Below are 111,261 nucleotides of genomic sequence, written 5' to 3'. Positions count from 1 at the left end.
GCGGGGCCCGCCGCCCGACCGCGCCGGCGAGGACGAGCTCGGCGGCGCCGTCCTCCTCCTGGGCGCGGGTGTTCCTGACCACGGCCTGGATCGACATGATCGCGACCGCGACCACCACCGACAGGGTGAGCTCGTTGGCGACCATCGCGCCGAGGGGGTAGCCGGCGTCCACGCCGTAGCCGGGGCCGCTCAGCATCACGCCGGCCGGGGTGTCGATGACCGCGGCCCGCGCCAGCCGGTCGGCGCGAGTCGGGTAGACCGTGCCGAGCGCGACGGCCGCGTAGACGGTGACCAGCCCGGCCGAGAGCACCCAGACGGCCAGCCGGCGGCGGTCCCGGCGCAGGCCGGCGCGGACGAGCACGCCGGTGCCCGCCCACGGCTGCGCCCCGGCCGCCCGGGCGGCGCTCACCGCCCTCGCCCGGCACCGGCGGCGGCGAGCTCGTCGCCGTCGGTCCCGGTGTCGTAGTGGCGGAGGAACAGCTCCTCCAGGGACGGCGGCGCGGCGACCAGGCTGCGCACGCCCAGGGAGGCCAGCGCGCGCACCACGCCGTCGAGGTCGGCGTCGTCGACGAGGAAGGTGACCCGGTCGCCGTCGACCGACAGGCCGTGGACGCCGGGCAGTCCGGCGAGCGGCCGGGGGTCGGCGTCGGTGACCGCGGTGACCGTGCTGCGGGTGAGGTGCCGCAGCTCGGCCAGGGAGCCGGAGTCGACGGTGCGCCCGGCACGGATGATCGTGACGGTGTCGCAGAGCTTCTCCACCTCGGCGAGGATGTGGCTGGACAGCAGCACCGACCGTCCCGCTGCCCGGGCCTCGCCGATGCACTCGGTGAACACCGCCTCCATCAGCGGGTCCAGCCCCGAGGTCGGCTCGTCGAGGACCAGCAGCTCGACGTCGGCGGCGAGCGCGGCGACCAGGGCCACCTTCTGCCGGTTGCCCTTGGAGTAGGTCCGCACCCGGCGGGTGGGGTCGAGCTCGAATCGCTCCAGCAGCTCGGCGCGGCGGCGCGGGTCCAGCCCGCCGCGGAGCCGGCCGAGCAGGTCGACCACCTCGCCGCCGGTCAGGTTGGGCCAGAGCGCGACCTCCCCCGGGACGTAGGCCAGCCGGCGGTGCAGGGCCACCGCGTCGCCCCACGGGTCGCCCCCCAGCAGCCGGACGCGCCCGCCGTCGGGCCGCAGCAGGCCGAGCAGGACGCGGATGGTCGTGGACTTCCCCGCGCCGTTCGGACCGAGGAAGCCCACGACCGCGCCGGAGGGCACGGTGAGGTCCAGGCCGTCGAGCGCACGGACGCGCCCGAAGGTCTTGGTCAGGCCGCTGACCTCCACGGCGGCACTGCCGGTCATGGCCCCTCCTCGGGGGATCGTGGGGTGCCCGCCGACCGCTGCGCGCGGTCGGCCAGGTAGTCGTCGAGCAGCCCGCGGTCGGCGAGCAGCCCCTCGGTGTAGAGCTCCAGCGCCGGCAGGGTGAACTGCTCGGCGTAGGACCGCAGGGACGCCCCGAGGTCCTCCTCCGCCGGCCGGGAGCGCAGGTGGACCAGCAGCGCGCCCAGGCCGACGTGGACCAGGAAGCGGGCCCGGGCCGCCGGGTCCCGGCTCGGCCGCACGGTGCCGGCCGCCACCCCCTCCTCCAGGAACCCCTCCGTGTCCCGGACGAGGGCGGCCAGGAACGCCGCGGCCAGGTCGCCGCCCGAGTGCAGGGCGTGGACCAGGTAGCCGGCGACCGGCGCGTACTCCTCGATGGCGGCCAGCGCGGCGAGGAACTCCCCCGGCTGCGGCTGGAGGACCGCCTCGGTCTTGGCCCGCCGGATCTCGGCGAGGACGTGCTCGTCGCAGGCCGCCCGCAGCGCGTCCTTGGAGCCGAAGTGGTGGATCACCAGGCCGGGACTGACCCCTGCCTCCGCCGCCACCGCGCGCACCGGGACGCCGAAGCCCTCGCGCCCGAACAGGCGCACCGCCGCATCCCGGATCCGGGCGCGGGCGGTCAGGTCGGTGTCCCGCTCGACTGAACGCACGTACAGCATGCTGAACGCCCGTTCAGCCTCAGTCAACGGCGCGGCCCACGGCAGACTGGGGCCATGACGCACGGGCACCGGCGCTGATGGCCCTCCTCCGCGCCGCCGACCCGGCCGGGTACGCCACGGCGCCGCTCACCTATCCCGAGGTCGGCGCGACGCGGGACGCCGACCTGCCGGTCGGGTACGACCACGTGGAGCGCTCGGTGGTCGTCGGCTCGGGCCCCGACGTCTTCGAGCGGGCCGTCGCCGCGGTGTTCGACTGGCGGGCGCAGCGCGGCGTGGGCCTGCGGGTGCGGGCCACCGGACCGGCGTCCGAGCCCGGCACGGTCGTCGTCCTGACCGCCGGCCTGCCGCGACTGGGCTACGACATCCCCTGCCGGGTGGTCTGGGCGCAGACCACCGGGGACGAGCGGGGCTTCGCCTACGGGACGCTGCCCGGTCACCCGGAGAGCGGCGAGGAGGCGTTCGTCGTCCGCCGGGCGCCCGGCGGGGAGGTGGTGTTCGCCCTGCGGGTGTTCGCCCGGCTGGCCTCTCCGCTCGCGCGCCTGGGCGGCCCGGTCAGCACGGTCGTGCAGCGGCTGGCCACGGCCCGGTACCTGTCGGCGATCCGCGCGGCCGCCCGGGGCTAGACGTCGCGGCGCTCGAGCAGCACCGCGCCGATCGCCCAGGCGCCCACCGCCCACGCCCCGCAGACCACCAGCCCGACCGGCCAGCTCGTCGGGACGGCGAGGAACGGGTCCTCCCCCACCCGCAGCGCCGGGAGCGCCTGCGAGGTCCGCGAGGCGACCGCACCGCCGGCCAGCGCGAGGATCGGCGGGAGCATGAACACCAGTGCGACGCCGAGCCCGACCCCGCCGGCGGTCGAGCGCAGCACCGCACCCAGGCCCACCGCCAGCACCGTCACCAGCGCCGCCGAGGCGACCTGCAGCCCGAGCGCGCGCAGCACCGCGGGGTCGGTGAGGGGCACCCCGCCGGGGACGGCGGTGAGCGTCCGGGCGGCCAGCCAGCAGGTGACCGCGAGCACGGCGCTGAGCAGGACCGCCCACGCCGTGACGACGACGGTCTTGGCGGCCAGCAGCCGGGTGCGCCGCGGCACCGCGGTGAGCGAGACCAGCGCCGACCCGGTCGCGAACTCCGCCGAGACCGCCAGCACGCCGAGCACGACGAGCACCAGCTGGCCGAACCCGAAGCCGGTGAGCGCCACGCCCACCGCGAGGTCGGCGCGCACCGACGACGCCGTGCTCGCCGCCGCGAGCCAGCCGAAGGCCGCCACGACGAGCAGGTAGACCACCGTGCACCACCACGTGGAGCGGACCGAGCGCAGCTTCGTCCACTCGCTGCGCAGCACCGCCCGCACCGGCACACCCCGCCTCGTCCCGGTGGGGCTCACGCCACACCCGCCCGGTACTCGACGTCCTCGCCGGTCAGCGCGAGGTAGGCCGCCTCGAGCGAGGCCACCACCCGGGTCAGCTCGTGCACCCGCACCCGCGCGTCGAACGCCACGTCGCCGACCTCGGTCAGGCCCAGCCCCTCGACCCGGAGCGCCCCGTCCAGCTCCAGGGACACGTGCGCGCCGGCCTCCCGCAGCGCCACCGACAGCAGCGGCGCCTCCGGACTGCGCACCCGGACGGCGGCGTGCGCGCCGAGCAGGTCGGCCATCGACACGTCGGCCAGCAGCCGACCGCGGCCGAGGACGACGAGGTGGTCGGCGGTGTCCTCCATCTCGCTCATCAGGTGGCTGGAGACCAGCACCGTGCGGCCCTCGGCGGCCAGGCCGCGCAGCAGCCCGCGCACCCAGCGGATCCCCTCCGGGTCCAGGCCGTTGACCGGCTCGTCGAGCAGCAGCACCTCCGGGTCGCCGAGCAGCGCCGCGGCGATGCCCAGCCGCTGCCCCATGCCGAGGGAGAAGCCGCGCACCCGCTCGTGCGCCACGCTGCCCAGGCCGACCAGTTCGACCACCTCGTCGACCCGGCGCATCGGCAGGGCGTTGCTCTGCGCCAGGACGGCGAGGTGCGCGTACGCCGTCCGCCCGGGGTGGCGGGCCCGCGGGTCGACCAGCGCGCCGACCCGGCGCATCGGGTGGTCCAGCTGCCGGTAGGGCACGCCGAGGACGGTCGCCGTCCCGGCGGTGGGGCGGGTCAGCCCCAGCACGCAGCGCATCGTCGTCGTCTTGCCCGAGCCGTTGGGGCCGAGGAACCCGGTCACCCGGCCGGGCTGGATGCGGACGGTGAGGTCGTCGACGGCCACCCGGTCGCGGTAGTTCTTGGTGAGGCCGTCGAGCTCGATCACGGACGACAGCATGGCGATCCGGAGCCCTCCGGCGCGGGAGGCTCGGCGGACGGCGTCGTCAGCCGGCGTGGGCGGCCCGCTCCCGCTCGATGAGCTCCTTGCTGCGCACCAGCCGCAGGAAGGTGACCACCAGCAGCCCGCCGGCGACGTTGAGCAGCGTCGTGTACCAGAACCAGGCCAGCCAGTCGCCGTAGCCGTACGGCGCGCCCGCGTGCAGCGCACCGAACAGGATCAGCGAGTCGAGGATCGAGTGGAACAGGACGAGCCCCGCCAGCAGGAACGCCCCGGCGACCGCGGCGGCGAGCTTGCCCGCCTCGGACGCCGCGCCGTGCTGCATCCGGGTCATGAGGGTGATGAAGGCCCCGGCCAACACGGCCAAGCAGACCGCCCGCAGGTCCAGCGGGGCCTCCACGAAGGTCCGGCCCGACTCGATCGCCGCCGTCCCCAGGCTCGGCAGGGCGTGCACGACCAGCCACATCACCAGCCAGCCGCCGACGAGGTTGGCGACCAGCGTGCCCGCCCACAGCTTGCCCAGCTGGGCCAGGCCGGCCCGCCCCGCGGCCACCGCGGTGACCGGGACCAGGAAGCCCTCCGTGAACAGCTCGCTCTTGGCCAGCATCAGCGCGACGAAACCGATGCTGAACGCCAGGCCGGCCAGCAGGTGGCTGCCGGTCTCGGTGTAGACGGCGAGCAGCGCGACCACCCCGGTGGCGACCTCCAGCCCGCCGGCCAGCCCCGTCGTGAGCACCTCCCGCCAGGAGCGGTGCAGCCGCTGGGCGCCCTCGTCGACGATCCGGTCGAAGGCCAGGGCGACCTGGTCCTCGGCGGGGGCGTCGGTCTCCCCCAGCTGCTCCCGCACCGACTGCGCCACGGCGGCCTCCTCCTCCGGCGGCCCGCCGACCGCCCGGCTGCTCGGGTGCCGGCAGGACCGCGCCCTGGCTACCCCGCCGACCTGCGGCTCCACACGTCCGGGACGGGCGCGCCGGGGGTGGTGCGGGGAGGATCGGGGCCGTGACGTCGCGACGGGTGGCCAGCCTGCACGTGTGGGGCGTACCGGGCCGGGCGGTGCCCGCGGCCCTGGTGCGGATGGCCGCCGACCGCCGCCCGCTGCGCCGCACCCCCGGCCTGCGCTTCGCCAAGCTGCTGGGCACCGGGTCCGGGCGCACGTTCACCCTCCGCGACGCCGACCCCCGCCGCTGGGCGCTGCTGGCGGTGTGGGACGACGCCCGCGCGGCCGACGCGTTCGCGGCCGGCCCCCTCGTCGCGCGTTGGCAGCGGATCGCCGACGAGCAGTGGACCGCCCGGCTGCGCCCGCTCGCCTCCCGCGGCCGGTGGTCGAGGGAGGAGCCGTTCGGCCGGCCGTGGCCGCAGCGCTGGGACGGCCCGGTCGCCGCGGTCACCCGAGCCCGGCTCACCCCGCGCAAGGCGGTGGCGTTCTGGCGCGCCGTCCCGCCGGTCTCCGCCGACCTGCACGCCAGCCCCGGGCTGCGCCTGGCCCTCGGCATCGGTGAGGCGCCCCTCGGCCTGCAGGGCACGTTCAGCGTCTGGGACTCCTCCTCCGCCCTGAACGCCTTCGCCCACGAGCGCGCGCCACACGTCGACGTCGTCCGGCGGACCGCCCAGGAGGGCTGGTACGCCGAGGAGCTGTTCGCCCGCCTGGGCGTGCTCGCCGCCGAGGGGACGATCGGCGGCCGCGACCCGCTGGCCTGAGCCGGCGTCCGGCGGTCAGCCGTCCGGCTGCTGCAGGGTGTAGAAGCGGACCTCGATGCCGTCCGGGTCGTGCAGGCCCGGCAGCAGCGAGAGCCCGTGCCCCTCGACGATCTCGCCGTGCGGCTCGCCGAGGTCGTCGAGCCGTCGTCCCCAGGCGACGAGGTCCTCCCGCGCCGGGACGCCGAGGGCCAGGGGGTCGAACCCGGCCAGGGCTGCGGCCCGCTCGGGCTCGTGGCGGACGGCGATCGCCAGCGTGCGGCCGGCGTCCCGCAGCGCCACCCCCATCAGGACGCCGTCCTCGACGAACTCCAGGTCGACGGCCAGCCCGAGGACCTCGCAGTACCAGTCCCGGCTGCGGGCGACGTCGCTGACCGGGAGCTTGACGTGGTGGAACCCCTGCAGCGCCGGCACGGCCACCTCCCCGAGGTCTCCCCCCAGCAGGGTCCGGCGGGAGCGGGGCGCCGACGAGCCCGGCCGGCCCGCTACAGCCGGCAGGTCAGGTGGATCTCCTCGCGGTCGTCGCCGGGCGCGACGCGGATGGCACCGGGCATGCGGCCGAACTCGGTGTAGCCCAGGCCCTTGTAGAACTGCTCGAGCCCGGTGCCGCCGCGCGCGGTCAGGTGCAGGAACTCCAGGCCGCGCTGCCGTGCGATGTCGTGGACGCCGGTCATCAGCACCCGGCCGAGACCCTGGCCCTGCCGGCTGGGGTGCACCTGCACCCGCAGCACCGTGGCCCAGTGCTGCCGCAGCGGGCTGACCGACAGCGACAGGACGGCGAACCCCGCGACCTCGCCGTCCACCCGGAGCAGGGCGACGATCTCGCGCCCCTCGTTCACCCGGGCGACGAGGGCGTCGAGGAACGGCGCGACCTCCTCCTCCGTGACCGGCGGGACGAACCCGACCGCGCCGCCGGCGTTGGTCACCTCGGTCCAGCAGCGCAGCATCCGGTCGCGGAGCTCCGCGTCGACGCACTCGACCGGGGCGACCTCGCTGCGCATGGGCCCATTGTCCCGCCGGGCCCCGGCCGTCCCGGACACGGGGAGGTCGGCGGCCGGCGGGGCGGTAGCCTGACCGCGCGGCGTACCCCACGCCAGACCCTCTGACCGGTTGCCCACGCCTCCGGCCGTGCGAGGGCGCAGGGGATCGAAGTCCTCGGGGAGCTCGACCTGCGGCAGACGAGCCTCTTCGCAGCGGCCGGGCCGGGTGACGCGTGGGGTCGGCCGGACCCACGCCGCCGAGGAGCTCCCGATGACCCGCCAGAAGCACCTGAAGGCCGCCGTCCGCGCCCGCATGGCCCGGACCGGTGAGCGCTACACCACCGCCCACCGCAACCTCACCGGCGCCGCGGCGGCGGCCACCGCACCCCCGACCGAGGTGGGCGGCGGGCGGCTGCACGACAGCGCGGTGCTCACCCGGGTGCTGGCGGCCGCCGGCGTCGTCGCCGACACCGACGGCCGCCCGCTCGACGAGCCGGTCGTCGCCGGTCTCGCGGGCGGCATCGGGTTCATGTACTTCTCGTTCACCTACGCCGGCGCGCTGCCCACGATGACGATCGTGCCGCGGACCCACCCGCGCCCGTTCGTCGTCGGCGCGCTGGAGCGGGCCGGGGTCGGCCACCGGGTCGTCGAGACCACCAGCGCGGCCAAGGCGGCCCGCGAGCTCGACGCCGCGCTGGCCGCGGGGCGGACGCCGATCTGCACCGTGGACCGCGCCGCCCTCCCCGCCCAGGCGTGGGCCGACGACCTCGCCGGCGGCGCGCCCCACGACGTCACCGTGCTCGGCCGCCGCGACGGCACGGTGCTGCTCGACGACGACCGCCTGGTCCCCGACGCGCTCCCCGAGGAGGTGTTCACCGCCGCACGGTCGGGTCACCGGCAGAGCCGCCACCGCATGGTCGTCGTGGAGCCGACCGGTGCGCCGGTCGCCCTCGCGCCGGCGGTCCGCGCGGCGCTGGAGGTGACCGTCCACGACCTCACCGAGGACGTCATGCCGAACAACTTCGCCGGCAACTTCGGCCTGCGCGGCCTGGCGAAGTGGGCCGACGCCGTGGCCGACCGGCGCCGCAGGACCGGGTGGGCGCGGCTGTTCGACAGCGGACCGGCGTTCGGGACGGCGATGCGCCGGCTGCACGACTGCCTGACCACCGACCACTCCTCGCCCGGCGCCGTCCGGCCGCTCTACGCCGACTTCCTCCACGCGGCCACCGGGGTCCTCGACGTCCCCGCGGCCGCGGAGTGCGCCGGCCTCTACCGCCGCGCCGGAGAGCTGTGGAGCCGCATCGCCGAGGAGGCCGTGAGCGGCGGGATGGCGCCCTACCGGGAGCTGGTCGAGCGCCGCTGGGAGCTGCTGTTCGAGCGCGGCAGCGCAGCGGCGGCCGACCTGCAGGAGCTCGCGCGCCGGGCGAGGGCGCTGACCGACGCCCTCGACGTGTCCGAGGCCGACCGGCTGGCCCAGCTGGACCGGATCGCCGCCCTGGCCGCGGAGGTGCTCGCCGTCGAGCGCGAGGCCTGCGCGGTCCTGACCGAGGTCGCCCGCGGCTGAGCCGGCCCGCGGCCGCCCGGGGCACCCCCGCCCCGGGCGGCCCTCAGCCGCTGGGGCCGAACCGCTCGACGCGGATGTCGGCGGCCGGCACGCCGCTGTCGACCAGCAGCTGGCTGGCCGCCTCGGCGAAGGACGGCGACCCGCACACGTAGGCCGTCCGCCCCGGCTCCCACAGGTCGGCCACGTCGGCGGCGGTGATCCGGCCGGCCGCGCGCCCGCCGTACGGCTCCCGGGTGGTGACCACCCGGGCCCCCGCCGCCAGCAGCTCCTGGGCGTACGGGAGCTCGGCCAGGGTGCGGGTGGAGACGGCGGTCCGCAGCCGGTCGGTCGTGCCGAGGGTGTGCCCCGTGCGCAGCATCGACACCAGCGGGACCACGCCGGTGCCGCCGCCGACCAGCAGCGCCGGCATCGCGCCGTCCCACACGAACCAGCCGCCGATCGGGCCGCGCACCTCGAGCTGGTCGCCGGGCTGCACCACGTCGGCGAGGTACGTGGAGACCTCACCCTCGTAGAGACGCTCGACGAAGAGCTCGACCTGCGGGTCGCCGGGCGCCGACGCCACGGAGTACGACCGCTGGGCGCGGTACCCGTCCGGGGCGGTGAGCCGGACGACGTAGTGCTGCCCGGCCATGTGCTCGACCCGGTCGGCGACGTCGAGCCGCAGCCGGACGGCGTCCTCGAGGGGGTGCGCCACGTCGGTCACGGTCGCCGTCCGCCAGCCGCCGCTGGGCGCCTGCGGACGGTGCGGGAGCTCAGTCACCCTGGTAGCGCTGCTCGCGCCAGGGGTCGCCGCGATCGTGGTAGCCGTTCTGCTCCCAGAAGCCGGGCTGGTCGCGCTGCAGCAGGGTCAGCCGGGTGACCCACTTGGCGCTCTTCCAGAAGTACAGGTGCGGCACGAGCAGCCGTACCGGGCCGCCGTGCTCGATCGGCAGCGGACCGCCGTCGTACTCCCACACCACCCACGCCTTGCCGCCGGTGACGTCCTCCAGCGGCAGGTTGGTGGTGTACCCGGTCTTCGACGTCGCGATGACGAAGTGCGCCTCCGCGGTCGGGCGGGCCGCCTCCAGCAGGGTGTCGACGCTGACCCCGGCGAACCAGGTGTCGAACTTCGACCACGTCGTCACGCAGTGGATGGCGCCCCGGTACTCCGACCGGGGCAGCCGGTGGACCTCGTCCCAGGTCCAGGTCGTCGGGTTCTCGACCCGCCCGTCGACGGTGATGCTCCACGTCGCGGGGTCGATCCGCGGGGTCGGCTCGGCGGTGAGCACCGGCCAGTCCCGGCCGGCGTCGTACTGCCCGGGTGGGAGGCGGGGATCGCGGTTCTGACGGCGGCCGAGGAAGCCGCGGGTGGGTCCGACCATGTGGTTGTCCTCCCCCTCTGGGGTGCCCGGGAACCACCGGTCGGGCGGCTCCGAGCGGCGCGGCCGAGCGCACCTTAGCGGTTCTGCGCGGTTAGGGCACCCTTACGAGAGCTGAGTCACCTCGCGTTAACTTGGCCGTCCGAACGGCAACGACCTAGCGTTGGCACACGTGGCAACGGTGACGCAACCGGGTCAGCGCCGGACCCCGAAGGCGGCGAAGACCAGTTCGGTCTTCAAGAAGATCGTGATGGCGATCAGCGGCATCATCTTGGTGCTGTACCTGATCGCTCACATGATCGGCAATCTCAAGGCCTTCACGGGCCGCGAGGGCTTCAACCACTACTCCGAGTGGATCCGCACGATCGGCGAGCCGGCGGTCCCGGCGCAGACGACGCTGTGGATCATCCGGGTGGTCCTGCTGGTCGCGGTGGGCGCGCACATCTGGGCGGCGGTCTCGCTGTGGCGCCAGGCCAAGCGCGCTCGTCCCAACGGGTACGTCACCAAGAAGCCGGTGGCCCAGAGCTACGCCTCGCGCACCATGCGCTGGGGCGGCGTGATCGTCCTGGCCTTCATCATCTACCACATCCTGGACCTGACGCTCGGCGTCGCGAACCCGGACGGTCCGGGCACGACCCCCTACGACCGCCTGGTCGCCGGCTTCTCCAACCCGATCGTGGTCATCGCGTACGCGATCGCGCTGATCCTGCTGGGTATGCACCTGCGGCACGGGATCTGGAGCGCCACGCAGACCCTCGGCCAGAGCAACCGGCGCCGTGAGAAGACCGTGAACCTCTTCGCGCTCGCGTTCTCCGTGGTCCTGATCGGCGGCTTCCTGATCGTGCCGCTCTCCGTCCTCTTCAACATCATCGACTGAGGAGCTCCACCGCGATGCCACTCGACCTCTTCACCGTCGGTGACCCGATCGCCGACACGAAGGCACCCATGGACGTGCCGATCGGCGAGCGCTGGAGCACCCGCCGCTTCCGCGGCCGGCTGGTCAACCCCGCCAACCGCCGCAAGATGACCGTCATCGTCGTCGGCACCGGTCTGGCCGGCGGCTCGGCCGCCGCCACGCTCGGCGAGGCCGGCTACAAGGTCAAGTCCTTCTGGTACCAGGACAGCCCGCGCCGCGCGCACAGCGTCGCCGCGCAGGGCGGCATCAACGCCGCCAAGAACTACCGCAACGACGGCGACAGCGTGCACCGGCTGTTCTACGACACCGTCAAGGGCGGCGACTTCCGCTCGCGCGAGAACAACGTGCACCGGCTGGCCGAGGTCAGCGTCAACATCATCGACCAGTGCGTCGCCCAGGGTGTCCCGTTCGCCCGCGAGTACGGCGGCCTGCTCGACAACCGCTCCTTCGGTGGCACCCAGGTCTCGCGGACCTTCTACGCCCGCGGCCAGACGGGCCAGCAGCTGCTGTACGGCGCCTACCAGGCGCTGGAGCGGCAGATCGCGGCCGGCAACGTCGAGCAGCACGCCCGCACCGAGATGCTCGACCTGATCGTCGTCGACGGCCGGGCCCGCGGCATCGTGGCCCGCGACCTGGTCACCGGCGAGATCAGCACGCACTTCGCCGACGCCGTCGTCCTGGCCTCCGGTGGGTACGGCAACGTCTTCTACCTGTCGACCAACGCCAAGGGCTCCAACGCCACGGCGATCTGGCGGGCGCACAAGCGGGGCGCGTACTTCGCCAACCCCTGCTACACGCAGATCCACCCGACCTGCATCCCGGTCAAGGGCGACTACCAGTCCAAGCTCACGCTGATGAGCGAGTCGCTGCGCAACGACGGCCGCGTGTGGGTGCCCAAGGAGCGCGGCGACACCCGCGACCCGCGGGACATCCCCGAGAGCGAGCGCGACTACTACCTCGAGCGGATCTACCCCTCGTTCGGCAACCTGGTCCCCCGCGACATCGCCTCGCGGCAGGCCAAGAACGTCTGCGACGAGGGCCGCGGCGTCGGCCCCGGGGGGCTGGGTGTCTACCTCGACTTCGCCGAGGCCATCCAGCGGATGGGCCGCCCGGCCGTCGAGGCCAAGTACGGGAACCTGTTCGACATGTACGCCCAGATCACGGGCGAGAACCCGTACGAGACGCCGATGCGGATCTACCCGGCGGTCCACTACACGATGGGTGGCCTGTGGGTCGACTACGACCTGCAGTCGACGATCCCCGGCATGTTCGTGATCGGTGAGGCGAACTTCTCCGACCACGGCGCCAACCGGCTCGGCGCCAGCGCCCTCATGCAGGGCCTGGCCGACGGCTACTTCGTGCTGCCGGCGACCATCACCGAGTACCTGGCCGACGCGCCGTTCGAGCAGATCGACGACAGCCACCCGGCCGCCGTCGAGGCGCTGCAGGGCGTCCAGGCCCAGGTGCAGAAGCTGCTGAGCATCAACGGCACCCGCAGCCCCGCCTCGTTCCACCGCGAGCTGGGCAAGCTCATGTGGGACCTGTGCGGCATGGAGCGCTCCGAGGAGAGCCTGCGCAAGGCGCTGGACCGGATCCCGGAGATCCGCCAGGAGTTCTGGACCAACCTGAAGGTGACCGGCACCGAGGGCTCCTTCAACCAGACCCTCGAGCACGCCGGCCGGGTCGCCGACTTCATCGAGCTCGCCGAGCTCATGTGCGTCGACGCGCTGCACCGCAACGAGAGCTGCGGCGGCCACTTCCGCGCCGAGAGCCAGACCCCCGAGGGCGAGGCCCTGCGCGACGACGAGAACTTCGCCTACGTCGCCGCGTGGGAGTGGACGCCGGAAGGCGCTCCGCCGGTCCTGCACCGCGAAGCCCTCGAGTACGAGTACGTCCACCTCGCCCAGCGGAGCTACAAGTGACAGTCACTGACCAGGGCGCCATCCGCACCGCCGGAGCCACGGGCACGCCGAGCGAGAAGCGCGGCATGACGCTGACCCTGCGCATCTGGCGGCAGAACGGCCCGAGCGACAAGGGGAAGGTGGTGACCTACAAGGTCGCCGACATCTCCCCCGACATGTCGTTCCTCGAGATGCTCGACGTGCTCAACGAGCAGCTCATCCAGAACGGCGACGACCCGGTGGCCTTCGACCACGACTGCCGCGAGGGCATCTGCGGCATGTGCGGCGTCATGATCAACGGGATGGCGCACGGTCCGCAGCAGACCACCACGTGCCAGCTGCACATGCGGTCGTTCAAGGACGGCGACACGATCACCGTCGAGCCGTGGCGCGCGACGCCGTTCCCGGTGATCAAGGACCTCGCCGTCGACCGGCGGGCGTTCGACCGGATCATCCAGGCCGGCGGCTACATCAGCGTCCCGACCGGGACCGCCCCCGAGGCGCACTCGGTGCCGGTGCCGAAGAAGGACGCCGACGCCGCGTTCGACGCCGCGACCTGCATCGGCTGCGGCGCCTGCGTCGCGGCCTGCCCGAACGCGTCGTCGATGCTGTTCACCGCCGCCAAGGTCACCCACCTCGGACTGCTGCCGCAGGGCCAGCCCGAGCGCAACGAGCGCGTGGTGAACATGGTCGCCCAGCAGGACCGCGAGGGCTTCGGCGGCTGCACCAACATCGGGGAGTGCTCCGCGTCCTGCCCGAAGGGCATCTCGATGGAGACCATCTCCCGGCTCAACCACGACCTGCTCGGCGCCCTGCGCGCCGGCGCCCGGCCGAAGAGCTGAAGGCGGACCCCGGCCTCCTCCGGCCGGGGCCATTGCGGGCGGGGATCCTTCGGGGTCCCCGCCCGCTGTCGTCTGCACCCATCGCTGGGTTCGATGTGCGAACCTAGACCGGTGACGATCGAGGAGACCGAGACCCCCTCCCCCGCCGCCTGGGGCGAGCCGCGCTCGCGCACGGTGAGCTGGCACGACCCGCGGGTCGTGGCGGCCGGCGCCCTGGAGCGCAGCGGCCTGCAGACGCTGGAGGCCATCCGCGACGGCGTCCTGCCCCCGCCGCCGATCGCCCGGCTGTTCGCCATGGACGTCGTGGCGGTCACCGAGGGGCGGGTGGAGTTCCGCTGCGCGGTCGACGAGTCGGCCTACAACCCGATCGGCGTCGTCCACGGGGGCCTCGTGTGCACGCTGCTCGACACCGTGGCCGGCTGCGCGGTGCACTCCACCCTGCCCCGGGGCACCGGCTACACGTCGATCGAGATCAAGGTCAACTACCTGCGGTCGGTGCACGCGGCCAGCGGGCCGCTCACCGCCGTCGGCACGGTGGTCAAGCCGGGCCGGCGGGTGGCGTTCGCCGAGGGCGAGGTGCACGACGCCGAGGGGCGGACGGTCGCCACGGCGTCCAGCTCGCTGCTGGTCTTCCCGCTCGCGGGCTAGCCGACCAGGTCCGCGGGCCGCCACTGGTCGAGCCACTGCTCGAGGCGGTCCGCGGGCAGCGGCCGGCTGAGGTGGAAGCCCTGCACGACGTCGCAGCCGAGGGCGGCCAGGGCGTCGACGGTGGCCTGGTCCTCGGCGCCCTCGGCCACGAGGGACAGGCCCAGCGCGTGGGCCAGCTGCAGGGTCGAGGTGACGATCGCCGCCGACCGCGGGCTGCCGGTCAGCGCGGCGACGAAGCTGCGGTCCAGCTTGAGCTCGGTCACCGGGAGCACGGCGAGGTAGGCGAGGCTGGAGTAGCCGGTGCCGTAGTCGTCGATGGAGACGCCGACGCCGGCCTCGCGCAGCCGGGTGAGCACGCCGACGGCCCGCTCCCGGTCCTGTACGAGCAGGCTCTCGGTCACCTCGAGCACCAGCGCGTCCGCCGGGACGCCGTGGCGGTCGAGCAGCCGGGCGACCGCGTCCGGGAAGCGCTCGCAGACCAGGTCCGAGGGGCTGACGTTGACCGACACGGTGAGCTCGCGGCCGGCGTCGGCCCAGGCGCGGCGCTGGGCGAGGGCCAGGTCGACGACCGTCGTCGTCAGCTCCGACATCAGTCCGGCGGACTCGGCCAGGTCGATGAAGGCGTCCGGGTGCAGCAGCCCGCGCGTCGGGTGCTGCCAGCGCACCAGTGCCTCCACGCCGTCGACCCGGCCGGTCGCCAGGGTCAGCTTGGGCTGGTGGTGCAGCACCAGCTCGCCGCCGCTGATAGCCCGGCGCAGCTGTTCGACGGCCTCCAGCCGGTGCCGGCCCTCGCCGTGCCGCTCCTCGTCGTAGACGGCGGCGCCGCTGCGCGTGCTCTTGGCGCAGTACATGGCCAGGTCGGCCATCTGCAGCAGCTCCTCGGCCGACCGGGAGTGCAGGGGGCCGACGGCGATGCCCACGCTGGCGTCGACGGGCAGCGCCATCCCGCCCAGCCGGATCGGCTGCTGCAGGGCCCCGCACAGCCGGGCCGCGAGGGCGAGGGCGCCGGTGTCGTCCAGGTCGTCGGCGAGCACGACGAACTCGTCGCCGCCGAGCCGGGCGAGCAGGTCGCCGCCACGCAGCTGCGCGGACATCCGCCGCCCCACCTCGCGCAGCAACCCGTCGCCGACGGCGTGGCCGAGGGAGTCGTTGATCTCCTTGAACCGGTCGAGGTCGACGACGAGCACCGCAGTGGTCCCGCCGGCGGCCAGGTGGGCCTCGACGCCGGCCATCGCCTCGAACACGTGCCGACGGTTGGGCAGCCCGGTGAGGTCGTCGGTGCGGGCCTGGCGGCGGCTGTCGGCCAGCGCCCGCACGTCGCGGAAGGTCAGGGCGGTCCGGGCGAGGGCGGCCAGGACCGCGCCGAGCGCCAGCACCCCGGCCAGCCGGTCGTTGGCCTGCGAGTAGCCGGCGAAGAGCAGCCCGAGCGCGACCAGCGAGCAGACGCCCGGGACGGCGAGCGCGCCCAGCCCCTCCAGCCGGCTGGTGGCACCCCGGCGCGGCGAGTGGCAGGCGGCCAGCCCGAAGCAGCCGAAGGCCAGCCCCCAGCCGACGTCCAGCGCGGAGCCGGGCGTGAACGAGTCGTGGACGATCTCGTAGGCGTACACGGTGTCGGTGACGACGAACAGCGCCATGCCACCGGTCAGCCACCACCACACGCCGCCGGCGCCGCGCCCGACGACCGCCAGCGCGCCGGCGAGGAGCACGAGCAGCAGCAGGTCGGCGACCGGGTAGGCCGCCGCGATGACGGCGGCCGCGGGGGGACCCTCGGCCATCCGCAGGAGCCCGCCCAGCGCGAGCGCCGCCCCCAGCGCCGCGGCGGTGAGCCCGCTGACCACGCCGTCCAGCCACATGCTCGACGTCAGCCGGCGCACCCGGGCCCGCAACAGGAGGAACAGCCCGACGTAGGCGAACGGGTACAGGCCCATCCAGCCGACGTCGGCCCAGGAGGGCCGCGACACGACCGGCAGGTCCGCGTAGTGCACCTGGTGCAGCAGGGCGCCGGTCAGGTAGGAGGCCACCGCCGCGGCGAAGCAGAGCCAGGCACCCCGGTCCCGGGACGAGACGGTCGCCCGCGCCGCCAGCAGCGCGGCCAGCCCGGCGAGGAACACCAGCTTCCCGTTCCCGGCCAGGACGGCGAGCCGGCCGGTGGCCCCGAGAGCCGAGGTGACCAGCGACGCTGCGTAGGTCGCCCCGAGCACGGCCGCGGCCACGCGCACCACGCGCAGCGACCGGTCGGTGCGCTGGCGGCTGCGCGCGCGTCGTTGCGCGTCCGGGGCGTGCTCCACCACGTCCATGGCATCGGCCGGGGGGCCGCCGCACTCCACCCCAGACGCGAGCCGGACGCCCCGGTTTCCTCCGCCGGGGGGACATCGTCCCCACGACGGGGCGTCAGACGGCCGTCGCACACGGGGATCAGCCGCGGGGTGGGTCGGCCTCCACCACGTGCTCGACCGGCAGGCGGGCGGCCCGCTCCAGCCGCCCGGGCAGGTCCCGGCGCAGCCACCGCGACAGTCCGAGCGGCAGCGTCGAGACGATGACCGCGTCGGCCGGGAAGCGGGCCAGTGCCGCGGTCGCGGCCACCAGCGGATCCGCGTCGCCGACCTCGCCGGCGGCCTCCGCCCCGAGGTCCCGGAGCTGCGCCAGTGCCCGGTCCAGCCGTTGCTGCGCGAGCGCGAGGGCGCGCTGCGAAGCCCCCAGCAGCCGTCCTCGGGGTCCTTGCCCGGCGCCGGGCGCTGGTCGCTCAGCGGCGTGGCCGGCACCACGACGAGGAACTCGTGCTCGGCGTCGGCGATCCGCCGCCGGACGGCGTCCAGGAGCCCCTCGCCGCACAGGGTCTGTTCGGCCAGGACGAGGCACCGCCGCCGCTCCTCCGCCACCCGCCGCTCCCTCTCGCGCACCTGAAGGTGCCCTCACCGTTGCCCGGCCGGGTCACGGACAGGCGGACGACCGGCATCCGGCGGGCGCCTGGCGGGCGAACGACGAGACGGCGACCGAGCCCACTGGACACGGTGGCGCGGCCGGGCAGGCTGGGGCCAGCCGCCGGAGGGAGCCGCCGTGACGCACCGGGACGACCCCGACGGGTGGGCCGGGCCGACGCCGGAGGTGCGGGTCGGCGACCGGTCGTTCCGGCTGCCGCTGCGCTACTCCGACAGCGCCTGTCTCGCGTCGGTGCACACCGCCTCCTACGCGGCGGTCGCCGCCGCCCTGCCCGCCGGCCCCCTGCGGCCTCTCCGCTGGGCCGACGGACGAGCCCTGCTGTCGGTGACCGCCTTCCGCTACCGCGCGGTGACCACCGCCGACGACCCGCCCGGCCTCCTGGCCCCCTACGGCGAGCTCTCGGTCGCGGCCGTGGTGACCCGGGGCCCGGCGCCGCGGGTGCTGCCGCTGCTGCGCCGCCGGCTGCCGCTGTTCGTGCTGCACCTGCCGGTGACCACCGCCGAGGCCCGGGACGCCGGGGCCACGCTGTGGGGTTTCCCCAAGTTCGTCGCCGACATGGACTTCACCGAGCACCGGACGACCCGCGGGGTGGCCGTGGCCGAGGGCGGGGCCGCGCTGCTCTCCCTGACCGTCCGGGCTGCCGGGCCGGTCCTCCCCGACCGCCGGCCCGCGGTCGTGTACAGCGAGCGCGACGGGCAGCTGGTGGAGACACGGGTGCCGATGGCCGGCCGGCTGCGGCTCGGGATCGGGCCGGCCTCCGGCGAGCTGCAGCTGGGCGAGCACCCGGTGGCCGGGCAGCTGCGCCGGCTAAACGTCTCACCGGCCCCGCTGGCGGTCTTCGACTACCTGGAGCACCGCAGCCTGCTGCCGGCGGGGCGGGCCGTCGGGCCGGTCGCGACGTACCGGGGGCACCGTGGCGAGGAGCGGATCCGCGGCCGGCTCACCGTCGGCTATCCCGGCACCCCGCCGCTGGACCTGTACGCGCCGCCGGTGCCCGCACCGGCCTGACCCCCGACGAGGGCGCCGGGCAGGACAGGTAGGACGACGGCGCCGGACCCGGTGCCGGGCCGGTCACCTCCCGGCGGCCTCCACGTCCGCGCGATCCAGCGCCCCGGCCTCGACCAGCACGTCCACGGCCGGCTGGAGACCGGCCAGGGCGCGGGCGAGGTCCTCGGGCCGGGCGATGGTCCACGCCTGGGTGTCGACGTAGCAGCGGACCGCCTCGTCGAAGGCTGCCGCCCCGGCCGCGTCCCGGGCCGCCAGCAGCGCGGCAGCACCCTTCGAGTAGACCCGGCGCTCGTAGTCGTCCTGGTCGGCGAACTCGGCCATCGTGCCGGCGACGTCCCCGCCGCGGTCCAGGTCGTCCTCGTCGTGGCCCCCGTCGTCGACGACGGTCTCGGCGTAGGTCGCGAACGCCTCGTCCAGCCACGGGTCGCGGAACTGGGAGTTGCCGACCATGCCGTAGAACCACATGTGGGCGACCTCGTGCACGACCAGGCCGAAGTTCGCACTGCCCAGCAGGATCGACGACGAGTACTCCTCGCCGCCGCCGTCCCGGCCGTCGGAGACCAGCGGCACGGTGAGGGTCGGGTACGGGAAGGGCCCGAAGCGGGCCTCGAGCAGCGTGATGGCCGCGGCGGTGTCCTCGGCGAGCTCCTCGGCGGAGGTGTCCGCACCGGGCAGCACCGCCGCGGTCACCGTGGTGTCCCCCGCCTGCGCCTGCGCGCTCTCGAACTCCCCCGCCGCCACGCTGACGTCACGGGCGACCGGTTCGTGCGACTCCCACACCCGGCGCCCGCCGGCCTCCGGCCGCGGCTGCTCCTGGGCGCCGCTCATGACCACGGTGAGCTCCTCGGGCGCCGAGACGCGGATCGTCGTGTCGGCGACCGTGGCCGCCGTCGTCTCGCCGCTGATCTCGCTGAACGGGTCGCGCGCCCAGCCGTGCCCGGGCTCCCAGGTGAGCAGCGGGAAGCCGCCGGCCCACCAGGTGACGTCGTCGTCCACGCCGAGCCGGTCGAAGCCGGCCGGGGTCCGGCCCGTGGTGAGCCGGAGCGTGAAGTCCAGCTCGACCGTCACCGTCCGCCCGGCCTCGACCGGCGCCCGCAGGTCGACCCGGTAGAGGCCCCCGGGGGTGCCGGGCGCGGCCTCGGCGTCGACGTGCCGGCCGCCGGCCACCTCCTCGCCCCGCACCGCGTCGACCCGCAGCTCGTGGCCGGCCGACTGGGGGGCGTTGGGGATCAGCCGGAACCACAGCTCCTCGACCTGCCGGTCGGGGGTGAAGGCGACCGTCTCCGTCCCGGTCACCGTGCGGCGGTCGTCGTCGAGCCGGAAGTCCAGCCCGACGACCGGCCGGTCGGGGTCGGGGGCCGCCCGCTCCGCCGTTCCGCAGTCGGCGACCGGACCGGCCTCCTCGGCCTGCTCGGCGGGGGACGCCGTGCAGGCGGCGAGGAGGAGGACGGCGCCGCAGCCCGCGGCCCACCGGCGTCGCGACGTCCGGCGGTCTATCCCGTCGAGCATGGTCTCCGCCCACCCGCGAGGTGCGGCCGGGCCCGCGCTCGACGGGTCTGCTCGCGACCGTCCCCGCTGCGGGGCAATCTAGGGAGTTCCCGTGCCGACCGGCACCCCGATCGGCACGGGAACTGCAATCGTCAAGGAGTCAGCTCTCCGGCTGCCAGAAGAACTCCTCGATCGAGGGCACCTCGCCGTCCAGGATCCGGTACTCGGCGGCCTTCTCCGGCGCCGCACGGAACTCCTCCTCGGTGAGGTCGGACTTGAACAGCGGCATCGTCAGCCGCGCCACCAGCGAGGGGTCGATCTCGGTGTACTCGGGGATCTGCGCGCGCCACTCGTCGGGGTGCTCGCGGGCGTAGTCCAGCGACTCGAGGATGCCGGCCTGGATGCCCTCGAACAGCTCCGGGTCGGCCTCGATCTGGTCGGTCGTGGAGAAGTAGACGCCGGAGAGTCCGATGCCGTCGGGCACCAGGTCGAGCCAGTCGTCGGCGATGACCCGGGCGCCGGCGTCCTGGGCGAGGGTGCAGAACGGCTCGCCGCAGACGAAGGACTGGATCTGGCCGCTGCCCAGCGCGGTGACCGCGTCGGGCAGTGACATCTCGACGAAGTTGACGTTGTCGGGGTTGCCGCCCGCGACCTCGATCGAGTTGCGGGCGAGGGTCTCGACCTGGCTGTTGAGGATGTTGAGGGCGACCGTCCTCCCCTCGAGGTCGCCGGCGTCCTGGACGGCCGGGTCGCTGGCCATGAGGGCGTTGATGTGCTGCCCCTGCTGGCCGTTGCTCCACGACGTGGGCGCGATCGCGGTGACCGGCAGGCCCTGCTCGCGGGCCTGCAGGATCGAGACGATGCCGCTGAACCCGAAGGCGTACTCGCCGGTCACGACGGCGGGCACCAGCGCGGCGCCGCCCTGGCCGAGGTTGAACTCCAGGCGGATGCCGCGGTCGGCGAAGAAGCCCTGGTCCTGGCCGAGGTGCAGGATCGCCACGTCGCTCACCGGGATGATGCCGACCTGGACGGTCTGCACCTCGCCGTCGGCCTGCCCGCCGCCGCCGTCGACTGCCGGGTCGTCCCCGCCGCACGCGCTGAGCAGCAACGCCAGCGCGGCCGTGAGGGAGGCGGCACGGGTCCTCGTCGATGTGCGCAACGGTCCTCCTGCGGTGCGGGAACGTGTGCGGCATCCGAACGCGAGTGCGCTTCCCGGACGCCGGAGCACTCCGGAAGCTAGGTGATCGCCATCACACGGTCAACCGCCCGCGCCGGTGGGCGTCAGCGGCTCTGCAGCGCGTCCAGCGCCACGGCCAGGGACGCCGCCACGCGGAAGTCCAGCCGCGGGTCGGGCACCGTCACCAGGTAGCGGTCCCGGATGCGCTTCTGCCGCTCGCTGACCAGCACCGTCGCCCCGGTCATGGCGTCGACGAAGTCGAAGTGGAAGACGAACGGGATCCACACCTCGCCGACGTACGGGATCAGCTCCCAGATCCGGCGCAGGATCGCGATGAGCGGGCGACGCTCCCGGCCGACGGCAGTGATCCCCGGCGCGGTGAGCTCCCACGTGGAGCGCAGCAGGCTGGCCCCGAACCGCTTGCGGAACGTGCCGAGGGGGGTGCCGTGCTCGTCGAACACGTCGTGCTCGGCGCGGACGTCGAGCCGCTGGCGCGCCTTGAACGAGAAGACCCGGCGGCTCCTGCTCGCGTCGGCGTAGAAGACGACCTCCTCCCTGAGCTTCATGCGCTTCTGCTCGGCGAAGGCCAGCGTGCGGGTCTCGGTGCCGTCCGGGTCGGCCGCGATGACCTCGTAGCGGTTGACCACCAGCGTCACCTGCTGCTTGACGACGAACGCCGGCACCGCCATCGGCGCCGGCAACGGGGATCCTGGGGCAGCGGTCACGACGGGCACTCCTGGGGTCGGCCGGGCGGAGGGACGCCCATCCTGGCCCACCGCCGGACGGCGAGGGTGACGCGCGGGCGGGCGGAATGCGCGGCGGGCCGGCCGACTTGTCGACGTCGTACGTGGCCGACGAGGGCCGTGTCGACGCCGTCCGAGACGAAGGACCCCCGTGACCGCCACCCAGGACCCCACCCGCGAGACCCCGGCCACCCTCGCCCCCGCCACCCCGCCGATGGGCCGCGGGCTGCTGGCGCTGGTCCTCGGCGCCTTCGTCGCGGTGGGCCCGCTGACCATCGACATGTACCTGCCGGCCCTGCCGACGATCACCGCCGACCTGCGAACGACGTCGGCGACGATCCAGCTGACGCTGACCGGCACCCTCGTCGGGCTGGCGCTCGGCCAGCTGGTGCTGGGGCCGCTGTCGGACGCCCTGGGACGCAAGCGGCCGCTGCTGGCCGGGACGGCGCTGTACGTGGTGGCCTCGCTGCTGGTGCTGGTCGCGCCGAACATCGCCGTCCTCGGGGTGCTGCGCGTGCTGCAGGGCGTGGGCAGCGCCGCCGGCGCGGTGATCGCGATGGCCGTCGTCCGCGACCTCTACACCGGGCGCCCGGCGGCGACCATGCTGTCGCGGCTCTTCCTGGTCCTGGGCGCAGCACCCGTGCTGGCCCCGACGATCGGCGGCGAGGTGCTGCGGTTCACCTCCTGGCGGGGGATCTTCGTGCTGCTCGCCGTCTACGGCCTGCTGCTGCTCGCGGTGGGGGCGCTGGCGCTGCGCGAGACGCTGCCGGTGGAGCGCCGGTCCAGCGCGGGCCTCGCCGGGACGCTGCGCACCTACCGCGGGCTGCTGCGCGACCGCACCTACGTGGGGCTGGTCCTCGTCGCGGGCCTGACCATGGCCGGCCTGTTCAGCTACGTCTCCGGCTCGTCGTTCGTCTACCAGCGGCAGTTCGGGCTCGACGAGCAGCAGTTCGGGCTGCTGTTCGGGGCCGGCGCGTTCTGGCTGATCGCCGCCACCCAGCTCAACCCCCTCGTGCTGCGCCGCTGGAGCTCCGCCCAGGTGCTCGTCGCGGGGATCCTGACCGGCGCGGTCGCCGGCGCGGTGCTGCTCGTGCTCGCGCTCACCGACACCGGCGGGCTGACCGGGGTCGTGGTGCCGCTGTGGGCGGTCCTGTTCGCCGGCGGCCTGGCGCTGCCGAACGCACCCGCCCTCGCGCTCACCCGGCACGGGGAGTCGGCCGGCGCGGCGGCGGCGCTGCTGGGCGCCGTCCAGTTCGGTGTCGGTGCCTCGGTGGCCCCGCTGGTCGGCGTGCTCGGCAACGACGCCGCCGCGATGGGCACCGTCGTGGTCGGGGCCCTCCTCGTGGCGATCGCCGTCCTGGTGACCGTCGTCCGGCCGTGGCGGCTGGCCGAGCCCGAGGGCGCCCCCGTCGGCTGACCGAGGGGTCAGGCCTGCTGCTGGGCCTCGAAGGCGTCCTCGAACAGCCCGGTGAAGGCGGCCTCGTCCAGCGGCGCGGAGTTCGTGCCGGTCTGCTGGAGGAACAGCACCCGCGGCCCGTCGGTGGCCACGGCCATCAGCGAGGGCACGGTGATGCTGGTGCCGTCCGCCCCCTGCACGGCGGTGGTGAACGCGATCCCGTCGCTGGCGTCCCCGAGCGCGGGGACCTCGAAGTCGCTGAACGTGACGGTGGCCGTCGAGCCGTCGGGCGCCGCCACGGTCACCTCCGGGCACTTCTCGAGCACCTCGCCGAACTGCGCCGCCTCGCCGTCGACCTGCTCGCTCTCGGCCAGCACCTGGGCGGTCACCGCGGCGGAGGAGGTGGCGGTCTGCGCCACCATGACCCCGAAGTCCTCCGGGGTGAGCTGGGTGGACCCGACGCTCTGCCCGCACTCCGGCGGGGTGGTCGACCCGCCGGGCGGCAGCCCGCCGGTCCCCGAGGAGGCCAGCTGGCGGACGTCGACGGTGAGGACCTGGGCGTCCGGCCCGAACGCCTCGGGCGGTAGCAGGCCGGCGGCCAGCTCGTCCTCGGTGCTCAGCTCGGCCTCCTCGGCCACCGGGCTGGTGGCGGCCGGGCCGGCGCTCGAGGAGGGGGCTGCGGCCTCGCCGCCGCCGCGCTCGGCGCAGGCGGAGACGGCCGTCAGCACCCCCAGTCCGGCGAGCACGACCGGCAGGTTGCGGCGGCGGGAGCGCATCGAGGCGACCATGTTCCGAGACTGGCGGGTGCCTCCGGCCGTCGCGCTCCGTGACGTGGGCGTTCGCCCGATCGGGTGACGCCGCCTCGCCGGGGTCCCCGGGCGGTGGTGTCCTGGCCCGGCTCCCAGGACCCGCAAGCGACGTGACCGGCTACGTGCTGCGCCGCTCGGCGCTCTCGCTCGGACTGCTGACGGCGCTGCTCGCCGCGGCCGGTGCCCTGCTGGTGGCGTGGGGCGCCCGGTGTGGCTGCCGTTCCTGCTGGCGGTCGTCGTGGTGACCGCGCAGGTCGCAGGACGCATACCTGCTGCTCGCGCAGGCCGCGGCGGTGCTCGGGGTCACGCTGTTCCTGCGGACGTCGCTGCAGCGTCCGCTGCGCGCGGCCGTGCCGGTGCCGAAGGTGGCCGGGCTGCTCCCCCGCCTCGACGCCGGACCGGTGAGCGGGCTGCCCGTCGAGGTGCGGGGACGCGTCATCGGGCGCGGCATCCCGGGCTACGTCTTCCCCCCCGACCTCGTCGTCCAGGACGCCTCCGGCTTCGTCCCGGTGCTCTGCCAGCAGCCGTGGCCCTTCGCCCGCAGCCTGTTCGGCCTGCTGCGGGCACCGGACCTGCTCGACCAGGACGTCACCGTCAGCGGCTGGTACCGCCGCAACTCCGCGCCGGTCCTCGAGCTGCGGCGCCTCGTGCCCACGGAGGGGCGCCCGGTCCGCGGGTTCGGCTGGGTGGCCGCGTACGTGCTCTCCGTCGTCCTCGCGGTGGTGGGCGGCGCCTGGCGGGTGCTCGCCCTCGCCGCCTGAGACCCGCTCAGGTACGCCGGCTGACGACCCCGCCCCCCTCGCCGCCGCTGACCTGCCGGTGCTCGCTGGTGCTGTCGTCGAGCGGCACCTCGCGGGCGACGTTCCGCGAGATCGCCGGGGTCTCCGTCCGCGCCCCCGGGCCGCGCGCCGGCAGCTGCTGGAGCGACGCCGGGTCGGCCTTGCCCCACTCGGTCTCGACGTCGACGAGCAGGGCCTCCAGGTAGGCCCGCAGCTGCACCCGGCAGGCCTGCGCGAAGGCCTTCAGGTAGGCGACCTGGTCCTCGAGGTCCTGGGTGGTCGCCCGCTCCCCGGCCTCGGCCGGGACCGGCTGCCCGCTGCCACCGACCATCCGCGCCGCGGCCTCCTGCGCCGCCTGGATGATCTGCCCGGCGTTCTCCCGGGCCCGCCGCAGCGCCTCCTCGTACTGCGCGCGGGCGTCGGCGGTCATCTGCCGGCTGAAGTCCTCGGCCTCGGCGACGTAGCTGTCGGCGGTCTGCTGCGCGGTGGCGAGGATCCGCACGGCCTGCTCGCTCGGCGGCGCCACCTCCTGGACGTCGGCCGCCTGCTCGCGCAGGGCGTTGAGCTCGTCGCGCAGCTCCGCCTTCTCGGCGTGCAGGGCGGCCAGCTCCTCGGCCACCCGGTCGAGGAACCGGTCGACCTCGACGTCGTTGTACCCGGGACGCAGCATGGTGCCGCGGGCGAAGTCCACGGCGCGGACGTCGCCCGGGCTCAGCCGTCGCTCCCTCGGCCCCGGTGCGGACTGCTCGGTGGTCATTCGGTCACCTCTCCGTCGAGACTGGGGCCCAGTCGGCTCGGGGCGAACACCTCGCTGCGGATGCGCTCGGGCCGGACGCCGTCCTTGACCAGCCGCGTGATCGTGTCCTCGACCATCGGCGCCGGCCCGGCGACGTAGACGTCCCGGCTCGTCCAGGGGCCGTGCCGGGCGACGACCTCACCGACGTCGCCCTGCTCCAGGTCGGACAGGTCGTCGCCGGAGACGGCGAAGGTCACGGTCAACCACGGGTGCTCGGCGGCGAGCCGCTCGAGGTCCGCCCGGTCGTAGATGCGGTCCTCGGTGCGGGAGCCGACGAACAGGTCGACCCGCCGGGGCGGCCCGTAGCGCGCGACGTGGTCGACCAGCGCCTTCAGCGGCGCGAGCCCGGTGCCGCCGGCGACCAGCAGCAGGTCGCGGTCGGACTCGGCGTCGTAGTGGATGTGCCCGATCGGCGGCCCGAGGTGCAGCACGTCCCCCGGCCCGACGCGGCGCACCAGCGCGGTGCTCACCGGGCCGCCGTCGTAGGCCCGCACGTGGATCTCCAGCAGGCCGTCGGGACGCGGGGCGTTGGCCGGCGAGTAGTAGCGCCACAGCTTGGGGCGGACGTCGCTCTCCACGGAGATCGACTGGCCGGCCTCGAACGGGAACTCGGGCTGCGGCCGCAGCCACATCACCGCGGTGTCGATGGTGCGGCGCTCGTGGGTGACGACCTCGGCGTCCCACCACGGCGGTGAGTCCGCGGCCTCCTCGGCGGCGTCGATCATCACCTTCGCGACCAGCTGGTAGGCCGCCGTCCAGTCCTGCTCGAGGGCGGGGTTCCAGCCGGGGTCGAAGTGCTTGAGGGTGGCCAGCAGGCTGGCGCCCACCGCCGGGTAGTGGGCGGCGACCGTGCCGAACTTGCGGTGGTCGCGGCCCAGCGCCTGCAGGATCGGCACCAGCCGGTCGAGGTCGTCGACGTAGGCCACGACGTCGCCCAGCGCGCTGAAGAGCCGGTCGCGCTGGTGGGCCATCGAGACGGGGAACAGCTTGCGGGTCTCGGGATGGCTCAGGAACAGGTGGGAGTAGAAGTACAGCGGGGCCTCGTCACCGGCCGCGGCGGCCTTGGCGAAGCAGGCCCGCATCGCGGGGATGTCCATGCGCGGTCCTCGTGCGGCTGCTGCGACCCGGGGGTCTCAGCGGGCCTTGCGGGTCCGGGCCCCTGCGGGCCGTGCGTGGATGGACATCAGCACCTCCGTTCCCCCCGTGCCGGTCCGGGTACCGCGGGAGGTGCCGCCTGCGCGGGGCGCGACGGCGGCCCTCCCCCGGTGCACGGTCCAGCCCCGCTCGCCGCTCTACGAGCGGTCACTGGACTGTGGCTGTTGGCAACCGTAGCGAGCGGCAGGCCGGCCCGCGATCTGCGGGGTCGCTCAGCTGTGCGGCGTCCTCGCCCGGGAGCCGTCGATCGCGGCGTGCAGCCGGCGGACGAGCTGCTCGATCGGGCTCAACGCCTCGTCCGGGCGGGACGGGCCCGCGGGCACGAGCACCCACAGCAGCAGGTAGAGGACGACGCCCGCACCACCGGCGAGGGTGAGGCCGACGAAGCCGACCCGCCACAGGACCGGGTCGACGCCGGAGTAGTCGGCGAGGCCGCCGCAGACACCGCCGGCCATCCGGTCGGTGCTGCTGCGGCGCAGCCGCGGGCGGGTGGGGTGCGGGGTCGGGGCGGCGGGGACGGGCGGTGTCGATGTCATGGCACGAGCCTGTCGGCGCCGGCCGTCCTGATCCATCGGGGAAGGCCCGGATCCGACCCCGGTTCCGGCACTCGGGGACGCCCCCGGTCAGAGGCTGAGGAAGTGGCCCAGTGCGCCGGTCACCACGCCGATGACCAGCAGGACGACGGCGGCCCCGCGGTCGAACGAGCTGCCCAGCAGGTCGCCGACGAGGCCGGGGAGCTCCGCGCGCTGCCGCGGGTCGGCCTCCTGCCAGCGGCGCAGGACGCTGCTGCTGCGCCGTCCCTCCCGGGCGAGGAGGGCGAGGGCGGTCAGCTGGGCGAGGGCCGCCACGGCGTAGCAGACGACCGTCAGCGCGACCTGCGCGGTCTCGTTCATGGCCGGAGCGTGCCCGATCGCGGGCGCTCCCGGTCGGCGTCACGGCGGGCCGACCTGAGCCCGCCGGCGGCGCCACCCGCCACCGGGCCCGCCACTCGGGTGCCTCCCAGGGGTCCATGGAGCAGGCCGTCTCGCGGACCACCCGGTCGCCGCGGAACTCGAGGATGTCGACGCCGTTCTCCCACGGCCACCGTCGACCTCGTCCTCCCCGGCCGCGGTCGAGTCGATCAGTGCTGCAGCGCCGCCCGCGCGCCTGCCTCGTCCATGCGGGGACCCTGCCACCGCAGGACGGCGCCGCACGTGTCCCGCGATCCGGTACCGCGAACGGACCGCGACGACGCGCCCGGGAGACCACGACGCGCCCGATCGGTGTTGACGCTCGTCCCCGGAGGCGGGTTGGGTTCTGGGTGTCGGGTGCCGACCAGGGGCACCCCGAGCCCGGGGGAGCATTGCATGCCGGTGTGGGCGGTGCAGGTCGCGATCGGCGACGACGAGCGGGTGGAGGCGGAGGTGCTGGTCACCGAGGGCGGCGCGCTGGTCGCCCTGGAGGAGGACGGCCTCCTGGTGCGCGCGTGGGCCCCCGGCGAGTGGCGGACCGCGCGACACGTGGACCCCGATCCGCTGGACGCGGTCCGTGACCGGGACGGCGTCCTGGTGGGGCTGCCCCGCGCCTGACCTCGACAGCCTCCGGGCGCACGGCGGTGCGTGCCGGCGCAGGCCCCGAACCCCGCGCCGGCACACGGCACCGCCGCAGGCCCGCTGCGCCCTCCGCTCCCGGCCCCGTCTCCTCCCGCGCGAGCCGCTCCCGTCTCCTCCCCGCGCGAGCCGCTCGGTGTCCGCCCGCCGACGACGGTGCGGTCGCTCGCCCTCCGAACACTCCTCGGCGAAACCGCGTTGACCCGCGGCCGACACTGCGGTCGTGCGGATGACGTTCCGGCGGATGGCCGACCGCCGTCCCGTGGAGACGCTGGTCGAGCGGGACGACGGGGTCGTGTTCGCGATGCGCGGCGCGGGCGGCGGCGCCGACCTGCCCCACGACCTGGTGCACGCGGTGGTCGAGGCCGCGCTGCAGGTGCGGGACGGGATCTGGGGCTGCGTGGCCGACGGCGTCGTCTGGCGGAGCATGCGGCACGTCTCCGGGCGCCGGCCCCCGCACGCCGCCGAGCGATCCGAGCGGCTCAAGCGCGAGCGGGCGGCGCGGATCCAGCACGCGGAGGGGCTGGCCGACCTGGTCGGCCGGCTCGCCTCCGGCGGGGAGGTGGTCCCCGGCGAGCCGGCCGCCGCGGCGTTCCCACGGGAACGGCTGGACGCCGCCGCCGGGGCACTGCGGGAGGCGTCGCACCGGTGGGCCCGCCTCGCACCGGGCGAGACGTGGGTGGTCGACTGGCCGCACCGTCCGGGTCTCCCGCGCTGAGTTCTGTCGGACCCCGCGCTCCGGCCGGCCGGGGGGACGCGCCCACGCCCGGTCCTCCCCGCCGGCCGCAGGGGTCAGCGGTTGCCACCCCCGATCATCGGGTCGTCCCCGGTCGGGCGCGTCCCCTCCTCGACGCCCTCCGTGGACGGCGGAGCGGTGTAGCCCTCCGGGTTCGACTCCTCGATCAGCACGTCGTCCCTGATCACCCCCGCGGGTGGCTGCCGGACGACGGTGACCTCCTGCTCCTGCTGCTCGGCCTGCTGACCGCTCGTGGAGGTGGCCGCTGCCACACCCGCCACCGCGGCACCGGCCACGGCCGCTGCACCGGCCGCGACGGCCTTGCCCGACACCCCGGCCTTGCCGCTGTCGCCGTGGGAGGCGAAGGCGGTGTCGGCCGTGGGGGTCCCGACGTCGATGTGCTCGTTGATCGCGCCCCGCCAGGCGCCGCTCTCGTAGCCCTCGCTCTCGACGAGCGCCTTGAACCGCTCGAGGTCCGACCGGACCTGCCGTTCGACGATGCCGAGCTTGTCGCCGACCTGCTCCACCAGGCCCTCGGGCTCGTAGTCCAGGGACAGGTACACGATCGTCGATCCCGCGCCTGCCGGCTGGAACCGGACGGCCCCGGCGTTGGTCGCGCCGCTGGTGGCCGCCCAGGCGATCTTCTGGTCGGGCACCTGCTCGAGGATGGACGCCTCCCACTCACGCCTGACGCCCGCGATCTCGGCGACCCAGTGCAGACGACGGTCGTCGAGCTGGCGCACCTCCTTGACCCCACCCATGAAGTGGGGGAAGTCCTCGAACTGGGTCCACTGGTTGTAGGCCGTGCTGACGGGCACGTCGACCTGGATCGACTTCTCCACCTGAGTGCTCATGCCTGGTCCTCCCTCGTCGCAGGACACCGCTCGGACAACGAGCCACGGCGTTACCCGCGCTCGGGACGGGTGAAGCCCGCGACCGCGGTGCACCGGTCCTGTCGGACCCTCCGCCTACCGTCCGCCCCGGAGGCTGAGGAGGGCGGAGTGGCGGGCGAACTCGTGTGGGCGGTGACCGACGGGGCGGTGGGCACGCACGCGGTCGAGCTGCCCGGGAGCCCCGCCGAGGCGCGGCGGCTGGAGCGGCACTACGGCGGCGGGTTCTGGTGTGCGCGGGAGGCCGGCGGGTGCGGCTCGCGCCTCGTCGTCTCGGTGGCCGACGGCCGGCCGTCCTTCCGCCACGTCGGGGAGGCGCCGTGCGCCTTCACCCACCGGGAGTCCGGCGCCGGTCGCGCCTACGAGCACCTGCGGTACCAGCACGGCCTGACCGCGTGGCTGGCCGGACAGGGCCACCGCCCACGGGTCACGCGCGTCCCCGGCCCCGACGGCGTCGCGGACCTGCACGTCGTCGTGCAGGAGCTGAGCCACGCGGTCGAGGTGCAGCTCACGCCGCTGTCGGACACCGCCTGGCGGGCGCGCGACGACCGCTCCCGCGCCGCGGTGCGGCACGTCACCTGGCTCTTCGGGCCCGCCGCCGAGACCGCCTGCGCCACCGAGGCCGCCGTCCGCGGGGTGTCCCTCGCGGTCCGGCGCCAGGGCGCGGGGCTGTCGGTCGGCGTCCGGGACGTCGACGACCGGATCCGCTGGGTGCGGCTGGGCGCCTGCCGGCTGACCGCGGACGGCCTCGCCGCGCCGGGCACGGACGAGGCCCGGGAACTGCACGCGCTGCGCGCCGCCGAACGCCAGGAGACGGCCCGGCAGGTGGCGCGACGGGCGTCGAGCGGGTCGCGGGCCCTCCCCGCCCACGGGGGCAGGCGGCCGGCCGCGCCCGCGCCGTGGGACTCGCTGCTGACCCCGCTCCCCTTCCCGGGATAGCCCACGAGTGGGACGGGGGCCGTGGTCGCGGCGGGGCTTCCGTGGCCCGCCGGCGCCTGAGCGGCCGGGCTGGTCCCGGTGTCCGGCCGACAGCGCGAATCGACGCGCCAGGTATCGGGTAGCTGCGGGCAACGGACGTCGACGCGGCGACCCGGTCGCCCAGCGGCTCAGACCAGGGAGCAACGATGACACTGCCCGATCGGGACGCGACGATGGACTGGATCGGCCGGACGGTGGTCGACCCGAGCGGCGCCGAGATCGGGGTGTGCGCCGCCCTGTTGGCTGACGAGGCCACCGGGTTGCCGGAGTGGATGTACGCCGAACGCGACGAGGTCACCGTGGTGGTCCCGCTTCTCGACGCGACCGAGAGCGGTGGCCGGGTGCAGGTCACGGTCGCCCGGGCCGACGTCGACGGCGCCCCACGGTTCGGTCCCACGCGTCAGCTGTCCCAGGCCTAGGAGGCAGCGCTCTACCGCCACTACGGGATCGAGTACTCGACCGCCATCTCGGACAGTGTCCTGCCCGCGGAGGCAGAGCCGACCGGGGTCGAGCCGACCGAGGCGGAGTCGGTGGCGGCCGAACCGACGGAGGCCGTACCGGACGCGGTCGTCGGTCCGTCCGCCCGGCGCGGCGCCCCGCGGCGCGGTCGTTGGGTGGCGGCTGCCGTGGTCGTGCTCGCGGGCGTGGCGGCAGCCGTCGTCGCGGTGGTCCGCCTGCGCCGGGCGCCGACCCTCGGGTCGCAGTGGCTGTTCCGACGCGCGGCTCCCCCGCCGAGGTCGGCCACGCGCCGCCCTCTCGCCGGCACGCGCGCCGCCCGCGCTCGAGCCGTGCAGGTCGCAGCGGCGGCCGGGCCGGTGATGGGAGCCTCGAGCCGCCTGGCACAGCGTGCAGCGTCCGCAGGTGCCCGGTCGGTCCACCGAGTGGCCGTGGATGCCACAGGGTGGGGCCGCGCGGCGTCGACGGCGGCGAGGACCTGCACCGACGTGGCCACGGCGCGGGTGGCACCGCAGCTGGCCACGGCCGGACAGGCGGTCTGGCGTGCCGCCCGTGCCGGAACGGACTCGGCCCTGCAGGTCACCGATGCAGCGACCCGGGCGGTCGTGGCAGCCGTCCCGCGGGTGGCCGCGGGCGCCGTCCGGGCCGGGGGGACGGGTCTGCGTGCCGTGCTCACGGTGGGCGCGGCAGCCGAGGCGGTGCCCGAGGTGGTGACCGAGGCGGGTGAACGACTGGAGAAGGGCTGGCGAAGAGGCATGGGCAGGTTGTCGTTGGGGCTCGGCTTCGGTCTCGGCTACGTGCTGGGCGCACGCGCCGGACAGGCCCGGTACGAGCAGATCAGGCGGGCCGCAGCCGGAGTGGTGGAGCGACCGGAGGTCCAGCAGGTCCTCGAGAAGGCCAGGACCGCCGCTCCGGCCCCACTGCAGGGCAGCATCGACAAACTGTCCGGTCGTGCGTCCGGCCGCCGGGAGCCCGATGCCGACACGGTCGCCATAGACGCGGTCATCGTCGAGGAGGTCGACGTCGTCGTGACGCCACCCCCACCGGCGTCCGGCCCGGGCGCCCCCCGCGGAACGGACGCTCCCCTGCCGGACCCGCTGATCCCACCCGCCAAGTCGGGCGACGACCCCACCGGACAGCCGTGACCACGGTGTAGCCGTACCGGCCGTCGCGGGTCCCGACCGCCATCCACGCCGTGCGGTCGAGGGGTGTGCTCGCCGGCGCCGCGCGTCGGATCGGCGAGGACGTCTCAGTCGCCCCCGTGGCCGTGCCGGCGTGGACCGCCGACGGACAGGAGACCCACACATGACTGGCGGTTTCAGCTTCCCGAAGCCGGAGTTCGACATCGAGTCGACGGTCGAGCGTGCCATGGCGGTGATCAACCGGACTCTCGAACCGTCCCTCGAGGAAGCCCAGAAGGTCGTCGACAAGGCGCGTGCGAGCAAGCCGCTCGTCGCGCCGAGGGACCTCGTCAACCAGGTGACGCGCGGGAACCGGATCAGGGCGGCGCGGGCGGTCTCCTACTCCCTGCCCTCGATCCTCCCGGGTTACGGCACGGCGATCTCGGCTGCCGCGCTCCCCGTCGCCTTGAGGGAGGTCCTGAAGGAGGCGGTGAGTGCGGCGATCAAGGTCGGGCTGCTCCACGACAGGGACCTGGCCGACCCCGAACTGACCCGCATCGCCGTCCTCCTGGTCCTCACGGAGGGGGCGGTCAAGCTCGACAAGACCGGCAGGATCCGTCCCGACGCCATCCTGGGACCCCACGCGTCGCTGTTGGGGGAGGCCGCTTCGTACGACGCTCTGGCAGCCCTGACGGCGGAGCAGCGGCAGGAGGTCGCCGCCTCGCAGTCGGAGATCCTCCGGGCATGGGCGTTGGCGGTCGGACCGCCGCTCCTGGCCGGGCTGTTGCCCTTCGGCCTGGGTCCCATGGCCGCCGCGAACTACGTGCAACACGTCCTGAAGGGCACGATCACAGCCGCCGCGAGGGTCTTCGGGCCCGCTGCACCGGTGCCGGTTGCCGTCGACGACGTCCCCGAACGCGAGGTCCGGCAGGACGGTCCCGGAGCCTGAGCCGGCACGTCAGCCGTTCCTGGCGGGGTCCGGCGAGAGGATCACTGGTCCGACGTGGCCTGCGAGACCGGTCCACCGCACAGCGCGGTGACGTCAGGCGACGGTGGTCCCCCCGACGTGCGGCCACCTCGTGCCGGACGCGGAGGAGCGCACCCGGGGAGCTGTCGATGAGGCGTGGTGCGCCCTCACCGTGCCACCGGAGCAGGCAGCTGGGAAACAGGCCACGATCAGACGTTGAAGCGGAACGTTCTGAGCATGCCTGGGTGTCGTTGAGCAAGTTGGAAACTCACGGTTGACCAGCACATTCGCGCGCGGTCGGACGGTGCTGGTCGACGGCGGTGCCGAATGGAAGTCTTGTTGACTGGTTGTTGACTGACGTCCACGCGGTCGGGCGTGTCAGGAGGCGTCGAGGTGTGCTCGCACGCAGCCGCCATGATGGCCGTGCCGTCGACTCAGGAGCACACAAGCTTGACGGGGCACGGGTCTAATGCCGCGAGGCATCGGGCGCGTCGTAACACGACACCGCCCCTGTGCCGGGGAGGGGGGACGCCCCTCCCCGGCACCTGCCCGAGTCCCGGAACGGCATAGCGCGTCGCAGTGCGTACGGGCATACAGGTCATGATCTATGGGGACGTCGGCCATCGCTCCTTGCAGACCAGGGCCGCCATATCGACATGGCCCTGCCGCCCGAGCCTGTCAAGAAGATCGTTCGCGGCATTGATCCCGACTTCATCTCCGCTGTCGAGGGCAGCCGCGATGATGGTCGGGGCGGAACGAATGAGGTCGAACCGCCGGTAAGGCTCATCTCGCTCGCCAATGAGCGTTGCCAGAACTAAGAGCGCTTCCCCTGGACGAGAAGCCGACGCAAGTTCCAATGAATCTCCGATGAAGTTCGGGCGAAACTCCGAGGAAGTAGCCGCAAATCCGAGTCGCGGCAGCCACCAGGATGGCTCAAACTTCTCACTCTTGACCCAAGAGCTGAACTCGGAGAGCTCGACGATGTCAGCCGCAGCCTCGCGCACAGACTCCGCCCGCCAGTCCCATAAGGACGTGAGGCGCTCAACGAACTCGTCGGGGACGTCCTCGTACCGGCCGAGTAGCCAACCGAGATGGCCGAGCACCTTAGCCACGGTGGGTGCAGGCGTCAGTTTGAAGTACTCCGTCAGCAGTTCTTCGTCGAGCTCGATCTCGGCGCGTCCATAAAGCATCAGCAAGTGGTCACCGAGCGACTCGAGCGGCTCCCGGTGGCTTCTCCAGCCTGCGACCGTGTCGTGGCCGGACGTGGTCGCGCGCCTGAGCCAGTCCGGCAGCCAGGGACGCAGCACGTCATAGACAAAACGGTTCAGTCGATACGTGGCCAGCGTCGTTGTGATCACGACGTCCGCGAAGGCCGGCGAAGCATCGGAGATGAGCCGCGGCATGCGCTCGTCGAGCCAAGATTTTTCGATCCATGCCAGGTGGCCAAGCATCTCGCCGAATACGGCAGCGGAGGCAAGGCTCGGGTCCCGGTCTGCGCCGAGTCGTTCGTCCAAAACGGTCAAGGCTTCTCGAAGTAGCTGCGTGTGCTCCGGCGTCTCTCCCTCCCCGGCCTCAACTCGGGCCAACCGAGCGACCGCGCGTACCGCGGCGGGACGAACAGTGTTCAGCGAAAGCGTGAGCGGGTCCATGTTGTCGCCACCAAAACGCGCTTCGTATTCGGGCGTCGGCTCTGCATGACGGGATAGAGCGGAGAGGCTTCGCAGGGCCTCACCTCTGAGTTGGGAAGGAAGCGCGGCTGGCCCGCTTGCCTGAAGGCCGGCATCGATGAGGCTTACGACTTCCTTTTGAGCCCAGCGCCAGAAGGTCTCCAGATGGCGATGGTCCTCCTGGTGTTCTTCGCCGGAGTCGGGATGGGCCGCGACCAGCCCGCAGAGCGATAGGACCGGCTCCCACGAAACTGGACGCCCCTCGTTTACGGTATCCTCTATGCCGCCGAGGAACGCGCGAACGTAATCAGGGGCCGACTCGCTGAAGCTCAGGGCAGACGCGGATAGAGTGTCTGCCTGTTACCTGACGGCCGTCCGTAGCTCTGTTGCCAGCCCGTTGTACGTCTCTTCTGGGCCTTCGAACTGTCTCGGCGGCGGGCTCCAATTTCGGAGGAAATCCAGAAGTTGCTCGACCGACCAGTTGGCAAGTTCGTCGGCGGACACTGGGCTATCCTCGCCCACCCACGACGAGTGGTAGGCGGGGAAGTCTGCGTGCCTGTATTCCCCGTGTGCAGACTCGAGGTCTGCGAGAAGGGCGACGCCTTGCTGAGGCAGGTGCTCGCGCCCGACGGCGCTTGAGATGCCCAATCTCCAGGTGTCATTGTAGCGAGCGACCTTAGCCTCGAGCGACTCGTCCGCTTCTGGAGCGAATTGAGCGCGTCTTTGGATCTCCTCATCAGGCAAGTCCGGCCCCGTGCTGATCCAGGAAACCCATTCCTCCGCCCTCTGGGGGGAGAAACGCGGCAGCGCCGCTCGCGCCAAGACCGCGTACTCGTGCCGGTACACGCCTTCGTGCAAGTAGTCGCCCCAGAACAGCCAATCGTCGGCGAGGCCGAGCGCTCCTGGGCAGTCGATGCGCGCGGCGGCTGTCTCCATCGCGATTCGCCGAAAGAGTGGCTGAGGACTAGCGGCGAGACCCCTCCTGGGACGCGCCGGAGGAGGAGAGCGGAATGTCCGGGTCGCCGAGATCGTCGGCTTGGTCTGACCACGCCTTCTCTAGCCTCTGGGCGGCGGTTCCGGTGTTGCTGTAAGGGGGCAGCTCGTCCACATCGCCCAGCACGTCGGGCAGGGCGTTCGCGATCTCACGCACGCAGTGAGAGGCCACGACCAGGTTTGCTTTGTCGCGGGGCCGGCGGCTCAAGGCGTCGACGGCCGTGCGGTAGACGGCTCCGACCGTGTCGTTCACTGCAATCAGGGCGTTCAGCAAGTCGCGTCGCCGCTGATCCCAGAGCCCTGCGGCGTCAGCCGTGCGGGCAGCGGAGATGGCTCCGCTGACCTCCTGTCCCGTCATGGTCTCCTCTTGGCCACGGGGAGCGTTGAGAGAGGTCAGGCTCCCGAGCGTCCTCTGTACGCCGATGCCAACTCGCTCACTGTCCATGGGCACCGAGCAGGGCAGTCGATGCGTATGGGATCGACACGGACGTAGCCGTCGTGGCCAAACGACTCTGTCCCTGACCAGGTGATGGCCGCATCGCCGCCGCACTTCACGCACGTGTCGCTAGTAGTCCAACGAGCCACGACTTGGCCTCCTCCGTGTAGCAGCCACCGTCCCTTGGCTACGGAAGGTAGGGCGACGGTCGGACACTTCGCTTGATCCAGCGGCAAGGATGGCTTGCCGCTCTTCGTTCCGGTCTAGAAAGCCGTTCGCCACTTCCACTCGAGCGCCCCGGGCTTGAGAGGACTGCCTGGCCAGCGGGTGGGGCTGGGGGAACTCGAGTCCCTGGCCCCGACACTGCCACGGAGGCCGGTGGATGTTCGGAGGGGTCCACCAAGATCCGTCCATGCAGGTCAGGTCGCTGTGTGGTCAGCGACGGACGCTCGCGAACAACCCTGAACGCCGCACTCTGGCCACCGTCGTGGCACCACGCGCAGGCTTCTTGAACGACGCGTCACCTGACCGACGTACCGCGACGGCGGCTCCGTGACAGGAGATCGGGCGAAGGCTGGACCTCCTGGCCCCGGTCACGTTCGAGGGTTGCCCATCGTCCACCGTCATGCCGTCTGCGCTGGTCACAGGGCTGCAGCGTCCGCCGTCGTTCGACTGGGTACCGGCTCGTCCGGACCGCACTGCTGTACCGGTCGCGGGTCCGGACGAGCGGGATCCTCGGGACCCTGCCCGCCGTCCCCGTCGCGGCGCATCCGGCCGGTTGGGGTGCGACTGCCAGGCGCCGTCGATCCGGAGCGCTCCTGACGGCTGCACGACCGTCCGCCGGTCTCGTCACGAGCCAGGATCGTCGACAGGGGACCCGGCGACCGCTACGTTGCCGCGCGTTGGCATCGACTGTGCCAGGTGGGGGTGTCGTGTCCATCCGCCGAGGAGGTGCCGCGACGAGGAGTGGGACGGCCCTGTCCCCGACGGAACCGCGACCGGGACCGGAGCGCCCGTCCGCCACCGGAGCCGGTCACCGGGCCGGCGGCGCCTGATGAGCACTGAGTTCTGGCTGCATGGGTTCCCCGTCCCGCGCCGGGCCACCACTCTGGCGGTGCAGGCGGAGGCCTGGGGTTTCGACGGTCTACTGCTCGCCGACAGCGAGAACCTCGTGGGCGATCCGTACGTGGAGCTGGCCCTCGCCGCTCAGTCGACGCGGCGCTTGCGGCTCGGTCCCGCTGTCACCAACCCGGTGACCCGCCATCCGGCCGTCACCGCGTCGGCCCTCGCGACGCTGCAGATCGAGTCCGACGGGCGGGCCGTGGTCGTCCTCGGCCGGGGTGACTCGGCAGTCCGGCAGCTGGGCCTGCACCCGGCCACCACGGGGCAACTGGAACGGGGGCTCGACCAGCTGCAGGGCTTCCTCGGCGGGCGCACCGTGGCCACCGGCGGTATCGCCGCCCGCATGGGGTGGGTCGAGCCCTTCCACGTGGATGAGGTCCCGGTGTCGGTGGCCGCGACGGGTCCAACGACCATCGCGATCGGAGCCCGCCGCTGTGGGCGGGTCGACTTCACCGTGGGGGCCGATCCGCGACGGGTGGCGTGGGCAATCGCCGAAGCTCGGCACGCCGTCGAGGACCAGGAAGCTCCGCTGTCGCTGGGGGCCTTCGTCAACGTCGCCGTCCACCCGGACGCCGCGGTGGCGCGGGACCTAGTCCGCGGCAGCGCGGCGATCTTCGCGCACTTCGTCAGCGAGGGTCCGCACGACGTCGTCCCGGACGATGACCGTGCGGTGGTGGAGCGGGTGCGCGCGGCCTATGACGAGGAGGCACACGGGCTCACCACGGCAGACCAGGCGACACTGCTCCCCGACGCCTTCCTCGACCGCTTCGCCGTCGTGGGCTCCCCCGAGCACTGCACCACCCGGCTCCGTGAGCTGATCGACCTGGGACTCGACCGGATCATCGTGGTCCCCGGCTCCCGGGACGCCGACCCGGACGTCCTGGCCGTCTCCAACGAGCTCTTCGCCGCCGAGGTGCTGCCAAGGCTCCGGACCGGGACGCCGGCCGATGCGGGACGGCCCTGAGACCCATCCGCAAACGGAGGCCAACGCACATCGGCACCGGCCAGCGCAGGTCGGTGGCATGGGTCGCAGCCCGGATGTGGATCTCCCCCGGCGACCGGTGCGAGATCACCAGCCGGGTGCCCACGCCGGGTGGACCGGCCCTGCTCGGGCACGTCGACGAGGCCGCCCGGGCATGGCCACGTGCCCGTGACCGGCCGCCGGATCAGGGCGCCGGGAGGGGCACCTCGGTGACCTCGATCCAGCTGTCACCGCCGAAGTGCACGGTGTTGCGGCAGGGGTAGGGCGGCACGGGCATGTCGAACTGCGCGTAGCCCTCGCGGGGGTCCATGCGGAGCAGGTCGATCCGGCTGGCGAGCTCGAGTCGCAGGGTGTCCCCGCGGCGCAGCAGCGTCGGCCCGGGCGTGAGGCTGAAGCGCAGGGCGACCGGCTCGTCTGGGACGAGGGGTTCGCGGCGGCCGGCGTCGATGGCGATCTCCAGTGGCGTGCTGCGTTCCTCCTCTTCGGTGCGGGACACGGGACGGATCGCGCCGAGGGAGAGCTGGTGACGTTCTCCCGCAGCGTCGAGCCGGGACAGTCGGGCCACGACGTAGGAGTCGATCTCGTTGCAGCTGTAGGTGAGTCGGGCGGTGACCGGACCGGCGAGCCGGGTGTCCTCCTCGACCGGCAGGTCGAAGGCGAGGACCTGGTCGGCCACCTCGTCCAGGCCGCCGAGCTGCGGCAGCCCCAGGGGGACGGCGACCCAGGACCCGGCGCCCTCGGCCGTCGCCTCCCGGCTCAGCCGATGGGTGACGGCATCTCCCTCCGGGGGCCCGAGGTGCAGACGCCGGACCTCCCCGTCGGCGGGCGGGAAGGTAGTGGCGGCGTCGAAGCGCTCGGCGCCCTCGACCCAGTAGCGCACATGCGGCTGCTCGGCGGAGCCGTTGTCGGTGCCACGCAGGACGTGGTCGAAGAAGGCGAGCGCCTCACCCTGCCAGGAGTAGACCGGCAGGTCGTAGGCCGGCGGGGCGAGGACGAGCCACCGGGAGTCGGCAGGTGTCCCCGCGTTGGCGACCAGGTCGTAGCAGCCGTACTGGTGCAGGTTGAAGTAGCCGAGGTTCTGCACGACCGTGAAGGGCACCTCGACGTCGCCGAGCGTGGCCGTGGGGCCCTCGGGGATCGTCGCCTGCGCGCGCGTCTTCTCGTCGAACATCCAGGCCGCGTAGATGCGGCGCATGAACTCCACGGGTGTGGCGGTCTCGAAGGACGTGAACATCCCCGACACGCGGCGGTGCACCAGCTGCTCGAGCAGCGGGTGCAGCGGCCCGTTGGTGACCTGGCTGAGGAGCGCGCGACGGTCCGGCGACAGGCGCTGGTCGTAGTTCTCCTGGGTGTAATTCGCGCCCATCCAGACGGCGACGAAGAACCAGGCGGGCACGCCGGCGAAGTGGACCAGGTGGCGCCACAGGTCGGTCGAGACCTCGTTGCAGAACAGCGCCCTGAGCGCCGAAGGCTTGCGCGCGGCGACGCTGAGCTGGGACACGGCGTAGTAGGAGGTGCCGAAGAGCACCACCTCCCCGTTGCACCACGGCTGCTCGGCCGCCCAGGCGATGACCGCCTCGTGGTCGTCGACGTCCTGCGGATCAAAGAACATCACCTGCTCGCCGGTGGAGCGGCCCATCCCCCGGCGCTCGACGATGACGGGGCAGTAGCCGCGGTCGGTGAACACCGGCGGTGAGCCGATCTCGTTCGAGCCGGCCGGGATGCCCGCCGTGGCCTTCTCAGTGGCGTACCCCCCGAAGGAGACGACGGCCGGATAGCGGCCCGGTGTGCTCGGGGTGTAGACGTCGGCATGCAGCTCGGCACCGCCGGCGACCGGGACGCGCTGGTCGGCCAGCACCCGGTTCCCCAGTCCCTCCATCGCGACGGCGTGTGGTTCCCATCCGGCGTACTGCCGGCCGGCGGTCGAGCCCCTGAGGGGGATGTGCGGTGCTCATGCCGGTGCCTCTCGTGGGTCAGTTTTCCGGTGGGTGGGGTGGGTTCAGGTGCAGTCCCGTTCGGTGCGCAGGCTGGTGAGCAGCTGGGTGAGGACCTGCTCAGCACGGTCGCGGACCGCCTCTGCGCCGGTGGCCAGGGCGAGGACGGCGATGCCGGTGGAGGTCGCCTGCAGCAGGGCGAGTGAGGCCTCGGTCGGCTCGGCGCCGAAGGAGGTGATCAGCGCGGCACCGAGTGGAGCGATCCCGGCGCCCAGCGCCGAAAAGGCACGGCGTACTCCCGGGTCGGCGTCGGCGCTCTGTGTGAGCGCCGTCAGGATCCGCGTCTGACGGGGGTCGACGAGCACGTCTACGAGGCCGGTGACCTTCGCCGCCGGGTCCTCGGCCGACACCGCCTTACGCAGGGCCTCGATCCGTCGGCGCACCGCCTCGTCGGCGACGGCGAGCAGAAGGTCGGCTCGCGTGGGGAAGTAGTACGTGAGATGGCTCTGTCGCAGCCCGGCACGCCGGGCGACCCGCGGCTGAGTGAAGCCGCTGAGCCCCTTCTCCTGGATGACGTCGAGCGCTGCCGCCACGATCGCCTCCCGCCTGGCTGCCACGTAGGCCTCCTGGTTGGTTGGTTAACCAATGTGGTGGAACGCTTCTCTCTTGGCAAGAGCCGTAGCCGCAGCGCGGCACCTGCGCTCCACCGGGCACGGATGACCTGGAGAACGTTCAGCCACCGCGGCACCACGACGGGCACCGGGAGTCGTCTCTGCCGCCGTCCCGCCCGCCGTCAGCGATGGCGCGCGGCCTGCTTCCTCGGGTGCTGGCTGCCGACGGCGCGCGGTCATCACGGGAACCGCCTTCGACACAGCCGATCTCCAGACATCACGTCCCCATGGCCGCGAACGAGCATGTCCGTTCGGACGTCCGCCGATGGACAAGTGGACCTTTCGATCGCTGCCCTAGCCGCCCTGCGGCGACCCAGCCTCAAGCCCAGCTACGCACCGCCGGCACTGTAGAAGACCGAGCGTCAGGTGGCACACACCTCTTGCATCTCAGGAGTCGGGCAATTCGTGGTGGCGAGTAAGTGGAGGCTTATCAGCACCCCCAGCGACATGGGCAGCAAGGGAACGGCGGACTACCGAAGGCGGCGTAAGGAGGCCGAGCGCCGACGTCGAGTGAAGGCTGACCGGACGGCGTTCGGGCCCCCGCTTTCAACGGTCGTCGATCACGAAAGGCGGTCACCGGAACGACGAGCCGCGGCCACCGACTGCGCTTGGTGCGGCGGACCGATCACCCGACGCAGCCGTAGCCCGATCCCGAAGTGGTGTTCAGCCACGTGCCGGCACCGCGCGTGGAAACAGACCAGGGCCGCAGCGTCGGGCCGGTCCGCCGTCGAGGTGGTCGAGCGGCGCGTCAAGGTCCCCGTCCCCGTCACACCGGCACGCCACGACTGGCCATGCCTGCTCGAGGAGCTCGCTCGCCAGATCGAGGACGGCCGCGTCTACAACCGCGACCTACTTGACCTGTCCGACGCGCTCAGCACCGTCCTCGAGGCATATCGCCGCCACCCCTATGTGCGTAGTGGATCGGTCGAGCACCAGCGCAGGAGCAGGCGCGACAACGAGCTCGTCGCGGCCTGATCGGCTGAGCTACGACCGCGCTCCTGGGACTGCAGGACAACTGGAGAAGCGCCCGCACGCTGACTGATGCGTGAGGTGGTCGAGCGGCGCTGACAGCAGTTGCGGCCACTCCGCCAGCCACCAGCCGACATCCAGCCCCTGGAGAGCCGCGTGACTCACATCAATGCCTCGACCAGCACAACCGACCTCATGACCCTCGCCGAGACCGCCGCCTATCTACGGACACCCGTCGCCACACTCCGGTACTGGAGACATCTCGGCGAAGGACCGGCCGGCTTCCGCCTCGGACGCCGAGTCGTGTACCGGCGCGAGGACGTAGATCGGTGGATCGGTGAACGCCAACGGTCTGACGCGTCCTGAGGCGTCTGGCCCCCTGTCTACGTTGGCCAGGCATTCTGCACGTCACAGCTCGATTGACCTGGAGGTCACCGTGGCGAGCATTCAAGACCGGTGGCGCCGCAAGGACCCGATCACGGGCCGGCTGGTGCCAACAGCCCAGGACGGGCAAGGCTTGCGCTACCGACCTCAGTTCCGCGATCCGTCGGGACGTCAGGTGGCGAAGTCCTTTGCCCTGAAGCGGGACCCCCAGCGCTGGCTCGACGACCAGACGGCGCACATCGCGCGGGGTACCTACGTCGACCCGGGCGCAGGACGCATCACCTTTCGCGAGTTCTACGTCGACTGGTCCAGCCGGTAGGTGTGGGCGCCCGGGACGGTTCTGGCGATGAAGCTGGCCGCCGGTTCGGTGCCGTTCGCGGACGTTCCGCTGCGGTCACTGCGCCGATCGCACATCGAGGGCTGGATCAAAGGCATGATCAACCGCGGACTGGCCCCCGGCACTGTCCACACCCGGACCAACAACGTGCGCGCTGTCCTGCGCGGCGCCGTCGCGGACCGGCTCATCTCCAGCGACCCGAGCGTCGGGGTCGCACTCCCCCGGCGCCGGCGCGCGCAAGCGGCGATGACGCTGCCTACTGCAGCGCAGGTCGGAGCCGTCCTGACGGCGGCCGACGAACGCTTCCGACCGTTCGTCGCGCTGTGTGCGTTCGCCGGCCTCCGGCTCGGCGAGGCCGCCGGCCTTCGGGTCGAGGACATCGACTTCCTCCGTCGCACTCTCACCGTCACCCGGCAGGTCCAGCGGGCCGGACGAGGTCAGGTGGAGATTCGAGCCCCCAAGTAGGGCAGCGAGCGGGTCGTCTTCCTGGCGCCGGGGCTCGTCGACATGCTTGCCGCGCACATCGCTGCTCACCGACTGCTGAACGGCTGGATCTTCACCGGAGAAGGCGACCAGCCACCGCACCAGAACACCGTCGGCCACCGCTGGCGCACCGCCACGGCGGCTGCCGGGGTCCCCGGTCTGCGGATGCACGACCTCCGGCACTTCTACGCCTCGGGCCTGATCGCCTCCGGATGCGACGTCGTCACCGTGCAGCGCGCCCTCGGGCACGCCTCGGCCACCACGACGCTCTCGACCTACTCACACCTGTGGCCGACCGCCGAGGACCGCACGCGGGCGGCCGCGCAGGCCTTGCTCGCGAAGTCCTGTTGACTGAGTGTTGACTGGAGACATACTGCAGACCGTTGACCTGCGGAAATAGGCCGATTTACACGTTGAAGCGGAACTCCACGACGTCGCCGTCCTGCATGACGTAGTCCTTGCCCTCCATGCGGACCCAGCCCCGGGACCGCGCCTCCTGCAGAGAGCCGGCCTCGACCAGCTGGTCGAAGGACACGATCTCGGCCTTGATGAAGCCGCGCTGGAAGTCGGTGTGGATGACGCCGGCGGCCTGGGGGGCGGTCGCGCCGACCGGGATGGTCCAGGCGCGGGCCTCCTTGGGGCCGGCGGTCAGGTAGGTCTGCAGGCCGAGGGTGGCGAAGCCGACCCGGGCCAGCTGGTGCAGGCCGGGCTCCTCCTGGCCGATGCCGGCGAGCAGCTCGGCGGCCTCGTCCTCGGGCAGCTCGGCGAGCTCGGCCTCGATCTTGGCGTCCATGAGGATCGCCTCGGCCGGCGCGACCATGGCCCTCAGCGAGGAGATCAGCTCCTCGTTGGCCAGCTCCTCCTCGTCCACGTTGAACACGTAGAGGAACGGCTTGGTCGTCAGCAGGGTCAGCTCGCGCAGCGGCTCGGGGTCGACGCCGGCGGCGAAGAGGGTCCTCCCCTCGTCGAGCACGGCCTGCGCGGCGCGGGCGGCGTCGAGCAGCGCGGCGCGCTCCTTGTCCTTCTTCGCCTCCTTCTCCAGCCGCGGGATCGCCTTCTCCAGCGTCTGCATGTCGGCGAGGACGAGCTCGGTGTTGATCGTCTCGATGTCGTCGGCCGGGCTGACCTTGCCCTCCACGTGGACGACGTCCGGGTCGCTGAACACCCGGATCACCTGGCAGATCGCGTCGCTCTCGCGGATGTTCGCCAGGAACTTGTTGCCCAGCCCCTGCCCCTCGCTGGCGCCGCGCACGATGCCGGCGATGTCCACGAACGACACCGTCGCCGGGATGACCTTCTGCGAGGAGAAGACCTCCGCGAGCTTGTCCAGGCGGGGGTCCGGGACGCCGACCACACCGACGTTGGGCTCGATGGTGGCGAACGGGTAGTTCGCGGCCAGGACGTCGTTCTTGGTCAACGCGTTGAACAGCGTCGACTTGCCGACGTTGGGCAGCCCGACGATGCCGATGGTGAGACTCACGGGAGTCCAGGGTACGGCCCCGCTCCCGCGCTCGGCCGGGGCCGACGACCAGCGGGCGGGCGCCGTGATGCGCACCTGCGGCGCACCTCCTGCCCGGAGTGCGCCACCCCCGCACATCACCCGCGCGATGGACGGCGGACCACGACCGCTGGTCACGACGAGGAGCGCACCGCTACGGTCCGTGACCCGCACCACAGGTCGGGGGGCCTGCGGGCGGCGGTCGGGAGGACGCGACGTGCAGCGAGTGGTGTGGGCGGCGCCGGCGGCGTGCGTCCTGGCGATCGGCGGCACGACCAAGCTCCTCCACGCGGTCTTCCTCCCGGAGACCCGGCCGCTGACGCTCGTCGGCGGTGCCGGCATGGTGCTCGTCGCGCTCGCCCTCGGTCTCTCCGCGCGGTGGAGACGCCGGGCGCGGTCCACGCGCTGACAGGGGCTGCCGACCGCGCGCCGCCGTCCTAGCCTGCCCAGGTGGCCGACAACCCGCTCCAGCAGCTCGTCCAGCGGCGTCTGGCGGAGATCGGCGGCACCCTCGAGGAGGCCTCTCGCCGGTCGAGCTGGGCCATCGCGCCGCAGACCATCGCCCGCATCGCCTCCGGCCGGCACTCCGGGATGGTCAGCGAGCGGCTCGCGGCGGCCCTGGCCCGCGCGATCGACGTGCCCGAGAACCGGGTCCGCCGGGCGGCCGGGTTGCCGTCGGTCGAGGACGCCCGCGCCGACGTCGCCACCGGCCCGCACCTGCGCGTCGTGGGGGACGACGGCCGGCTCCGGTAGCCCGCACGGCGGCGTCCGGAAACCGCCAGTCGTCGACGCCCCGCAGTGCCATGCTCGCTGCATGACACCGCCGCTGGACCCCGAGCGCTGCTACCGCGCGGTCGCCAGCCGGGACGCCCGCTTCGACGGCTGGTTCTTCACCGCCGTCGCGACCACCGGCATCTACTGCCGCCCGTCGTGCCCGGCCCGCACGCCGCTGGCCCGCAACGTCCGCTTCTTCACCACGGCGGCCGCCGCCCAGGGCGCCGGCTACCGCGCCTGCCGCCGGTGCCGCCCCGACGCGGTGCCCGGCTCACCGGAGTGGGACGTGCGCGCCGACGTCGTCGCCCGCGCCATGCGGCTCATCGCCGACGGCGAGGTCGAGCGCTCCGGCGTCCCGGGCCTGGCCGCCCGGCTCGGCTACTCCGACCGCCAGCTGCACCGGCTGCTGGTCGGCGAGCTCGGCGTCGGCCCGCTCGCCCTCGCGCGCGCCCAGCGCGCCCAGACCGCGCGACTGCTCATCGAGACCACCGACCTGCCGATCGCCGACGTCGCCTTCGCCGCGGGCTTCGCCAGCATCCGCCAGTTCAACGACACCGTCCGCGAGGTCTTCGCCACCACCCCCACCGAGCTGCGCCGCGGCGCGCCGGGTCGGAACGGCGCGGCGCCCGGCGCGCTGACCCTGCGGCTGGCCGCCCGGGCCCCCTACGACGCCGCGGAGGTGCTGCTGTTCCTCGGCGCACACGCCGTCCCGGGGCTCGAGGAGTGGGACGGCACGACGTTCTCGCGCGTGCTCGACCTGCCGCACGGCCCGGCCGTCGTCCGGCTCTCCCCCGCGGCCGGCGGCGGCCCCGCCGTGACCGCGCGGCTGCGGCTCACGGCGCTGCGCGACCTCGGGGTCGCCGTCGCCCGTTGCCGCCGGATGCTCGACCTGGACGCCGACCCGGCCGCGGTCGACGACGTGCTGTCCGCCGACCCGGCCCTCGCGGCGCTGGTCGCCGCCGCACCCGGCCGGCGGGTGCCCGCCTCGCCCGACGCCGCCGAGCTCGCCGTCCGTGCGGTGCTCGGTCAGCAGGTGTCCGTGGCCGGCGCCCGCACGCTCACCGCCCGGCTGCTGACCGCGGCCGGCACCCCGCTGCCCGAGCCGGTCGGCACGCTCACCCACGCCTTCCCCCGGGCGGCCGCGCTCGCCGGGGCCGACCTCACCGCGGTCGGGCTGACCGGGGCGCGGTGCCGCACGGTCGCCGCACTGGCCGGCGCCCTCGACCGCGGTGCCGTCGCGCTGGACGCCGGAGCCGACCGCGAGGAGGCCGTCGCGGGGCTGCGCGCCGTCGCCGGCATCGGCCCGTGGACGGCGGCGCTCGTCGCGATGCGCGGCCTCGCCGACCCCGACGTGTGGTTGCCCGGTGACCTGGCGTTGCGGCGCTCGCTGGCAGAGCTGGGCAGCTCCGACACCGATGCCGCCACCCGCTGGCGCCCGTGGCGTTCGTACGCGGTCATGCACCTGTGGGCAGTGGCCGTCCCCGACCTCTTCCGACGCCGCCCACCGTCTCTTCCCGATCGGAGCGCCTCATGACTCCTCCATCCGCCCGGTACGCCACCGTGGAGACACCTCCCGGGCCCTTCACCGTGGTCGTGACCTCCGACCCGCACCGCCCCGACACCGTCCTCGCCGCCGGCTGGACCGACGACGCCGCCGACCTGCTCCCGCTGGTGCACCGCGCGCTGCGCCCCACCTGGGTGGAGCGGGCCGACCGGCTGCCCGTCCTGGACGCCGTGGACGCTTTCGTCGCCGGCGACGTCCGCGCGATCGACGACGTGCCGGTGCGGCAGCGGTCCGGCCCGTTCCTCGAGGACGCGTGGGAGGTGCTGCGCACCGTGCCGCCGGGCGAGCCGGACACCTACACCGAGTTCGCCGCGCGCTGCGGCCGTCCCTCCGCGGTGCGCGCCGCGGCCAACGCCTGCGCGCGCAACGCCGCCGCCCTGTTCGTGCCCTGCCACCGCGTCCTGGGCTCCGACGGGGGGCTGGGCGGCTTCCGCTGGGGGACGCCGGTCAAGCGCTGGCTCCTCGACCACGAGGCGGCGTCGGTCGCCCGGCCCGACCTGACCCTGGTGGTCTGAGCCGCCGTCCGCCCGGCCTCCACGGAACTGTCGGACGCGTCCTGCACCCTCGTTCCCCGTGGACGCCGCCTCCCTGCTCATCGGACTCCTCGTCGGCGCGCTGCTCGGCGCCGCCGTCGCGCTGGGCGTCGTCGCGCTGGTCTCCCGGCGGCGCCCGGCCGACGACGGCCTGGAGCCGGTGCACGAGTCGCTGGACCACCTGCACCGGCTGCTGGCCGGCATCGAGCGGGCCCGGGCCACGGCGCACGGGGAGCTCCGCGAGCAGATGGGCACCGTCGGGCAGGTCTCGACGCAGCTGCGCCAGGAGACCGCGGCGCTGGTCACCGCGCTGCGCACCCCGCACGTGCGCGGCCGCTGGGGCGAGGTCCAGCTGCGCCGGGTCGTCGAGGTGGCCGGGCTGCTCGAGCACTGCGACTTCGTCGAGCAGCCCAGCAGCACCAACGACGCCGGCGCGGGCGTGCGGCCTGACCTGGTGGTGACGCTGGCCGACGGCCGGCAGGTGGTCGTCGACGCGAAGGTGCCGTTCACCGGGTACATCGAGGCGGTCCAGGCCGAGGACGTCGCGGTCCGCGCGGAGCGGATCGCCGCCCACGCCCGCCAGCTGCGCGCCCACGTCGACGCGCTCGCCGCCCGCCGCTACCCGACCGCGTTCCGTCCCGCGGCCCCGTTCACCGTGCTGTTCGTTCCCTCCGACGGGTTCCTCACCACCGCGCTCGAGGCCGAGCCCGGCCTGCTGGAGTACGGCTTCGCCCGGGACGTGGTCCTGGCCACGCCGAGCACCCTGCTGGCGCTGCTGCGCACGGTGGCCTACTCCTGGCGGCAGGAGCGGCTGGCCCGGGACGCCGACCAGGTGCTGGAGGTCGGCCGCCGCCTGCACGCCCGGCTGGGCACCCTGTCGGGCCACCTCACCCGGCTGGGCTCGGCACTGAGCTCCACGGTGACCCGGTTCAACGACGCGGTCGGCTCCTACGAGAGCTCGGTGCTGGTGGCCGCCCGCCGCTTCGACGACCTCGGCGTGGCCGAGACGCCGGTGCCGAGCCCCGCGCCGCTGGAGGCGACGGTCCGCACCCTGCGCCCCACCGAGCTGCCGCCGCCTCCCGAGCTGCCGCTGCCCGGCGAGTGTGCGGCCGAGGTGACCGGCGACCGCGACGGCACCACAGGTTGACCGGTCAGCTTTTCGCAACTCGACCCACATCAGCCGTCGCCGCAGTACCGTTTCGTCACAGAGGCACCCGGAGACACGGGGTGTCCTCACGGGCGGTGGTCGACATTGGCACTTCTGCACAGCGCTCCGTCGCTGCGTCCTCCCCGCCCCGGCCCTCCACCGTCGTTACCGTTGCCCGAGACAGCGGCCCCCTCCACGGGGGTCCAGCACGAGGGACGGGAGGTGCGCCATGGCGGCGAGCACGGCCGACACCTGGCGGGAGTCCGGGGTCCGCGCCGAGCGGCGCGCCCCTGCCCGGGCCGGCCGGCCCGAGGGCGACGAGCACGTCGCGCGCGTCCCCCGGCCCCCGGTCCCGCCGCTGCCCCCGCTCCCGGCGCGGGGCGGTGCCGCCCGGCCGGTGCGCTCCACCGACATCCCGCCGCTGCCCGAGCACCTCGCCCGGACCAGCCGCGGCCCGTCTGACGAGGAGCCCCCCATGGCTGCCCGGAGCTCCGCCGTCCGCGCGTCCGAGCACGGCCGGCACGAGCGCCGGCCGGTCGAGCGCACCCGCCGTCCCGCCGAGCGCGAGGACGTCGAGGTGCGGCGCGGCAGCGCCCGTCCCGCCGAAGCCCGCGCGGCCGGCCGGGAGGCCCGGCAGCCGGAGAGCGGCCGCCTGCGCGGCGCCGTGGCGGTCCTCGCCGTCTTCCTGGTCACGCTGGCAGCGGCCTGCCTCGAGTCCGTGCTGGGTGCGGGGCTCGGGCTGATCACCCTGGTGGCACTGGCCGGCGCCACCGCGGGCGCCGCCCTGACGGTGCGCCGCCGCGACCTGGTGTCGGTGGTGGTGGCCCCGCCGCTGCTCTACGTGGTCGCCGCGTCGATCACGACCGCGCTGTTCGGCACGTTCAACCTCGCCGGCGTGGCCACGCTGCTGATCCGCGGCTTCCCGGCGATGGCCGTCGGCACCGGGGCCGGCCTCGTGGTCGCGCTCATCCGCTGGGCCGCCCGCCGCTGAAGCAGGCCCCGAGCGGGGCCGTCACTCCCCCGGCGTCGTCCCGCCGCGGCTCACGGCGATGTGCTTGGCCGTGTCGGCGTAGTGCCGGAAGCGGGTCACCCGGCCGGTGTCGTCGAAGGTCCACAGGTGCAGTTCCTCGTCGTCGAGGCGCGCTCCGTTGGGCAGCTCGAACGACCCACTGATCTCCGCGACGACCTGACGACCGTCGCCGATGATGTCGAGCACCTCGAAGCGCAGCAGCGTCCAGGTGCCGACCAGCTCGAAGAAGCCCGCGACCTCCGCCGGTCCCCGCCGGGGCGTCAGGTGCTCGACCCCGGCCCGCTGCGCGGTGTTGTCCGCCCACTCCTCCCAGCGGACGTCCTCGGCCAGCGCCGACAGGATCGCGGGGACGTCGCCGCGGCCGAAGGCGGCGTAGATCCCGGCGACCGTGGCGGCGTTGCCGGGCCCGGTCGTCTCGGTGGACTGGGTGGTCGGGCTGCTGCTCATGACGGACACCTCCGGGCGAGCCGACGCACGCCCGCGAGCCTGGCGTCAGCCCGCTCCCCCCGACCAGGGACCTCCGACCCTGGTCAGGCCCGCTCCCGCTTGGTCAGGCCCGCTCGGCCCGGCCGGGGCGCAGCTCGTGCGGCAGCGCGAACACCAGTCGCTCCTCCGCGGCCTTGACCGTCTCGACGTCGGCGTAGCCGCGCTCGGCGAGCCAGTCGAGCACCTCGCTGACCAGCACCTCGGGCACCGACGCGCCGCTGGTGACGCCCACGGTGGCGACGCCGTCCAGCCAGGTGGGGTCGATCTCGGAGGCGAAGTCGACCAGGTGCGCCGCGCGGGCCCCGGCCTCGAGCGCGACCTCCACCAGCCGCACCGAGTTCGAGGAGTTGGTGGAGCCAACGACGACCACCAGGTCACAGGAGGGCGCCATCTGCTTGACCGCCTGCTGCCGGTTCTGGGTGGCGTAGCAGATGTCGTCGCTCGGCGGGGACTGCAGCGTCGGGAACCGCTCCCGCAGCCGGTCGACGGTGCTGAGCGTCTCGTCGACCGACAGGGTGGTCTGCGACAGCCACACGACCTTGTCCGGGTCGCGCACCTGCACGGCGGCGACGTCGTCGGGGCCGTCGACCAGCTGGATGTGCCCGGGCGCCTCACCGGAGGTGCCCTCGACCTCCTCGTGGCCGCGGTGGCCGATCAGCAGGATGTCGTAGTCGTCCTTGGCGAACCGCTTCGCCTCGGAGTGCACCTTGGTCACCAGCGGGCACGTCGCGTCGATGGTCCGCAGCTGCCGCGCGGCGGCCTCGGCGTGCACCGCCGGGGAGACCCCGTGGGCGCTGAAGACGACGACCGCACCCTCGGGCACCTCGTCGGTCTCGTCGACGAACACCGCGCCCCGGCGCTCGAGGGTGGCCACCACGTGCTTGTTGTGGACGATCTGCTTGCGGACGTAGACCGGCGCCCCGTGGATCTCCAGGGCCCGCTCGACCGCGACCACCGCCCGGTCCACGCCGGCGCAGTAGCCCCGGGGATCGGCCAGCAGGACGCGTCCGCGCTGATCAGCCATGGACCCATGGTAGGTGGGCCACCCGTCCCGCCCCGGCGGCGCGAGGAGACGCCCGTCACCTCCTGCGCCCGACCGGGTGGCGTCGGTCGAGGTGAGGCTGCCATCCGCGCACGGCTGGGGCAGGCTTGGTGCATGTCGCGTGAGATCCCGCAGGCCATCCGAGCCGTCGCCGGCCTGGCCGCCACCGTCCTCGACGAGGCCCGCCGGCTGCCGCAGACGCTGCCGGCCCTGCCGGTCCGGGTGATCGGCCTGGCCATGCAGGCCACGATGAAGATCCAGCAGCAGTACGCCGGCCTGGTGGCCCGCGGCGACGAGGTCTTCACGGGGATGCGCGGCGAGGACGAGCCGGGTCTGGCCACCTTCGACGAGGACCTCCCGGCCGCCTCGGGCAACGGGGTCCGGACGTCGGCCTTCGACCGCGCGGCCGAGAGCGTCCCCGACGAGGAGCTCGCCGAGGAGGTCGCCCAGCTCATCGACGACGAGGTCTCCGGCCTGCCGCCGGAGCCGGCGCCCGAGGAAGTGGTCGAGGCGCTGCAGGACATCACCGACGAGGTCACGGCCGCCCAGCTGGACCTGGCCGAGCCCGGGCTGACTCCCGAGGACGCCCTCGAGACGGCGCTGCTGGAGGCCGACGGCGCCCCCGACAGCGCCCTCGTCGACGGCGGCACGACCGAGGGGTCGGTCGACACCGACCTCATCGCGGAGAGCCCCGCGCCGGTCAGCGAGGAGGCCCCGGAGTCCGCACCGGCCGAGCCGATGGCCGACCTCGACGGCGCGCCCGCCGTCGAGACGGCCGACGTCGCGACCGACGTCGACGTGATCACCCCGGACGGCGAGATCGCCACGGTCGAGGCGACCGTCACCGACGAGGGCGTCGCCGCACCGGAGACCGCCGAGGAGCCACCCGCGCCCCCTGCCGGGACGACCGCGACGGCGACCGGGACCCCCGAGACGCTCGCCGCAGGGACGACCGAGATGGCGGAGACGGCGGAGGCGCCCGCCGCGGAGCCCGAGGCGCCCGCCGCGGAGCCGGAGACCCCCGCGGACGCCACCGAGCAGGTGCTCGCCACCGACGAGGGCGGCACCACGGTCGCCGCGGCCACCGGCCACCGCACCGACGTCGAGGAGACCACGCCCGCCGAGGCCGACGAGGCCGCGGACACCGCCGGCGCCGCGGCGGCCGGGGCCGCGCCGGTCGAGGGCTACGACAACTTCACGATCGCCCAGCTGCGCGGCCGGCTGCGTGGCTACCAGCTGGCCACGGTGCAGGACCTGGTGGCCTACGAGGAGGCGACCCGCAACCGCGAGCCGTACCTGCGGATGCTGCGCAACCGCCTGGAGAAGCTCGAGCGGCAGGCGGTGGAGGCCAGCCCGCTGGCTCCGCGCGGCATGTGAACGAGGACCCCCTGCCCCCCTCTCGCGAGCTCGCGGCGGGACCCTGCAGGGGGCCGGGGCCCAGGGTGCGGCGAGCCTCTGGACGGGGCCACACGGGTCGTCGTCCCTGCCTGGCACCCTCGGGGGCATGACCGCGCCGTCGTCCCCCGAAGCCCCCTGGCCGGTCCGCACGGTGGCCCGCAAGGTCGCCGAGTGGATCGGCCGGCTCGGGGAGGTGTGGGTCGAGGGGCAGATCGCCCAGCTGTCCCGGCGCGGCGCGGCGACGGTCTTCCTCACCCTGCGCGACCCCGCCGCCGACCTGTCGGTGCCGGTCACCTGCGCACGCGACGTCGCCGACCGGCCGGGGCTGGAGCTGACCGAGGGCGCCCGGGTCATCGTGCGGGCCCGCCCGGACTACTACATCGCCCGGGGCTCGTTCTCCCTGCGCGCCACGGAGATCCGCGCCGTCGGCCTCGGTGAGCTGCTGGCCCGCATCGAACGGATCCGCCGGCTGCTCGCCGCCGAGGGCCTGTTCGACGCCGCCCGCAAGAAGCCGCTGCCCTTCGCCCCCGCCGTCGTCGGGGTGGTCACCGGCCGGGACAGCGCCGCCGAGCGGGACGTGCTGGTCACCGCGCGGCGCCGGTGGCCGGCCGTCCGCTTCGCCGTCCACCACAGCCTGGTGCAGGGGCCCAGCGCGGCCGCCTCGGTCATCGACGGGCTGCGCCGGCTGGAGGCCGACCCCGCGGTCGAGGTCATCGTCATCGCCCGCGGCGGGGGCTCGGTGGAGGACCTGCTGCCCTTCTCCGACGAGGGTCTCGTGCGGGCGATCGCCGCCTGCCGCACGCCGGTGGTGACCGCGGTCGGGCACGAGACCGACACGACGCTGGTCGACCACGCCGCCGACGTCCGGGCGGCGACGCCCACCGACGCCGCGCACCGGGTGGTCCCCGAGATCGGCGAGCAGCGGCGGCTGGTCGACGGGCTGCGCGCCCGGTCCCGGCACCTGCTGGCGACCCGGCTCGAGCAGCAGGAGCGGTGGCTGGAGAGCGTCCGCAGCCGCCCGGTGCTGGCCTCGCCCGACCGGCTGCTGCACGGCCGCGAGGAGGACGTCGCGCAGCTGCGCAGCCGGGCCCGGCGCACGCTCACCCACCGGCTGGAGGCCGCCGACCGCGACCTCGAGCACGCCCGCGCGCGGGTGGCGGCGCTGTCGCCGGCGGCGACGCTGCAGCGGGGCTACGCCGTCGTCCAGCGGGCCGACGGTTCACTGGTCCGCGACCCCGCCGAGGTGGCCGACGACGAGCGGCTGTCCGTGCGCGTGGCGGGTGGCCGGCTGCCGGTGCGCGTGGACAGGGAGGATGGGCGACCGTGAGCGGACAGGAGCGCGTGCACCGCAGCGCGGCACGAGCGAGGCGCGGAAGGGGACCGAGGACAGCGTGAGCGAGGCCACCGAGCAGCCGACGACGACCTACGAGCAGGCCCGCGAGGAGCTCGCCGACGTGGTGCGGCGGTTGGAGGCCGGCGGCCTGACGCTCGAGGAGTCCCTGACCCTCTGGGAGCGCGGGGAGCAGCTGGCCGAGCTGTGCCAGCACTGGCTCGACCGTGCCCGCGAGCGGCTGTCCGCGTCCGCCCCGGCCGACGGCGCCGACCGGGGCTGACGCCGGTCCGGCCCGCCGGTCGGCGCGCCGCGGGCACGGCCGGCTGATCAGGCCGACCGGGACGCCGCCCCGCTCGGGGCGACCGTGAGGCCGGCGGCGGCGAGGGCCGCGAGGAGACGGTTGGCGGCCTGCACCGGGTCGGTCGAGCCGTCCATGCTCCGGGCGAGCAGGTCGCGCAGAGGCACGTCCTGCCCGGACCGCCGGGCAGGGATCCGGGTCACCATGCCGCAGTCACACGACCCCCCTGTCGCCGGGGGCCAGTGCTTCCCGCCGGTGCACGCGCGCTCGCTCATGCTCGTCGCTCCTCGAGGCCGGGGTCGCCTCGGCTCGGGCGGCGACCGGGGCGTCAGCGTGCACCGACCGGCCGTCCCGCACCCGCCGAGCCACCACGCCGACACGGGACGGACACCAGGTCGTGATGCCCGTCACGGGACCGCAACGTCCGAAGGGCGCTCAGCCGGCCGGGACCGGCTGCACCGCCGCAGCGACCTCCTGCAGCTCGTCGTCCTCCGCCGAGCCGGTGACCAGGACGGTGACCCCGCCGTCCGCGCGCCACAGCACCGTCTCCCCGCGCTCGGTGGTGGAGCGGGTCCACGACTGCCCGGCGACGTCGACCGTCCCCTGCTCCTCGGCGCCGCCCAGCACCCGGGTGACCGGCTCGGCCCGGGCGTCGTCGCTGACGACGAAACCGGCGTACTCCTCCGCCGGCGTCAGGTAACCGATCTCGAGGGTGACCGGGTCACCGTCGGCGGCCCCGCCGGCGTCGGTGCGCGCGCTGGTCGGGCGGTAGCCGTCGGGCAGCCCGGTCGGGGCCACCAGCGGGTAGTCGGCGCGCTCGGCGGCCAGCCGCACGCTGGTGCTGGGGTCGACGACGAGGACCCGCTCCTCCCCGGACTGCTTGAAGGTCACCCAGCCGACGATCAGCAGGCAGATCACGACCAGTGGCGCCAGCGACCGGACCATGTTCGCCGCACTCATCCGGTTGGCCCGCTCGATCGCGGAGGACGGGGCGGGTCGGTCTTCCGTGGGGCGCTCGGTCGTCGGGCGGGGTCCGGTCATCCCCCTAGGATGGCAGGACTGCTCCCCCATCCCGCCGCCCCGGCGCCCGTGGCCGCCTCCAGGGCGCCCCCGAGCCAGCGAGGGAACCCAGGAGGGGGACCGTCCACCTGGAGGTATGCGTGTCCCTGCCCCTGCCCGACGGCCCCACCAGCAGCGGGAGCACGTTCCTCGCCGACCGTCCCGCGCCCGACCGCAACCTCGCCCTGGAGCTCGTCCGGGTCACCGAGGCGGCGGCGATGGCCGCCGGCCGCTGGGTGGGCCGCGGTGACAAGAACGGCGGCGACGGGGCCGCGGTCGACGCGATGCGCGCGCTCATCGGCACGGTGAGCATGAAGGGCGTCGTCGTCATCGGCGAGGGAGAGAAGGACCAGGCGCCGATGCTCTACAACGGCGAGCAGGTCGGCGACGGCAACGGCCCGGAGTGCGACGTCGCCGTCGACCCGATCGACGGCACGACGCTGATGGCCAAGGGCATGCCCAACGCGATCGCGGTCATGGCGGTGGCCGACCGCGGGGCGATGTACGACCCGTCGGCCGTCTTCTACATGGAGAAGATCGCCACCGGCCCGGCGGCGGCCGACGCCGTCGACATCACCGCCCCCGTCGCGGAGAACATCCGCCGGGTGGCCCGGGCCAAGCACTGCTCGGTCGAGGACGTCACCGTGTGCATCCTCGACCGCCCGCGGCACGAGCGGCTGGTGCACGAGGTCCGGGAGGCCGGCGCCCGCATCAAGTTCATCACCGACGGCGACGTCGCCGGGGCCATCGCCGCCGCCCGCGAGGGCACCGGCGTGGACCTGCTCATGGGCATCGGCGGCACGCCCGAGGGGATCATCGCGGCCTGCGCGCTCAAGTGCATGGGCGGCGCGCTGCAGGGCCGGCTGTGGCCCAAGGACGACGACGAGCGGCAGAAGGCGATCGACGCCGGCCACGACCTCGACCGGGTGCTGCAGATCGACGACCTCGTCCGGGGCGACGTGTTCTTCGTCGCGACCGGCATCACCGACGGCGAGCTGCTGCGTGGTGTCCAGTACCGGGCCGGGGGCTGCACCACGCAGTCGCTGGTGATGCGCTCACGCTCGGGCACCATCCGCTCGATCGAGAGCCTGCACTCGCTGCAGAAGCTGCGCGCCTACTCCGCGGTGCCCTTCGACCGCGGCCCGCACGAGGACTGAAAGAGGACCCCGTCCTCCTCACCGCTCGCAGGCTCGCGGCGAGCCTCCGGACGGGGCCGCGCGGGGCCGGGGACGGGACCGCGGGCCCGGCCGGGGTCAGGGCAGGGGCGGTGCGGGCGGCGGGGGCGGGAGGTGCCGCTGGGCGAGCCGGTCCATGATCGCCCGCCAGCGGCTCGGCGACTCCCCCGGGGCGAGGCTCCGCAGCCGCAGGTCACCGAAGACCGTCCGGGCGCGGACGACGACCCGCGGCGTCCCGGCCACCCGCGGCACCGGCGCCAGCTGCGTCCTCCGGTCGCCGAAGACGGTCCAGCCGGAGATCTCGGCGTCCACCCCCTCGGCGACGATCACGTCGACGTCACCGAAGACCGTGCCGAGGACCAGGTCGATCCGGTCGGCGTCGGTGCGCACGTTGCGCAGGTCCAGCCGGATGTCACCGAACACCGTGGAGGCCTGCCGCGGGACGTCGGCGGTGCCCTCGACCTCGACGTCGCCGAAGACCGAGGTGAGCGTCTCGGGCACGCGGGTGCCGACGATCTCGACCGGCGGCGGGGCGTCGGCGGGCAGGTCGGCCACCAACCGGTCGAGGTCGGCGGTGCTGACGGCGGCGTAGGCGCCCTCCACCCGATCCCCGAACTCGTGCAGGTCGATCCGCCCCTCGCCGAGCGCCTTCTGCAGCCGGGTGACCACGGCCTCGCGGTCGGTGTCCGAGGCCCGCACGGGGGGCTGTCCTGGGTCGGGGGCGGCGTCCGGGATCACGGCCCGAACCTAGCCGAGCGGCGGGCGCCCCCAGGACGAGGGCGGCCCTGCCTCGCCCTCCGTCCGGGAGGGGCACGGCCGTCGTCGGGGCGGGTCAGGTCGGGTAGAGCTCGACGCAGGAGGTGTCGGTCGGCTCGTTGCGGCCGCCGCAGGTGAGGCCGTACTCGCCGTAGGGCTGCAGCGACGGGTCCCCGCCGAGGGCGGCCAGCCGCAGGATGTCGCAATAGGCCACGATGCCCTGCTCGCAGCCGTCCGCGACGGCCTGGACGTCCTCGTCCGTCGTCCCGGTGGGCGCCGGGGTGGCCGGCGGCAGGTCGGCCGGGATGCCGCCCGGGACACCGCCGGCCCCGCCCGGGGCGTAGCGGTCCTGGCAGCCGCCGGAGACCGGCTCGTTGCGCCCGCCGCACGTGTCGCCGTAGCTCTCGTACTCGCTGCCGACCTCGCTGTCGGCGTACAGGGTGTCGCAGGCGGCCCAGTCCCCGGTGAAGCAGGCGTCGGCCAGGCCGTCGAGCACCGGGTCGTCGCCGAGCGTGCCCGGCGGCTGCCCCGGCGGCGCTTCCTGCGCCCCGCCGGAGGAGGGCTGCGGGGCGGACGGCCCCTCCGACGTGGACGGGGCCTCCTCGGAGGGCTCGGTGGTGGACGGCGGGGTCTGGGACGCCGGGGTGTCGGTGGCGCTCGGCGCCGTGCCGGGGTCGTCGCCCCGGAGCAGGAAGAACAGCCCGACCGCGACGGCGGCGAGCACGACCACCCCGGTGACGACCAGGGCGACCACCTTGGTCCGCCTGCCGGCTCCGCCGGCGCCACCAGGGCGGCGGCCGGAACCCGGCCCGCCGGGGCTCCCCGGGCCGCCGTGGCCCGGTGGACCGTAGGGAGGCTGGCCGTACGGCGGCTGGCCGTAGGGCGGGGGCTGACCGTAGGGCGGGGGCTGACCCCAGCCGGGATGCTGGCCGTACGGGGACGGTGGGCCGTAGGGCGGTTGCTGGCCGTAGGGGGGTTGGCCGTAGCCGGGCGGCTGGCCGTAGCCGGGCGGCTGCCCGTACGGGGGCGGCGGCTGGCCGTACGGAGGCGGCACGCCGAACCCGGGCGGCGGGGCACCGTACGGGGGCTGCCCCTGCTGCGACTGACCGTAGGAGGGCTGCTGGCCGTAGGGCGGCTGCTGGCCGAACCCAGGCTGGTCGAGCCGGCGGGTGTCCTGGCGCTGCCCAGCAGCCGGCGGGCCCAGTTGCTGCGTCGTGTCGTCCGGCCCGCCGGGGGCACCCTGCCGTGCGGCGTCGTCCGGCCGGCCGGGCCGGCCCCGGTCCCGTGGACCGATCTCCCGGGTGGACTCGTCGGGCCGGTCGTCCGACGGGCCCTGGGCGCCCTGCGGCGGGTACGGCGGCTGGGACATGCTCGGGAGGCTCCTCGGTCCGGGTACCGGACGTCGGCATGGTAGGGGTCCCCCACTGCCACGACCAGGACCGTCGGCCTCCCGCACCCTTCCGCCGGCCCCGTCCAGAGGCTCGCCGCGAGCCTGCGAGCGGTGAGGAGGACGGGGTCCTTCTAGGGTCGGCGCAGCACTGGTCACCACACACCACACCGGGAGCGCAGCGTGGTCGCACAGCAGGACGGCACGGACTACCGCGTCGAGCACGACTCGATGGGCGAGGTACGGGTCCCCGCGTGGGCGAAGTGGCGGGCGCAGACCCAGCGCGCCGTCGAGAACTTCCCCATCTCCGGCACGCCCATCGAGCGCGAGCTCATCGCCGCCCTGGCCGCCATCAAGGGCGCGGCCGCGGAGGTCAACGCCTCGCTCGGCGTGCTGCCGAAGGAGACCGCCGAGGCCATCGGCACCGCCGCCGCCGCCGTCGCCCGCGGTGAGTGGGACGAGCACTTCCCCATCGACGTCTTCCAGACCGGGTCCGGGACGTCGAGCAACATGAACACCAACGAGGTCATCGCCTCGCTGGCCACCGAGTCCCTGGGCTCGGCGGTGCACCCGAACGACCACGTCAACGCCTCGCAGTCGTCCAACGACGTCTTCCCGTCGGCGATCCACGTCGCCGCCACCAAGGCGATCGTCCGCGACCTCATCCCCGCGCTGCGGCACCTCGAGGCCTCCCTGGCTCGCAAGGAGGCGGAGTTCGCCGAGGTCGTCAAGAGCGGCCGCACCCACCTGATGGACGCCACCCCCGTCACCCTCGGCCAGGAGTTCGGCGGCTACGCGGCAGCGGTCCGCTACGGCGTCGAGCGGCTCGAGGCCTCCCTGCCGCGGATCGGCGAGCTGCCGCTGGGCGGCACCGCCGTCGGCACCGGCATCAACACCCCGCCCGGGTTCGCCGCCGCGATCATCGAGCGGCTCGCCGCCGACCTGGACCTGCCGCTGACCGAGGCGCGCAACCACTTCGAGGCGCAGAGCTCCCGGGACGCGCTGGTGGAGGCCTCCGGCCAGTTCAAGACGATCGCGGTCGGCCTGGTGAAGATCGCCAACGACCTGCGCTGGATGGGCTCCGGGCCGCGCACCGGCCTGGGCGAGATCTTCCTGCCCGACCTCCAGCCGGGCAGCTCGATCATGCCGGGCAAGGTCAACCCGGTGATCCCGGAGGCGACGATCCAGGTGGCCGCCCAGGTCATCGGCAACGACGCCGCGGTGACCTTCGCCGGCTCCACCGGCAACTTCGAGCTCAACGTCACCCTGCCGCTGATGGCCCGCAACGTGCTCGAGTCCATCCGGCTGCTGGCCAACGTCAGCCGGCTGCTGGCCGACCGCTGCGTCGACGGCACCACCGCCAACGTCGACCGCTGCCGGGAGCTGGCCGAGTCCTCCCCCTCGATCGTCACGCCGCTGAACAAGTACATCGGCTACGAGGAGGCGGCGAAGGTCGCCAAGCAGTCGCTGGCCGAGCAGAAGACGATCCGCCAGGTCGTCGTCGAGCGCGGCTACGTCGAGCAGGGCAAGCTCACCGAGGCCCAGCTCGACGAGGCCCTCGACGTCCTCTCGATGACCCACCCGTGACCGGGGGCCGGTGGGACGGGACCGGACGGTCCCGTCCCACCGGCCGGGCACGTCCCGGGACGCGCGTGGCAGGTGTGGCGGGCTGCCCGCGCGTCGGCCGCCGGCCCCCTGAGCGGGACGGCCGGCGTTGGCACACTCCGATACGTGACAGTCACGGACCGAAGTGAGCTGGAGCGGCTGGAGTCCATCGCCGAGGACAGCTGGTACGCCGCCGGCCCGATGCCGACCAGCCTGCGGTACCTCACGGGCGTGTTCCGCCGGCACTGGCGCGGTGAGCGGTGCCTGGAGCTCGGGCCGGCCGAGGGGCTGATGACCGAACAGCTCGCCGAGGCCTTCCCCCGCCTCACCCTGGTCGACGGGTCCAGCGCCTTCTGCCGCGACCTCGCCGCCCGGTTCCCCGCGGCCTCCGTCGTCCACGCGCTCTTCGAGGAGTACGCCCCGGAGGAGCAGTTCGACACCGTCGTCCTCGGCCACGTGCTCGAGCACGTCGTCGACCCGGTCGGGCTGCTCGCGCGGGTGCGGCAGTGGCTCGCCCCGGGTGGCGTGGCGCTGGCCGCGGTCCCGAACTCGCACAGCCTGCACCGGCAGGCCGCGGTCCTCATGGGTCTGCTGCCCACCGAGGACGCGCTCAACGAGACCGACCTGCACCACGGGCACCGTCGGGTGTACGACCTGCCCGGCCTGCAGACCGACTTCGCGGCCGCGGGCTGGACCGTCACCGCGACCGGGGGTTACTGGCTCAAGCCGCTGTCCAACGCGCAGACCGCCGAGCAGTGGACCCAGGAGATGCTCGACGCCTACATGCAGCTCGGGGAGCGCTACCCCGAGTCCGCCGCGGAGATCTATGTCGTCGCCGAGCCCTGAGATCGTCCTGGAGGACTCGCTCCGCCGGGTCGAGTGGCAACCGGCCGTCCTCAGCGAGACGCCGCGGCGGCTGGACCTGCTGTCGCTGGCCGCCTCCTGGCCGACGCGCGAGCTGCGCGTCCGGGTGCACCGGAACACCGCCGTCGAGTACGTCGTCTCGCTGCTCCCGCCGTTCCTGGCCTACGCGGGCCTGTCCGCCACGGTCGAGTACAGCGACTACGACGACTCGCTCAGCACCGTGGGCTCCGGGGACGCGCGCGCGGACGTCGAGGTGGTCTGGCTCGACTTCGAGCGCTACGCGGGCACCGATCCGGCCACGCTCGCGGACTGGCTGCGGGAGCGGCTGGCCGCCCTGCGGGCGCGGACCCTCGCGCCGGTGCTGGTCGCGGACTGGCCCGGGACCAGCCCCGCCGCCGCGGCGTTCAACCGGCAGCTGGAGTGGTGGCGCCAGGACGTCCCGGGGCTGGCCGTCGCCGACCTCTCCGCGATCGCCGAGCGCGTCGGTCCGGGGTTCGTCGACCTCCGGGGCAGGGACGTCGCCGGCACCCGGATGAGCGCGGGCGCCGCCGTCCTCGCCGCACAGCGGATGGGCCTGCGCTGGCTGCCCGCGCTGGTCGCGCCGCGCCTCAAGGCCCTGGCCGTGGACCTGGACATGACCCTGTACCAGGGCGTGCTGGGTGAGGACGGACCCGCCGGCGTGGTCCTCACCGACGGACACCGGGCCCTGCAGCAGCGGCTGCGCGACCTCGCCGACGACGGTGTGCTGCTGACGCTGGTCTCGCGGAACGAACCGGCCGACGTCGAGGCCCTGTTCGCCACCCGCACCGACTTCCCGCTCCGGTTCGAGGACTTCTCCGCGCGGGCGATCGGCTGGGGCGCCAAGAGCGACGGCGTCGCCGCGGCGGCGGCCGCCCTGCGGATCTCCCCGGAGGCGGTCGTGTTCGTCGACGACAACGTCGGGGAGCTGGCCGAGGTGGCCGCGGGCGTGCCCGTCGGCGGTCTGCTGCACGCCGCCGACCCCGGGGCGACGGCCACGGCGCTGGCCCTCTTCCCCGGGCTGCACGGCCACCCCCGGACCGACGAGGACGCGCTGCGGGCCGCCGACCTGGCCGCCGCGACCGACCGCGTGCGGCCGTCCGGTGGCGACAGGGACGCCTACCTGCGGTCCCTGCGGGTGCGCCTCCGGCTCGCCCTGGACGACCCCGGTCAGGTCGCCCGGATGGCCGCGCTGGCGGCGAAGACCAACCAGTTCAACGCCGCGCTGCGCCGGACGGCCCCCGCGGAGTTCGGCTCCTGGCTGGCCGGCGGCGACGTCCACGTCGTCACGGCGGCGCTGGGTGACCGGCTCTCCGACAGCGGCGTCGTCGCCGTCGTCGCCGGACGCCGCGGCGCCGGTGACCGCCTCCTCGTCGAGGAGCTCTGCATCAGCTGCCGGGCGCTCGGGCGGGACGTCGAGGACGTCCTGCTGGCCGCCGCCCTCGGCCGGCTGATGGAGGTGACCGGCACCGGGTCCGCGGCGGTGGTCTACACGCCCGGGCCCCGCAACGAACCCGCGCGCGGCTGGCTCGAGGAGCACAGCAGCACACCCGTGGACGCGCCCGGCGAGGTCTCCCTCCCGTGGGACCCGGCCGCGTGCCGCGCTCTCGTCAGCGGCTCCCCCGTCGCTGTGACCTGGGAAGGACAGGAATGACCCACCACGACGTCGAGGCACGCGTCAACCACGTGCTCTCGCTGGTCCTGAAGCTGCCGAGCCCGCCCGAGGCGCCGCTCGTGCGGACCGAGGTCCCGGAGTGGGACTCGCTGAGCCACATCGAGATCATCTACGCCGTCGAGGAGAGCCTCGGGATCACCTTCTCCGAGGAGGAGATGGCAGGGCTGGACGGCTCGGCCGCGATCGTGACGGCGGTGGAGCGGCACCTTGCGGCATGACCTCCGGCTGGAGGGGCCGGCGTTCCGGCTGAGACCGGTCGAGCTCTCCGACGCCGCCGAGATCCTGCGGCTGCGCAGCGACCCGAGCCGGTCCCGCTTCATCCACACCACGGCGCCCTCGGTCGAGGCGCAGGAGCGGTGGCTGACCGACTACTTCGCGCGCGACGGCGACCTCTACTGGGCCGTCGAGCGGCACGACGGCGACGTCGAGGGCTTCGTCGGCATCTACGACATCGACGGCCCGACGGCCGAGTGGGGTCGCTGGGTGCTGCGCACCGGGTCCCTGGCGGCGCCGGAGAGCGCCTGGCTGGTCCACGAGGCCGGCTTCACGCTGCTGGCGCTGGACTCCCTGGTCACCCGCACGCTGGTGGAGAACCGTCCGGTCGTCGCCTTCCACGCCCGCTACGGAGCCGAGGTCGTGCGCACCATCCCCGGCTACGCCCGGATCTCCGACGAGGTGCACGACGCGGTCGAGGCCCGCATGACCGCGCAGCGGTGGGCGACCGCCGGCCCCCGGCTGATGACCATGGCCGAGCGGGCCGCCGGCCTGCTCCGCCGGACGGCGCCCCGCCTGCACGCGGTCTGACCGTGCGCCCTGCCGCGCCCGGTGGTCAGCGCTGCAGCAGCTCGACCAGGCCCCGGCTGCGGAGCATGGCGAAGGCCACCGGGCGGCCGTCGAAGGCGACGGCGGGCGCGGGCGCGGACACCACGCGGTGACCGGCGCTGCGCAGCCGGGCCAGAGCGCCGTCCAGGTCGTCGGTCTCGTAGCAGACGTGGTACATCCGCACACCGCGGTCCAGCCAGGCGATGACCGGCGACCGGTCGTCGAGCGGCTCCAGGAGCTCGACCCGGAACGCGCCGAGGACCTGGAAGGAGCCCCGGATCCGCTGGTGCCGGTCGACGAAGACCGGCCCCTCCGGCGCGTAGCCGAGCTCGGCGTGGGCGGCGGCCTCGGCGGCGAGGTCGCGGCAGGCCAACCCGACGTGGTGGAACGACAGCCCGGCCAGCGGTGCGGGGCCCGCCGCCCCGGCGTCCTCGTCCCCCACCCGTAGCTCCCCCACCGGCCGGCTCCCGTCCCCCGTCGTCCGTGCCGGTCATCCTGCCCCCTGCCGATGGAGAAGCTGTGACGTCCCTGTTCGACACCCGCCACGATCGGCGCACGCGCCTCCCGGGTCGCCGGGCGACCGACTGGAACCCGCCGCCGGAGGGCAACGGGGCCGGTTGCCGGATCGTCGACCTGCCGCGGGTGACCGACCCGCGGGGCAACCTGACCTTCCTCGAGGGCGGCTCCCAGGTGCCCTTCGACATCGCCCGCGTCTACTACCTGTACGACGTCCCGGGCGGGGAGTCGCGCGGCGGGCACGCCCACCGGGAACTCGAGCAGCTGATCATCGCCGCGGCCGGCAGCTTCGACGTCGTCGTCGACGACGGCACGGAGACCGCGCGCTTCCACCTGAACCGCTCCTACTACGGCCTCTACCTCCCCCGCCTGACCTGGCGTGAGCTGGGCAACTTCTCCAGCGGCAGCGTCTGCCTCGTCCTGGCCTCCCAGCGGTACAGCGAGGACGACTACTACCGCGACTACGACGAGTTCCTCGCCGCCCGTCGACTGGCCGACGGGGGCGGGCGGTGACCGGGGCGCTCACCCGCCGGACGGTGCCGTTCCTGGACCTGCGCGCCCTCCACGACGAGCTGCAGGCCGAGCTGGACGACGCGGCCCTGCGCGTGCTGCGCAGCGAGCGGGTGCTGCTGGGCCCCGAGTTGGACGCCTTCGAGCAGCGATGGGCGGGGTACGTGGGCGCCGCGCACGCCGTCGGCGTGGGCAGCGGCCTGGATGCGCTCACCCTGGGGCTGCGCGCCCTCGGCGTCGGTCCGGGGGACGACGTGCTGGTCCCGTCGCACACGTTCGTCGCCACGTGGCTGGCCGTCGTCCACGCCGGGGCGGCGCCCGTGCCGGTGGACGTCGACCCCGTCACGGGCGTGTGGGAGGCCGACGCGGTCGAGGCGGCGATCGGCCCCCGCACGCGGGCCCTCCTCCCCGTGCACCTCTACGGCCACCCCGTGGACCTCGACCCACTGCTGGCGGTGGCCGAACGGCACGGGCTGGCGGTCCTGGACGACGCTGCACAGGCGCACGGCGCCCGCCACCGGGGGCGCCGGGTCGGGGCACTGACCTCCGCCACGGCGTGGAGCTTCTACCCCGGCAAGAACCTCGGCGCGGTCGGCGACGGCGGTGCGGTCACGACGTCGGACCCCGACGTCGCCCACCGCCTGAGGTCCCTGCGCAACTACGGCTCGACGGAGAAGTACGTCAACGACGAGGTCGGCTGGAACAGCCGGCTCGACGAGCTCCAGGCCGCGTTCCTGTCGGTGAAGCTGGCCCGGCTGGAGGAGTTCAACGCCCGGCGGGCGGACGTGGCCCGGCGGTACGACGACGGCCTGTCCGGAACGGAGCTGGCCCTGCCGTCGACCGCGCCGTGGGCCACCCCGGTGTGGCACCTGTACGTCGTCCGGACGCAGGACCGCGACGCGCTGCGCGCCCACCTCGCCGAGGCGGGCGTCGAGAGCGGGGTCCACTACCCCGTGCCCCCGCACCGGCAGCCGGCCTTCGCCGGGACCCCGCTCGCCCAGTCCTCCCTGCCGGCCGCGGACACGCTGGCCCGCGAGGTGCTCAGCCTGCCGATGGGGCCGCACCTGTCCGAGGCGGACCAGGACCACGTGATCGACGCCGTCCGGTCGTTCCGCCCCTGACCCCGGCACCGGGACGGACCCGTTCCACCTGACTAGTCCCCCGCCGATATCAGCAGGAGAAGGCTGCAGGGCGTCCGCCGATGCCGCCGTGCCGACAGGAGGCAGACCACGATGCACCGAGCTCCAGCCTGGGCCCTCCCCCGCCTGCGGGAGAACCGCGAGCGATACGACCGGTCGGTCCGGGTCGTCCGCCACCGCGCGGAGGCCGGAGACGGAGAAGGCGTCCTGCGCAGCGCCACCGTGGCCGCCAACTTCGCCTGGCGGTCGCCCGTCGGGATGCTCAACGACCCGGAGCTCGAGCGGCTGGTCGTCCGTGCGGTGGGCGGTGGCGGCGGACGGACGCACGTGGACGGCCGTCGGACGACAGGGCGGGTGCTGCACGTGCTCTCCGAGGCCTACGACCTCGGCGGGCACTCCCGACTCGCATGGCGGTGGATCGCCCGCGACCCTCGCCGCAGCGACGTCGCGCTGACCAACCAGCACACCCCGCTGCCGGAGCCCCTGCGGTCGGCCGTCACCGCGTCCGGCGGTCGGGTCCACGACCTGCGCAGCGACTTCCCACCCCTCGTCGCCCGGGCCGAGGCACTGCGCCGGCTGATGACCGACGTCGACGTCGTCGTGTACCACGTCCACCCGTACGACGCGGTGGCACTGGCGGCGGCGAACCTCCCCGGGGCACGTCCACCCGTCGTCTACGAGAACCACGCCGACTTCAGCTTCTGGCTGGGACTGGGCTGCACCGACGTCGTCAGCGACTTCATGGAGCGGGGGCGGACGTGGTCCCGGGAGCTGCGTGGGATCCGGCCCGACCGTCTCGCCGTGCTCCCTCTGCCGGTGGACGAGGTGGCCCCCACCCTGCCGGCCGCCGAGGTGCGCCGGCGCCTGCAGGCACGCCCCGACGACGTCGTCGCGCTCACGGTGGCCGCCGCGGCCAAGACCGCACCCGTGTGGGGTCGAGGCTTCGACGACCTGCTCGGCCAGGTGCTCGCCGCCCAGCCGCGTCTCAAGGTCGTCCTCGCGGGGGTGGGAGCCGGGGGGACCTGGTCGGACCTGGCCAGGCGCTTCCCCGGACGCCTGGCTCTGCTGGGACCCGTCCAGGACCCGTACTCCCTGTACGCCGCGGCTGACGTGTACCTCGAGTCGTACCCCGTTCCCGCCGGCACGTCGGTCCTCGAGGCTGCCATGGCGGGGCTCCCGGTCCTGGCTCTGCGGGACCTCACGGCACGACACGGTCGCGCGCAGCTCTTCCACGCCGACTCCCCCGGTCTGGCCGGGGGCCCGCACACCGTGGCGACGGAGTTCGACTACCTGAGCCGACTGCGCAAGCTCGTCCGGGATCCTGCGCTGCGTGCCGAGCGCGGGGCCGCGGCGCGCGACGCGGTCCGCGCGGCGCACGCCGACGCCGGCTGGTCGGCCGCCCTGGAGGGGCTGTACGAGCAGGCCCGGTCAGCGGCCGCAGCGGAACTCGACGAGTACCCGGAACCGATCGTCGACCCGGACTACGGCGCGATGCTGCTGGCGTTCGTCGCATCCGGGAACTCGACGCCGGAGCTCGTGGAGGTCGCGGCTCCGCTCGGACCGCAGCTGGACGACCGTCTGGTCTGCGACCTGTTCGTCGCGAGCAACCAGGACAGCGGGTCCACCTTCTCGGTCCGTGTCAGCCCCGGTTGGGAGGACCGACCCGACTGGACCAGGCGGCTGCTCGCGCTCGCCGCGCGGCACCCTCGCCTCGCGGTCAGCCTGCCCTTCACGGCGCGGGACGACGCGTCCGGGTCGCGGAGCGTGGCGCACGTGACGCGGCTGCTCGCACTGAACGGCAACACCACCGAGGACTGCGGCAGCGTCAGCCTGGACGCGAGTGCGCCCTCCTTCCCCGGCCTGTGTGCGACGGGAGAGCTCCCGCTGACGCTCGACGCCCTGGACAGGGTCGAGGCGGTGGTGTCGTCGCCGCTCTGGGACACCGCGGCCGAGGAGGCGCTCCCCGTGGCCGTCGCCGCTCCGGCCACCTGACGCCGGCACCGCACCAGAATTCGGTGGCCGCCGTGCCGCACGCAACGAGAAGGCAGTAGCGTCCGGGGTTGATGAGCGAGACAGCGAGCGCACCCGCCGGCACCGCCGACGTATCCCTGCGCTATCCCGGTGGAGAACTGCCCCTGCGCGTGGTCCCGGCCACGGAAGGGGCCGACGGAATCGACACAGGCAAGCTGTTGTCGACGACCGGAACGGTCGCCCTCGACATCGGCTTCGTCAACACCGCGTCCTGCACGTCGGCCATCACCTACATCGACGGCGACGCCGGTGTCCTGCGGTACCGCGGGTACCCCATCGACCAGCTCGCCGAGAAGGCCAGCTTCATCGAGGTCAGCTACCTGCTGATCTACGGGGAGCTGCCCACGGCCGAGCAGCTGGCCGACTTCGACTCGCGGATGCGGCGGCACACCCTGCTGCACGAGGACCTCAAGCAGTTCTTCAAGGGCTTCCCCCGCGACGCGCACCCGATGCCGGTGCTCTCGTCGGCGGTCAGCGCCCTGTCGACCTTCTACCAGGACTCGCTGGACCCGTTCGACGACGAGCAGGTCGAGATCTCCACGCTGCGGCTGCTGGCGAAGCTGCCGACGATCGCCGCGTACGCCTACAAGAAGTCGGTCGGCCAGCCGTTCCTCTACCCGGACAACTCCCTGGGCCTGGTGGAGAACTTCCTCCGGATGACCTTCGGCTTCCCCGCGGAGCCCTACGAGGTCGACCCGGAGATGGCCAAGGCCCTGGACATGCTGTTCGTCCTGCACGCCGACCACGAGCAGAACTGCTCGACCTCGACCGTGCGCCTGGTGGGCTCCTCGAACGCCAACCTGTTCGCGTCGGTCTCGGCCGGCATCAACGCCCTCTTCGGCCCGCTGCACGGCGGCGCCAACCAGTCGGTGCTGGAGATGCTCGAGGCCATCCAGCGCGACGGCGGGGACGTAGACCGGTTCGTCGAGCGGGTCAAGAAGAAGGAGCCCGGCGTCAAGCTGATGGGCTTCGGCCACCGGGTCTACAAGAACTACGACCCGCGCGCGGCGATCGTGAAGAAGACCGCCGACAACGTGCTGGCCAAGATGGGCGGCAACAACGAGCTGCTCGACCTGGCCCAGCGGCTGGAGGAGATCGCGCTCAGCGACGACTACTTCATCCAGCGCAAGCTCTACCCGAACGTCGACTTCTACACCGGGCTGATCTACCGGGCGATGGGCTTCCCGACCCGGATGTTCACCGTCCTGTTCGCGCTGGGCCGGCTGCCCGGCTGGATCGCCCAGTGGCGCGAGATGATCGCCGACCCGGCGACCAAGATCGGCCGGCCCCGGCAGGTCTACACCGGGGAGAAGGAGCGGTCGTTCGTGGAGATCGCCGACCGCTGAACCGGCCCTGCTGCAGGGTCCCGCCGCGAGCTCGCGAGCGGTGGGGGCAGGAGAGTCCTTCCGCAGAGGTCCCGTCGTCCGCCCGGACGGCGGGACCTCGGCGTCTGCGCACCCGCTCTGCCAGCATGAACGACGCCTCGCCGCTGCCCCCGGGAAGGAGCCCCATGGCCTCGTCCGACGACGACCTGGTCCTCCCGCCGGTGCCGCTCGCCACCGGCGGCGTGGTCCGCCTCGACGGCGCCGACCGGCGGGTCGCCTCCGTCGAGCTCGTCGTCTCGACGGAGGACGGCGGACAGCTGCGCATCCCCCTCGAGCACCACCACGGCGCCTGGTGGCCGCCGCAGGACCCGACCCCCGGTAGCGACTGACGCGTACGCCGAACGGGTGTCACCACTGATCCACCCTCCCCCGGAGGGGTGAGGCCGTCCCCCGGCCCTCTCCGGCGCTCCCCCCGCTCCGTCGATACGACGGCCGAGAGCTCCGCACGCCGCGGAGCCGGCCGCGTACGACGAGACCGCCCGGGGGACCCACAGTGCCTGCACCACGCACGAAGGCGTCCCGCCCGGGCACGGCCCGGGAGAGCACGGCTCGTCAGGCGGCCGTCCGCGAGGCCGCGCTGCGCCAGGCCGCCCTCCGCCAGACCGGCACCGCCGCGGCGCCCGCGAAGGCCGGCTCGCCGTCCCGCGGCGGCGCCCGGCGACCGGTTACCCGGGCCGGGACCACGGCCCGGCCGCCGCTCACCGCCCAGGAGGCCGCGGCCCTGCGCGCGGCCCTCGCCGCCCGCACCGCCGGTACCGCCCCCGGGACACCCGCTCCGGGGACCCGCCCGACCCTCCGTCCCGGCGCGACGGCGGCCCGCCGTCCCGGTCCGTCCGCGGCTCGCCGTCCCGCCGCCGGCTCTGCAGCCCGTCGGAAGGCTGCCGGCACGCGCCCGCGTCGCCGCCGGACCCCGGTGGACCGGCGCCGCTGGTCGACCCGCATCGTCCTGGCCGCCCTGGGGCTCGTGCTCCCCGTGCTGGCCGGGCTCCTCGCGCCGGGCACCCAGCCGGCCGGCACCGCGGCCGAGCCCGCCGACACCACGGGCCTCGCCCTGGCCGCCCAGGGGTCCATGCTCGACAGCGCCGACCGCTACCGGAGCCTCCAGCAGACCCTGGCCGACCGGCGGGCCGAGCTGGACCGCGCCCGCGAGGCCGAGGACACCGCGCGGGAGCACCTGGCGACCGCGCAGGCCGCCGTCGGTGCGCGCGCCGCCACCCTCTACCGGGCCTCGGCCGCGGAGCGCGCGCCGCTGCTCGGCCTCAGCGTGGACCGCCCCAAGGCGACCTCCGACGTCCTGTACGCGCAGGGCGTCGCCGACCTCGGCCAGCGCGACCTGGCGACCACCGTGGCCCGGGCCGACCGCGCCGCGGCCGACGTCGCCGTGGCCGTGGACCGGGTGACCACCGCGGAGGCCGCCGTCGCCGCCGTCTCAGGGCAGGCCAGCGCCGTCCTCGACGGGCTCCGGGGCACCGTGGCCGGCCTGGGCACGGACGTCGTCGCGGCGCTCGCCGGCCTGGGCACCGGCCCCGCGACCGGCGCCCAGCAGGAGACCAACCAGCAGGCGCTGCGCCGGTGGCAGGACCACCTCGCGCAGCTGTCCGGCGCCGGGATCGAGCCGCCCTCGGCGGCCGACCTGGCCGACCCGGCGGCCCTCCCGGCGGGCCTCTCCCCCGCCCTGGACGGCTCCGGCCGGCCGGTGCCGGGGATCGCGTGGGCGGTCGTGGGCAACCAGCCGGTGACCGTGCTGCCGGCCGAGACCATCGCGGCGGTGAGCAGCGCCCTGGCCCAGGTGGGCAAGCCCTACGTGCCCGGCCTCGCCGGTCCCGACGCCTACGACTGCGGCGGGCTGGCGTCCGGCGCCTGGCTGCTCGCCGGGTACGCGCTGCCGTCCTGGCCGGCCGACCAGTGGGCGGCCGGTGCGGCGGTGCCCCTGACGGAGCTCCAGGTGGGCGACCTCGTCTTCGCCGACGGCGGCACCGACGTCGGCATCTACCTCGGCGCGGGCCAGGTCGTCGCGGCCTCCGCGGCCGGGTACCAGGTCGGCGTCCGGACCATGTCCGACGTGACCGGGGCGGTGCGGGTCACCCTGCCGGCGCCCGCCCAGCCGAACGGCCTCCGGCCCACCGGGACCGCCGGCCGCGGCGCGTGCGGCGCTCCCCCGGCGCCGGCGGGCGGTGCCAGCCCGGCGTGGGGCGGGTGGTCCAACGGGCTGATCCCGTCGGGTGCGCTGTGCTCGATCGCCCGGGGCCACGCGCTGCGCTGCGACGCCGCCGCCGGCTACGCGGCGCTGGCCGACGCCTTCGCGGCCGCCTTCGACCGCCCGCTGTGCATCACCGACAGCTACCGTTCCCGGGCCGTCCAGGAGACCGCGTTCCGGGTCAAGCCGCAGCTGGCGGCGGTGCCCGGCACGTCCAACCACGGGTGGGGCCTGGCCGTCGACCTGTGCGGCGGCATCAACGTCGCCGGGACCCCCCAGTCGGCGTGGATGGCCGCCCACGCCGAGCGGTTCGGGTTCATCCAGCCCGACTGGGCCCGGCCGGGCGGCGAGAAGCCCGAGCCCTGGCACTGGGAGTTCGGCCACCTGGCCTGAGAAAGGACCCCCTGCAGGGCCCCGCCGCGAGCTCAGAGCGGTCGGTCGGCCCCGCTGCAGGGGCCCGCCGCGAGCCTGCGAGCGGTGGGGGGCAGCGGGGTCCTTCTAGAGCCAGCGAAGGGTTGCGAGCTGGCGCCAGGGCAGGCGCACGCACGCCTCGCCGGTCTCGCCGGCCAGCCGGGCGGCGACGGCGGCCCCGGCACAGGCGACGGGGGAACCGGGCGTGACGACGACGTGGACGTCGTCCGCCTCGAGGCCCGCCGCCGTGATGCGGTGCAGCAGGGACTCCGGCGCGGCCAGGACCGCGGAGGCGAGCAGCGGCACCTCGGGGTGCGACCACAGCGCCACGGGCCCCTCGACGCGCAGTACGCCCTCGACCGCGGCGGCACGGCCGGCCGCGGCCCGACGGACGCGCTCGACGGTCCGCCGGTCGGCGCCGGGCGACGGTGTCCAGGGCAGCGCCGAGCGACCGCGACGGACGGCGACCCGCCAGCCCACGGCGGTCTGGCTGCGGTCGGTCCAGTCCAGGACGGCCACGCCGTCCTCCGCCGCGACGGTGTCGGGCACCGGGCGGGTGTCGAGCCAGGCGACGAGGGCGGCGGCGACCGCCTCGGGCCCGCCGCCCACGCGGGCGTCGGTCAGGTCCTCGGCGAGGTCCCGCAGCGGCACGCGCAGCCGCCGTTCGGCCTCCTCGACGACGAGGAGCGGCCCGTCGACGCGGTCGTCGACGACGGCCAGGCGCAGGTGGGCCGTGGCCAGTGCCGGGACCACCTCGTCGGCGGCGCGGCGCAGGTCGGCGACGGTCACCGGCGCGGGCCGCAGCCGGGCGAGCAGGCCGGACCCGCCGAAGGAGCCCGGGGTCACGCGCGTCCCCGGCCGAGCGCGCGCACCAGCGGCGCCGGCAGCCCGGGCAGTCCCAGCACGCTGGCCAGTTCGCGCGCCGACAGGCGGACGGGCAGCACGTCGGCCGCCCAGCCGGTCACCCGGCGCACGCGTGCGGCGGTGTCCGGCCAGACCGCGTCGCGCGCCGCGGCGACGTGCAGTTCGGTGAGCACGTCGGCCAGGTGGACAGCGGCGACCGGGTGCACGGAGGCGTCGTCGATCGCGGTCCGGACCACCTCGGCCAGCAGCTCCCGGTCGGCGCCGGTCAGCCAGTGCGGCACGAGGACGTCGGGCATGGGCTCCCCGGCGGCGAGGGCGCTCACCGGGCGCCGTCCCGGGCCGGCACGGTCCCGCTCGCTCGGCGGCTCCCCGTGCAGTTGCTCACGGAGGACTTATCGGCAGGCGCGCACCGCAATCGACCCGTGTGCCGGCCATTTCGGCCCAACGGAACGAGTCAGTCCGCGAGCTCGGCCAGCCGGTGCTTGAGCGCCTTCTCCACCCGGTCGGCGTGCACGTTCATGTTGCGCACCGAGGTCCCCAGGTCGGCCGACAGCTGCGTCTTCGTCCGGCCGCCCCACGTGGTGAGGTACCAGGTCGCCCAGCCGAGCACGTTCGGCTGGCCGGCGCGCTGGTCGGGCCGCGCGGTCGGGTCCGGCGCGCAGGCGGCGGTCAGCGCGTGCGACAGCAGCGTCTGCTCCGCCTCACCCATGATCTCGTCGGGCGCCTCGTGCGTGTCCGGCAGCATGATCTCCGCGGCGTCGGGACCGCCGTCGAGGGTCTGCAGGTTGCGCAGCCCGTTGAGCGTCGCCACCGTCTGGGAGTTGCGCCGCAGGGTCGCCACGCTCTGCCCCATGTACGCGGCCAGCTCCCTCTCGCTGGGCTTGCGCTGGTGCTCGGCGAGGAAGGCCGCGATCGCCTTCTGCTGCTTGTTCTCCGTGTCCGCCGCGGTCCGGCCGTGCGCGTTGCGCCCCAGGTCGTGCACCCACTTGGACAGCTGCGTGGCCAGGAACGCGCCGAAGGGCACGCCCTTGGTCTCGTCGTACTGGCCGACCGCCTTGAGGATCCACTCGCTCACCTGCTGGGTGAGGTCGTCGGGGTCGGGCAGGTGCAGCCGGATCGTGCTCATGTTGCGCTGCAACCGCTTGAGGCTGACCGGCAGGTAGTGCCGGCACAGCTCGTCGAGGTAGGCCGGCGGCAGGTCCCGCGGGGCGCGCCGGCGGACGTCGGTCTCCGCGCGCAGCCCCACCGTGGTGCAGCCGCGGCCGGCGCACCAGGCGCGCACCCAGTCGGCGAGCACCTGCGCGGTCCCGCAGGCGCCGTCCACCCGGTACAGGCCCTCGCCCTCGTCGTAGCTGACCGTCACGCCCTCGGGCAGCTCCCGGCGGAACTCGGCGATCGGCAGCTCGCGGTCGACCCGGAAGTGCACCCGGTCGCGGGGGGTGATCGGGGCGAGGGCCCAGCCCTCGGCCTCCGGGATGCCGCCGAACACCAGCGGTGCGCGGAGGCGCGCGGCGGTCGGGTCGGTGGGGACGTCGATGGTGGTGCGGTGGTTCACCGGGACTCCTGGGCGACTGTGGGGAAGACAGGCGACAGCACCGTCCAGAGGCTCACCGCGGGCCCGCGAGCCTCAGGACGGCGTCCTTCTCTACGCCGGGATGCGCTCGGCCACGGCGGGCTGCCGGGGCGCGGGGACGACGGCGTCGCCGCCGGTGGACCCGTCGAGCCGGGCCATGAGGTCGGCGGCCGCGGCGCGCTCGGCCTCGCTCGGCTCCACGGTGTAGACCGGCATGTGGTCGTACAGCATCGTGAACACCTCGCTGACGAAGGCGTAGGCGGCCTGGGCCTGCGGCGAGAACCGGGCGACCGCGGCGCGCGGGCCGAGCTCCACGCCGACGGTGACGCGGACGACCCGGTCGTCCTTGCTGAGCCCGGTGAGCGAGAACGACACCGAGGGGTGCTCGCCGGCCAGCTCGGCCAGTGCGGCCAGGCACCGCCGCGTCGAGCCACGGCGCGGCCGCAGCTGGACGTGGACGACCACGGTGTCGGCGTCGAGGCCGAAGCCGTCCGTCGTCGCGACGTCCGTGCCGGACCCGTTGACTGCGCTCTGTTGCATGCTGATTGCCCCCTGTGACGTGCTTGGGGCAACTCTCGCGCATCGGGTGCGCGGCAAGGGCACAACACTCGCTGTGCCGAACGCGATTGTCAGGCCATGTCTTCGGCAGGTCTTGCCTGTGTCGCGCCCTGGCCGAGGGGCGCCGATGAGGTCGTCGGCAGGATCCGCCAAGCAGGAGGGGGCGGATCCCGGTCAGTTCTGCTCAGCTTGCGGCGTCCTCCGTGACCGGCTCGTGACCTCCGGCCCGACCGGCGGGCGCCGGCGGGTTCTGGGTGGGGGCCGCCGACTCCTGGGCGGGGGCCGCCGCGGGGGCGAAGGCGGCCAGTGCGCCCAGCGTGTCGGCGGTGACCTGCGCCGCCAGGAGGTTGGCCTCGGCGATCTGCCGGTACACCTCCTCGCGGTGGATGGTCACCTCCCGGGGGGCCTTGAACCCCAGTCGGACGGTGCCGCCCCGGACCTCGACGACGTGGACCTCGATGTCGTCGCCGATGCGGATCGTCTCGCCGACGCTGCGGGTGAGTGTGAGCACGAGTACCCCTCCATGGGTGTGTGGTGGCCGTCCGTGGCGTGTGGGTGGGAACGGCTGGTGCGGGCGGCCGACGGGGCCGCCAGTCCAGTTATCGGCGCAGCGGACGCCGGATGGGATGGGTGCTGTCCGGCAGCACGACCTGCGTGGCCCGCCAGTTCACCGGGTTGACCACGATCGGCGCGCGCAGGTTCGCCGTCGCGGCGGCCGGCCCCTCCGGGGGCACGGTGAGCAGGCAGTACACCCGCGCGTCGGCGGGGTCCTCGAGCTCCAGGTCGGCGGAGACCGTCCGCGGCAGCACCGGCGCGTACTCCGGGAAGTACCGGGCCGGGTCGACGGCGAGGAACCGCGGCCCCTCCGGCGCCATCGACTGGAGCCAGAACAGCCGGCCGTCGCCGTCGGCCGTGACGAGCACGTAGTCCCGGTGACCGGGGAACCCGGGCAGGGCCTCGGTGAGCGACAGCAGCGGCAGCGTCGCGACGGCCGACAGCGTCATCGCAGGAAGTCCACGAGGGTGGGCTGGATGACCTTGGCGGTGGCCTGCAGGGCGGCCTGGTAGGCCACCTGCTGCTGGCTGACCTCCATGATCGTCCTGGTCAGGTCGATGTCCTCGACGTCGGTCAGCTGCGACTTCAGGGTCAGCTGCAGGTCGGTGTTGACCTGTGCCGCGGCGTCCAGCCGTGCCGACCGCGCACCGACCGCCGAGGTGGCGCTCAGCAGCCGGTCGTAGGCGGTGTCGAGGTCGGCGAGGTCGCTCGACAGCGCGTCGGGGTCGGTCAGCACGTTGTCGGCGATCCGGGCGATGACGGCGAACAGGTCGTCCCCGTCCGCCGGGTCGCCGAACGCCTCCGGGCCGGTGATGTCGATCCGCACCTCCTGCGTGTTCGACACCCGCCGCATGGTGGGCACGACGTCGACCCCGTCGGCACCGCCGACGCCGACGTAGGCGCCGGTCGCGGTGTCGTAGGCGGTGCCGCCCGTGGTGACCCCGCCGAAGAGCGGCCGCCCGTTGAGGGTCTGGTTGGCCACCCCCAGCAGGCTCTGCCGGAGCGCCTCGACCTCGACGCTGATCGCCTCGGCGGAGCTCCCGGACGTGGAACCGGTGTTCATCCCCTGGACGGTCAGGTCCCGCACCCGGCGGACCTGGCTGATCATCGTGGTCAGCGCCGTGTCCGTGGCGTCGAGCCGGCTCTGCCCGTCGGAGATGTTGCGCGCGTGCTGGAGCGTCGCGCTCTGGTCCTGGCGGACCTGCATCGCCTTGTTCGTCCCGGTCGGGGAGTCCGACGGGGCGCTGATCTGCTTCCCGGAGGTCAGCTGCTGTTGCAGCTTGCCCAGCGCCGACAGGTTGCCGTTGAGGCCGAGCAGCGCGGTCTGCGTGACGGCCCGGTGGGTGATGCGCATCAGGTCACCGCCCCACGACGCCGGTGCCGTTGATGAGCTTGTCCAAGGCCTCGTCGATCGCCGTCACCATCCGGGCGGCGGCGCTGTAGGCGTGCTGGAAAGAGAGCATGTTCGTCATCTCCTCGTCGAGGTTGACCCCCGACACCGACTCGCGGGACGCGTCCACCTGCGTGGAGATCACCGACTGCACCGTGAGGTCGCGCTGGGCGACGGCGGACTCCACGCCGAGCGCGACGACGAGCGCTCGGTAGGTCGTGTCCACACCCCCGGAGTCCAGGCTGAGCTGGAAGAAGGCGTCGGCGTTGCCGCCGTCCCCGGACACCTCCCCGTTCAGGTCCGCGGGCGACTTGGTGGCGGCGGCCAGCAGCTCCGGCTTGGTGATCCGGAGGGTGATGGACGCGGCGGTCACCTTCGACAGGTCGACCGCGGCGGGGCCGGGGCCGTCGCCGAGCAGGGCCTGCCCCGGGTTGCCGGCGGCGTCGAAGCCGGTGGTCTGGACACCGTTGAGGCTGCCCACGAGCTGCTTGGCCACGCCGTCGAGGGCGGCGCGGTACTTCGGCAGGGTCCCGGACAGCGTCTCCACCTGCCCGCCGCCGGTGCCGCCCAGGTCCAGCGCCGTGCCGCCCGGGACGGTCACGACCCGCGGGTCGTTGCCGGTGCCGACGGCGCCGAGCGAGTCCACCCCCGCCAGCGCCAGCTGGAAGGAGTCCCCGCCGGAGACCACCGTGGTCCCGCCGACGAGGACGTTGAGCATGCCGTCCTTGCCCGGCTGGGTGGTGCCGCCGACCTTCTTGGCCAGGTCCATGACCAGCGCGTCCCGGCGGTCCGACAGCTCGTTGACCGGCAGCCCGGCCTGGCCGGCCGACCGGATCGCGCCGTTGAGGTCGGCGATCGAGCGGGCGGTGCTGTTGACCTCGGTGACCAGGGCCTGCAGGTTGTCGCGGGTCTGCGTCCACTGCTGGTCCAGCGTGGCGCTGGTGGTGCGCAGGCCGGTGGCGAGGATGTCCAGCCGCTCGAGGACCTGGCTCCGCGCGGCCGGCTCGGTCGGGTTGTTGGCCAGGTCGCTGAAGCCGCTCCAGACGTCGGCCAGCATGCTCTGGATGCCGCTGGTGCCAGGCTCGCGCAGGGCCGTCTCGACCTGGGCGAGCGCGTCGCTGGCCACGGTGAGCCGGGCGGTGCGCGCCGACTCGACCTGCGCCCGGCCCTCCAGGAACGCGTCCCGGATGCGGACGATCTCGTCGGAGCTCACGCCCGACCCGACCTCGCTGGCCACCGACCAGATGGCCGGGACGGCGGTGCCGCCCACGGCCTGCAGGGACACCCGCTGGCGGGAGTAGCCGTCGGTGTTGACGTTGGCGATGTTCTGGCCGGTGACGTCCATGCCGCGCTGCGCGGCCCACAGCGCCGTCGTCGCCGTGTTCAGCCCGCTGAAAGTACTCACAGGGCACCGTCCAGGGTCACCGCGCGGTGGGCGCGCTCGTCGCTGCGGCCCGTGGCCCCGTAGGTCCCGGCCGAGGGGGCCTTGACCGACAGCAGCGCGTCGCCGATGGCGGCCAGGCCGCCCTCGATCAGTTCGCGGTTGGCGTCGGAGAGGCTGCGCAGCTCGGTGACGAGCACGAGCAGCGCCTCGTGGTGCTTGGCGTACAGGTCGTTCCACGGCGCCGGCGCGGCCTCGACCAGCTTTCGCAGTGACGGATTGGCGCCCACCCCCAGACCCTCGGCGAGCACCTCGGTCGTCGCGGCGCGCTCGACCTCGAGGGTGCGCAGCTGGTCGAGGATCACCTCGATCTCGTGCGCGATGCGCGCCAGCCAGCGGGTCTTGCCCGTGACGATGAGGTACTGCTTCTCCTCCGCCTTGAACAGCAGCAGGTCGAGCAGTTCCTGCTCCCGCCACAGCAACGTCGACAGGTGCTGGTAGTCCACGCCCCTCACCGTCCTCCCGATCTCTCCCCGGCCGGCCGTTCTCCAGGTGCCGCCAGCGGGTTCTCAGGGACAGCCATCGGCACCTCCGGGGGACCCCTCAAGCCGAGGCACTCAAGTCGGGCGTGATTCGTGCCGACCAGTAGGTCCCGTCCGCGCCCCGGGCTGCCGAGAGAAGGGGCGTGAGACCATCGCGCGCTCCGGCGATCGAGCGGCCCGCCGCCCTGCGGCCCCTCCCCGCCCCTGAACGGGACCTCCCGGTTCGCGACGTGCCCACCCGGGACGTCGACGCCCTCGTGACCGAGCACCTGCCGCTCGCCGCGTTCGCCGTCAACGCGGTCGCGTCGCGGATCTCGCTGCCGGCCCACGTCAGCCGCGAGGACCTGCTGTCCTGCGCGAAGGTGGCGCTGGTCGAGGTGGCGCGCCGCTTCGACCCGTCGGCGGGCGCCTCGTTCGCGACGTACGCGCTGGCCCGGCTGCAGGGCGCCGTCCTCGACGAGCTGCGCTCGGGCGACTGGGCCAGCCGCTCGGTCCGCGCCGCCGCGCGCCGGACCGACGCCGCGGCCGACGCCCTGGCCATGCAGCTGGGGCGTCCCCCGACGCGCGAGGAGCTCGCCGGCAGCCTGGGCATGGCGACCAGCGAGCTGGACTCGCTGCAGGTCGACGTGCACCGGGCGGTCATGGTCAGCATCGACGCCGACACCGGCCCGGACGGCGCGTCGCTGGACCTGCCCGACACCGGAGAGTCCCCGGAGCGCGCCGTGCTGCGCGGCGAGCGCAGCCGCTACCTGCACGAGGCGATCCGCGCGCTGCCCGACCGCCTGGACGAGGTGGTGGAGCGCAACTTCTTCGGCGGGGAGTCGCTCACCGACATCGCCGCCGACCTCGGGGTGACCCTCTCCCGCGTCTCGCAGATGCGCGCCCGCGCACTGACCCTCCTGCACGCGGCGATGAGCGAGGTGTGGGAGGGCACGCCGGTGCCCGCCGGCGGCGGGGTGCGGGCGCGCAACCAGCAGCGCTCCTACGTCGACCAGGTCGCCGGCCGCAACGCTCCCCCGCCGCTGCCCCACCCCCGCGGCGCGCAGGTCGCCAGCCGGTACGGAGCGGCGCGCCCCGCCTGACCTCGGCAGCCGCCGTGCTCCCCGCCCTCCCGGGGCGACCACCGACAGAGAGGACAGCCCCGTGAAGGTGCTGATCATGCACGCTGGGCAGGACGCCCAGGACTACTACCGGGTCCGTGAGCCCGCCGCGGCCATCGAGGCGGCGGGCCTCGGCGTGGAGATCGAGACGACCCGCGGCATCGAGACGATGGTCCGCCCGTCCGCGGACGGTGGTGAGGGCGAGGTCTACGCCGCCGATGCGCGCGGTGCCGACGTCGTCGTCCTGCAGTTGCCGAAGACCGTCGCGATGCTGCAGACCATCCGCGTCCTGCAGGCCGACGGTGTCGCCGTCGTCGTGGAGATGGACGACCTGCTCACGAGCATCCCGTTCGGTACCCCGAGCCACGAGCTCCTCGTCCGCAAGGGCATGGCCCGCCGGGCTGCCGAGTGCGCCCGCGAGGCGGACCTGGTGACCACGACGACGCCGGCGCTGTTCCAGGAGTACGCACCGCACGGCCGGGGTGCGGTGATCCCGAACGCGGTGCCGCGCCGCGTCGCCGAACTGCCCCCGGCCTACGCACGGGACCCCGAGGTGGTCACCGTCGGCTGGACCGGCAGCGTCTTCTACCACCCCTACGACCTCGAGGAGGTCGGGTCCGGGCTCCAGCAGGCGCTGGACCGCACCGCAGGGCGGAGCCGGTTCACCGTCCTCGGTCAGAAGGGGAACGCCCGCACCCGCCTCGGCCTGTCCGAGGAGCCCGGCGAGGTGCCCTGGATCGACGGCGTCGACGCGTACGCGACGGCGGTCGGCGAGCACTTCGACATCGGGATCGCGCCCCTGCGGCTCGACCGCTTCAACACGTCCAAGAGCTGGCTCAAGGCACTGGAGTACTCGGCCCGGGGGGTCTGGTTCGCCCGCTCCCCCAGCGCGGAGTACGAGCGGCTGGGCCTCGGCTGGCGGGCCCGGAACGCCAAGGACTGGGCCAAGGCCCTCACGGCCGCGATCAACGACCCCGACCGGCGCCGCGAGCAGGCCGCCCAGAACCGCGACGCCGTCCTCGCCGGCCACCTGACCGAGCACACCGCCGAGCAGTGGGTCGCCGCCTGGCGGCAGGCGCTCGACGTCGCCGCCAGGAGCCGGCGCCGGTACGCCTGACCGCGCGTGCGCCCCCCGGCCGGACCGGCACCCGCCCCGGCCGGGTGACCCCACGGAGAAATCCCGTCCCGTTCGCCTCAAGTCCCGGGCAGCCGGAACCGAAAGAACGAGGGCAAGGCCCGCAGCACGGATGCAGCGGGATGAACACCAAGACCCCGTCCAAGGAGGAACACCATGGGTCTCAGCGTCAACAACAACATCGCGGCGATGAACTCGTACCGCAACCTGTCGATCACCGACGGGCAGATGAGCAAGTCGCTGGAGAAGCTCTCCTCCGGCTTCCGCATCAACCGTGCGGCGGACGACGCTGCGGGCCTGGCCATCTCCGAGGGCCTGCGCTCGCAGATCGGTGGCCTCAAGGTCGCCGTCCGCAACACCCAGGACGGCGTCTCGGTCGTGCAGACCGCTGAAGGTGCGCTCACCGAGACGCACAAGATCCTGCAGCGCATGCGCGACCTGACCGTCCAGGCCAGCAACGGCGGTGGGCTCAACGACGACGCCAAGAAGAACATCCAGTCCGAGATCAGCCAGCTCAAGAACGAGCTGACCCGGATCCAGGACACGACGACCTTCAACGGCACCAAGCTGCTGGACGGCAAGTACGACGGCAAGTTCCAGGTCGGCGCGAACGTCGGCGAGGCCATCAACGTCAAGGTCGGCACCGGCATGGGTGCCAAGGGCCTCGGCGTCGACGGCGTCGACATCACCAAGACCGGGACCGGCAACGTCAACGTCACCGCGACCACGGCCGTCGCCGGCTCGGCTGCGGGCGCCAACGGCACCGCTGCCTCGGCGACGATCTCCTCGCTGGACCTGACCAAGTCGGAGAACTTCGCCAAGCTCGACGGCTCGCTCACCTACAACGGCAAGACCCTGGACCTCTCGTCCATCGTCTACAAGGCCGACGCGGACGTCGCCGCCCGCAAGACCGCCGTCGAGAACGCCGTGAGCAACGTCTTCGGCACCTCGGTGACCGTGGACTGGGCCACCTCGGCCAGCGGTGTGGTCTTCAAGGGTGAGACCCCGGTGGGCACCGACGCCACCGAGCTCGCCAAGAAGCAGATGACCTTCACCCAGGCCTCGGGTGCCGACGACGCTCTGAAGAAGATCGACGCCGCCATCAAGACCGTGTCCAACACCCGCGCCGATCTGGGTGCCATCCAGAACCGGTTCGAGCACACGATCAACAACCTCAACGTGGCGGTCGAGAACCTGACCGCCTCGGAGAGCCGGATCCGCGACACGGACATGGCCCAGGAGATGACCAACTTCACCCGGAGCCAGATCCTGACCCAGGCCGGCACCGCCATGCTGGCCCAGGCCAACCAGGTCCCGCAGGGTGTCCTGAGCCTGCTCCGCTGATCCACCCGCACCACCTGAGCACCACCAGGTGAAGGGGGGAGGCCTCCGGGCCTCCCCCCTTCCCGCTCGATCACCCCCCTCAGCCCAGGAGGCCCCGGCATGGCAGGCATGAGCACGAGCGTCGGCCTGATCTCGGGCATGGACACCGCCAGCCTCATCAGCCAGCTGATGCAGGTCGAGGCGAACCCGCAGACCCTCCTGAAGAACAAGCTCGTCTCCACCAACAGCGACGCCAGCGGCTACCGCGCGGTCAACCTCCGGTTCGACTCGCTGCGCAGCGCGGCCGCAGCGCTGTCCGGCGACGCCGCGTGGACGGCCGCCAAGGCGACCAGCTCCAACGCCACCGTCACCGCCTCCGCCGGCTCGAGCGCGCTCGCCGGCTCCCTCACCTTCACCGTCGAGCAGCTGGCCACCACCCACTCGATGCGCAGCGACACCGTGTTCGCCGCGCCGGCCGGGAAGACCGCTGCCGACACCGACTTCACCGCCACCTCGATCGCCGTCAAGGTGGGCACCACCACCACGACGATCGCCCTCGACACCGACGGCAACGGCACCGCGACGCTGACCGAGGCGGCCGCCGCGATCAACGCGAAGAAGGACCTGGGACTCACCGCCTCCGTCGTCCAGGTCGCCGAGGGCAAGTACCGGATGCAGCTGACCACCGCGACCTCCGGCGCCGCCGGGGCGTTCTCGATCACGAGCGGCCCGGCGTTCAGCGACCTCACGACCGGGGTGGACGCGAGGCTGAAGATGGGCTCCGGCACCGGCGCCTACGAGGTCACCTCGTCCAGCAACACCTTCACCGGCCTGCTGCCCGACACCTCGATCACGGTGTCGAAGGCCGGGGAGACGTCGACGGTCTCGGTGGGGCGCGACACCGACGCGACCGCGGCCAAGGTGCAGGCCCTGGTCGACGCCGCCAACAGCGCGCTCCAGGTGATCTCCGACTACAGCTCGAAGGACAGCACCACCGCGACGCTGCAGGGCGACAGCACCCTGCGCGACCTGGCCGGCCGGGTCCTGGACATCGTCTCCTCCGGCATCGGCGGCAAGTCCGCCGCCACCTACGGCGTCCAGCTGACCAAGGACGGCAAGCTGACGTTCGACAAGGCCACGTTCACCAGTGCGCTGGCCGCGGACCCCGCCGCCACCCGCACGTTCTTCACTGCCACCACCGGGTCGGGCGCCAACGTCGAGCCGGTGGGGCTGGCCGCGCAGATCGAGGCCATGGCCAAGGCTGCATCCGATGCCACGACCGGCTCGCTGACCCTGCTGGCCAACGGCAGCGACAGCGTCGCCAAGGACCTCGAGGACCGCATCGCCGACTGGGACGTCCGCCTCGCCCTGCGCAAGGAGACACTGACCCGCCAGTTCACGGCGATGGAGACCGCCCTCGGCACACTCCAGAACCAGTCCTCCTGGCTGGCCGGACAGATCAGCAGCCTGCCGTCCTGGTCCTGAGCCGTCCGCCTCCCCATGTCCCCCACCGACGCCGCTCCCCCGACGTTGCCCCTGGAGACCCGCACCCCATGAGCACTGCCTCGCTCCGCGCCCGCTACCTCGGTGACACCGTCACGACGGCCTCTCCGCAGCGGCTGCTCGTCATGCTCTACGACCGTCTCGCCCTCGACCTCGAGCGGGCCGGCGGCGCGTTGGCGACCGGCGACCGCGAGCAGGCCGCCGAGCAGCTCCAGCACGCGCAGGAGATCGTCATCGAGCTGCACAGCAGCCTCAAGGTCGACGCCTGGGAGGGCGGTCCCCGGCTGTCCGCGCTCTACACCTGGCTGCTCGGCGAGCTCGTGCAGGCCAACGTCAAGGGCGACCGCAACCGGGTCGCCTCGTGCCTGCAGGTCGTCGAGCCGCTCCGGGACGCGTGGCGGCAGGCCGCGGAGTCCTTGGCCGTCGCGTCGGCATGACCGGCGCACGCCCGCGCCGCGGCGCAGACGGGGCGAAGCCCGGCGACTGGGCCACGGTCCTCGACGACCTGGAGGCCGACGTCCTCGCCGCCGAGGCGACGATCAGCGGGGACGACCTGACCGAGGAGCAGGCCGACGCGGCCGACGCCTGGCGGCGCGGCGTCCAGGACTGGGTCCCCCCGTCCGGGCTGGGCCCCCTCCCCCACGACCTCCGCGACCGCGCCGCGCGGCTCCTCCAGCACCAGCTGGCCGTCGCCGAGGAGCTCGTCGAACGGATCATCCAGTCGCGCCGGCAGCGCGACGTCGCCGCGCGGATGTCCTACGCCCCGTCCCGGCCCGTGGCCGGCTTCATCGACCAGGCCCTCTAGCCCCGCCTCCCCCGGCACCCGAGCCCCCGTCGCGCCTCCCGGCGCGACGGGGGCTCTCGCGTTCCCGCGGCGGGCACGGCGCAGTACCGGCCGGTCGTCACACCAGTCCCTGCCACCCCGTGCGCCGACACCGGTCACTCCCGTCGGGGACGCCGGTCAAGGGAGCCCACGGGGACGCCGATGAGGGGGGAGCACGGACAGCACCACCTTCGCCACGGATCGGCGGCCCCCTCACTCGCTCGCGAGTGTCTCCTGCGTACCCGGAGGCCGATCGTGTCCTGCTGCCCTGCCCACGTGGCCGTCGCCCGATGATCGGCGACGTCACCGCGACGACGCTGCACGCCGCCCTGTCCGGGCTGGCCCAGCGGCAGCGCGTCACCACGGACAACATCGCGAACGTCAACACCCCGGGCTTCCTGGCCGGCCGCGTCGACTTCGAGTCGAGCCTGAAGAGCCAGCTCACCAGCGGGCAGACCCCGACGGTCAGCGGCGGCACGGTCGCGCGCTCGCTGGAGCCGACGAACACGAACGGGAACAACGTGAACCTCGACAGCGAGACGGTCATCGCCACCGAGACCGGCCTGCGCTACCAGCTGGCCCTCAACGCGCTCGACGGCAAGTACAGCGTCCTGCGCACGGCCCTGCGGACGGCGTGAGCCCGTGTTCGACAGCATCAACGTCGCCGGGTCCGGCCTGCTCGCGCACCGCAAGTGGCTGGACGCCGTCTCGGACAACATCTCCAACGTCAACACGGTGACCAGCGCCGACGAGGACGCCTTCCAGGAGCGGTTCATCGTCGCGCAGGCCGTGGACTACGGCTCCGGTGAGGGCGGCGTCCGCGTGGCCCGGGCCGAGCTCGGCAGCGCCGAGGGCCGGCTGGTGTACGAGCCGGACAACGCGCTCGCCGACGCCGACGGCTACGTCAAGTACCCCGACATCGACCTCGGTGAGCAGATGACCAACCTGATCATGGCCCAGCGCGGCTACCAGGCGAACCTCGCGACCATGGAGCGGGCGACGAACGCCTACCAGGCCGCCCTGCAGCTCGGGAAGGGCTCATGACCTCGCCCATCGGGGGGATCTCGTTCCCCACCGTGTCGATCCCCGCCGTCGGAGAGGTCACTCCCGCCGCGGAGCCGGCCACCGGCACGTCGGCGGTCTCCGGCTCCGGGTTCGCCGACGTCCTGACCTCGGCGCTGGACCAGGTGCAGGCGGCGCAGTCGACGTCGGACGCGCTCGCCGTCCAGGCCGCCACCGGTGACCTGCGCGACGTGCACGACTACATGATCGCCGCCAACGAGGCGAAGCTCGCGACCGAGATGGTCGTGACCATCAAGAACAAGGCCGTTGAGGCCTTCACCGAGATCATGAGGATGCCGGTCTGATGCCTGCCGCCCTCGCCGGGCCGCTCGGGCGCCTGCGCTCCGCGCTGTCCACGATCAGCCTCGGGCAGAAGGTCGTCATCGGCCTCCTGGTCGTCGGGTTGCTCCTCGGCGGCTTCTTCTTCTACCGGTGGATCACCGCGCCGACGTACGCCCCGCTGTTCTCCAACCTGGCCTCGACCGACGCCTCGGCGATCGTCGACGAGCTCAACGCCTCGGGCGTCGCCTACGAGCTCGCCGACGGCGGCGCGACGATCATGGTCCCCAACGACCAGGTCTACGACCTGCGGCTGTCGATGAGCGGCAAGGGCCTGCCGGCCGGCTCCGACACCGGGTACGCGCTGCTCGACGAGTCGGGCATCACGACCAGCGAGTTCCAGCAGCAGGTGTCCTACCAGCGGGCGCTGGAGGGCGAGCTGGCCAAGACCCTGGAGGCGCTGGACGGCGTCCGCTCCGCGGTGGTGCACGTGGCGCTGCCCGAGGACGAGGTCTTCGTCTCCGACCAGAAGGAGCCCACCGCCTCGGTGCTGCTCGACCTGGCCCCGGGCACCGACCTCTCCGGTGAGCAGATCCAGGCGGTGACCAACCTGGTCTCCTCCAGCATCGAGGGCATGGAGGCCGACCAGGTCACCGTCGCCGACTCCACCGGCGCGGTGCTCTCGGCCCCCGGCCAGGGCGTGACGGCCGCGGCCGGCGACGCCCGCTCGCAGCTGGAGCAGGAGTACGAGGCCCGGCTGGCCGGCAACGCGCAGGCGATCCTCGACCGCGTCCTCGGCCCCGGCAACGTCCAGGTGTCGGTGCGCGCCGACCTCGACCTGAGCCAGCGCGACACCACCTCGAAGACCTACACCTACGAGGACGGCACCCCGCCGATCTCGGAGAGCACCACGACCGAGGAGTACTCGGGCACCGGCGCCGCCGTCGGCGGCGTGCTGGGCCCGGAGAACACCGCGGACGCCGGTGGCGAGGGGGACTCGGCCTACAACAAGGAGTCGACCACCTCGAACAACGCCGTCGGGGAGACCACGGAGACGGTCACCGGCGCGCCGGGGACCATCAACCGGCTCACCGTGTCGGTCGTCATGGACCAGGCGGTCGGGGGCAACCTGAACCAGAACCAGGTGCAGGACCTCATCGGGAACGCCGTGGGTCTGGACCCGGCGCGCGGTGACGACATCACCGTCGCCTCCATGCCCTTCGACACCACCGCCGCCGACCGGGCCGCGGCCGAGCTGGACGCCGCGCAGGAGGCCGAGAAGCAGGCCCAGATGTGGTCGATGATCAAGACCGGCGGCATCGCCCTCGGCATCGCCCTGCTCGTGCTCGTCGTCTGGCTGCGGTCGCGCCGCCGGCAGGACGCCGAGGAGGACTACGAGCCGCTGGAGCTGCCCGACGACGTGATGGCCGAGCTCGACCGGATCCGGATCGAGAGCACCCGGGAGGCCGCGGTCGACGACGCCCAGGCCGAGCTCGAGGCGGCCGAGCGGGCGCGGGTGCGCGGCGAGATCGCCTCCATGGTGAGCGAGAAGCCCGACGAGGTCGCGGCCATGCTCCGTGGCTGGCTGAGCGAGAGCGGAGCTAAGTCATGACCTTGGCCAGCGTCGAGCAGATGGTCGGCATCGAGTCGGCCGCCGCCCAGACCGCCGTCCTGCCCGCGGTGCGCCAGCGCCCGGACATGCCCGGCATCCGCAAGGCCGCGGTGTTCATCGCGCAGCTGAGCAAGGAGGAGGCCGGCACGCTGCTGGCCAAGATGCGGCCGCGCGAGGTCGAGCAGATCACCCGCGAGCTCATGAAGCTGGGCACGGTGGGAGCCGACGACGTCGACGGCGTCCTCGAGGAGTTCCACCACCTCATGACCGCGCAGCGGTTCGTGGGGCGCGGCGGCGTGGACTTCGCGCGCGAGATCCTCGCCGCGGGCCTGGGCGAGGAGAAGGCCGACGGCATCCTGTCCCGGCTCAACGTCGTCTACACCGAGGTGCCCTTCGCCTCGCTGCGCAACGTCGACGTCCGCCAGCTGGTCACCTTCCTCAAGGACGAGCACCCGCAGACCATCGCGCTGGTGCTGGCCCACCTGACGGCGGCGCAGTCGGCGGAGGTGCTCTCCGGGTTCGCCCCCGAGCAGCAGGCCGCCGTCGCCCACCGGATCGCCACCATGGACCGCACCACGCCGGAGATGGTCCGCCTGGTCGAGGAGGAGCTCGGCCGGCGGATGGGCTCGCTGCTCGCCCACCAGGACATGAGCACCGTCGGCGGCGTCGAGACCCTCGTGGAGATCATCAACCGCTCGCCGCGGCCGACCGAGCGGTCGATCCTCGAGTGGCTGGACAGCACCGACCCCGAGCTCGCCGAGCAGGTCCGGGCGCAGATGTTCGTCTTCGAGGACATCGTCACCATCGACGACCGCTCGCTGCAGCTGGTGCTGCGCGAGGTGGAGGCCAACGACCTGGCCACCGCGCTCAAGGGCGTGCGCCCCGACGTGCGGGACAAGGTGGTCCGCAACCTCTCCGAGCGCGCCGCCGAGAACCTCGCCGAGGAGATCGAGCTGCTCGGCCCGGTCCGCACCCGGACGGTCGAGGAGGCCCAGGCCAAGGTCGTCGGCGTCATCCGCACCCTCGAGGAGCAGGGCGTCCTGACCATCTCGCGCGGCGGCGACGATGACTTCGTCGCCTGACGCCGGCGCGGCAGCGCCGGCGCGGCGGGCGCAACGCGAGTCGGCGCTCCTGCGCGGGGACACGGCGGCCAAGCCGGCGCCCTACACCCGTGCGGTGCCCGTGCAGCAGACCACCGAGCGGCGGACGACGATCCGCCGGGCCGCGGACATGCCGGTCCCGGCCAACCGGACGTCGTTCCGGCTCGGGGACGTCTACGCCGAGGAGCTGGCGCGGCTGCGCGAGCACGCCCGGCAGGAGGGCTACGCGGCCGGTCACGCCGAGGGCCTGCAGGCGGCCGCGAGCGTCGTCGCCGAGGCCGAGCGGGCCGCCGAGGAGCGGCTCGCCGAGGTGCAGGCCCGGTGGGAGCGGCGGCTGGTCTCGGCCACCGCGGCGCTGGGCGCGGCCGTCACGCAGCTGGAGCAGTCCGCGCTGCCGGTCGCCGAGGACGTCCGCGACTCGGTCATCTCGATCGTGCTCACCCTCGTCGAGGACCTCCTGTGCCGGGAGCTGGCGGTCGCCGACTCCCCCGCGCTCGACGCCGTCCGGCGCGCGCTGACGCTGTGCCCGGCCGACGCGCCGGTCGTCGTCCGGCTGCACCCCGACGACCTCCGCGAGGTCCCGGCCGAGGCGCTGGCCGAGCTGCCGAACACCGTCCGCGTCGTCGCCGACGCCGCGGTGGAGCGGGCCGGCGCGATCGCCGAGACCGGCCCCTCCCGCGTCGACGCTCAGCTGGGCACCGCGCTGCAGCGGGTCCGGGCGGTGCTGGCCCCATGACGGTCGGACTGCTCGACCGCGCCCGCGCCGCGGCCCGCCCGGAGCTGACCGGGCAGGTCGTGGGCGCCATGGGGCTGACCCTGTCGGTGGAGGGCATCGTCGCCTCCGTCGGCGACCTGGTGGAGGTCAACCCCGGCCCCCGCGGGCTGCTCGGCGAGGTCGTCGCGGTCACCCGCGACCGGCTGACCTGCATGCCGCTCGGCGAGCTGTCCGGCGTGCACGCCGGCGCCCCGGTGCGCGCCACCGGCATGCCGCTGCAGGTGCCGGTCGGCGAGGCGCTGCTCGGCCGGGTCCTCGACGGCCTCGGCCGCCCCGTGGACGGCGGCCCGCCGCTGGACGCCGGGCTGGAGTTCGTCGACCTGGCCAGCGAGACCCCGCACCCGCTCACCCGCGCCCGGGTCGCCGAGCCGCTCACCTCCGGCGTCCGGGTCCTGGACACGATGGTGCCGATCGGCAAGGGGCAGCGGCTGGGCATCTTCGCCGGCTCGGGCGTGGGCAAGTCCACGCTGCTGTCCCAGATCACCCGCGGCACCGACGCCGACGTCCGGGTGATCGGCCTGATCGGCGAGCGTGGCCGCGAGGTCAAGGAGTTCCTCGAGGAGAACCTCGGCCCCGAGGGGATGGCCCGCACCGTCGTCGTGGTCGCCACCTCCGACGAGCCGCCGCTGGTGCGGCTCAAGGCCGCGTTCGTCGCCACCCGCATCGCCGAGGGGTTCCGCGACCAGGGCCGCGACGTCCTGCTGCTCATGGACTCCATCACCCGGACGGCGATGGCCCAGCGCGAGGTCGGGCTCTCCGCCGGGGAGCCGCCGGCGACCCGCGGCTACCCGCCGAGCGTGTTCGCCATGATGCCGCGGCTGCTGGAGAAGGCCGGCACCGCCGCCACCGGGTCGATCACCGGCCTCTACACGGTGCTCGTCGACGGCGACGACCACAACGAGCCGATCGCCGACACCGCCCGCTCGATCCTCGACGGGCACGTCGTGCTCACCCGCAAGCTCGCCACCGCCGGCCACTTCCCGGCCATCGACGTCCTCGAGTCGATCTCGCGGGTCGCCACGGCCGTCGTCCCGCCGGCGCAGATGGCCGACGCCCGCGAGGTCCGGCGGCTGATGGGTGCGCTGCGCGACGTGAAGGAGCTCATCGAGATCGGCGCCTACCAGGCCGGCAGCGACCCCCTGGTCGACCGCGCCCGGCAGCTCGCCCCCGCGATCGACTCCTTCCTCCAGCAGCCCACCGGGGAGCTGACGCCGGCGGCCGAGGCGTGGAACTGGCTGAACCGCATCGTCCGGTCGGCGTGACGCGGCTCGCGCGGTCGCGCGGGAGCGCGCGGTGAAGCGGGCGGCGTTCCGGCTGCAGCCGGTCCTGGAGCTGCGCCGCACCGAGGAGCGGGCCGCTGCCCTGGCGGCCGCGGAGGCCGCGCGCGCGGCGGCCGAGGCCGACCGGCGGGCGAGCGAGGCCGAGGCCGCGCTGGGCTCCGTCGTCCCCACGGGGCCCACGTCCTCCGGCGCGTTCCGCGCCGCGATGGTGCTCGCGCGGGTCGCGGCGGACGACGCGGCGTCGGCCCGCGCGCTGGCCACCGCCTCCGCCGAGCAGGCCGAACTGGTCCGCGCCGCCTGGACGGCGGCCGCCCAGCGGACCAAGGGCCTCGAGCGGTTGCGGGAACGACACCTGCAGACGGTGCGACTGGCCGAGCAGGCTGCCGAGGAGAGGACCGTGGACGACCTCGTCACCGGCCGCTCCGGCCGCCGCGCCCCCTCCGGGGAGGTGCCGTGGACGGACTGACCGCCGTGCAGGCCCGGATCAGCGAGATCCAGGCCCGCTTCGTGTCCCCGGTCCGCACGTCGACCAACGCCGCCTGGACGTCGGCGGCGACCGCCGCGGGCCTCACCGGCACGACCGCGACGACCGCGGCCGCGACCGGCACCGCGTCGGCGGCCTCGGAGCGGGCCGTCGTCGCCGAGGCGCAGAAGTACCTCGGCGTGCCCTACCTGTGGGGCGGCACCGACCCCGCGAGGGGGCTGGACTGCTCCGGGTTCGTGCAGCTGGTCTACGGCAACCTCGGCGTCGACCTGCCCCGGACGTCCTCCCAGCAGGCCACCGCCGGCACCGCCGTCGCCTCGCTGGCCGACGCCCGCCCCGGCGACCTGGTGTTCTTCGACCACTCGTCCCGGCCGGGCATCGACCACGTCGGCATCTACCTCGGCGACGGCAAGATGATCGCCGCCCCGCAGGAGGGCGAGACGGTCAAGGTGCAGTCGGTCGGCGACCCCGCCGTCATCCGCCGGGTGCTGCCCGCGCAGACCGCCGCCACCGGCTCGGCGGCGAGCGGCTCGCTGGCCGGCGTCCCCTACGCGAACCTCTTCACCGCGGCCGGCGCCCGGTACGGCGTCGACCCCGCGCTGCTGGCGGCCGTGGCGTCGCAGGAGTCCGGCTTCGACGCCTCGGCGGTCTCCCCCGCCGGCGCCCAGGGCCTCATGCAGTTCATGCCGGCGACGGCGCAGGACCTCGGCGTCGACGCGTTCGACCCGGCGTCCGCGGTGGACGGCGCCGCCCGCTACCTGAGCCGGCTCACCGACCAGTTCGGCTCGACCGAGCTGGCCCTGGCCGCCTACAACGCCGGGCCCGGGACGGTGCGCCGCTACGGCGGCGTCCCGCCCTACACCGAGACACAGGACTACGTCCGCTCCGTGACCAGCAAGGCGGAGGCCTACCGATGACGACTCCCGCTGTGACGGCGGCTCCGCTGCCCGCCACCCCGGCCGCGCCCGCCACCGCGGCGCCGGGCGGGGCCGAGCGGTTCGCCTCCGCCCTCGACGACGCCGTCGCCGACGGCCGGGGCGGCGCCCGCGACCGGGCGACTCCCGGAGAGGTGGACGGCGCCGCGGAGACCCCCGCCGGCGACGCCGGGACGACCGCGCCCGACGAGCAGGCGCCGGCCGACGCGCCGGTCCTCCCCGCCGGCATGCCGCCGGGGCTGTGGGCGCTGCTCACCGGCCTCGGTCCCGGCGCGGCCGCGCCGACGCCCCCCGGGCAGTCGGCGGCCTCGGCCGTTCCCGGGGTGGGGGCTCCGGCCGGCGCGGGAGCACCTCCGGGAGCGGCCGCGACCGCCGGAGCGGTCCCCGCCGGCGCGGCGCTGCCCGGCGGCGGCACCCCGGCGGGCACGGTCCCGCTCCCCACCGCACCCTCGGCTGCGGGTGTCCCGGCCGCAGCGCTGCCCGGCGCCACCCCGTCCTCCGACGTCCTCCCGGGCGCGGCGCCGTCGGCGACGGCTCCGCCGACCGCCCAGCTGCCCGCCGGGGTGGTCCCGGCGGCGACCGGGCCGGCCGCCGGGGCGGGCGCCGCCCTCCCGCCGGGCGTGGTCGTCGTGACCGCGCACGAGGACGGGACGCCGGCGTCCAGCGCGCCGCCGGCCGCCGCGGTCGCACCCGCCACGGCGCCCGCGGACCACGCGGTCGCGTCCGGTCCGGTGCCCGCCGCGACCGAGGAGGGCGAGCCGGTCGCCGCGTCGCCTGCCACCGGGCTCGTCGCACCGGGGTCCACGCCCACCGCGCCGGTCGGTGCCGCGGCCGTGCCGGGTGCCCAGCCCGCAGCCGACGCCGGCCCCTCGCCGGCGGGCACGCAGGTCGCCCAGCACGTCGCCGTCCTGCGGAACGGCCCGGACGGTGCGCACACGATGACCGTCGTCCTGACGCCGGAGGCCCTCGGCACCGTCGAGGTGCAGGTCACCCTGACCAACGGCGCGGTCGACCTGACCCTGCGCGGCGCGACCGAGGCCGGCCGGGCGGCCCTGCTCGACTCGCTGCCCGACCTGCGGCGCGACCTGCAGAGCGCCGGCCTGACCTGCACCAACGCCTCCGTCGACCGGGACCCGGGCAGCGCCTGGACCTCGGCCCAGCAGCAGGCCGCCGGCCAGCAGGGCGGCCGGCAGGGCCCGGGCAACGGCTGGGCGCAGCCGCGGCCGCGGTCCGCAGACACCGGCGAGGGCCGACCGGCCCCCGCCCCGACCTCGTCCGCGTCCACCGGCGTGGACGTCCGCGTCTAGAGGGAGCGACGAATGACGAACCCCGTGAGCGGCACGAACGCCACGTCCTACACCGCGCCCACCAGCACGATGAACCGCACGGACCAGATGGGCAAGGACGTGTTCCTCAAGCTCCTGGTCGCCCAGATGCGCTACCAGGACCCGTCCAACCCGGTCGACAGCAGCCAGATGATGTCGCAGACCGCGACGTTCACCCAGGTCGAGAAGCTCGAGCAGCTGGCCGACCAGAACGCCTCGCTGCTGGCCCTCCAGCGGGCGACCAGCGCCGGGGCGATGGTCGGCCGGACGGTCACCTACACCGACTCCACCGGCGCGAGCGTCACCGGGGCGGTGAGCTCCGTGCGGCTCGGCACCGACACCTCCGAGGCCGTCGCGATGGTCGGCGGGGTGGCGGTGCCCATGGGCCGGGTCACCGCGATCTCCGAACCCCCGGCGTCCGGCTCCGCCTCGACGTCGTCCTGACGCCCCGCCCCCCGAGCTCGTCCCCCACCAGCGACTTCCCCCACCCGACAGACCACGAGGAGAACCCCGTGCTCCGCTCCATGTTCTCGGCCATCTCCGGCCTGCGCGCCCACCAGACCAAGATGGACGTCACCGGCAACAACATCGCCAACGTCAACACGGTGGGCTACAAGACCCAGACGACCGTCTTCGAGGCCGCCCTGTCCCAGATGCTGCGGGCCGGTGGCGCGCCGGCCGAGGGCAGCGGCGGCAGCAACCCCGCGCAGGTCGGCCTCGGCGTCAAGGTCGCCGGCATCAGCACGAACTGGTCGCAGGGCGCCACGCAGACCACCGGCCGCTCCACGGACTTCATGATCGAGGGGGACGGCTTCTTCGTCGTCCAGTCGGGCAACCAGCAGCTGTTCACCCGCTCGGGGTCCTTCGGCTTCGACGCGGCGGGCAACATGATGACCGACGGCGGCTCGATCCTGCAGGGCTGGTCGGCCGACGTCGACGGCGTGATCGACGCGAACGGCCCGATCGGGCCGCTGAGGATCCCCTTCGGCCAGGGCACCGCGCCCCAGGGCACCGGCGCCGGCACCGTGCAGGGCAACCTCTCCGCGGCCGCCGAGGTCGGCAAGCAGGTCGAGAGCTCCATCACCATGTACGACGACCTGGGACGGGAAGTCCCGGTCACCTTCCTCTTCGAGCGGACCGCCACCGGCTGGTCGGTCAGCGCCACTGGTCCCGGCACGCCGCCGGCCGACCTGATGACCGCGCCGGTCGCCCTCACCTTCGACAGCGCCGGGAACCTCACCGCCCCCACCGCCGTCGCCCTGAACGACCTCCCGGCCGGCTGGACCGGGCCGGTGAGCATCGACGTCACCGGGGTGACGCAGTACGGCAGCCCCACCACCGTCTCGGCGGTCGACCAGGACGGCTACAGCGCCGGTGTCCTGGAGTCGTTCAGCCTCGGCAACGACGGCACGATCACCGGGGTCTTCTCCAACGACCAAACCAAGGTGCTCGGCCAGCTGGCCCTGGCCACGTTCGCCAACCCCGGCGGCCTGGAGCAGGCCGGCAGCACCACCTACCGCCCCGGGTCCAACTCGGGCCTCGCGCTGATCGGCCAGGCCGGCACCGGGGGCCGTGGTGTCCTCAACGCCGGTGCGCTGGAGATGTCCAACGTCGACCTGGCCGAGGAGTTCACCGGGCTGATCGTCGCCCAGCGCGGCTTCCAGGCCAACAGCCGCGTCATCACCAGCAGCGACGAGATCCTGCAGGACCTGGTCAACCTCAAGCGCTAGTCCGTCGGCCCGCCTGCAGGGCCGTTCCCGTACGTCACCCGGCGGCCCGGCCCCTCCTCGGAGGGGCCGGGCCGCCGTGCGTCCGGGCGTCGTCCGCCCCGTCCGTCACACCGTTCCCGCAGCTCACCCCAGGGGGTGAGGCGGACCGTTCGGCTCAAGCCGGGTCGCCGCCACGCCGATGACAACGACAGCCGGGCAGCGCCGCCGCCGTGCCGCCGCCCTCCCCTCCCCGACCGATCCGTGAGGACCACCCCGTGATCCGTGTGACGCGCCTGAACGGAGAGCGGTTCGCGCTCAACCCCGACCTCGTCGAGAGGGTCGAGGGCCACCCCGACACCGTCGTCTTCCTCGTCGACGGGACGAAGTACGTCGTGGCGGAGAGCGTCGAGGACGTCCTCGACGAGATCCGCGAGTACCGCGCGAGCATCCTCGCCACCGCCTACGAGATGGACCGCGGCACCTACCGCTCCGGGTCCCGCCCGTCGGCGGACGACGCGAGCGCCTCCGTCGTCCCCTTCCCGGCCCGCGAGGAGCGCTGACCCGTGGATCCCGCCACCCTGATCGGGTTCGCCATCTCGCTCGTCGCCCTGGTCGTCTTCATGATCCTCGAGGGCGCCGACCCGACGTCCCTGATCTTCCTGCCGGCGATCGTCCTGGTCGTCATCGCGACCTTCGGTGCGGCGGCGGCCAGCCAGACGATGGACGACCTGAAGAAGGTCGGCAAGTGGTTCAAGATGGCCGTGCTCCCGGCGAAGGTGCCGCCGCCGACCGAGCAGATCCAGACGCTGGTCAGCCTCGCCGAGAAGGCCCGCAAGGAGGGTCTGCTCGCGCTGGAGGCCCAGGTCAAGGCGATCGACGACCCGTTCCTGCGGCGCGGCCTGCAGATGGGCATCGACGGAACCGACCCGGAGGAGCTGCGCACCGTCCTCGAGTCCGAGATCGCGGCCAAGAAGGCCGAGGACAAGGTCGCCGCCAAGTTCATGAACGCCATGGGCGGCTACGCGCCGACCATCGGCATCCTCGGCTGCATCGTCGGCCTGATGAACGTCATGGGCAACCTCAACGACCCGGAGTCGCTGGGCCCGATGGTCTCCGCGGCCTTCATCGCCACGTTGTGGGGCGTCATGGCGGCCAACTTCTGGTTCCTGCCGATGGGCGCCAAGATCCTCCGGGTCAGCGAGCTGCAGGCCGCCCAGATGGAGCTGCTCGTCGAGGGGATCACCGAGATCCAGGCGGGCACCAGCCCGCGGGCCGTCCGGCTCAAGCTGACCTCGCTCGTGCCGCCGGGCTCGCTGGCCAAGGAAGCGGCCTGACCTCGTGAGCACTGGTCACGGCCGCCGACGCGGCAAGAAGCACGAGGAGCACGAGGAGCACGAGAACCACGAACGGTGGCTGGTGTCCGGCTTCGACATGATGACGCTGCTGTTCGTGCTGTTCGTGGTGCTCTTCGCGATGAGCAAGGTGGACGAGCAGAAGTTCGCCGCCCTGGCCAAGGGCATGGCGGACGCCTTCGGCGGGCCCATCGCCGTACAACCCGGGCCGACGCCGGAGGGCTCGGTGCTCGACGGCCTGCCCGGTGCGGTCGACATCGCCTCGGCGATCGCCCCGGATCAGACCGTCGAGCAGGCCGAGGTCGACGCCGCGGCCGCGCAGGCCGCGCTCGCCGAGGCCCAGCGCGTCGGGGCCGAGGCCCAGGCCGAGTACGACGAGCTGGCCGCCGCGCGGGACCGGATCGAGTCGGCCCTGCGGATGGCCGGCTACGAGGACGCCGCCCGCTTCGAGATCGACGAGCGCGGGCTGGTCGTGCACATCGTGGCCGACCAGGTCCTCTTCGACGCCGAGGAGGCGGTGCTGCGACCGGAGGGCCGTCGGATCCTCGACGCGATCGCCCCCACGCTGCGCGCCCTGCCCAACGACCTCGGCGTCGAGGGCCACGCCAACCACCTGCCGGTCACCCCCGGCGGGCCCTGGCCCTCGAACTGGGAGCTGTCGGCGTACCGCGCGACCACCGTCGTCCGCCACCTGGCCGGGGACGGCGTCCCGCAGGAGCGGATGGTGGCCAACGGCTACTCCGACACCCGGCCGCTGGTGCCGGACTCGGACCCGAACGCCGTGACCGTGAACCGCCGCGTCGACGTGGTGGTCATGTCCGACGCCTCCGCGGAGGCCAACGAGTTGCTGCCCGGCCTGGACGCCGGTGCCCAGGAGGAGACCCATGGCTGAGAAGAGCAAGAAGACCGAGGAGACGCCCGAGGACGGCGAGGCCGCGGGTGGTGGCAAGAAGAAGCTCCTGCTCATCGGCCTGGTGGCGGTGCTCGCCCTGGCCGGCGCCGCGTACTTCTTCCTGTTCGCCGGCAGCGGCGAGGCCGCGGCCGAGGAACCGGTGGCCGGGGAGGTCCTTCCGCTGGACTCGATCGCGGTCAACCTCGCCGGCGGCGGCTACCTCAAGGTGGGCATCGCGCTGCAGCTCACCGAGGCGGCTGCGGGCGGTGGCCACGGGGGCGCCGCCGTCGACGGCTCCAAGGCCCTCGACCTGGTCATCGCGACCTACTCGCAGGCCCAGCCGGCCGACGTGACCGGCGCCCGCGACGCGCTCAAGGAGTCCCTCGAGCACAAGATCGTCGAGGCCTACACCGAGGACGGCCACGAGATGGTCATGGGCGTCTACCTCACCGAGTACGTCACCCAGTAGCCCCGGGCGACCGGCCTCACCCGGGGTCGGCGCCCCCAGTGGACCCGGGGGCTGTCGTCGAGCGCACGCCCCAGTCGTCACAGCCGCCCCACCCGCCCGCCCTGACCGGCAGCGCCTCGCGCGCCGGTCAGGGCGGAGTCGTCTCCCGCCGATGGGAGGGGGGTGACCCGCCCCGAGAACGGACCGGCGCCCACCGGGCGCAGCCGGCGCGGCGAACCCCGCACCTACGACTTCCGCCGGCCGACCAAGCTCTCCCGCGAGCACGTCCGCGTCCTGCAGATCGCCCAGGAGGCGTTCGCCCGCCAGGCCACGACCGTGCTCACCACCATGCTGCGCACCGGCGCCCGCATGGAGCTGCTCGGGATCGAGCAGCACTCCTACGACGACTACGTCGCGACGCTGCCCAACCCGCACTTCGTCGTGACGTTCACCCTCGAGCCGCTCGCCGGCAAGGGAGTCCTGGCCTACCCGCTGGAGATCGCGATGGCCAGCGTCGACCACATGCTCGGCGGCTCGGGAGCGGCCGACCAGCCCGACCGGCCGATGACGCTGATGGAGACGACCATCACGAACCACCTGCTGACCCGGCTGCTGCAGGAGTTCACCGCCTCCTTCGCGCACATCGTCGACCTGCAGCCGGAGCTCAGCGAGGTCGAGTACAACCCCCAGCTGGCGCAGGCCGCGGCCGGCTCGGACACCGTCATGGTGGCCACGTTCACGCTGGGCGTCGGCAGCCGCGCCGGCGAGGCCACGCTGGTGCTGCCCTTCTCCGGGTTCCAGACCGCGCTGAACAACGCGGCCTCCCCGCACCTGTCCGAGTCGGCCCAGGCCACGCGCCGCCGGGCCCTCGCAGCGCTGACCGAGCGGCTGACCATGGTGCCGGTCGAGGTCGGCGTCCGGTTCAGCCCGCTCGAGGTCTCCTCCGAGGACCTGCTCTCCCTCGCCGTCGGTGACGTGCTGCTGCTGCGGCACCCGCAGGACGCGCCGCTCGAGGTCACGACCAACGACGTGACGTTCGCCTACGCGATCGCGAGCAACCACCGCCGCCGGCTCGCCGCGGCGATCGTCCCCACCCCGGCCACCACCCAGAAGGACACCGCATGACCGCCTCCGTGGAGCACGCCCAGGCCTCCGAGACCGTGATCGCCGTGGTGGCCTCCGCCGCGCGGGCCGCGGCTGCGCTGGTCCCGGCCACGGCCGAGCTGGTGCCCGGCACCCCGGTCAACGACCCCGACGCCGTGCTGCTGCCGGCCGAGGCCGCGACCGCGGTCATGGCCCGGCTGTCCGGCGAGGTCAGCGGGGACGTCGTCCTCGTGGTGTCCGCCGAGATCGCCGACGCCCTGGCCAACTCCCCCGTCGGCCCGATGGACGTCGCCGCCGCGCTGCGCCCTGCCCTGGAGGCCGCCGCCGCGACCCTGGGCCGGGTGCGGGTGGACTCCGAGCGCACCGAGGACCCCGACACCGCCATGGACGGGCTGCGGGACAAGGGCATGTTCGTCGCCGTCCCGCTGCTCGCCGGCGGCACCACCGTGGAGGCGACCCTCGCGCTGCAGGTCACCCTCCCCCAGCCGCGCGCCCGGCGCGGCAGCCTCGACCTGCTGCGGCACGTGGCCATGGAGGTCACCGTGGAGATCGGCCGAACCCGCATGACCGTCGGCGAGCTGCTCTCGCTGCACCCCGGAGAGGTCGTCGAGCTCGACCGCGCGGCCAGCGCCCCGGCCGACCTGCTGGTCAACGGCACGCTCATCGCCCGCGGTGAGGTCGTCGTCGTCGACGAGGACTTCGGCCTGCGGATCAGCGAGATCGTCACTGACGCCGGCGAGGTCGCCCCGTGACGTGGATGATCATCCGGCTGCTGCTGTCGCTGGCCTTCGTCGGCGGGGTGCTCTGGTTCGCCGCGCGGCTGGCCAAGAAGCGCGGCCTGGGTCAGGGCAACGGCCTCATCGAGGTCGTCGCCCGCCAGCGCATGGGGCGGGCGAGCAGCGTCAACGTGCTGCGCATCGCCGACCGCGTGCTCGTCGTCGGGGCCACCGAGGAGCAGGTGACCCTGCTCGCCGAGGTCGACGGCGACCTCGTCGAGGAGACCCTGCAGGAGCGGCAGGCGGCCCTCGCCACCCGGACGCCGGCTCCCGTCGGCGCGGGCGGGCTGGCCGGCTCGGTGTTCGACCGCAACGGCTGGACGTCGTTCGTGCAGCAACTGCGGGAGCGGACGGTCCGCCGCTGATGACCTCCTCCCCCGCGCCCACCCGGGGCGCCCCGTTCGCACGCCGCGCGGGCCTGGTCCTGCTGCTGGTGGCCTTCCTCGGCGTGGTCCTCACGCTGCTGGCCGACCCCGCGTCGGCCGCGCCCACCGCGCCGACGCCGCCCACCGACCCGACCGCGCCGGTCGTGCCCGCCGTCGACGGCGGGGTGGACATCTCCGTCGGCGGCGGCAGCCCGAGCAGCTCGGTGACGCTGATCCTCGCGATCACCGTGCTGTCCGTGGCCCCGGCGGTGCTCCTCCTCGCCACCTCGTTCACCAAGATCGTCGTGGTGCTGTCGCTGACCCGCAACGCGCTGGGCATGCAGTCCTCGCCGCCGAACACGGTCATCACCGGCATCGCGCTGTTCCTGACCCTGTTCGTGATGGGGCCGGTCCTCGGCGACATCAACGAGAACGCGGTGCAGCCCTATCTCGACGGGCAGATGACGGTCTCGCAGGCCTACGACGTCGGCGTCGTCCCGCTCAAGGAGTTCCTGCTCGACAACACCCGCCAGGACGAGCTCGAGCTCATGGTCGGCCTCTCCGGGGAGGAGGCGCCGGCCGACCGCGAGGCGGTCAGCATGACCACGCTGGTGCCGGCCTTCGTCCTCTCCGAGCTCAAGAGCGCCTTCATCATCGGCCTGGTCGTGTTCATCCCGTTCCTGGTGCTGGACATGCTGGTCAGCGCGGCGCTCATGGCGATGGGCATGATGATGGTGCCGCCGGCGATTGTGTCGCTCCCGTTCAAGCTGCTGCTCTTCGTGGTGGTCGACGGCTGGGCGCTGATCACGACGGCGCTCGTGGGGAGCTACTCATGAGCGAGCTCGCGAGCGCATCGATGAACACGGCAGCGCCGCGAGCGACGGCGACGAGCGCCAGCGAGGAGTCGTCGTGAGCGACGCCGACGTCACCGAGATCGCCATCCAGACGATGATGGTGGCCGCCAAGGTGGCGGCCCCGGTCCTGCTGACCGCCCTGCTGGTCGGCTTCCTCATCTCGCTGTTCCAGGCAGCGACGCAGATCCAGGAACCGACCCTGTCCTTCGTGCCGAAGATGATCGCCGTCGCGATCGCCCTGCTGGTCACGGGCAACTGGGTGCTCTCCGAGCTGGTCAGCTTCACGCACGGCCTGTTCGACACGCTGCCCCGGCTGCTCGACCGGACCTGAGGCGCACGCCATGGACCTCGAGGTCCCGGCGGGCACGCTGGCGGCGCTGCTGCTCGGTACCGCCCGGGCCACCGGCTTCGTCCTGCTCGCCCCGCCCTTCAACACCCGCAGCATCCCGGCCCCGGTCAAAGGCGCCCTCGCCCTCGCCCTGTCGGTGGCGCTGCTGACCCGGATCTCCCCGGAGATGCCCGAGCCGACCGCCGGCTTCCTCGTCGTCGGCGCCATCACCGAGGTCGTCATCGGCGCCGCTCTCGGCTTCGTCGTCCAGGTGCTGTTCGCCGCCGTGCAGTACGCCGGCGACCTGATCGACCTGACGGGCGGGTTCTCGCTGCAGCCGGCGTACGACCCGCTGTCGATGGCGACCAGCTCCTCGATCGGCCGGCTGCACTACCTGCTCGCCACCACGCTGCTGTTCACCAGCGGCGGCCACCTGCTCATCGTGCGCGGCTTCGCGACCTCGTACGAGGGGCTGCCGGTCGGCGCCAGCGTGCCCACCGAGCAGCTCGGGCACGTGCTGGTGACGGCGTTCTCGATGATGTTCCTGGCCGCGCTGCAGATCGCCGGGCCGATGGTGGCGGTGCTGCTGCTGGCCGACGTCGCGCTCGGGCTGCTGAGCAAGGCCGCGCCGCAGATGAACATCTTCGCCCTCGGGTTCCCGGTCAAGATCATGATGACGCTGGCCCTGCTGGGGCTGACCTTCCCGCTGCTGCCGCCGGCCCTCGACGCGCTGCTGGACCATGCCGCGCGGGCGATGGTCTCCCTGCGGAGCGGCTGACCCGTGGCTGAGGCGGTGGCCTGATGGCCCAGGACGGCCCGGGTGGTGAGAAGACCGAGAAGCCCACTCCCAAGCGCCTGAAGGAGGCGCGCAAGGAAGGGCAGATCCCGCGGACCCAGGAGCTGGGCACCTGGGCGGGGGCCGCGGCGGCCAGCGTGCTGCTGCCGATGCTGGTGGGCAACGCCTACGACTCGGTCGGCGCGCTGTTCGTCCAGGTGGGGTCGGTGGCGACACACCCCGAGGCGGAGGCGGTGTCCGCGCTGCTCGGGCAGGCGCTCACCACGTTCCTGACCACCCTGCTGCCGATGGCGCTGGGGCTCATGGCCGTCGGCGTCCTCACGTCCGCGGCGCAGGGCGGGGTCACCGTGTCGAGCAAGGCGATGAAGCCGTCGCTGAAGAAGCTCAACCCGTTCCCCGGGATGAAGCGGATGTTCGGCACCCACGGGTGGTGGGAGGCCGCCAAGGCGCTCATCAAGACCGCGGCGCTGGCCACCGTCGTCGTCGTGACCGGGGACGACGCCATGGCGCTGGTGTCCTCGGCCGGGGCGCTGCCGCTGTCGTCGGTGGCGGCGACGTTCAGCGACTCCGCCGTCCTCATGCTCCGGGTGGTGGCGGGCACCGGGCTCGCGATCGCCGTCGCCGACTACGTGGTCGTCCGCCGGCAGATCATGAAGAAGCTCAAGATGAGCCGGTACGAGATCCAGCAGGAGCACAAGCAGTCCGAGGGCGACCCGCACGTGAAGGCGCAGCGCCGGTCGGCGCAGCTGGCCATGTCGCGGAACCGGATGATGAGCGAGGTCGCCACCGCCGACGTCCTGCTGGTCAACCCCACCCACGTCGCGGTCGCCCTCAAGTACGAGGCCGAGCGCGGGGCGCCGCGGGTGGTGGCCAAGGGGGCCGACGAGGTCGCTGCCCGGCTGCGCGAGCGCGCCGAGGAGGCCCGGGTGCCGATGGTGCAGGACATCCCGCTCGCCCGCGCCCTGCACGCCTCCTGCGAGCTCGGCCAGGAGGTGCCCGCCCAGCTGTTCACCGCGGTCGCGCGGGTGCTGGCCTTCGTCATGCAGCTGTCGGCGCGCGGCGTCCGGGGCGGGTTCCACCGGCCGGGGTTCGAGGCGCCCGACGTCGCGGGGCTGCCGAAGGCCGGCCGCCGCCGCGTCCCGCTCGACCAGTAGCCCCCGCCGGCCGGCGCCGGTGGGGCCGCTGTGACGGGTGGGGCGGACGGCGCCGTCGGCGGTGCCCCGGTTGAGCCGAACTGCCGATGAGTTCACTCGTGCAGAAACTGACGAAGGCCGCCGTCCCGATCGGCGTGGTGGCCATCGTCCTCATGCTGGTCGTCCCGCTGCCCTCGGCCGTGCTCGACCTGCTGCTGGGCTTCAACATCACCGCCGCGCTGCTGATCCTGCTGGTCTCCATGCAGATCAAGCGGCCGCTGGACTTCGCCGTCTTCCCGTCGCTGATCCTCATCGCGACGCTGTTCCGGTTGGCGCTCAACGTCTCCTCGACGCGGCTGGTGCTCACCGACGGCTACGCCGGCAAGGTCATCGAGGCCTTCGGGCACTTCGTCATCGGCGGCTCGCTGGTCGTCGGCCTGGTGATCTTCGTGATCCTCACGATCATCCAGTTCGTCGTCATCACCAACGGCGCCGGCCGCGTCGCCGAGGTCGGCGCGCGCTTCACCCTCGACGCGATGCCCGGCAAGCAGATGGCGATCGACGCCGACCTCAACGCCGGGCTGATCAACGAGGAGCAGGCGCGCAAGCGGCGGTCCGAGGTCACCTCCGAGGCCGACTTCTACGGCTCGATGGACGGTGCCTCGAAGTTCGTCAAGGGCGACGCGATCGCCGCGATCATCATCACGCTGATCAACCTGGTCGGCGGGTTCGCCATCGGCGTCATGCAGAACGGCATGGCCCCCGCGGACGCCGTCTCCACCTACTCGCTGCTGACCGTGGGCGACGGCCTGGTCTCGCAGATCCCCGCGCTGCTGCTGTCGACCGCGACCGGCATCATCGTCACCCGCTCGGCCTCCGACGGCGACATGGGCAGCGACCTGCTCAGCCAGCTCGGCCGGTTCAAGCAGCCGGTCCGCATCGCCGGTGGCGCCGCGCTGGCGCTGTGCCTGATCCCGGGCCTGCCCAAGCTGCCCTTCCTGATCATCGGCGGCCTGTTCCTGCTCATGGCCGCCCGCATGACCGAGGAGCCGGTCGAGGACCCGTCCACCGCGCTCGCCGTGGCCGACGACGAGCCCAAGCCCGACTCCCCCGAGGCGATCGCCGAGAAGATGCGGGTCGACCCGCTCGAGCTCGAGGTGGCCTTCGACCTGGTCGACCTGGTCGACACCGCCCGCGGCGGGGACCTGCTCGACCGCGTCAAGGCGCTGCGCCGGAAGGTCGCGATGGACACCGGCCTGGTGATCCCGCTGGTCCGCACCCGCGACAACCTGGACCTGCCGTCGTCGCAGTACGTCATCTGGCTCAACGGCGTCCCCGCGGCCAAGGGCACCTCCCCCGCCGGCACCGTGCTCGCCATCGGCGACGCGCTCGACGGGCTGCCCGGCAAGGCCACCCGCGAGCCGGTGTTCGGCCTGCCCGCCAAGTGGGTGCCCGCGGAACTGCAGCGTCAGGCGGAGATGGCCGGCGCGACCGTCGTCGACCGCTCCTCGGTGATCACCACGCACCTGGCCGAGGTGGTCCGGCAGAACGCCGCCCAGCTGCTCGGCCGTGAGGACGTGCGCCTGCTGGTCGAGATGGTCCGCCGCACCCACCCGATCGTCGTCGAGGAGCTCACCCCGACGCTGCTCACCCTCGGCGAGATCCAGCGGGTGCTGCACGGGCTGCTGGAGGAGAACGTCTCCATCCGCGACCTGGTGCGCATCTTCGAGGCGCTCTCGCTCCGGGCGAAGGTCGCCACCGACATCGACGGCCTGGTCGAGGCCGCCCGCGCGGCGCTGGGCTCGGCGATCAGCCAGCCCTACGTCACCGAGGACGAGCGGCTGCACGTGCTCACCCTCGACCCCGCCTTCGAGCAGCGGCTGCTGGAGGCGGTGCGGCACAGCGACGGCCAGCAGGTGCTGGCGCTGGACGCCGGCACGGTCGACGCGCTGGTCAACGGCTGCACCGGCCTGCTCGGCGACGCCGAACGGATCGGCCTCGCGCCGGTGCTCGTGTGTTCCCCGCAGGTCCGGGCCGCCCTGTCCCGCCTGATGCGTCAGATCCTCCCCCGCCTGCCGGTGATCTCCTACACGGAGGTCTCCCGGACGGCCCAGATCGAGTCACTGGGAGTGGTGAACGGTGCCGTTGCCATCCGTTGAGGCCGCCACGCGCGAGGGCGCCATCGCCGCCGCGCGGGAGAAGTACGGCTCGTCCGCCCGGATCGTCGGCATCCGCCGCGTCCGCACCGGCGGCGTGATGGGCTTCTTCACCACCGAGCGTTTCGTCGCCGAGGTGGAGGAGGTCGCCTCGCCGTCCCCCGTGGAGCGCCGGCCCGCCTCGCGAGCGGAGTCCGCCGCCCGCATCGAGGCCGCGCTGCGCCGCGCCCCGGTGCTGCCGGACGCGGACGACGCCGTGGACGAGGTCGCCGGGCTGCTCTCCGGCGGCGACGCCCCGGGCGTCGACCTCTACTCCCGCAGCGCCGCCCGCCCGGCCCGCCCGGCCGCCGGCCGGTCGCGGACGGGCTCCGCCGCCGGGCGCCCGGCGACGGGCCGGGCCGCCACCCCGGCTGCGGCCCCGGCCCCGTCCCCGGCTCGTGCTGCGGCTCCGGCTGCGGCTGCCTTCGCGGCTGCGGCCCCGCGCGCTGCGGCTCCAGCTCCGGCTCCGGCTCCGGTGGACGACGCCCCGCTGTCCCCGTCGCCGTTCACCGCCGCCCTGGCCGCGATGGTGGCCGGGGACGCCGAGGTGCGCGACGCGGTGGAGGAGGCGCTCGCCGCGGCGGCGCCCGCCCCCGTGTCCGCCGCTCCGGTGGCCCCTGCCGCTCCGGTGGCCCCTGCCGCTGCGGTGGAGCCGCCCGCCGCGGTGGAGCCGCCCGCTCCGGCGCCGGTCCCCGCCTGGGAGGCGGTGGCCCCTGCCGCTCCGGTGGCCCCTCCGGCTCCGGTGCCGGCTGCCGCGGAGGAGCCGGTGGTCGAGGCCCCGTCGGTCGCCGCGGCCCCCGCGGTCCCGCCGGTGGTCGAGGTCGCCCCGGTGACCCCCGCGGTCCCGGCGGCCGCGCCGGTGGCTCCGCAGGCCGACGTCGCCCCGGTCCCGCCGACCCCCGTCGCCCCTCCGGCTCCGCCGGTGACAGACGTCGCCCCGGTCGCGCCCGTGGCCGCCCCGGCGGCCGCCGAGGTCCCGCCGGCGCCGGCGGTCGCCCCGGTGGCCGACGTCCCGCCGGCCGTCCCGGTGGCCGCCGAGCTCGAGCCCGCGCCGGTGCCCGACTGGGCCAGCGAGCCGGACTTCTCCACCGGCCCGATCACCTCCCGCGAGGAGGCGATCGCCGAGGTGCTGCGGGCCGCGCTGGCGCACGACACGTCCGACGCCGCCCTCACCCAGCTGCTGCGCGGCGTGCTCGCCGGCTCCGCGGTCCAGGACGACCGGCGCGACGAGGTCGCCGACCTCGCCGCCGAGGACGCGTTCGCCGAGGCGCACACCGTCGAGATCCCGATGTGGGTCGAGGCCACGGCCGAGGCCGACGAGTGGGAGGTCGTCGCCGAGGTGCTCGCCCCGACCGCGAGCGACCCCGCGCCGATGCCGCTCGACGCGACGACCATCCTGCCGCCGCTGTCGCTGCTGCCCCCGCCGGCACCGGGGACCGCCCTGGCCATCCCGCCGCTGCTGTCGCGGCCGCCGGTCCCGCCGGCGGTCCGCCGTCCGGGCGTCCCCGGTCAGCAGGTGGCGCGGACCGCCGGTGCCCGTGGCGCCGCCGGATTGGCCACGGTCACCCGCCTCCCGGTGGACAAGCGCGCGGCCGCCTGGCGCGAGAAGCCGGTCGTCGTGACGTCGGTGCGCCAGCACCCGGCGCCGAGCACGCCGTCCGGACCGACCGTGGGCCCCGCCGAGGACGCCGTCGTCCGCCGGCTGCTGGACCTCGGCGTGCCCGAGCACCTGCTCGGCGACGACTTCGCCCTCGAGGTGTCCCGGCGCGGGACGTACGCCGCGCTCACCCGTGCCCTGGCGGCCGGCCTGCCGACGGCGCCGGCGCTGCCCGGTGGCCCCGGTGAGGTGCTGCTGATCGTCGGCCCGGGCGTGGAGACCCTCGCCGCGGCCCGCTCCCTGGCCGCCTCGCTGCGGCTCGACGCCGAGCGGCTGCAGTGGGCCTCCCGCGGCGACCTGGCCGCCCTGGCCCCGCGCGGCAACCGGATCAGCAGCATCGACGCGGCCCTGGAGCGCAAGCAGGAGGCCGACCGGTCGGGGACGCTCACCATCGTCGCCGTCGACGCCCCGTTGCGCGCCGGGAGCGCCACCTGGCTGGAGCAGATGATCGCGGTGTTCGCCCCCGCCGGGGTGTGGGCCGTGGTCGAGGCCACCCGCAAGCCCGAGGACGTCCTGCCCTGGCTGGACGGGCTGGCCCGCGTCGACGCGCTGGTCGTGCAGGACACCGACCTCACCGCCGACCCGGCCGCGGTCCTGGGGCGCACCCGCACGCCCGTGGCCCTCCTCGACGGCGCCCGCGCGACCGCGCACCGGTGGGCCTCCCTGCTGTGCGAGCGGCTGGAGAACTCCGGGGCATGAGCCCGCTGAGGTGGGACGTCCTCGGGGTGGGGTTCGTCCTCGCCCTGCCGGTCCTCGCGCTCGGACTGCGCGGTGACCTCACGCTGGAGGAGGTCGTCGTCCGGCTGACGTGGTGCCTGGCGGCGGCCTGGGGTGCGGTGGCGCTGCTGCGCTGGGCGGGCACGCCGCGTCGTCCGTCGCGCCCTCAGCCCGCCGCGGCCGACCCGGGGCCCGACCCGGCCCCCTGACCCGCCGCCTCCTGCGGTGTTCTGTACCCTCCCGCGGCTCGTTGCCGGGGTTCCTCGTCCATTGCCGGTCCTGCAGGACCGGCAACCCGCGAGGAACCCCGGCACTGCGCGTTCTCCACAGGTTCCGCGGCCATCCACGGACCGGGGCCGCGGCCGCTGGTGGTGCCGGCAGTCGGACACCGTCGGTCGCATGGAGCCGCACCCACACGACGAGGTCCTGCTGCGCCGCGCCGCGGTCGCCACGGGCTGGTCCGACGACGAGCTGGCCCGGCACACCCGCGGTGGCCGACTGGCGCGACTCCGTCGCGGGGCCTACCTGCCGGGCGCCGTTCCGGTGGACCCGGTCGCGCGGCACCGCCTGCTGGTGCGGGCCACGCTGACCGGCCTGCGGCGGCCCGCCGTGGTCAGCCACCAGTCGGCTGCCGTGCTGCACGGCCTGCCCCTCTGGGGAGTGGGTCTCGGCCGGGTCCACGTGACCCGCCGTCCACCCGCCTCCAGCGAGGCCGGCCGCCTGCTGCGCAGCCACGTCGCCCGGCTGCGGGACGACGAGGTGGTGACGGTGGACGGCGTGGCGGTGACCTCACCGGTGCGCACGGCCCTCGACCTGGCGCGCACGCTGCCGCTCGAGCCGGCGGTGGTCGTCCTCGACGCCGCCCTGGCCGCCGAGGTGGTGGAGCACGAGCAGCTCCGGGGCGCCCTCGCCGGCGTGGCCGGGACACGGGGATCCCGAGCTGCGGCGCGCGCGGTGGACCTCGCCGACGGGCGGAGCGAGAGCGTCGGGGAGAGCCGCAGTCGCGTCCTGCTGCACCGGCTCGGGTTGTCCCCGTCGACGCTGCAACGGGAGATCCACTCGGCGGACGGCGTGTTCCTCGGGCGGGCGGACTTCGCCTGGGAGGCCGAGGGAGTGCTCGGCGAGTTCGACGGCCGGGTGAAGTACGGGCGGGCGCTCCGACCGGGGCAGGACGCCGGGGATGCCGTCTTCGAGGAGAAGCGGCGGGAGGACGCCCTCCGCGACGAGGACTGGCGCGTCGTCCGCTGGACCTGGGCCGACCTCACTCCCGGCGACGTGGTCGCGAACCGAGTCGGACGGGCGCTGGCCCGAGGACGACGTCGGGTGGGGTGAGGCCCGTTGCGGGCGTTCCCCGTGGACTGCGGGTCCTGCAGGACCGGCAGTGCACGAGGAACGCCCGCAATGGGCCGCGGGGGCGGCGCGGTCGAGCCGCCGGGGGCGGCGCGGTCGGGCCGCCGGGGTCAGAGGGGCAGGTCCTCCAGCATCTCGGTCACCAGCGCCGCGATCGGCGAGCGCTCCGAGCGGGTCAGGGTCACGTGCGCGAACAGCGGGTGGCCCTTGAGCGCCTCGATCACCGCGGTGATGCCGTCGTGCCGACCGACCCGCAGGTTGTCCCGCTGGGCCACGTCGTGGGTGAGCACCACCCGCGAGCCCGAGCCCAGCCGCGACAGCACGGTGAGCAGCACCCCCCGCTCGAGCGACTGCGCCTCGTCGACGATCACGAACGAGTCGTGCAGCGAGCGCCCGCGGATGTGGGTCAGCGGCAGCACCTCGATGAGGTCACGGGAGGCGATCTCGTCGAGCACGTCGGTGGACACCAGCGCGCCCAGGGTGTCGTAGACCGCCTGTGCCCAGGGCGACATCTTCTCGCCCTCGCTGCCGGGCAGGTAGCCGAGCTCCTGCCCGCCCACGGCGTACAGCGGGCGGAAGATCACGACCTTCTTGTGCGCCCGCCGCTCCATCACCGACTCCAAGCCCGCGCACAGCGCCAGCGCCGACTTCCCCGTGCCGGCCCGCCCGCCCAGCGAGACGATCCCGATCTCCGGGTCCAGCAGCAGGTCCAGCGCCACCCGCTGCTCGGCCGACCGGCCGTGCAGGCCGAACGCCTCCCGGTCGCCGCGGACCAGCCGCACGTGCTTGTCGGGGGTGACCCGCCCCAGGGCCGACCCGCGCGAGGAGAGCAGCACCAACCCGGTGTGCGGCGGCAGCTCGGCCGCGGCGGGCAGGAAGACCTCGCCGTCGTCGTACAGCGTCGAGAGCTCGGCGTCGTCCAGCGGCAGCTCCGCCATCCCGGTCCAGCCCGCGTCGACGGCGTCCAGCGCCCGGTACTCGTCGGTCTCCAGGCCCACCGCCGCGGCCTTGACCCGCAGCGGCACGTCCTTGGTGACCAGGCAGACGTCGCGGCCCTCGGCGCGCAGGTTGAGCGCCACCACCATGATCCGGCTGTCGTTGCTGTCGTTGCGGAACCCGGCCGGCAGCACCGACGGGTCGCTGTGGTTGAGCTCGACGTGCAGGGTGCCGCCGTCGTCACCGACCGGGACCGGGGAGTCCAGGCGGCCGTGCTGCACCCGCAGGTCGTCGAGCAGCCGCAGCGCCTGGCGGGCGAACCAGCCCAGCTCGGGGTGGTTGCGCTTGTCCTCGAGCTCCCCGATGACGACGAGCGGGAGCACCACGTCGTGGCCGCCCAGGCGCATGAGGGCGCCCGGGTCGGAGAGCAGGACGGAGGTGTCGAGGACGAACGTGCGGCGAGTTGTCACGGGTCGACTCCCCTGGGGCGCTGGTCGCACCCCGGCTCGAAGGTGGCCGGGCCCCGGCGCAGGGGCCGGGTACCGGCCCCCCTGGTCGACGAGTTCGTCAGCACCAACCGGGCCTCCCGTGGAGGGCGAGGTGAGCTCGTCCTCCACCGCGGACGGTAGGCGTGGGAGGTGACAGGAACGTGTCCGCTCGGCGTCGTGTCACCCTGTCGGGGCACCACCGGCACCAGGAGTCTCAGCGGCTCCGGCGCGGCCGGGCCGCGACCAGCGCCCAGACCAGGGGCACGAGGAGCACCGGCCACTGCAGCGACAGGTCGCCGATCCACCAGATCCCGCCCACCAGGAGCACGGCCAGCCAGCCCGCCGTCCACAGGCCCAGGTCGCGGGCCTCCTCCGGGTCGCGCGGAGCCATCAGGTCAGGCGGACCGCAGCTCGCGCGCGACGGCGCCCGGCGTCAGCGGCTCGTCGAGCAGCCGCACGAACCGCTCGGCGACGGGCTGCCCGGCCGGCCGGGCGTCCAGCCACGCCGACAGCAGGTCGAAGCCCTCGACGTAGGTGGTGATGTAGGCCCGCCACAGCGGGTGGGTCAGGAAGCGCAGCTGCTGGCGGGCCCGGTCGGCGCTGACCATCGACCACCGCTGGATGTAGGCCGCCACCTCGTCGGCGTCCGCGCCCCGGTCGTGCAGCAGGACGGCGGCGTCCTGGCG

At 74.1% G+C, this 111,261-nt stretch carries 122 protein-coding genes and 1 pseudogene (2 of these 123 cut by a window edge); 77 read left to right on the top strand and 46 right to left on the bottom strand.

The features are described from left to right. The 3 genes in view from ACI789_RS07895 to ACI789_RS07885 are tightly spaced (each overlapping or abutting the next) and all read right to left on the bottom strand, a layout consistent with a single transcriptional unit that may run on beyond the window. Positions 1-409: the beginning of an ABC transporter permease gene (locus ACI789_RS07895; RefSeq protein WP_457007775.1), read on the bottom strand. Its footprint begins 1,214 nt before the window's first position; 409 of the gene's 1,623 nt are visible here — the first part of the coding sequence; its start codon is at positions 407-409; the stop codon falls past the left edge of the window. Continuing rightward, positions 406-1,341: an ABC transporter ATP-binding protein gene (locus ACI789_RS07890; protein WP_457007773.1), complete on the bottom strand. Its 936-nt coding sequence runs from the start codon at positions 1,339-1,341 to the stop codon at positions 406-408. The genes ACI789_RS07895 and ACI789_RS07890 overlap by 4 nt, the downstream gene beginning before the upstream one ends. Further along, positions 1,338-2,009 carry a TetR family transcriptional regulator gene (locus tag ACI789_RS07885; protein WP_457007771.1) on the bottom strand — a complete coding sequence of 224 codons (672 nt, stop codon included), beginning with the start codon at positions 2,007-2,009 and terminating at the stop codon, positions 1,338-1,340. Before ACI789_RS07885 ends, ACI789_RS07890 begins: the two co-directional genes overlap by 4 nt. 86 nt (positions 2,010-2,095) lie before the next feature. Here ACI789_RS07885 and ACI789_RS07880 point away from each other — a divergent pair, with 86 nt between their 5' ends. Beyond that, the gene (locus tag ACI789_RS07880) at positions 2,096-2,641 is read left to right on the top strand and encodes a DUF1990 family protein (protein ID WP_457007769.1); all 546 of its coding nucleotides are present in this window, start codon (positions 2,096-2,098) and stop codon (positions 2,639-2,641) included. Here the strand turns inward: ACI789_RS07880 and ACI789_RS07875 are convergent. Genes ACI789_RS07875 through ACI789_RS07865 form a run of 3 tightly spaced genes read right to left on the bottom strand, consistent with a single transcriptional unit; the run spans position 2,638 to position 5,172 of the window. Then, the gene (locus tag ACI789_RS07875; RefSeq protein WP_457007767.1) at positions 2,638-3,375 is read right to left on the bottom strand and encodes an ABC transporter permease; all 738 of its coding nucleotides are present in this window, start codon (positions 3,373-3,375) and stop codon (positions 2,638-2,640) included. The two genes, ACI789_RS07880 and ACI789_RS07875, sit on opposite strands and share 4 nt — an antisense overlap. A 23-nt stretch (positions 3,376-3,398) precedes the next feature. Then, positions 3,399-4,301 carry an ABC transporter ATP-binding protein gene (locus tag ACI789_RS07870; protein ID WP_457007765.1) on the bottom strand — a complete coding sequence of 301 codons (903 nt, stop codon included), beginning with the start codon at positions 4,299-4,301 and terminating at the stop codon, positions 3,399-3,401. 58 nt (positions 4,302-4,359) lie between these two features. Beyond that, entirely contained in the window at positions 4,360-5,172 is an 813-nt protein-coding gene (locus ACI789_RS07865; protein WP_457007763.1) for a formate/nitrite transporter family protein, read from the bottom strand. A 140-nt stretch (positions 5,173-5,312) separates the two neighbouring features. Between ACI789_RS07865 and ACI789_RS07860 the strand changes: the two genes are divergently transcribed. Then, positions 5,313-6,011, top strand: a complete 699-nt coding sequence (locus ACI789_RS07860; protein WP_457007761.1) for a monooxygenase — start codon at positions 5,313-5,315, stop codon at positions 6,009-6,011. Positions 6,012-6,026: 15 nt separating this feature from the next. On the opposite strand, the gene ACI789_RS07855 is transcribed toward ACI789_RS07860, so the two are convergent. Then, a complete protein-coding gene (locus ACI789_RS07855; RefSeq protein WP_457007759.1) occupies positions 6,027-6,422 on the bottom strand; it encodes a VOC family protein in 396 nt (131 codons plus the stop codon). Between the two features lie 71 nt (positions 6,423-6,493). Beyond that, positions 6,494-7,009: an N-acetyltransferase family protein gene (locus ACI789_RS07850; RefSeq protein ID WP_456918797.1), complete on the bottom strand. Its 516-nt coding sequence runs from the start codon at positions 7,007-7,009 to the stop codon at positions 6,494-6,496. A gap of 250 nt (positions 7,010-7,259) precedes the next feature. Between ACI789_RS07850 and ACI789_RS07845 the strand changes: the two genes are divergently transcribed. After that, on the top strand, positions 7,260-8,552 hold the full coding sequence (locus tag ACI789_RS07845; RefSeq protein ID WP_457007757.1) for a BtrH N-terminal domain-containing protein: 1,293 nt from the start codon (positions 7,260-7,262) through the stop codon (positions 8,550-8,552). 43 nt (positions 8,553-8,595) lie between these two features. On the opposite strand, the gene ACI789_RS07840 is transcribed toward ACI789_RS07845, so the two are convergent. Further along, entirely contained in the window at positions 8,596-9,312 is a 717-nt protein-coding gene (locus ACI789_RS07840) for an FAD-binding oxidoreductase (protein ID WP_457007755.1), read from the bottom strand. After that, positions 9,305-9,913, bottom strand: coding sequence for a sulfite oxidase-like oxidoreductase (locus ACI789_RS07835; RefSeq protein ID WP_457007753.1), 609 nt, complete (start codon positions 9,911-9,913; stop codon positions 9,305-9,307). The genes ACI789_RS07840 and ACI789_RS07835 overlap by 8 nt, the downstream gene beginning before the upstream one ends. Positions 9,914-10,091: 178 nt before the next feature. Here ACI789_RS07835 and ACI789_RS07830 point away from each other — a divergent pair, with 178 nt between their 5' ends. The 4 genes from ACI789_RS07830 (at position 10,092) to ACI789_RS07815 (ending at position 14,217) form a co-directional block, all read left to right on the top strand. After that, complete coding sequence (locus ACI789_RS07830; protein ID WP_457007751.1) at positions 10,092-10,787, top strand: succinate dehydrogenase cytochrome b subunit; 696 nt, start codon at positions 10,092-10,094, stop codon at positions 10,785-10,787. A gap of 14 nt (positions 10,788-10,801) precedes the next feature. After that, positions 10,802-12,748, top strand: a complete 1,947-nt coding sequence (locus tag ACI789_RS07825) for a fumarate reductase/succinate dehydrogenase flavoprotein subunit (RefSeq protein ID WP_457007749.1) — start codon at positions 10,802-10,804, stop codon at positions 12,746-12,748. After that, positions 12,745-13,569, top strand: coding sequence for a succinate dehydrogenase/fumarate reductase iron-sulfur subunit (locus ACI789_RS07820; protein ID WP_457007747.1), 825 nt, complete (start codon positions 12,745-12,747; stop codon positions 13,567-13,569). The genes ACI789_RS07825 and ACI789_RS07820 overlap by 4 nt, the downstream gene beginning before the upstream one ends. Before the next feature lie 111 nt (positions 13,570-13,680). After that, on the top strand, positions 13,681-14,217 hold the full coding sequence (locus tag ACI789_RS07815) for a PaaI family thioesterase (protein ID WP_457007745.1): 537 nt from the start codon (positions 13,681-13,683) through the stop codon (positions 14,215-14,217). Here the strand turns inward: ACI789_RS07815 and ACI789_RS07810 are convergent. Together ACI789_RS07810 and ACI789_RS07805 are read right to left on the bottom strand one after the other, a co-directional pair. Further along, a complete protein-coding gene (locus ACI789_RS07810) occupies positions 14,214-16,505 on the bottom strand; it encodes a putative bifunctional diguanylate cyclase/phosphodiesterase (protein WP_457007743.1) in 2,292 nt (763 codons plus the stop codon). The two genes, ACI789_RS07815 and ACI789_RS07810, sit on opposite strands and share 4 nt — an antisense overlap. A gap of 127 nt (positions 16,506-16,632) precedes the next feature. Then, positions 16,633-16,800, bottom strand: a complete 168-nt coding sequence (locus tag ACI789_RS07805) for a hypothetical protein (RefSeq protein ID WP_457007741.1) — start codon at positions 16,798-16,800, stop codon at positions 16,633-16,635. 474 nt (positions 16,801-17,274) lie between these two features. Here ACI789_RS07805 and ACI789_RS07800 point away from each other — a divergent pair, with 474 nt between their 5' ends. Continuing rightward, positions 17,275-18,165: an acetoacetate decarboxylase family protein gene (locus ACI789_RS07800; protein WP_457007739.1), complete on the top strand. Its 891-nt coding sequence runs from the start codon at positions 17,275-17,277 to the stop codon at positions 18,163-18,165. Between the two features lie 63 nt (positions 18,166-18,228). Here ACI789_RS07800 and ACI789_RS07795 read toward each other — a convergent pair whose 3' ends face one another. The 3 genes from ACI789_RS07795 to ACI789_RS07785 all read right to left on the bottom strand — a co-directional run bounded on the left by ACI789_RS07795 (position 18,229) and on the right by ACI789_RS07785 (position 21,555). Next, positions 18,229-19,674, bottom strand: a complete 1,446-nt coding sequence (locus tag ACI789_RS07795; protein WP_457007737.1) for a M1 family aminopeptidase — start codon at positions 19,672-19,674, stop codon at positions 18,229-18,231. A 139-nt stretch (positions 19,675-19,813) separates the two neighbouring features. After that, a complete protein-coding gene (locus tag ACI789_RS07790) occupies positions 19,814-20,812 on the bottom strand; it encodes an ABC transporter substrate-binding protein (protein ID WP_457007735.1) in 999 nt (332 codons plus the stop codon). A 122-nt stretch (positions 20,813-20,934) separates the two neighbouring features. Further along, the gene (locus tag ACI789_RS07785; protein WP_457007733.1) at positions 20,935-21,555 is read right to left on the bottom strand and encodes a hypothetical protein; all 621 of its coding nucleotides are present in this window, start codon (positions 21,553-21,555) and stop codon (positions 20,935-20,937) included. A 169-nt stretch (positions 21,556-21,724) separates the two neighbouring features. On the opposite strand from ACI789_RS07785, the gene ACI789_RS07780 reads away from it, so the two are divergent. Continuing rightward, positions 21,725-22,990 carry a multidrug effflux MFS transporter gene (locus ACI789_RS07780; RefSeq protein WP_457007731.1) on the top strand — a complete coding sequence of 422 codons (1,266 nt, stop codon included), beginning with the start codon at positions 21,725-21,727 and terminating at the stop codon, positions 22,988-22,990. 8 nt (positions 22,991-22,998) lie between these two features. On the opposite strand, the gene ACI789_RS07775 is transcribed toward ACI789_RS07780, so the two are convergent. Beyond that, entirely contained in the window at positions 22,999-23,757 is a 759-nt protein-coding gene (locus ACI789_RS07775) for a hypothetical protein (RefSeq protein ID WP_457007729.1), read from the bottom strand. Between the two features lie 131 nt (positions 23,758-23,888). Between ACI789_RS07775 and ACI789_RS07770 the strand changes: the two genes are divergently transcribed. Next, positions 23,889-24,023 (top strand): hypothetical protein, encoded by a 135-nt coding sequence (locus ACI789_RS07770; RefSeq protein ID WP_457007727.1) that lies wholly within the window; start codon positions 23,889-23,891, stop codon positions 24,021-24,023. Positions 24,024-24,071: 48 nt separating this feature from the next. Next, positions 24,072-24,539, top strand: a complete 468-nt coding sequence (locus ACI789_RS07765) for a hypothetical protein (RefSeq protein ID WP_457007725.1) — start codon at positions 24,072-24,074, stop codon at positions 24,537-24,539. A 7-nt stretch (positions 24,540-24,546) separates the two neighbouring features. On the opposite strand, the gene ACI789_RS07760 is transcribed toward ACI789_RS07765, so the two are convergent. From ACI789_RS07760 to ACI789_RS07745, 4 genes are all read right to left on the bottom strand, one after another. After that, positions 24,547-25,314 (bottom strand): DivIVA domain-containing protein, encoded by a 768-nt coding sequence (locus tag ACI789_RS07760; RefSeq protein WP_457007723.1) that lies wholly within the window; start codon positions 25,312-25,314, stop codon positions 24,547-24,549. Then, the gene (locus ACI789_RS07755) at positions 25,311-26,450 is read right to left on the bottom strand and encodes a globin domain-containing protein (protein ID WP_457007721.1); all 1,140 of its coding nucleotides are present in this window, start codon (positions 26,448-26,450) and stop codon (positions 25,311-25,313) included. The genes ACI789_RS07760 and ACI789_RS07755 overlap by 4 nt, the downstream gene beginning before the upstream one ends. Before the next feature lie 270 nt (positions 26,451-26,720). Further along, positions 26,721-27,044, bottom strand: a complete 324-nt coding sequence (locus tag ACI789_RS07750) for a PspC domain-containing protein (RefSeq protein WP_457007719.1) — start codon at positions 27,042-27,044, stop codon at positions 26,721-26,723. Positions 27,045-27,131: 87 nt separating this feature from the next. Further along, complete coding sequence (locus ACI789_RS07745; RefSeq protein ID WP_456918777.1) at positions 27,132-27,401, bottom strand: hypothetical protein; 270 nt, start codon at positions 27,399-27,401, stop codon at positions 27,132-27,134. Between the two features lie 453 nt (positions 27,402-27,854). Between ACI789_RS07745 and ACI789_RS07740 the strand changes: the two genes are divergently transcribed. Both ACI789_RS07740 and ACI789_RS07735 read left to right on the top strand, forming a co-directional pair. After that, on the top strand, positions 27,855-28,076 hold the full coding sequence (locus ACI789_RS07740) for a hypothetical protein (RefSeq protein WP_456918775.1): 222 nt from the start codon (positions 27,855-27,857) through the stop codon (positions 28,074-28,076). Positions 28,077-28,320: 244 nt separating this feature from the next. Then, positions 28,321-28,815 (top strand): hypothetical protein, encoded by a 495-nt coding sequence (locus ACI789_RS07735; RefSeq protein ID WP_457007716.1) that lies wholly within the window; start codon positions 28,321-28,323, stop codon positions 28,813-28,815. A 74-nt stretch (positions 28,816-28,889) separates the two neighbouring features. On the opposite strand, the gene ACI789_RS07730 is transcribed toward ACI789_RS07735, so the two are convergent. Beyond that, positions 28,890-29,687 carry an SRPBCC family protein gene (locus tag ACI789_RS07730; RefSeq protein WP_457007714.1) on the bottom strand — a complete coding sequence of 266 codons (798 nt, stop codon included), beginning with the start codon at positions 29,685-29,687 and terminating at the stop codon, positions 28,890-28,892. A gap of 147 nt (positions 29,688-29,834) precedes the next feature. Between ACI789_RS07730 and ACI789_RS07725 the strand changes: the two genes are divergently transcribed. The 4 genes from ACI789_RS07725 to ACI789_RS07710 all read left to right on the top strand — a co-directional run bounded on the left by ACI789_RS07725 (position 29,835) and on the right by ACI789_RS07710 (position 33,227). Beyond that, positions 29,835-30,662 (top strand): hypothetical protein, encoded by an 828-nt coding sequence (locus ACI789_RS07725; protein WP_457007712.1) that lies wholly within the window; start codon positions 29,835-29,837, stop codon positions 30,660-30,662. 185 nt (positions 30,663-30,847) lie between these two features. Then, complete coding sequence (locus ACI789_RS07720; RefSeq protein WP_457007710.1) at positions 30,848-31,120, top strand: hypothetical protein; 273 nt, start codon at positions 30,848-30,850, stop codon at positions 31,118-31,120. A gap of 525 nt (positions 31,121-31,645) precedes the next feature. Beyond that, a complete protein-coding gene (locus tag ACI789_RS07715; protein ID WP_457007708.1) occupies positions 31,646-32,302 on the top strand; it encodes a hypothetical protein in 657 nt (218 codons plus the stop codon). 160 nt (positions 32,303-32,462) lie between these two features. Beyond that, on the top strand, positions 32,463-33,227 hold the full coding sequence (locus tag ACI789_RS07710; protein ID WP_457007706.1) for a hypothetical protein: 765 nt from the start codon (positions 32,463-32,465) through the stop codon (positions 33,225-33,227). A gap of 623 nt (positions 33,228-33,850) precedes the next feature. On the opposite strand, the gene ACI789_RS07705 is transcribed toward ACI789_RS07710, so the two are convergent. The 3 genes from ACI789_RS07705 to ACI789_RS07695 all read right to left on the bottom strand — a co-directional run bounded on the left by ACI789_RS07705 (position 33,851) and on the right by ACI789_RS07695 (position 36,263). Further along, the gene (locus ACI789_RS07705) at positions 33,851-34,894 is read right to left on the bottom strand and encodes a hypothetical protein (protein WP_457007704.1); all 1,044 of its coding nucleotides are present in this window, start codon (positions 34,892-34,894) and stop codon (positions 33,851-33,853) included. A 378-nt stretch (positions 34,895-35,272) separates the two neighbouring features. Beyond that, a complete protein-coding gene (locus ACI789_RS07700; protein WP_457007702.1) occupies positions 35,273-35,848 on the bottom strand; it encodes a hypothetical protein in 576 nt (191 codons plus the stop codon). Positions 35,849-35,876: 28 nt separating this feature from the next. Further along, complete coding sequence (locus ACI789_RS07695; protein ID WP_457007700.1) at positions 35,877-36,263, bottom strand: hypothetical protein; 387 nt, start codon at positions 36,261-36,263, stop codon at positions 35,877-35,879. 1,132 nt (positions 36,264-37,395) lie between these two features. Between ACI789_RS07695 and ACI789_RS07690 the strand changes: the two genes are divergently transcribed. Continuing rightward, positions 37,396-38,427 (top strand): LLM class flavin-dependent oxidoreductase, encoded by a 1,032-nt coding sequence (locus ACI789_RS07690; protein WP_457007698.1) that lies wholly within the window; start codon positions 37,396-37,398, stop codon positions 38,425-38,427. A gap of 202 nt (positions 38,428-38,629) precedes the next feature. Here ACI789_RS07690 and ACI789_RS07685 read toward each other — a convergent pair whose 3' ends face one another. Next, the gene (locus ACI789_RS07685) at positions 38,630-40,324 is read right to left on the bottom strand and encodes a CocE/NonD family hydrolase (protein ID WP_457007696.1); all 1,695 of its coding nucleotides are present in this window, start codon (positions 40,322-40,324) and stop codon (positions 38,630-38,632) included. Between the two features lie 120 nt (positions 40,325-40,444). Beyond that, a complete protein-coding gene (locus tag ACI789_RS07680) occupies positions 40,445-40,996 on the bottom strand; it encodes a TetR/AcrR family transcriptional regulator (RefSeq protein WP_457007694.1) in 552 nt (183 codons plus the stop codon). A 786-nt stretch (positions 40,997-41,782) separates the two neighbouring features. On the opposite strand from ACI789_RS07680, the gene ACI789_RS07675 reads away from it, so the two are divergent. From ACI789_RS07675 to ACI789_RS07655, 5 genes and pseudogenes are all read left to right on the top strand, one after another. Then, positions 41,783-42,025 (top strand): hypothetical protein, encoded by a 243-nt coding sequence (locus ACI789_RS07675; protein WP_457007692.1) that lies wholly within the window; start codon positions 41,783-41,785, stop codon positions 42,023-42,025. 189 nt (positions 42,026-42,214) lie between these two features. Beyond that, positions 42,215-42,385: a helix-turn-helix transcriptional regulator gene (locus ACI789_RS07670; protein WP_135130945.1), complete on the top strand. Its 171-nt coding sequence runs from the start codon at positions 42,215-42,217 to the stop codon at positions 42,383-42,385. Between the two features lie 193 nt (positions 42,386-42,578). Continuing rightward, a complete protein-coding gene (locus tag ACI789_RS07665) occupies positions 42,579-42,722 on the top strand; it encodes a hypothetical protein (RefSeq protein ID WP_457007689.1) in 144 nt (47 codons plus the stop codon). Between the two features lie 27 nt (positions 42,723-42,749). After that, positions 42,750-43,205, top strand: coding sequence for a tyrosine-type recombinase/integrase (locus ACI789_RS07660; protein ID WP_457007687.1), 456 nt, complete (start codon positions 42,750-42,752; stop codon positions 43,203-43,205). An 18-nt stretch (positions 43,206-43,223) separates the two neighbouring features. Then, positions 43,224-43,574: pseudogene (locus ACI789_RS07655) on the top strand (tyrosine-type recombinase/integrase); the annotation flags it as partial. 55 nt (positions 43,575-43,629) lie between these two features. Here ACI789_RS07655 and ychF read toward each other — a convergent pair. Further along, positions 43,630-44,703 (bottom strand): redox-regulated ATPase YchF, encoded by a 1,074-nt coding sequence (ychF, locus tag ACI789_RS07650; RefSeq protein WP_457007685.1) that lies wholly within the window; start codon positions 44,701-44,703, stop codon positions 43,630-43,632. Positions 44,704-44,938: 235 nt separating this feature from the next. Here ychF and ACI789_RS07645 point away from each other — a divergent pair, with 235 nt between their 5' ends. The 6 genes from ACI789_RS07645 to ACI789_RS07620 all read left to right on the top strand — a co-directional run bounded on the left by ACI789_RS07645 (position 44,939) and on the right by ACI789_RS07620 (position 49,730). Then, complete coding sequence (locus ACI789_RS07645) at positions 44,939-45,130, top strand: hypothetical protein (RefSeq protein WP_457007683.1); 192 nt, start codon at positions 44,939-44,941, stop codon at positions 45,128-45,130. A gap of 41 nt (positions 45,131-45,171) precedes the next feature. After that, the gene (locus ACI789_RS07640; RefSeq protein ID WP_457007681.1) at positions 45,172-45,474 is read left to right on the top strand and encodes a hypothetical protein; all 303 of its coding nucleotides are present in this window, start codon (positions 45,172-45,174) and stop codon (positions 45,472-45,474) included. Between the two features lie 61 nt (positions 45,475-45,535). After that, entirely contained in the window at positions 45,536-47,029 is a 1,494-nt protein-coding gene (locus tag ACI789_RS07635) for an AlkA N-terminal domain-containing protein (RefSeq protein WP_457007679.1), read from the top strand. Continuing rightward, positions 47,026-47,574, top strand: coding sequence for a methylated-DNA--[protein]-cysteine S-methyltransferase (locus ACI789_RS07630; RefSeq protein WP_457007677.1), 549 nt, complete (start codon positions 47,026-47,028; stop codon positions 47,572-47,574). Before ACI789_RS07635 ends, ACI789_RS07630 begins: the two co-directional genes overlap by 4 nt. 58 nt (positions 47,575-47,632) lie before the next feature. After that, positions 47,633-48,739 (top strand): DNA recombination protein RmuC, encoded by a 1,107-nt coding sequence (locus ACI789_RS07625; RefSeq protein ID WP_457007675.1) that lies wholly within the window; start codon positions 47,633-47,635, stop codon positions 48,737-48,739. Positions 48,740-48,968: 229 nt separating this feature from the next. Then, the gene (locus ACI789_RS07620) at positions 48,969-49,730 is read left to right on the top strand and encodes a DUF6542 domain-containing protein (protein WP_457007673.1); all 762 of its coding nucleotides are present in this window, start codon (positions 48,969-48,971) and stop codon (positions 49,728-49,730) included. A 21-nt stretch (positions 49,731-49,751) separates the two neighbouring features. On the opposite strand, the gene ACI789_RS07615 is transcribed toward ACI789_RS07620, so the two are convergent. Then, entirely contained in the window at positions 49,752-50,216 is a 465-nt protein-coding gene (locus tag ACI789_RS07615) for a nuclear transport factor 2 family protein (protein ID WP_457007671.1), read from the bottom strand. Positions 50,217-50,319: 103 nt separating this feature from the next. Continuing rightward, entirely contained in the window at positions 50,320-51,279 is a 960-nt protein-coding gene (locus ACI789_RS07610) for a 4-hydroxy-3-methylbut-2-enyl diphosphate reductase (protein WP_457007669.1), read from the bottom strand. Between the two features lie 132 nt (positions 51,280-51,411). On the opposite strand from ACI789_RS07610, the gene ACI789_RS07605 reads away from it, so the two are divergent. The 3 genes from ACI789_RS07605 (at position 51,412) to ACI789_RS07595 (ending at position 54,308) form a co-directional block, all read left to right on the top strand. Then, the gene (locus tag ACI789_RS07605) at positions 51,412-52,674 is read left to right on the top strand and encodes a lipid droplet-associated protein (protein ID WP_457007667.1); all 1,263 of its coding nucleotides are present in this window, start codon (positions 51,412-51,414) and stop codon (positions 52,672-52,674) included. A gap of 127 nt (positions 52,675-52,801) precedes the next feature. Then, entirely contained in the window at positions 52,802-54,022 is a 1,221-nt protein-coding gene (gene xseA / locus ACI789_RS07600) for an exodeoxyribonuclease VII large subunit (protein ID WP_457007665.1), read from the top strand. Positions 54,023-54,086: 64 nt separating this feature from the next. Further along, on the top strand, positions 54,087-54,308 hold the full coding sequence (locus tag ACI789_RS07595) for an exodeoxyribonuclease VII small subunit (protein WP_457007663.1): 222 nt from the start codon (positions 54,087-54,089) through the stop codon (positions 54,306-54,308). 47 nt (positions 54,309-54,355) lie between these two features. Here ACI789_RS07595 and ACI789_RS07590 read toward each other — a convergent pair whose 3' ends face one another. Both ACI789_RS07590 and ACI789_RS07585 read right to left on the bottom strand, forming a co-directional pair. Continuing rightward, complete coding sequence (locus ACI789_RS07590) at positions 54,356-54,493, bottom strand: hypothetical protein (protein WP_457007661.1); 138 nt, start codon at positions 54,491-54,493, stop codon at positions 54,356-54,358. A 268-nt stretch (positions 54,494-54,761) separates the two neighbouring features. After that, positions 54,762-55,367 carry a DUF4245 domain-containing protein gene (locus tag ACI789_RS07585; RefSeq protein WP_457007659.1) on the bottom strand — a complete coding sequence of 202 codons (606 nt, stop codon included), beginning with the start codon at positions 55,365-55,367 and terminating at the stop codon, positions 54,762-54,764. Between the two features lie 119 nt (positions 55,368-55,486). Here ACI789_RS07585 and glpX point away from each other — a divergent pair, with 119 nt between their 5' ends. After that, positions 55,487-56,542 carry a class II fructose-bisphosphatase gene (glpX, locus tag ACI789_RS07580; RefSeq protein WP_456918755.1) on the top strand — a complete coding sequence of 352 codons (1,056 nt, stop codon included), beginning with the start codon at positions 55,487-55,489 and terminating at the stop codon, positions 56,540-56,542. Between the two features lie 96 nt (positions 56,543-56,638). Here glpX and ACI789_RS07575 read toward each other — a convergent pair whose 3' ends face one another. Continuing rightward, positions 56,639-57,259: a DUF1707 domain-containing protein gene (locus ACI789_RS07575; RefSeq protein ID WP_457007657.1), complete on the bottom strand. Its 621-nt coding sequence runs from the start codon at positions 57,257-57,259 to the stop codon at positions 56,639-56,641. Between the two features lie 133 nt (positions 57,260-57,392). Then, entirely contained in the window at positions 57,393-58,685 is a 1,293-nt protein-coding gene (locus ACI789_RS07570; RefSeq protein ID WP_457007655.1) for a hypothetical protein, read from the bottom strand. Between the two features lie 201 nt (positions 58,686-58,886). Here ACI789_RS07570 and ACI789_RS07565 point away from each other — a divergent pair, with 201 nt between their 5' ends. The 5 genes from ACI789_RS07565 to ACI789_RS07545 all read left to right on the top strand — a co-directional run bounded on the left by ACI789_RS07565 (position 58,887) and on the right by ACI789_RS07545 (position 63,669). Then, on the top strand, positions 58,887-60,290 hold the full coding sequence (locus ACI789_RS07565) for a class II fumarate hydratase (RefSeq protein WP_457007653.1): 1,404 nt from the start codon (positions 58,887-58,889) through the stop codon (positions 60,288-60,290). 144 nt (positions 60,291-60,434) lie between these two features. Further along, the gene (locus ACI789_RS07560) at positions 60,435-61,154 is read left to right on the top strand and encodes a class I SAM-dependent methyltransferase (protein WP_457007651.1); all 720 of its coding nucleotides are present in this window, start codon (positions 60,435-60,437) and stop codon (positions 61,152-61,154) included. After that, complete coding sequence (locus tag ACI789_RS07555; protein WP_457007649.1) at positions 61,135-62,844, top strand: HAD-IIIC family phosphatase; 1,710 nt, start codon at positions 61,135-61,137, stop codon at positions 62,842-62,844. The genes ACI789_RS07560 and ACI789_RS07555 overlap by 20 nt, the downstream gene beginning before the upstream one ends. Next, positions 62,841-63,083, top strand: a complete 243-nt coding sequence (locus ACI789_RS07550; protein ID WP_457007647.1) for an acyl carrier protein — start codon at positions 62,841-62,843, stop codon at positions 63,081-63,083. Before ACI789_RS07555 ends, ACI789_RS07550 begins: the two co-directional genes overlap by 4 nt. Beyond that, on the top strand, positions 63,073-63,669 hold the full coding sequence (locus ACI789_RS07545; protein WP_457007645.1) for a GNAT family N-acetyltransferase: 597 nt from the start codon (positions 63,073-63,075) through the stop codon (positions 63,667-63,669). Before ACI789_RS07550 ends, ACI789_RS07545 begins: the two co-directional genes overlap by 11 nt. Before the next feature lie 25 nt (positions 63,670-63,694). Here ACI789_RS07545 and ACI789_RS07540 read toward each other — a convergent pair whose 3' ends face one another. Further along, entirely contained in the window at positions 63,695-64,129 is a 435-nt protein-coding gene (locus ACI789_RS07540) for a VOC family protein (RefSeq protein WP_457007643.1), read from the bottom strand. A gap of 77 nt (positions 64,130-64,206) precedes the next feature. Between ACI789_RS07540 and ACI789_RS07535 the strand changes: the two genes are divergently transcribed. The 6 genes from ACI789_RS07535 (at position 64,207) to ACI789_RS07510 (ending at position 71,858) form a co-directional block, all read left to right on the top strand. Further along, the gene (locus ACI789_RS07535; protein ID WP_457007641.1) at positions 64,207-64,716 is read left to right on the top strand and encodes a sugar 3,4-ketoisomerase; all 510 of its coding nucleotides are present in this window, start codon (positions 64,207-64,209) and stop codon (positions 64,714-64,716) included. Next, complete coding sequence (locus ACI789_RS07530) at positions 64,713-65,834, top strand: DegT/DnrJ/EryC1/StrS family aminotransferase (RefSeq protein WP_457007639.1); 1,122 nt, start codon at positions 64,713-64,715, stop codon at positions 65,832-65,834. Before ACI789_RS07535 ends, ACI789_RS07530 begins: the two co-directional genes overlap by 4 nt. A gap of 111 nt (positions 65,835-65,945) precedes the next feature. Next, positions 65,946-67,844 (top strand): hypothetical protein, encoded by a 1,899-nt coding sequence (locus tag ACI789_RS07525; protein WP_457007637.1) that lies wholly within the window; start codon positions 65,946-65,948, stop codon positions 67,842-67,844. Between the two features lie 71 nt (positions 67,845-67,915). Next, positions 67,916-69,229, top strand: a complete 1,314-nt coding sequence (locus ACI789_RS07520) for a citrate synthase (RefSeq protein ID WP_457007635.1) — start codon at positions 67,916-67,918, stop codon at positions 69,227-69,229. A gap of 164 nt (positions 69,230-69,393) precedes the next feature. Next, positions 69,394-69,597 carry a hypothetical protein gene (locus ACI789_RS07515; protein WP_457007633.1) on the top strand — a complete coding sequence of 68 codons (204 nt, stop codon included), beginning with the start codon at positions 69,394-69,396 and terminating at the stop codon, positions 69,595-69,597. Positions 69,598-70,181: 584 nt separating this feature from the next. Beyond that, positions 70,182-71,858 (top strand): NlpC/P60 family protein, encoded by a 1,677-nt coding sequence (locus ACI789_RS07510; protein WP_457007631.1) that lies wholly within the window; start codon positions 70,182-70,184, stop codon positions 71,856-71,858. Positions 71,859-71,963: 105 nt separating this feature from the next. Here ACI789_RS07510 and ACI789_RS07505 read toward each other — a convergent pair whose 3' ends face one another. The 9 genes from ACI789_RS07505 to ACI789_RS07465 all read right to left on the bottom strand — a co-directional run bounded on the left by ACI789_RS07505 (position 71,964) and on the right by ACI789_RS07465 (position 78,703). Further along, positions 71,964-72,722 carry a hypothetical protein gene (locus ACI789_RS07505; RefSeq protein WP_457007629.1) on the bottom strand — a complete coding sequence of 253 codons (759 nt, stop codon included), beginning with the start codon at positions 72,720-72,722 and terminating at the stop codon, positions 71,964-71,966. Then, positions 72,719-73,063 carry a hypothetical protein gene (locus tag ACI789_RS07500; RefSeq protein ID WP_457007627.1) on the bottom strand — a complete coding sequence of 115 codons (345 nt, stop codon included), beginning with the start codon at positions 73,061-73,063 and terminating at the stop codon, positions 72,719-72,721. Before ACI789_RS07500 ends, ACI789_RS07505 begins: the two co-directional genes overlap by 4 nt. Positions 73,064-73,194: 131 nt before the next feature. Further along, a complete protein-coding gene (locus ACI789_RS07495; RefSeq protein ID WP_457007625.1) occupies positions 73,195-74,295 on the bottom strand; it encodes a flagellar biosynthesis protein FliA in 1,101 nt (366 codons plus the stop codon). Positions 74,296-74,385: 90 nt separating this feature from the next. Then, a complete protein-coding gene (locus ACI789_RS07490) occupies positions 74,386-74,853 on the bottom strand; it encodes a hypothetical protein (protein ID WP_457007623.1) in 468 nt (155 codons plus the stop codon). Positions 74,854-75,055: 202 nt separating this feature from the next. Next, a complete protein-coding gene (csrA, locus tag ACI789_RS07485; protein ID WP_457007621.1) occupies positions 75,056-75,382 on the bottom strand; it encodes a carbon storage regulator CsrA in 327 nt (108 codons plus the stop codon). An 88-nt stretch (positions 75,383-75,470) separates the two neighbouring features. Beyond that, on the bottom strand, positions 75,471-75,875 hold the full coding sequence (gene fliW, locus ACI789_RS07480; protein WP_457007619.1) for a flagellar assembly protein FliW: 405 nt from the start codon (positions 75,873-75,875) through the stop codon (positions 75,471-75,473). Beyond that, positions 75,872-76,780 carry a flagellin N-terminal helical domain-containing protein gene (locus ACI789_RS07475; protein ID WP_457007617.1) on the bottom strand — a complete coding sequence of 303 codons (909 nt, stop codon included), beginning with the start codon at positions 76,778-76,780 and terminating at the stop codon, positions 75,872-75,874. The genes fliW and ACI789_RS07475 overlap by 4 nt, the downstream gene beginning before the upstream one ends. Positions 76,781-76,784: 4 nt before the next feature. Continuing rightward, positions 76,785-78,221 carry a flagellar hook-associated protein FlgK gene (flgK, locus tag ACI789_RS07470; protein ID WP_457007615.1) on the bottom strand — a complete coding sequence of 479 codons (1,437 nt, stop codon included), beginning with the start codon at positions 78,219-78,221 and terminating at the stop codon, positions 76,785-76,787. After that, positions 78,218-78,703 carry a flagellar protein FlgN gene (locus ACI789_RS07465; protein WP_456918732.1) on the bottom strand — a complete coding sequence of 162 codons (486 nt, stop codon included), beginning with the start codon at positions 78,701-78,703 and terminating at the stop codon, positions 78,218-78,220. Before ACI789_RS07465 ends, flgK begins: the two co-directional genes overlap by 4 nt. Positions 78,704-78,969: 266 nt before the next feature. On the opposite strand from ACI789_RS07465, the gene ACI789_RS07460 reads away from it, so the two are divergent. The 33 genes from ACI789_RS07460 to ACI789_RS07300 all read left to right on the top strand — a co-directional run bounded on the left by ACI789_RS07460 (position 78,970) and on the right by ACI789_RS07300 (position 109,133). Further along, on the top strand, positions 78,970-79,821 hold the full coding sequence (locus ACI789_RS07460; protein ID WP_457007613.1) for a sigma-70 family RNA polymerase sigma factor: 852 nt from the start codon (positions 78,970-78,972) through the stop codon (positions 79,819-79,821). Between the two features lie 61 nt (positions 79,822-79,882). After that, positions 79,883-80,956, top strand: a complete 1,074-nt coding sequence (locus tag ACI789_RS07455) for a hypothetical protein (RefSeq protein WP_457007611.1) — start codon at positions 79,883-79,885, stop codon at positions 80,954-80,956. A 174-nt stretch (positions 80,957-81,130) separates the two neighbouring features. After that, positions 81,131-82,318, top strand: a complete 1,188-nt coding sequence (locus ACI789_RS07450) for a flagellin N-terminal helical domain-containing protein (RefSeq protein ID WP_457007609.1) — start codon at positions 81,131-81,133, stop codon at positions 82,316-82,318. Positions 82,319-82,426: 108 nt separating this feature from the next. Further along, positions 82,427-83,782, top strand: coding sequence for a flagellar filament capping protein FliD (fliD, locus tag ACI789_RS07445; RefSeq protein WP_457007607.1), 1,356 nt, complete (start codon positions 82,427-82,429; stop codon positions 83,780-83,782). Positions 83,783-83,850: 68 nt separating this feature from the next. Then, a complete protein-coding gene (gene fliS / locus ACI789_RS07440) occupies positions 83,851-84,237 on the top strand; it encodes a flagellar export chaperone FliS (RefSeq protein WP_457007605.1) in 387 nt (128 codons plus the stop codon). Further along, positions 84,234-84,605 carry a hypothetical protein gene (locus ACI789_RS07435; protein ID WP_457007603.1) on the top strand — a complete coding sequence of 124 codons (372 nt, stop codon included), beginning with the start codon at positions 84,234-84,236 and terminating at the stop codon, positions 84,603-84,605. Before fliS ends, ACI789_RS07435 begins: the two co-directional genes overlap by 4 nt. A gap of 308 nt (positions 84,606-84,913) precedes the next feature. Continuing rightward, the gene (gene flgB, locus ACI789_RS07430; protein ID WP_457007601.1) at positions 84,914-85,261 is read left to right on the top strand and encodes a flagellar basal body rod protein FlgB; all 348 of its coding nucleotides are present in this window, start codon (positions 84,914-84,916) and stop codon (positions 85,259-85,261) included. A gap of 4 nt (positions 85,262-85,265) precedes the next feature. Beyond that, positions 85,266-85,667 carry a flagellar basal body rod protein FlgC gene (locus tag ACI789_RS07425; RefSeq protein WP_457007599.1) on the top strand — a complete coding sequence of 134 codons (402 nt, stop codon included), beginning with the start codon at positions 85,266-85,268 and terminating at the stop codon, positions 85,665-85,667. Beyond that, on the top strand, positions 85,664-85,990 hold the full coding sequence (fliE, locus tag ACI789_RS07420; protein ID WP_457007597.1) for a flagellar hook-basal body complex protein FliE: 327 nt from the start codon (positions 85,664-85,666) through the stop codon (positions 85,988-85,990). Before ACI789_RS07425 ends, fliE begins: the two co-directional genes overlap by 4 nt. Then, entirely contained in the window at positions 85,990-87,576 is a 1,587-nt protein-coding gene (gene fliF, locus ACI789_RS07415; RefSeq protein ID WP_457007595.1) for a flagellar basal-body MS-ring/collar protein FliF, read from the top strand. Before fliE ends, fliF begins: the two co-directional genes overlap by 1 nt. Continuing rightward, positions 87,573-88,658, top strand: a complete 1,086-nt coding sequence (gene fliG, locus ACI789_RS07410) for a flagellar motor switch protein FliG (protein WP_456918721.1) — start codon at positions 87,573-87,575, stop codon at positions 88,656-88,658. Before fliF ends, fliG begins: the two co-directional genes overlap by 4 nt. Then, entirely contained in the window at positions 88,642-89,412 is a 771-nt protein-coding gene (locus tag ACI789_RS07405) for a FliH/SctL family protein (protein WP_457007593.1), read from the top strand. The genes fliG and ACI789_RS07405 overlap by 17 nt, the downstream gene beginning before the upstream one ends. Further along, positions 89,409-90,713 carry a FliI/YscN family ATPase gene (locus ACI789_RS07400; protein ID WP_457007591.1) on the top strand — a complete coding sequence of 435 codons (1,305 nt, stop codon included), beginning with the start codon at positions 89,409-89,411 and terminating at the stop codon, positions 90,711-90,713. The genes ACI789_RS07405 and ACI789_RS07400 overlap by 4 nt, the downstream gene beginning before the upstream one ends. 31 nt (positions 90,714-90,744) lie before the next feature. Next, complete coding sequence (locus tag ACI789_RS07395) at positions 90,745-91,197, top strand: flagellar export protein FliJ (protein ID WP_456918718.1); 453 nt, start codon at positions 90,745-90,747, stop codon at positions 91,195-91,197. Further along, positions 91,185-92,132: a transglycosylase SLT domain-containing protein gene (locus ACI789_RS07390; RefSeq protein WP_457007588.1), complete on the top strand. Its 948-nt coding sequence runs from the start codon at positions 91,185-91,187 to the stop codon at positions 92,130-92,132. Before ACI789_RS07395 ends, ACI789_RS07390 begins: the two co-directional genes overlap by 13 nt. Next, positions 92,129-93,457 (top strand): flagellar hook-length control protein FliK, encoded by a 1,329-nt coding sequence (locus tag ACI789_RS07385; protein ID WP_457007586.1) that lies wholly within the window; start codon positions 92,129-92,131, stop codon positions 93,455-93,457. The genes ACI789_RS07390 and ACI789_RS07385 overlap by 4 nt, the downstream gene beginning before the upstream one ends. Before the next feature lie 12 nt (positions 93,458-93,469). After that, positions 93,470-93,919 carry a flagellar hook assembly protein FlgD gene (locus tag ACI789_RS07380; RefSeq protein ID WP_457007584.1) on the top strand — a complete coding sequence of 150 codons (450 nt, stop codon included), beginning with the start codon at positions 93,470-93,472 and terminating at the stop codon, positions 93,917-93,919. Between the two features lie 68 nt (positions 93,920-93,987). Continuing rightward, entirely contained in the window at positions 93,988-95,205 is a 1,218-nt protein-coding gene (locus tag ACI789_RS07375; RefSeq protein WP_457007582.1) for a flagellar hook protein FlgE, read from the top strand. 254 nt (positions 95,206-95,459) lie between these two features. Next, on the top strand, positions 95,460-95,744 hold the full coding sequence (locus tag ACI789_RS07370) for a flagellar FlbD family protein (protein ID WP_457007580.1): 285 nt from the start codon (positions 95,460-95,462) through the stop codon (positions 95,742-95,744). 3 nt (positions 95,745-95,747) lie between these two features. Further along, positions 95,748-96,518 (top strand): motility protein A, encoded by a 771-nt coding sequence (locus ACI789_RS07365; RefSeq protein WP_457007578.1) that lies wholly within the window; start codon positions 95,748-95,750, stop codon positions 96,516-96,518. A gap of 4 nt (positions 96,519-96,522) precedes the next feature. After that, positions 96,523-97,428, top strand: coding sequence for a flagellar motor protein MotB (locus tag ACI789_RS07360; RefSeq protein WP_457007576.1), 906 nt, complete (start codon positions 96,523-96,525; stop codon positions 97,426-97,428). After that, positions 97,421-97,897, top strand: coding sequence for a flagellar basal body-associated FliL family protein (locus ACI789_RS07355; protein WP_457007574.1), 477 nt, complete (start codon positions 97,421-97,423; stop codon positions 97,895-97,897). Before ACI789_RS07360 ends, ACI789_RS07355 begins: the two co-directional genes overlap by 8 nt. 162 nt (positions 97,898-98,059) lie before the next feature. Next, positions 98,060-99,001 (top strand): flagellar motor switch protein FliM, encoded by a 942-nt coding sequence (locus ACI789_RS07350; RefSeq protein ID WP_456920912.1) that lies wholly within the window; start codon positions 98,060-98,062, stop codon positions 98,999-99,001. Beyond that, positions 98,998-99,732, top strand: a complete 735-nt coding sequence (gene fliN / locus ACI789_RS07345; protein WP_456920913.1) for a flagellar motor switch protein FliN — start codon at positions 98,998-99,000, stop codon at positions 99,730-99,732. Before ACI789_RS07350 ends, fliN begins: the two co-directional genes overlap by 4 nt. 5 nt (positions 99,733-99,737) lie before the next feature. Beyond that, complete coding sequence (locus ACI789_RS07340; RefSeq protein WP_457007889.1) at positions 99,738-100,121, top strand: FliO/MopB family protein; 384 nt, start codon at positions 99,738-99,740, stop codon at positions 100,119-100,121. Next, positions 100,121-100,957 (top strand): flagellar type III secretion system pore protein FliP, encoded by an 837-nt coding sequence (gene fliP / locus ACI789_RS07335; protein WP_457007572.1) that lies wholly within the window; start codon positions 100,121-100,123, stop codon positions 100,955-100,957. Before ACI789_RS07340 ends, fliP begins: the two co-directional genes overlap by 1 nt. A gap of 73 nt (positions 100,958-101,030) precedes the next feature. Next, positions 101,031-101,306, top strand: coding sequence for a flagellar biosynthesis protein FliQ (gene fliQ, locus ACI789_RS07330; RefSeq protein WP_456920915.1), 276 nt, complete (start codon positions 101,031-101,033; stop codon positions 101,304-101,306). Between the two features lie 10 nt (positions 101,307-101,316). Next, complete coding sequence (fliR, locus tag ACI789_RS07325; protein WP_457007570.1) at positions 101,317-102,081, top strand: flagellar biosynthetic protein FliR; 765 nt, start codon at positions 101,317-101,319, stop codon at positions 102,079-102,081. Between the two features lie 23 nt (positions 102,082-102,104). Then, complete coding sequence (locus tag ACI789_RS07320; RefSeq protein ID WP_457007568.1) at positions 102,105-103,253, top strand: EscU/YscU/HrcU family type III secretion system export apparatus switch protein; 1,149 nt, start codon at positions 102,105-102,107, stop codon at positions 103,251-103,253. Positions 103,254-103,351: 98 nt separating this feature from the next. Further along, complete coding sequence (gene flhA, locus ACI789_RS07315; protein WP_457007566.1) at positions 103,352-105,391, top strand: flagellar biosynthesis protein FlhA; 2,040 nt, start codon at positions 103,352-103,354, stop codon at positions 105,389-105,391. Then, positions 105,372-107,783 carry a hypothetical protein gene (locus ACI789_RS07310; protein WP_457007564.1) on the top strand — a complete coding sequence of 804 codons (2,412 nt, stop codon included), beginning with the start codon at positions 105,372-105,374 and terminating at the stop codon, positions 107,781-107,783. The genes flhA and ACI789_RS07310 overlap by 20 nt, the downstream gene beginning before the upstream one ends. Further along, complete coding sequence (locus ACI789_RS07305) at positions 107,780-108,010, top strand: hypothetical protein (RefSeq protein WP_457007562.1); 231 nt, start codon at positions 107,780-107,782, stop codon at positions 108,008-108,010. The genes ACI789_RS07310 and ACI789_RS07305 overlap by 4 nt, the downstream gene beginning before the upstream one ends. Positions 108,011-108,200: 190 nt before the next feature. Further along, positions 108,201-109,133, top strand: a complete 933-nt coding sequence (locus ACI789_RS07300; RefSeq protein WP_457007560.1) for a type IV toxin-antitoxin system AbiEi family antitoxin domain-containing protein — start codon at positions 108,201-108,203, stop codon at positions 109,131-109,133. A gap of 128 nt (positions 109,134-109,261) precedes the next feature. On the opposite strand, the gene ACI789_RS07295 is transcribed toward ACI789_RS07300, so the two are convergent. The 3 genes from ACI789_RS07295 to ACI789_RS07285 form a co-directional block, all read right to left on the bottom strand. Beyond that, positions 109,262-110,557 carry a PhoH family protein gene (locus ACI789_RS07295; protein WP_456920922.1) on the bottom strand — a complete coding sequence of 432 codons (1,296 nt, stop codon included), beginning with the start codon at positions 110,555-110,557 and terminating at the stop codon, positions 109,262-109,264. Positions 110,558-110,789: 232 nt separating this feature from the next. Next, entirely contained in the window at positions 110,790-110,966 is a 177-nt protein-coding gene (locus ACI789_RS07290; RefSeq protein ID WP_456920923.1) for a hypothetical protein, read from the bottom strand. Positions 110,967-110,970: 4 nt separating this feature from the next. Beyond that, positions 110,971-111,261: the end of a DUF885 domain-containing protein gene (locus tag ACI789_RS07285; protein ID WP_457007558.1), read on the bottom strand. The gene runs 927 nt beyond the window's last position; 291 of the gene's 1,218 nt are visible here — the last part of the coding sequence; its start codon lies beyond the right edge, outside the window — the gene reads right to left on this strand; the stop codon is at positions 110,971-110,973.

The organism is Geodermatophilus sp. SYSU D00965 (assembly GCF_054050075.1).
Note: the sequence above shows the minus strand (reverse complement) of the source record. Positions and strands in the feature narration are given on the sequence as shown.

Coding starts and splice junctions, on each gene's coding strand:
- ACI789_RS07890 (WP_457007773.1), bottom strand. CDS start 1,341: ATGACCGGCAGTGCCGCCGTGGAGGTCAGCGGCCTGACCAAGACCTTC.
- ACI789_RS07880 (WP_457007769.1), top strand. CDS start 2,096: ATGGCCCTCCTCCGCGCCGCCGACCCGGCCGGGTACGCCACGGCGCCG.
- ACI789_RS07850 (WP_456918797.1), bottom strand. CDS start 7,009: ATGCGCAGCGAGGTCGCCCCGGTCGAGTGCGTCGACGCGGAGCTCCGC.
- ACI789_RS07845 (WP_457007757.1), top strand. CDS start 7,260: ATGACCCGCCAGAAGCACCTGAAGGCCGCCGTCCGCGCCCGCATGGCC.
- ACI789_RS07835 (WP_457007753.1), bottom strand. CDS start 9,913: ATGGTCGGACCCACCCGCGGCTTCCTCGGCCGCCGTCAGAACCGCGAT.
- ACI789_RS07825 (WP_457007749.1), top strand. CDS start 10,802: ATGCCACTCGACCTCTTCACCGTCGGTGACCCGATCGCCGACACGAAG.
- ACI789_RS07795 (WP_457007737.1), bottom strand. CDS start 19,674: ATGCTCGACGGGATAGACCGCCGGACGTCGCGACGCCGGTGGGCCGCG.
- ACI789_RS07775 (WP_457007729.1), bottom strand. CDS start 23,757: ATGGTCGCCTCGATGCGCTCCCGCCGCCGCAACCTGCCGGTCGTGCTC.
- ACI789_RS07760 (WP_457007723.1), bottom strand. CDS start 25,314: ATGACCACCGAGCAGTCCGCACCGGGGCCGAGGGAGCGACGGCTGAGC.
- ACI789_RS07755 (WP_457007721.1), bottom strand. CDS start 26,450: ATGGACATCCCCGCGATGCGGGCCTGCTTCGCCAAGGCCGCCGCGGCC.
- ACI789_RS07750 (WP_457007719.1), bottom strand. CDS start 27,044: ATGACATCGACACCGCCCGTCCCCGCCGCCCCGACCCCGCACCCCACC.
- ACI789_RS07745 (WP_456918777.1), bottom strand. CDS start 27,401: ATGAACGAGACCGCGCAGGTCGCGCTGACGGTCGTCTGCTACGCCGTG.
- ACI789_RS07740 (WP_456918775.1), top strand. CDS start 27,855: ATGCCGGTGTGGGCGGTGCAGGTCGCGATCGGCGACGACGAGCGGGTG.
- ACI789_RS07730 (WP_457007714.1), bottom strand. CDS start 29,687: ATGAGCACTCAGGTGGAGAAGTCGATCCAGGTCGACGTGCCCGTCAGC.
- ACI789_RS07720 (WP_457007710.1), top strand. CDS start 30,848: ATGACACTGCCCGATCGGGACGCGACGATGGACTGGATCGGCCGGACG.
- ACI789_RS07710 (WP_457007706.1), top strand. CDS start 32,463: ATGACTGGCGGTTTCAGCTTCCCGAAGCCGGAGTTCGACATCGAGTCG.
- ACI789_RS07705 (WP_457007704.1), bottom strand. CDS start 34,894: ATGGACCCGCTCACGCTTTCGCTGAACACTGTTCGTCCCGCCGCGGTA.
- ACI789_RS07700 (WP_457007702.1), bottom strand. CDS start 35,848: ATGGAGACAGCCGCCGCGCGCATCGACTGCCCAGGAGCGCTCGGCCTC.
- ACI789_RS07695 (WP_457007700.1), bottom strand. CDS start 36,263: ATGACGGGACAGGAGGTCAGCGGAGCCATCTCCGCTGCCCGCACGGCT.
- ACI789_RS07690 (WP_457007698.1), top strand. CDS start 37,396: ATGAGCACTGAGTTCTGGCTGCATGGGTTCCCCGTCCCGCGCCGGGCC.
- ACI789_RS07685 (WP_457007696.1), bottom strand. CDS start 40,324: ATGGAGGGACTGGGGAACCGGGTGCTGGCCGACCAGCGCGTCCCGGTC.
- ACI789_RS07670 (WP_135130945.1), top strand. CDS start 42,215: ATGACCCTCGCCGAGACCGCCGCCTATCTACGGACACCCGTCGCCACA.
- ACI789_RS07660 (WP_457007687.1), top strand. CDS start 42,750: ATGAAGCTGGCCGCCGGTTCGGTGCCGTTCGCGGACGTTCCGCTGCGG.
- ACI789_RS07635 (WP_457007679.1), top strand. CDS start 45,536: ATGACACCGCCGCTGGACCCCGAGCGCTGCTACCGCGCGGTCGCCAGC.
- ACI789_RS07630 (WP_457007677.1), top strand. CDS start 47,026: ATGACTCCTCCATCCGCCCGGTACGCCACCGTGGAGACACCTCCCGGG.
- ACI789_RS07620 (WP_457007673.1), top strand. CDS start 48,969: ATGGCGGCGAGCACGGCCGACACCTGGCGGGAGTCCGGGGTCCGCGCC.
- ACI789_RS07615 (WP_457007671.1), bottom strand. CDS start 50,216: ATGAGCAGCAGCCCGACCACCCAGTCCACCGAGACGACCGGGCCCGGC.
- ACI789_RS07610 (WP_457007669.1), bottom strand. CDS start 51,279: ATGGCTGATCAGCGCGGACGCGTCCTGCTGGCCGATCCCCGGGGCTAC.
- ACI789_RS07605 (WP_457007667.1), top strand. CDS start 51,412: ATGTCGCGTGAGATCCCGCAGGCCATCCGAGCCGTCGCCGGCCTGGCC.
- xseA (WP_457007665.1), top strand. CDS start 52,802: ATGACCGCGCCGTCGTCCCCCGAAGCCCCCTGGCCGGTCCGCACGGTG.
- ACI789_RS07585 (WP_457007659.1), bottom strand. CDS start 55,367: ATGACCGGACCCCGCCCGACGACCGAGCGCCCCACGGAAGACCGACCC.
- ACI789_RS07570 (WP_457007655.1), bottom strand. CDS start 58,685: ATGTCCCAGCCGCCGTACCCGCCGCAGGGCGCCCAGGGCCCGTCGGAC.
- ACI789_RS07555 (WP_457007649.1), top strand. CDS start 61,135: ATGTCGTCGCCGAGCCCTGAGATCGTCCTGGAGGACTCGCTCCGCCGG.
- ACI789_RS07550 (WP_457007647.1), top strand. CDS start 62,841: ATGACCCACCACGACGTCGAGGCACGCGTCAACCACGTGCTCTCGCTG.
- ACI789_RS07525 (WP_457007637.1), top strand. CDS start 65,946: ATGCACCGAGCTCCAGCCTGGGCCCTCCCCCGCCTGCGGGAGAACCGC.
- ACI789_RS07520 (WP_457007635.1), top strand. CDS start 67,916: ATGAGCGAGACAGCGAGCGCACCCGCCGGCACCGCCGACGTATCCCTG.
- ACI789_RS07515 (WP_457007633.1), top strand. CDS start 69,394: ATGGCCTCGTCCGACGACGACCTGGTCCTCCCGCCGGTGCCGCTCGCC.
- ACI789_RS07490 (WP_457007623.1), bottom strand. CDS start 74,853: ATGCAACAGAGCGCAGTCAACGGGTCCGGCACGGACGTCGCGACGACG.
- fliW (WP_457007619.1), bottom strand. CDS start 75,875: ATGACGCTGTCGGCCGTCGCGACGCTGCCGCTGCTGTCGCTCACCGAG.
- ACI789_RS07475 (WP_457007617.1), bottom strand. CDS start 76,780: ATGCGCATCACCCACCGGGCCGTCACGCAGACCGCGCTGCTCGGCCTC.
- ACI789_RS07450 (WP_457007609.1), top strand. CDS start 81,131: ATGGGTCTCAGCGTCAACAACAACATCGCGGCGATGAACTCGTACCGC.
- fliD (WP_457007607.1), top strand. CDS start 82,427: ATGAGCACGAGCGTCGGCCTGATCTCGGGCATGGACACCGCCAGCCTC.
- fliS (WP_457007605.1), top strand. CDS start 83,851: ATGAGCACTGCCTCGCTCCGCGCCCGCTACCTCGGTGACACCGTCACG.
- ACI789_RS07435 (WP_457007603.1), top strand. CDS start 84,234: ATGACCGGCGCACGCCCGCGCCGCGGCGCAGACGGGGCGAAGCCCGGC.
- flgB (WP_457007601.1), top strand. CDS start 84,914: ATGATCGGCGACGTCACCGCGACGACGCTGCACGCCGCCCTGTCCGGG.
- fliE (WP_457007597.1), top strand. CDS start 85,664: ATGACCTCGCCCATCGGGGGGATCTCGTTCCCCACCGTGTCGATCCCC.
- fliF (WP_457007595.1), top strand. CDS start 85,990: ATGCCTGCCGCCCTCGCCGGGCCGCTCGGGCGCCTGCGCTCCGCGCTG.
- fliG (WP_456918721.1), top strand. CDS start 87,573: ATGACCTTGGCCAGCGTCGAGCAGATGGTCGGCATCGAGTCGGCCGCC.
- ACI789_RS07405 (WP_457007593.1), top strand. CDS start 88,642: ATGACTTCGTCGCCTGACGCCGGCGCGGCAGCGCCGGCGCGGCGGGCG.
- ACI789_RS07400 (WP_457007591.1), top strand. CDS start 89,409: ATGACGGTCGGACTGCTCGACCGCGCCCGCGCCGCGGCCCGCCCGGAG.
- ACI789_RS07385 (WP_457007586.1), top strand. CDS start 92,129: ATGACGACTCCCGCTGTGACGGCGGCTCCGCTGCCCGCCACCCCGGCC.
- ACI789_RS07380 (WP_457007584.1), top strand. CDS start 93,470: ATGACGAACCCCGTGAGCGGCACGAACGCCACGTCCTACACCGCGCCC.
- ACI789_RS07355 (WP_457007574.1), top strand. CDS start 97,421: ATGGCTGAGAAGAGCAAGAAGACCGAGGAGACGCCCGAGGACGGCGAG.
- fliN (WP_456920913.1), top strand. CDS start 98,998: ATGACCGCCTCCGTGGAGCACGCCCAGGCCTCCGAGACCGTGATCGCC.
- ACI789_RS07340 (WP_457007889.1), top strand. CDS start 99,738: ATGATCATCCGGCTGCTGCTGTCGCTGGCCTTCGTCGGCGGGGTGCTC.
- fliP (WP_457007572.1), top strand. CDS start 100,121: ATGACCTCCTCCCCCGCGCCCACCCGGGGCGCCCCGTTCGCACGCCGC.
- fliR (WP_457007570.1), top strand. CDS start 101,317: ATGGACCTCGAGGTCCCGGCGGGCACGCTGGCGGCGCTGCTGCTCGGT.
- ACI789_RS07320 (WP_457007568.1), top strand. CDS start 102,105: ATGGCCCAGGACGGCCCGGGTGGTGAGAAGACCGAGAAGCCCACTCCC.
- ACI789_RS07305 (WP_457007562.1), top strand. CDS start 107,780: ATGAGCCCGCTGAGGTGGGACGTCCTCGGGGTGGGGTTCGTCCTCGCC.
- ACI789_RS07300 (WP_457007560.1), top strand. CDS start 108,201: ATGGAGCCGCACCCACACGACGAGGTCCTGCTGCGCCGCGCCGCGGTC.
- ACI789_RS07290 (WP_456920923.1), bottom strand. CDS start 110,966: ATGGCTCCGCGCGACCCGGAGGAGGCCCGCGACCTGGGCCTGTGGACG.